We start from the raw sequence: 113,354 nt of genomic DNA, 5'->3' as shown, positions 1-113,354 counted from the left end.
CCGGGGCGGCCGACGGCTGCCTGAGCGGCGCCGCTCCTAGTTGTCCAGACCGATCGCGAACGCCGCCTCCAGGTCGTGCTGGGAGTACGTGCGGAACGCGACGTGTGTGTCGGTGCCCTCCACGCCGGGGATCTTGCTGATCCGGCCGGGGATGACCTCGGCGAGGTCCTCGTGCCGGCGGACCCGGACCATGGCGATCAGGTCGTAGGTGCCGGTGACCGAGAAGACCTCGCTGACGCTCTCCAGCGCGGCGATCCGCTCCGCGATCTCGGGGATCCGGTCCACGCTGGTCTTGATGAGGACGATCGCGGTGATCACGGCTGGTTCTCTCCCTCGGGTGCCGGAGCTGGGGCGGGCTTCACTCTAGTCGCCCGCCCGTCGCCCACCACCGCCGTCCCGGCGCCGGGCTTCGCACCCCTCTTCCTGTAGCGGACCCACGCGTAGCCGAAGCCGAGGCCGAAGCCGACGAGGTGGGCCAGGTACGCCACCCCCGGCCCGTCGGAGCTCTGCCCCGCCGCCGCCCACTGCAGTGCCGCCCAGAACGGCAGCACGACCCACGCGGGGAACCGCAGTGGCAGGAAGAACAGGAACGGCAGAAGACTGGTGACACGGGCGCGGGGGAACAGGTAGAGGAACGCTCCGAGGACCGCCGAGATCGCCCCGGAGGCGCCGACCAGCGACTGCTCGGAGGCGGCGTTGGCGGCCGCGTAGCCCAGCAGGGCCAGATATCCGCAGCCGACGTAGAAGAGGCTGAACTCGACCCGGCCCATCCGTTCCTCGGTCATCACGCCGAAGACGAAGAGGAAGAGCATGTTGCCGAGCAGATGCACCCAGCTGCCGTGCACGAACAAGGCCGTGGCGGGGGTCAGGGCGGCGCGCACCGGCCTGGCGAACAGCTCGGCCGGTACCACCCCCCAGCGCCGGAAATACGCCCGCTGCGCGGCGAGCAGGGCGTCCCCGGAGCCGTATCCCGGGGTGAGACCCGAGGCCGGGCCCAGGACGAAGAGCAGACAGCACAGGGCGATGAGGCCGTACGTCACGGGTGCTGGGGTGCTCCGGATCGCTCTGAGCGCCCTGCCGGCCGCCGTGCTCCACTCGCTGATCATGAACACAGAGCATGACGTAACGGGACGCAAGCCGACAGACCGCCTCGCCGCCGCGGACGGACCAGCGGCGACTTGCCCCCAGGCCGTAGGGTTACCGCCACACGCGTCGGCCGGCGGCGCGGCGAGCGACGACGAGAAGGAAGCGGACAGCCACGATGACGGTTCCCCTGCCGACCGCGACCACCCGATGGCGCTGCACCCTGTGCGGCAACCTCACCCGGTTCGACGTGACGCGTTCCTCGAAGGTCGTCGAGTACGTCCACCTCGATCTGGCCGGCGAGCCGACCGTGGAGGAGCGCGAGGTGGTCAGTGAGACCATCGAGTCGGTGCGCTGCCGCTGGTGCAACGCGGTGGACCAGGTGGAACTCGTGGACAGGCCGGGTGCCGGCTCCTGAGCGGAGCGGCCCCGTGGACGTGAAGTAGTGGGGTGTGACGGATGGTGGAGACCGCAGGCGGGGGGCCGGGCGACGGCACCGCTGAGGTGCTTGACCGTCCGCTGCCCGACGGCGTGCGCCGCCGGGTCGTGCAGATCGTCTCGGACGCCTTCGGCGGCCTGACCCTGACGGAACTGCCCGCCCAGCTCCGGCAGTACGCCCGGTTCACCCCCAGCCGCCGGGCGAAGTTCGCCGGGAACGCGATGGCCGCGGCCCTGGAGACCGATCCGCTGTTCCGCCAGCGGATCGGGGAGAAGCTCAGAGAGGCACAGCCGGAACTCGCCGGCGCCCTGGAATCCGGCTCCCCGCCCCCGGCCGCGGACCCGCTCGACGTGGCGGCCGCGGCCTACGTACTGCGCCAGGGGGGCTGGGTGAAGCTGGTGACCGCGGCCGGCGAGGAGGCCCAGCGGGCGGACGCCGAGCGTGCCGACGAGGAGAGCCGGGCCGAGCTGGAGCGGCTGCGCGCCGAGCTGGCCGAGGCCCGCGACCACACCCGCGCCGAGGCCGAACGGCTGCGTGCGGAGCTGGAGTCGGTGAAGAAGGAAGCGGAATCGCTTCACCGCAAACTCCGTTCCGCCGTCAGCGACGTCAGGCGCGGGGAGGCGGCGCTGCGCAAGGCTCAGGCCGAGATGGACGCCGTGCGCGCCGAGGCGCAGCTGCGGGCGTCGGCCGCCGAGAGCGAGTCCCGCCGGCTCAAGGCCCGCCTCGGTGAGGCCGAGGCCGCGCTGGAGGCCACCCGCCGGGCCGCCCGCGAGGGCCGCAGCGTGGAGGACATGCGGGTACGGCTGCTGCTCGACACCCTGCTGGACGCGACCCAGGGCCTCCGGCGCGAACTCGCCCTGCCACCGGTGTCGGTGCGGCCGGCCGAGACCGTGGATGCGGTCGAACCGGGACGGATGACACCGAAGGACATCGCGGCTCGTGCCCTGTCCGAGAACGATCCGGCCATCCTCGACCAGTTGCTCGCGCTGCCGCAGGCGCATCTGGTGGTCGACGGCTACAACGTCACCAAGACCGGCTATCCGCAGATGCCGCTGGAGAAGCAGCGGCTCAGGCTCCTCGGCCAGCTCTCCGCGCTCGCCGCGCAGACCGGCGCCGAGGTGACGTGCGTCTTCGACGGCGCCGAACTGGCCGCCCCGGTGTTGCTCGCGCCGCCGCGCGGGGTGCGGGTGCTGTTCTCCAAGCCGGGTGTCACGGCCGACGAGCTGATCCGCCAACTGGTGCGCGCGGAGCCGCCCGGCCGTCCGGTCATCGTCGCCTCCACCGACCGGGAGGTGGCCGACGGGATCGCCAGGGCGGGTGCCCGACCGGTCGCGTCTGCGGTGCTTCTCAAGCGACTGTCCTGAAGGTCCAACGGGCATACGCAATGCCCGAATTGGACTGATCCTCACGCAACGTAGTGTCAGTCGCGCGTCACTGCATGTGAGTCATGGGCAAAGAATGCATTGTGTGATGGGATTTTTTAGTGTGAGGATTTGAACTGATCACAAGTGGGTCACTAGGGTCTGGGCTCGAACCTCCGAACGGGTGATCATTCACTCACTCACAAGAAGGAGTTCGTCCTCCGTGGCGTCCCACCGTCGACCCAAGCAGCAGAGTCGCGCCCGCGTGACTGTGCTGACCACCGCAGCCGCCGCAGCCGTCGTCCTGAGCGCGAACGCCGCCAACGCCGCGCCGAGCCAGAAGCTCACCAAGGACCAGGTCAAGGCCAAGGTCGACGACCTCTACCAGCAGGCCGAGCAGGCTTCCGAGAAGTTCGACGGGGCGAAGGAGAAGCAGCAGAAGCTGCAGAAGGAAATCTCCACCATCCAGGACAACGTCGCCCGCGGCCAGCAGGACCTCAACAAGCTGCGGGACGGCCTGGGTTCGCTGGCCACCGCGCAGTACCGCTCCGGCGGCATCGACCCCTCGGTCCAGCTCTTCCTGTCCTCCAACCCGGACGACTTCCTCGACAAGGCCTCCACGCTCGACCAGTTGAGCGCCCAGCAGGTCGACGCCCTGAAGAAGATTCAGGACAAACAGCGCGAACTCGCCCAGGAGCGGGCGGAAGCCGCCGAGAAGCTCAAGGACCTCTCCTCCACGCGCACCCAGCTGGAGCAGAAGAAGCAGGAGGTCCAGGCCAAGCTCGCGGATGCGCAGAAGCTCCTCAACACCCTGACGGCCAAGGAGAAGCAGGAGCTGGCCGCCCAGCAGGCCCGCGCCGACCGCTCCTCCAGCCAGCGCGTGAACCTCGGCGACGCCCCGCCGGCCTCCGGCCGCGCCGCGGCCGCCTTCGCCGCCGCCCAGAGCGTGCTCGGCTCGCCGTACGTCTACGGCGCCTCCGGCCCGTCCTCCTTCGACTGCTCGGGCCTGACCTCCTGGGCCTACGCCCAGGCCGGCGTCTCCATCCCGCGCACCTCCGAGTCGCAGGCCACCATCGGCACCCGGATCAGCTCCATCAACGACCTGAAGGTCGGCGACCTGGTGTTCTTCTACGGCGACATCCACCACGTGGGCCTGTACGCCGGCAACGGCCAGGTCCTGCACGCCCCGCACACCGGCGCCGTGGTCCGCTACGAGGCGATCTCCGACATGCCGTTCCAGTTCGGCGTCCGGGTCTGACCCTTCCCGCGAGCAGCGGTCCGACACCCCGGCGAAACCCGGTCCGATACCCGCGAGGGCGGGGGGAGATGCTGACCCGGCGGCGCCCGAACGGGCGAATCCCGTGGACCGGAAGTGACTCGACGCCCCGCCCATGACCTGCGTCAGCGGCGGGGCGTCACCCTGTGTTGCCACCGCGGCCTTTGGCCGGGGGCCTTCGACGCGGCTACTGTCTGCCCCGTTTCCCCGGCGCCGGGGCCATCCCCGTCCCCAGGCGCCGGGGAAGCAGTCTCGTGTCCGCCAGCAGAAGGACTGCCGTGGGGTCTCATCGCCGCCTTGCCTCGTCCGGATTCGACCGGGGTGCCGTCACCCTCTGTGTGCTGTCGGCCGCCGCCGCCGCGCTCGGTGCCGTACCGGCGCACGCGGCGCCGCGCGGCGGCACCCGGGGTGAGGTGGACCGGCTCTACGAGGAGGCCGAGCAAGCGACCCAGGCCTTCGACAAGGCGCAGGAGCGGGAGGGCGTGCTGCGCCACGAGGTGCGCGAGGCCCAGGACCTCATCGCCCGGAAGCAGCAGCGCATCAACACCCTGCGCGAGCAGCTCGGCTCACTGGCCGGCGCCCAGTACCGCGCGGGCGGCATCGACCCGGCCGTCGCGCTGCTCTTCTCCGACGACCCCGACGACTACCTCGACAAGGCGTCCACCCTGGACCGCATCACCGCCCAGCAGGCCGGCCGGCTGAGGGAGCTGCAGTCGGCGCTGCGGGAGCTCGCCCAGGAGCGCACGGAGGCGGCCGGCAAGCTCGCCGAACTGGCGAGCAGCCGCAAGGCCGTGGTCACGAACAAGCGGATCGTGGAGAAGAAGCTCGTCAAGGCCCGGCAGCTGCTCAACACGCTCCCGGTCGCCGAACGCGCCGACTTCACCGAGCGGGTCTCGCGCTCCGACGGCGACGGCCGCGCCGATCTGCCCGCTCTGTCCGTCCTGCCCGACCTCACGGGTCTCGTCGCGCCCGAGGCCTCCGAGGCTGACGCCCCCGACCCCCGCGCCGCCGCCGCGGTGGCCGCCGCCCGCTCAGCCGTCGGCCGGCCGTACGTGTGGGGTGCCAGCGGCCCCTCCAGCTTCGACTGCTCGGGCCTGATGCAGTGGTCGTACGCGCACGCCGGGGTTCATCTGCCGCGCAGCTCGCAGGAGCAGCGGTTCGCCGGCCGGAGCGTCCCGCTCTCCCAGGCCCGCCCCGGCGACCTGGTGATCTACCGTTCCGACGCCAGTCATGTCGGGATGTACGTCGGCAACGGCCAGGTCGTCCACGCCCCCTACCCGGGAGCGACGGTGCGCTACGACCCGGTCGGGATGATGCCGATCTCCTCGGTCACCCGGCCCTGAACCCGCCGCTCGCCGTTACGATCGGGAAATGGCTGGTCGCAGACGGGTGTGGAGCATCGGGGCCGTGGGGCTCGGACTGCTGCTGCCCCTGGCCGGCTGCGGCGGCACCCCGGCCGACTCCGTCCGCACCGAGGTGCAGCACCTGCTGGACCGGCGCTCCGCCGCCCTCCTCGGCCACGACGAGACGGCGTACGGGGCGACGGGCACCCGCACCGAGTACACCCGGCTGCGCGCCCTGCCGCTGGCCTCCTGGACCTACCGGGTCACGGCCGTGCGCCGCACCTCCTCCGGCGCCACCGCCGAGGCCGACCTGAGCTACCGGGTCGCCGGGTACGACAAGGCCCCGGTCGACGCCCGCCGCACACTCACCCTCGGCCGCACCGCCGACGGGAAGTGGTACGTCACCGCCGACGGACCCGCCCGGGACACCGGCCAGCAGCTGTGGGACCAGGGCCCGGTGACCGCCTTCAGGGGTGCGCACAGCCTGGTGCTGGGCACCGGCCGGACCTCCGCCGACCTGCGGCGGTACGCGGCGCTGGCCGACCGCGCCGTGCCGGCCGTCTCCCGGGCCTGGGGCAGCGGCTGGACCCGCCATGTCGTCGTCCTCGTCCCGCGCTCCCTGCAGGGCATGGCGCGTCTGCTCGGCTCGCCCGCCGCGAACTACCGGGGCATCGCGGCCGTGACCACCGGCGAGGCGGGAGGCTCGGGCAATGCTCCGGCGGACCGGGTGGTCGTCAACCCGGATGCGTACGCCATCCTCGGCGACCTCGGCAAGCAGGTGGTGCTCACCCACGAGACCACCCATGTGGCCACCCGCGCGCACACCACCGCCGCGACCCCGCTGTGGCTCTCCGAGGGCTACGCGGACTGGATCGGCTACCTCGGCACCGGCCGCAGGCCGGCCGAGGTCGCGCCCGAGCTCACCCGTGCCGTCCAGGACGGCCACCCGCCGACCGCGCTCCCCGCCGACAAGGACTTCGGCTTCACCAGCGCCCCGTCCGAGCTCGCCCAGGCCTACGAAGGCGGCTGGCTGGCCTGCCGGATGATCGCCGACCACTGGGGCACGGCCCGGCTCGACGCCTTCTACCGCGCTGTCGGCGATCACCGGAAGCGGGCCGGCGCGGTCGAGAACGCCCTGGAGAAGGTGCTCGGCACCACACCGGGAGCGTTCACCGAGCAGTGGCAGCAGTATGTACGGGCACAGCTGACCCGGACCGAGTGAACCCCTCCCGGGCGTCGGCCGGCGGTCCGGAGGCCGGGGGCCGCCGGGACGCGTCAGGGGGAGACCGGGGTCTCGTGCGGGCGGGCCGGCTGGGGCGGCAGGGACGAGGTGGGGGCCGGCGGCACGGTCGAGCGCCACAGTCGGCGGCCCGCCGTCACCGAGGCCGCGACCAGCAGGCCGTTGCGCACCGCCAGCAGCAGGACGCCGTACCGGTCGCTCGTCACCACGTGCCCGAAGCCGAGGGGGAACTCCAGGACCGTCACGAAGGAGGCGGCCACCACCATCACCGCGGGCGCCGCCATCCGGCTCGCCCGGTACGACACGCACACCGCGGCCAGGCCGACCAGCCACACCAGGTACTGCGGACTGATCACCCGGCTGGTGACCGTGAACAGCAGGACGGCGGTGAAGGCCGCCTCGGCGAGCGTGTGCGGCGCCGTCCTGCGCACGCGCAGCCGCCACAGCAGCAGCCAGCCGAAGGCGGCCCCCGTCAGCGCCAGCGCCACCGCGCTGACCTGGTCCACGTGCGGGCCGAGGAACTCGATCGAGCCGTAGTTCAGCAGCACCTGGCCGTGCCAGCCGAAGTGCCGGGCCACATGGAAGACCAGCGCGCCCAGCGACTCCACCTCGGTACCCCGGTCCCGCTGGAAGGTGAGGAAGGCGAAGGCGCCCGGCATCGACACCGCGAACAGCGCGGCGAGGCCGGACGAGGTCACCGCCGCCGACCACCACGCCCGCCGCCGCATGACACCGACCAGCAGCAGCGCCGGCCACACCTTCAGCAGCGCCCCGAACGCGGCGAGCGCGCCCATCACCCTGGGATGCCGGACCCCGGCGAGCAGCGCCGCCACGGCCACCGCGGTCACCATCACGTCGTAGCGGGCGTACACCGTCGGGCCGAGCAGCGGCACCCCGGCGACCCACACCCAGGTGCCGCGCGCGGACCGGCCGGGGAGCCGGGCGGTGCGCAGCAGCAGCGCCAGGACGACCACGTCCGCGAGGAACGCCAGCACGAAGAAGGCGTGCGCGTACGACAGGAAGGGCAGCGCGGCGGGGGAGAGGACCGGCAGGGCGGCGGCCGGCGGGTACTGCCAGGTCACGTCGTCCAGCGGAAACGTGCCCTGGCGCAGCACCTCGTACCAGCCCCGGTAGATCACCGAGACGTCGGAGGTGACGTCCGGGCCCGGGAAGACGAACACCTGGAACACGAAGAGCAGCAGTGCCGCACGGGTCACGCCCCAGGTCGCGAGCAGCCATGCCAGGGACCGCCCGGCGCCCTTCGTCTCCACGAGATCCCCTGCCGTTCGATTTCAGGTCGGGCACCATGATGTCGTGTGCCGGTGTGCGCATGCCACAAACTCGGCCGCGCCCGGCTCCGGACAGCCGATTCGGTAGGGTCGGCGACGATGCACAAGACCCTGATCGTCACCAACGACTTCCCGCCCCGGCCGGGCGGCATCCAGGCCTTCCTGCACAACATGGCCCTGCGCCTGGAGCCCGGCCGGCTGGTCGTCTACGCCTCCACCTGGAAGCGTAGCCGGGAGGGCGTCGAGGCCACGGCCGCCTTCGACGCCGAGCAGCCCTTCACCGTCGTACGCGACCGTACGACCATGCTGCTGCCCACCCCGCGGGTGACCCGGCGGGCGGTGGGACTGCTGCGCGAGCACGGGTGCGCCTCGGTGTGGTTCGGTGCCGCGGCACCGCTCGGCCTCATGGCCCCGGCACTGCGCAGGGCCGGCGCCGGGCGACTGGTGGCCACCACCCACGGCCACGAGGCCGGCTGGGCCCAGCTGCCGGCGGCCCGGGACCTGCTGCGCCGCATCGGCGAGTCGACGGACACGATCACCTATCTGGGCGAGTACACCCGCTCCCGCATCGCCACCGCGCTCACGCCGGCGGCGGCGGGCCGTATGGTCCAGTTGCCGCCGGGGGTCGACGAGAAGACCTTCCACCCCGGCTCCGGCGGCGACGAGATCCGCGCCCGCCTCGGCCTGACCGACCGCCCGGTCGTGGTCTGCGTCTCCCGCCTGGTCCCGCGCAAGGGCCAGGACACCCTCATCCGGGCCATGCCCCGCATCCTCGCCGCGGAGCCGGACACCGTCCTGCTCATCGTCGGCGGCGGGCCCTACGAGCGGGACCTGCGGCGGATGGCGGCCGAGACCGGTGTCGGCGGCTCCGTCCGTTTCACCGGCTCCGTGCCCTGGTCCGAACTCCCCGCCCACTACGGCGCCGGCGATGTCTTCGCCATGCCCTGCCGCACCCGCCGCGGCGGCCTGGACGTGGAGGGCCTGGGCATCGTCTACCTGGAGGCCTCGGCGACGGGGCTGCCGGTGGTGGCGGGCGACTCGGGCGGCGCTCCGGACGCGGTCCTGGACGGGGAGACCGGCTGGGTGGTCAGGGGCGGCTCCGTGGAGGAGGCCGCGGACCGCATCATCCCCCTGCTGCAGGACCCCGGGCTGCGCCGCCGCATGGGCGAGCGCGGCCGCAAGTGGGTGGAGGAGAAGTGGCGCTGGGACCTGTTGGCGGAGCGCCTGAAGGACCTGCTGTAGTGCAGCAGGCCTGAGAACCTCCCTTCCCCCGGTGGCGTCTTCACACTTGGCGGAAGCCCATAATCCGCCCATGCTGCGCACATGACAGCAAACCTGATGAGACGTCAGCTGACGAGACGTCACATACTCGGCATGGCCGCACTGCAGACCGCAGCGGCCCTCGGCTTCACCCGCATCGGACTCCAGTCGGCCCGAGCGGCGCAGCCCGACGCCGCGGAAGCCGCGCCCGCGATCGTCATCGGCTCCGGTTACGGCGGCGCGGTCGCCGCCCTCCGCCTCGGCCAGGCCGGCATCCGCACCCTCGTCCTCGAAATGGGCCGGCTGTGGAACACCGCCGGCCCCGACGGCAGGATCTTCTGTTCCACCACCGCCCCCGACCAGCGCTCCATGTGGTTCCGCACCCGCACCGAGGCCCCGCTCGCCACCTTCCTCTGGCTGGACGTGGTCAACAAGGACATCGGCTCCTATCCCGGCGTCCTGGACCGCGTGCACTACGACAGCATGTCCGTCTACGTCGGCCGCGGCGTCGGCGGCGGCTCCCTCGTCAACGGCGGCATGGCGGTCACGCCCCTGAGGTCGTACTTCAGCGAGCAGTTCCCGACCGTGGACGCCGACGAGATGTACGGCACCTACTACCCGCGCGCCCGCTCCATGCTCGGCGTCAACACGATCGACCCGGCCTGGTTCGAGTCCACGGAGTGGTACCGGTTCACCCGCACCTCCCGGAAGGCCGCCGGCAACGCGGGCCTGAGGACCACCTTCGTGCCGAACGTCTACGACTTCGGCCACATGCAGCAGGAGGCCGCCGGCACGGCCCCGAAGTCCGCGCTCGCCGGCGAGGTCATCTACGGCAACAACCACGGCAAGCGCAGCCTCGACAAGACCTACCTGGCCGCCGCCCTCGGCACCGGCAACGTCACCCTCCACACCCTGGAGAAGGTGAGGTCCATCAGCCGGGCGGCCGACGGGTCGTACGTCCTGACCGCGGACCGGATCGACACCACCGGCGCGGTCGTCGAGACCAAGAGCTACGGCTGCACCTATCTCTTCCTCGGCGGCGGCAGCCTCGGCACCACCGAACTCCTCGTGCGCGCCCGGGACACCGGCACCCTGCCCGACCTGAACCCGGCCGTGGGCGCCGGCTGGGGCACCAACGGCAACACCATGCTCGGCCGCGCCAACCACGTCTGGGACACCGTCGGCGCCGACGAGGCCACCATGCCGGTGATGGGCATCGACGACTGGGCCAACACCGACAACCCCGTCTTCGCCGAGATCGCCCCGCTGCCCATGGGGTTCGAGCACTGGATCAGCCTCTATCTGGCGATCACCAAGAACCCCGAACGGGCCTCCTTCACCTACGACTCCGCCTCCGGCACGGTGAAGCTCGGCTGGAGTCCCGCCCAGAGCGCGGTGTCGGTGAGCATGGCCAGGAAACTGTTCGACCGGATCAACCTGGCCAACGCGACCATCTACCGCTACGACCTGTTCGGCTCGAACAGCAAGGTCTTCGCCGACGACTTCACCTACCATCCGCTGGGCGGCTGCGTCCTCGGCAAGGCCACCGACGACTACGGCCGGGTGAAGGGCTACGACCGGCTGTACGTCACCGACGGCTCGCTCGTGCCCGGCAACATCGGCGTGAACCCCTTCGTCACCATCACCGCGCTCGCCGAACGCACGATGGCGCGGGTCCTCGCCGAGGACACCGCGCCATGACGCTCCGTCAGGAGGCGTGCTACTTCGCGTAGATCGCCTCGATCTCGTCCGCGTAGTCCTTCGCCACCACGTTCCGCTTGAGCTTCAGCGACGGGGTGAGGTGGCCCGACTCCTCCGTGAACTGGGAGGACAGAATGCGGAACTTCCGCACCGATTCCGCCTTCGACACCGCGGCGTTGCCGTCGTCGACCGCCGACTGGATCTCAGCGTTCAGGTCCGGGTCGTCCTTCAGCGACGCCGCGGTGGAGCCCGCCGGCTTGCCGTGTTCGGCGGCCCAACGGGCGAGGAACTCCTCGTCGACGGTGACCAGCGCGCCCACGAACGGCCGCCCGTCGCCCACCACCATGCACTCCGCGACCAGCGCGTGCGCCCGGATCCGGTCCTCGATCACCGCGGGTGCCACGTTCTTGCCGCCGGCCGTGACGATGATCTCCTTCTTCCGGCCGGTGATCCTCAGGTAGCCGTCCTCGTCCAGCGTGCCGATGTCACCGGTGTGGAACCAGCCGTCGGCCAGCGCCTCCGCGGTCGCGCCCGGGTTGTTCCAGTACTCCTTGAACAGGTGCTCACCGTGCAGCAGCACCTCGCCGTCGTCCGCTATCCGGATCACCGAGCCGGGCAGCGGCTGGCCGACGGTGCCGATCTTCTGCCGGTCCCACGGGTTGAAGGCCGTCGCCGCGCAGGACTCGGTCAGGCCGTAGCCCTCCAGCACCGTGAAGCCGATGCCCCGGAAGAAGTGCCCGAGCCGCTCGCCCAGCGGGGCACCGCCGGAGATGGCGTACTCGCCCCGGCCGCCGAGGACCGCGCGCAGCTTGCTGTAGACCAGCTTGTCGAAGACCTTGTGCTTGACCTTCAGGCCGAACGCCGGGCCCGACGGGCTGTCCAGCGCCTTGCTGTAGGCGATCGCGGCGTCGGCCGCCTTGTCGAAGATCGCGCCCTTGCCGTCCGCCTGCGCCTTGGCCCGCGCCGAGTTGTAGACCTTCTCGAAGACCCGCGGGACACCGAGGACCAGCGTCGGCCGGAACGCGGCCAGCTCGTCGGTGAGGTGCTTGATGTCCGGGACGCAGCCCAGCTTGATCGGCGCCATCATGGGGGCGATCTGCACGAGCCGGCCGAAGACGTGCGCGAGCGGCAGGAAGAGCAGAACCGAGCACTCACCGGTGCGGAACAGGGGGCGCAGCCGCTCCACGATGTTGCCGCACTCGGCGAAGAAGCTGCGGTGGGTGAGCACACAGCCCTTGGGACGGCCGGTCGTACCGCTCGTGTACACGATGGTCGCCGGGTCGTCGGCCCTGGCGAGCGAGCTGCGCTCCTCGACCGTCTCGGCGGACACGTCCTGCCCGAGCCGCCCGAGCTCCTCGACGCCGCCGGCCTCGATCTGCCAGACGTGCTTCAGGGCGGGCAGCGACTCGCGCACGGACTCCACGGCCGCCGCGTGGCCCGCCAGTTCCACGACGCAGGCGGTGGCGCCCGAGTCGGACAGGATCCACTGCACCTGCTCCGGCGAGCTGGTCTCGTACACCGGCACGGTGACGGCGCCCGCGCTCCAGATGGCGAAGTCGAGGAGCGTCCACTCGTACCGGGTGCGGGACATCAGGCCCACCCGGTCGCCCGGCTGCACCCCGGCGGCGATGAGACCCTTGGCGGCGGTGTGCACCTCGGCCAGGAACTCCCGGGCCGAAACGTCCTGCCAGACACCGCCCACCTTGCGGGCGATCACGGCGACGTCAGGATGCTGCGCGGCGTTTCTGCGGACGATGTCGGTCAGGTTGCCGTCCGCAGGGACCTCGTACAAAGCCGGAAGGCTGAACTCGCGCAAGACTGCTGCTCCTCATAGGGCGCCGGCGCCACGACACTGTGTGATGCGACGGTGTGGTCCAAGGCTCGGGCAAGTGCTCGGGAATTCAGCTGTTGAAATCCAGAGCACGACTGGACTGCCCGGACGTTACCCGCCGGTATGGCGTTCCGGACAGGGGGTTCCGGCGAGATGTTCGCTGCGTCACACATGTTGGCGTTCCTTCGCGCACAGTAGTCCACGGCCGAACCGACCGGCGAGTAACCGCAGGCGGGACCGAGACTGTTCACGCAGACCCCACAGGCCTACCCTTGATCGCCATGGCCTCCACACCCTCCGGCAACCACGGCTCCGGCACACGCAGGACGCGCGTCCACGTGGTCAGCGACGTGCACGGCAACGCCCGGGACCTGGCCCGGGCCGGCGAGGGTGCCGACGCCCTGATCTGCCTGGGCGACCTCGTGCTGTTCCTGGACTACGCCGACCACTCGCGCGGCATCTTCCCCGACCTGTTCGGCAAGGAGAACGCCGACCGCATCGTCGAGCTGCGCACCGCCCGGCGCTTCGAGGAGGCCCGGGCGTTCGGGGCCCGGCTGTGGGCCGGCATCGGCGCCGACCGGGGCGCGGCCATCGAGCGGGCGGTGCGCAGGCAGTACGCCGAACTGTTCGCCGCGTTCCCCACTCCGACGTACGCCACCTACGGCAACGTCGACATGCCTGTGCTGTGGAAGGAGTACGCCCGCCCCGGCACCACCGTGCTCGACGGCCAGCGGGTGGAGATCGGCGGCCGGACCTTCGGGTTCGTCGGCGGCGGCCTGAAGACGCCGATGCGGACGCCGTACGAGATCGACGACGAGGAGTACGCGGCGAAGATCGAGGCGGTCGGCGAGGTCGACGTGCTGTGCACGCACATCCCGCCGGAGGTCCCCGAACTGGTCTACGACACCGTCGCCCGCCGCTTCGAACGCGGCAGCCGCGCGCTGCTCGACGCCATCCGCCGCACCAGACCCCGCTACGCGCTGTTCGGGCACGTCCACCAGCCGCTCACGCCCCGCATGCGGATCGGCGCCACCGAGTGCGTGAACGTGGGCCACTTCGCGGGAACGGGCCGGCCCTGGGCCCTGGAATGGTGAGGAGCGGCACATCGGGTGAAGGCGGCAGGTCGGCGGCGCGGTAGCCTTCACGCTGCACACACGTGCGCACGACGACCTCTGTACCGGCCCGTATCTGGAGGAGCCACGGCGATGGCGGAACACACCAGCTCGAGCATCACCATCGAGGCGGCACCGGCCGACGTCATGGGGGTGATCGCCGACTTCGCCCGCTACCCGGACTGGACCGGCGAGGTGAAGGAGGCGGAGGTCCTCGAGACCGACGACCGGGGCCGCGCCGAGCAGGTCCGCCTCGTCATGGACGCGGGGGCGATCAAGGACGACCAGACGCTGGCCTACACCTGGACCGGCGAGAACGAGGTCTCCTGGACCCTGGTCAAGTCCCAGATGCTGCGCTCCCTCGACGGCTCGTACATCCTCAAGCCCACCGGCTCCGGCACCACGGAGGTCACCTACCTCCTGACCGTCGACGTCAAGATCCCCATGCTCGGCATGATCAAGCGCAAGGCGGAGAAGGTCATCATCGACCGCGCGCTGGCCGGTCTGAAGAAGAGGGTCGAATCGGGGGAGAAGTAGTCACTCCGGAGTCATCCCGGTTTACCGTCCGCGCACGAAGGTACCGTTCACCCTCATGCGCACCATCCTGATCACGGGCCCGGGCGGCAGCGGTCGTACCACGGTCGCCGCCGCCACCGCGCTCGCCGCCGCCCGCGAGGGCACCCGCACCCTCCTGCTGAGCGCCGACCGCACCGACACCCCGGGCGCCGCGCTGGGCTCCGCGACAGGACCGGCTCCCGCCGAGGCCGCCCCGAACCTCACCACCTGGCGCCCCGACGCGGTCGCCCGCTTCCGCGAGGACCTCACCGCCTTCCAGGAGCGCGCGGCGAACGTCCTCGACCTGCTCGGCGCCGCCCGGCTGGACGCCGAGGAGGTCACCCCGCTGCCCGGCGCCGAGGAGCTGTCCTTCCTGCGCGCCCTCAGGGACGCCGCCCTGTCCGAGCGCTTCGACCTCCTCGTCGTCGACCTCCCGCCCCTCCCGCAGGCCCTCGCCCTGCTCGCCCTTCCCGAGGAACTGCGCCGCTATCTGCGCCGCCTGCTGCCGGCCGAGCGGCAGGCGGCCCGCGCCCTGCGCCCCGTCCTCGGTCGGCTGGCCGGGGTGCCCATGCCCGCCGACTGGCTGTACGAGACGGCGGCCCGCTGGGACGTCGAACTGGCCGCCGTGGAGGCCGTCCTCACCGACCGGAACACCGCCGTCCGCCTGGTCGCCGACCCCGGTCCGGCCGGCGCCGACGCCGTACGGACCGCGGGACTCGGCCTCGCCCTGCGCCGCCTGAGCACCGAGTCCCTGATCGCCAACCGCGTCCTGCCCGAGGCCACCGGGGACAGCTGGCTCTCCTCCCTCCTCGCCCAGCAGCGCAAGACGCTCGCCGACTGGCAGGAGCAGCCCTACGACGTCCACCCCGTCCCGCACCTCGGCCGCGACCCCCGCGGCGGCGACGACCTCACCGCCCTCGGCGTACCGACGGTCGACCCGGCGCCCGCCCCGGCCGAGTGGCCCGTCAGCGACCGGATCGCCGAGGACGGCGTGCTGGTCTGGCACATCCCCCTGCCCGGCGCCATACGGGACGAGCTGGACCTGATCCGGCGCGGCGACGAACTCGTGATCACCGCGGGTACCTTCCGGCGGCTCGTCCCGCTGCCCTCCGCCCTGCGCCGCTGCACCGTCTCCGGGGCCGCGCTGCGCGAAGGCGAACTGCGGATCCGCTTCACGCCCGACCCCGCCCTGTGGCCCGCCGGCGGACGGTGAACCGGGGACGCCCGTTCGGGTAACGTCGTAAGGGCGAACCGTAGTCAGGAGTCCGCCATGAGCGAAGAGCGTCCCGCAACCGACTCGTCCGAGGAGCAGGGCCGGGCGACCGACGCCGACGCCTGGGCCACGGCCTGCGCCGAGGACCTCGCCGCCGAGAAGTCCCGCCGCCGCGCCGAGTACGGCCCGCAGCCGGGTGCGGCCGCGGAGGAACTGAAGAAACTCGTGGACACGGTGGCCGACAAGCTGTCCGGCCTGAAGTCACCGCTCCTCGGCAGCCTTGCCGGACCCGCCGCCCAGCAGGTGGTGCGGCAGGTCGTCCAGCAGGCCAAGGCCGCCGTCGAGCCCGTCATAGACCGCAACCCGGACGTCTTCGACCACCTGGCCGCGGCCGGCGGCGAACTGCTCGCCGCCTACCGTTCCGCCGTCCAGGCCCAGGAGCGCCGCTGGACCGCCCGCACCGCCGACGACCTGACCCGCGAGGGCCCGGACGGCCGGCGCGACCGGGGCGAGGGCACCGGCCCAGGGGAACGCATCGACCTGGACTGAAGCCCTCCCACGGCAGGGCCTCGGGTACGGTTGGCCGTAGCGGGGCTCGACCGGAACTGAGGGATTCATGGGACTCACCATCGGCGTCGACATCGGCGGCACCAAGATCGCGGCCGGCGTGGTCGACGAGGAAGGCAACATCCTCTCGACCTTCAAGGTGCCGACCCCCACCACGCCCGAGGCCATCGTGGACGCCATCGCCTCGGCGGTGGAGGGTGCCAGCGCCGGACACGAGATCGTGGGCGTGGGTATCGGTGCGGCCGGTTACGTCAACCGGCAGCGCTCCACGGTGTACTTCGCGCCGAACATCGACTGGCGTCAGGAGCCGCTGAAGGAGAAGGTCGAGGCCCGCGTGGGCCTCCCGGTCGTGGTCGAGAACGACGCCAACGCCGCCGCCTGGGGCGAGTACAGGTTCGGCGCCGGCAAGGGCCACCGCAACGTCATCTGCATCACCCTCGGCACCGGCCTCGGCGGCGGCATCATCATCGGCAACAAGCTGCGCCGCGGCCACTTCGGCGTGGCCGCCGAGTTCGGCCACATCCGGATGGTCCCGGACGGCCTGCTGTGCGGCTGCGGCTCGCAGGGCTGCTGGGAGCAGTACGCCTCGGGCCGCGCCCTCGTCCGCTACGCCAAGCAGCGCGCCAACGCCACCCCCGAGCGCGCCGAGGTGCTGCTGGCGCTGGGCGACGGCACCCCCGACGGGATCGAGGGCAAGCACATCTCCGTGGCCGCCCGCCAGGGCTGCCGGGTGGCCGTGGACTCCTACCGCGAGCTGGCCCGCTGGGTCGGCGCGGGCCTGGCCGACCTGGCCTCGCTCTTCGACCCCTCCGCGTTCATCGTGGGCGGCGGCCTCTCCGACGAGGGCGAGCTGGTCCTCGACCCGATCCGCAAGTCCTACAAGCGCTGGCTGGTCGGCGGCAACTGGCGCCCGGTGGCCGACGTGATCGCGGCCCAGCTCGGCAACAAGGCGGGCCTGGTGGGCGCCGCCGACCTGGCCCGGGAGCCCGACCCGGTCATGTAGGGGAGGCGTCGACGGTGCCCGCCGCGTCCGGTCCCGGGACGGGCGGGCATCGTCGTATGTTGATCGGCATGGCGACCAGCACGCTCCTTCCCAACTCCCGTACCGAGCCCGACGGTTCCGCGGTCCTCCGTGTCCTCAGCTACAACATCCGCTCGATGCGGGACGACACCGAAGCCCTGGCGAGGATCGTCACCGCCTGCGCCCCCGACCTGGTCCTGATCCAGGAAGCCCCCCGTTTCTTCCGCTGGCGCAAGAAGCTGGCCCGGCTGGCCGCGGCCTCCGGCCAGGTGATCCTCACGGGCGGTGCCACCGCCGCCGGACCGGCGATCCTGTGCTCGCTGCGGGCCGTGGCCGAGCGCACGGAGGACGTCCTGCTCCCGCTCACCCCCGGCCTCCACCGACGCGGCTTCGCCACGGCCGTGGTCCGCTTCGGCAGGGCCCGGCTGGGCGTGATCAGCTGTCATCTGAGCCTGGACGGCAAGGAGCGGTACGAGCAGAGCGGTATGCTCCTCGACCGCCTCGCCGGACTCGGCGTCCAGCACGCCGTCGTCGGCGGCGACCTCAACGAGGGCCCCGAGGGCCCCGCCTTCCGCCGGCTCTCCGCCGGCCTCCAGGACTGCCGGGCCGCCTCCCCCTGGGGCGGCGAGAGCACCTGGCCGCACAGCGACCCCCCGCGGCGCATCGACGCGGTCTTCGCCACCAAGGGCATCGAAGTCCTGGGCTGTGGGGTGCCGCTGAACCAGCCGGGTGTCACCAGGGCCGACCTGACCGCGGCCACGGACCACCTCCCGGTGCTCGCCGCCCTGCGCGTACCGGTGGCGTGAGGTCCGGGACGGTCAGACCACCGCGCCGCGCCCCGGGTCGTCGTCCTCCTCGTCGTCCGTGCGCATGCGCATCACCAGCGTGGCGAAACCGCCGAGGAAGCCGCCGATGCCCAGGGTCGTCAGCCACCAGGTCATCTCCCAGCCGAGCACCACGGCCAGCAGGAGCAGGATCGGCCCGCCGACGACGCCCAGCCAGGCGAACTTCGCGGTGGTGTCGGCCGCCGGCAGCGGTGGCGGCTCCGGCGGCACGAAGTGACCCTCGTCGTCCTCGTCGAAGTCGTTCTCCGACGGCTCGGGCGGGCTGTAGTCGCGCGGGCCGATGACGGGCGCGAAGGACACGGAGCTGCCCAGGGGCTTGACCGGCGCCTTTCCGGTGTCGCCGTCCGTGTCCATCTCCGGCAGCGCCAGGTCCTCGACCGGTTTGTAGGGCGTGCTGCCGGGCGGGTCCTTCGGCTCCTCGCCGTACCCGGCGACGATGGCCCGCCAGGCGGCGTCCTCGTCGAAGGGCAGCCCCTTCTCGTCCGGCTCGCGGCCCTCGCGGCCCTCGCGGTCGGACTCGTGCTCAGCCACCAGTGGCCGTCCCTTCCTTGCCGAGACTGGGTGCGAGCCGGCCCATGAAGGCGAGGCTCTCCTCGAAGACCCGGTCCGCATCCTCGTCCAACGTCGCCACGTGGTAGCTGTGTTCCAGCACGATCTGAGTGACGTCCGTGGACGACACCCGGCTCAGCACCCGGGCCGAGTCCGCCGCCGGGACCACATGGTCCTGGGCGCTGCGCAGCAGCAGCAACGGCTGGGTGACCTGGGGCAGCTCGCCGTCCAGCCGGCGCAGGAAGACCCGCAGGGAGTGCGCCGCGTGCAGCGGCACCCGGTCGTAGCCCAGCTCGGCCGCGCCCCCCTTCGCGATGTCGCTGGCGATGCCCTTCGTCGTCCGCACGAGATGCCGGGCCACCGGAAGGGCGTACGCCGACAGGCCGTGCACCTTGTTCGCCGGGTTGACGACCACCACGCCGCTGATCCGCTCGCCGTGCCGCGCGGCGAGGCGCAGGGCCAGCGCGCCGCCCATCGACAGGCCCGCGACGAACACCTGGGAGCAGCGCCCGGAGAGGAGACGCAGTTCCCGGTCCACCTCCGCGTACCAGTCCTGCCAGCCGGTGACCTGCATGTCCTCCCAGCGGGTGCCATGGCCGGGCAGCAGGGGGAGCGACACGGTCAGGCCGTGCGCCGCGTGGTGCTCCGCCCAGGGGCGCAGCGACTGGGGCGAGCCGGTGAAGCCGTGGCAGAGGAGGACCCCCACCTCCCCGCCCTCGTGGCGGTACGGCTCGGCTCCGGGGAGGACCGGCACCTTCGACGCTCCTGTTCCTGAGCAGGCCCCCGCCGGCGGCCGGCAGAGGCGGGAGGAAAACGTGCGGATTGCTTCACCGTACGCGACCGCACCGACACCGACCAGGGTCGTCGGGACCTTTGACGGTCCCGACGGGTTAAGGTCTGTTCGACGGAAACGGGAGGCACGCGGGTGTTGTACGGCACGATGAAGGTCGCCATCGGGGGACCGCTGAAGGTCGCCTTCAGACCCTGGGTGGAAGGCCTGGAGAACATACCGGCCGAGGGGCCCGCCATTCTGGCGAGCAATCACCTGTCCTTCTCGGACTCTTTCTTCCTGCCCGCGGTCCTGGACCGCAAGGTCACCTTCATCGCCAAGGCCGAGTACTTCACCACCCCGGGGGTGAAGGGCCGGCTGACCGCTGCCTTCTTCAAGGGCGTGGGACAGCTCCCGGTGGACCGCTCCGGGGCGCGCGGGGCCGGCGAGGCCGCGATCAAGAGCGGCATAGAGGTGCTCGAACGCGGTGAGCTGTTCGGCATCTACCCCGAGGGCACCCGCTCGCCCGACGGCCGGCTCTACCGGGGCAAGCCCGGCGGCCTCGCGCGCGTGGCGCTCGCCACCGGCGCGCCGGTGATCCCGGTCGCCATGATCGACACCGAGAAGATCCAGCCGCCCGGCAAGGTGATGCCGAAGCTGATGCGGCCCGGCATCCGCATCGGCAAGCCGCTCGACTTCGGCCGGTACGTCGGCATGGAGCACGACCGCTTCGTCCTGCGGGCCCTGACCGACGAGGTCATGTACGAGATCATGAAGCTGTCCGGCCAGGAGTACGTCGACATGTACGCGACGGCGGCCAAGCGGCAGATCGCGGAGGCCGCGAAGGCCGCCAAGGAGGCGGAGAAGACAGCCAGGGAAGCGGAGAAGAAGGCCGAGGAGCAGCCCGAGGAGTAGGCGGCAAGCGGGGGAGCCGGGGGGCGGGGGAGATGCCCGAGCGCGTGATGAGGATGTCGGTCGAGCTGCCGCTGTGGCGTGCACTCGCCGGCTACCGCGTCCTGACCATGCTGTACGCCATCGGCCTGGGCGCCACCAGGTACCACCTCTTCGTGCGCCCCTGGGCCGCCGTCTGCTACTTCGCCGTCCTGTTCGTCTGGACCCTCGCCACCCTGCCCAGGGTGCGCAACGCCGCGAGCTGCACCAAGGGCTTCCTGGCCGCCGACCTGACCATCGCCCTCACCGGCGTCCTGATCACCCCGCTCGCCGACAGCCAGCAGCGGATCGGGGGCGGCCCCACGCTGCCGTCGATATGGACCGCCGGGGCGGTGCTGGCCTTCGCGATCAAGGGCGGCTGGCGCTGGGCCGCCGTCGCCGCCACGCCGGTCGCCCTGGCCAACCTGGCCGAACGCGGTCATCCCGCCCGGGACACCGTGCACAGCCTGATCCTCGTCTGGGTGGCCTCGATGGCCATCGGCTACGTCGTGGAGGTCGCCCGCGCCTCCGAGCGCACCCTCGCCCGCGCCCTGGAGATCGAGGCCGCGACCCGGGAACGGGAGCGGCTGGCCCGCGACATCCACGACGGGGTGCTCCAGGTGCTGGCGATGGTGCAGCGGCGCGGCGCGGTCGTCGGCGGCGAGGCGGCGGAGCTGGGGCGGCTCGCCGGGGAGCAGGAGGCGGCGCTGCGCGCGCTGGTCACCGGCGGCCCGGTGCCGGTTGCCCGGCTGCCGCAGGACGCCGCGGCCGGGGCCGTCGTACGCGCGGTGCAGGACCCGTACGCCGACGACCCGGACGGACCGGTCGACCTGCGCCCGCTGCTCGCCCCCTGCGCGGGTGCCCGGGTGAGCCTCGCCGAGCCCGGTGCGCCGGTGGAGCTGCCCCGGCCGGCGGCGCGGGAGCTGGCCGCCGCGGTCGGCGCCGCCCTGGACAACGTGCGCAAGCACGCCGGGGCCGGGGCCCGCGCCTGGATCCTGGTCGAGGACGAGCCGGACGAGATCGTCGTGACGGTCCGGGACGACGGCCCCGGCATCCCCGAGGGCCGGCTCGCCCAGGCCGAGGGGGAGGGCCGGCTCGGTGTGGCCCAGTCGATCCGGGGGCGGCTGCGCGACCTGGGGGGCAGCGCCGAGCTGATCTCCGTTCCCGGGCAGGGCACGGAAGTGGAACTGAAGGTACCGAAGGGCGTCCGACGGGCGCGGGGGAAGAAGGCGGAGCGGCGATGAGCGAGCAGCAGGACCCGATCAAGGTCATGGTGGTGGACGACCACCCCATGTGGCGCGACGCGGTCGCCCGGGACCTGACCGAGTCCGGCTTCGATGTGGTCGCCACGGCCGGCGACGGCGACCAGGCGGTCCGGCGCGCCAAGGCCGCGGCCCCCGACGTCCTCGTGCTCGACCTGAACCTGCCGGCGAAGCCCGGCGTCCAGGTGTGCAAGGAACTGGTCGCCCACAACCCGGCGTTGCGTGTCCTCGTGCTGTCCGCGAGCGGTGAGCACGCCGATGTGCTGGAGGCCGTGAAGTCCGGCGCGACCGGCTATCTGCTGAAGTCCGCCTCCACCGAGGAGCTGCTGGACGCCGTGCGCCGCACCGCCGTCGGCGACCCGGTCTTCACACCCGGCCTCGCCGGGCTGGTCCTCGGCGAGTACCGCCGCCTTGCCTCCGAGCCCGTCCCCGCGCCCGGCACCGACGAGCCCGGCGCGCCCCGCCTCACCGACCGGGAGACGGAGGTGCTGCGGCTGGTCGCCAAGGGGCTCAGCTACAAGCAGATCGCCGAACGCCTCGTGATCTCCCACCGCACGGTCCAGAACCATGTGCAGAACACCCTCGGCAAGCTCCAGTTGCACAACAGGGTCGAGCTGGTGCGGTACGCCATCGAGCGCGGGCTCGACGACGAGTAGGCCCGCGCGGAGCCGTACACGCCGGAATCACCCTTCCCGCCTCTCCCGATGTGACGTGAATCACCATTAACGTGACTCTGTGTCAGGGAACCGCGGTGAAGGGACATTTCCATGCGGGTCGGAGTACTGACCGGAGGCGGCGACTGCCCCGGGCTCAACGCCGTCATCCGGGGCATCGTCCGCAAGGGCGTGCAGGAGTACGGCTATGACTTCGTCGGCTTCCGGGACGGCTGGCGAGGCCCCCTCGAAGGCGACGGCGTCCGTCTCGACATCCCCGCGGTGCGTGGCATCCTGCCCCGCGGCGGCACCATCCTCGGCTCCTCGCGCACCAACCCACTCAAGGTGGAGAACGGCATCCGCCGGATCAAGGACAACCTGGCCAAGCTGGACGTCCAGGCCCTGATCGCGATCGGCGGCGAGGACACCCTCGGCGTCGCCGCGCGGCTGTCCGGCGAGTACGGGGTGCCCTGCGTCGGGGTGCCCAAGACGATCGACAACGACCTGTCCGCCACCGACTACACCTTCGGCTTCGACACCGCCGTCAACATCGCCACCGAGGCCATCGACCGGCTGCACACCACCGCCGAGTCCCATATGCGGGTGCTGGTCGTGGAGGTGATGGGCCGGCACGCCGGCTGGATCGCCCTGCACTCCGGCCTGGCCGGCGGCGCCAACGTCATCCTCATCCCCGAGCAGCGCTTCGACGTCGACCAGGTCTGCGCGTGGGTGACCTCCCGGTTCCGGGCGTCGTACGCGCCGATCGTGGTCGTCGCCGAGGGCGCCATGCCGAAGGACGGCGACATGGTGCTCAAGGACGGGTCGCTGGACTCCTTCGGGCACGTCCGGCTCTCCGGGGTCGGCGAGTGGCTCGCCAAGGAGATCGAGGGCCGCACCGGCAAGGAGGCCCGGACCACGGTCCTCGGACACGTCCAGCGCGGTGGCACGCCCAGCGCCTTCGACCGCTGGCTCGCCACCCGCTTCGGCCTGCACGCGATCGACTGCGTCCACGACGGCGACTTCGGCACCATGGTCGCCCTGCGCGCCACCGACATCGTCCGCGTCCCCCTCGCCGAGGCCACGGCCAGACTGAAGACGGTGGACCCGAAGCTGTACGAGGAGGTCGGGGTCTTCTTCGGCTGAGGGCCCGTCCACGGACCGAGGGGGAGGGCGACGGGCGGCCCGGCACCCTCCCCCTCGTCGTCGGGGACTACAGCGACTCGGAGATCGTGCTCGTCCCGCGCAGCCGGCCGACCAACTCCCGCACCACCGCGGCCCCGTTCAGCGAGAGGACCGACTCGGGGTGGAACTGCACCCCCGCGAAGCCCGGCCCCCGCAGGGCGTGCACCTCCCCGTTCGCCGCCCGGCTCACCTCGATGCCGTGCGCGGCCAGCTCCCGGGCCGTCTCGTCGTCGCAACGGGCGACGAAGCTGTTGTAGAAGCCGACCGTCTCGGCCCGCCCGAACAGGTCGATCGTGGTCTGCGCACCCTGGTACGGCACCTCCTTGCGGACGAGGTCCAGCCCCAGCGCGGCAGCGATCAGCTCATGGCCCAGGCAGACGCCCAGCACCCCGTGCCGGTGCTCCCTGATCACGGTGGCGGTCAGCTCGCGCAGCAACCGCATCTTCGGGTCGGCGAGATCCACCGGGTCCCCGGGACCGGGGCCGAGCACCACCGGGCCCTCGTGCGCGAGCACGGCCGCCCGCAGCCCCGGCTCGTCGTACCGCCGCACGGTCACCTCCAGACCGCCCGAGCGCAGCACATGGGCCAGCATCGCCGTGAAGGTGTCCTCCGCGTCGACCACGAGGGCATGGCCGGTCAGCTCCTGCGACGGCTCCTGCATCCGCAGCCAGAAGGGCGCGAGCGCCGCCCGCCGCCCGTCCAGGGCCGCCCGCACCCGCGGGTCGTCGGCCAGCCGCGGCCGCTCCCGCTCCTCGCGCGGCCGGGACGGCCCTACCCCGAGGGCCGCCAGCACACCCGCCGCCTTCGCGTGGGTCTCGGCGACCTCACCCGCCGGGTCCGAGCCGCGCACCAGCGTGGCACCGACCGGCACGCGCAGACGGCCCCCGCGGGAGATGTCGGCGGTGCGGATCAGGATGGGGGAGTCCAGGGTCTGCGCGCCGCCGGAGTCCCGCCCGAGCAGGGCCAGCGCACCCGCGTAGTAGCCACGGCCGACACCGTCCCGCCCGAGGGGCTCGTGGCGCTCGATGACCCGGCACGCGTTCTGCACCGGCGACCCGGTCACCGTCGCGGCGAACATGGTCTCCTTCAGCACCTCCCGCACATCCAGGGAGGACTTCCCGCGCAGCTCGTACTCGGTGTGGGCGAGGTGCGCCATCTCCTTCAGACGCGGTCCGACGACCACCCCGCCCATGTCACCGACGGTGCACATCATCTTCAGTTCCTCGTCGACCACCATCGACAGCTCCTCGGTCTCCTTGCCGTCGGCGAGGAAGGCCAGGAGATTCTCGGGCGTCGGCCCCGCGGCGGGGTAGCGGTACGTGCCGCTGATCGGGTTCATGACGACCGTGCCGCCGGACATCCGGACGTGCACCTCGGGGCTGGCCCCGACCAGCGTCCGCTCCCCGGTGTGCACGACGAACGTCCAGTACGCCCCTCGCTCGCCCTCCAGCAGCCGCCGGAACAGCGCGAGCGCGTCGGCGCGGCCGAACCCCGGGATCTCGCCCTCGTACGTGCGCCGGACGACGAAGTTCGCGCCCTCGCCCCGGCCGATCTCCTCGGTCAGCACCCGTCCGACGATCTCGCCGTACTCCTCGTCGCCGACGTCGAAGCCGCCGCCCTCGACGTGCACCTGGTGCGCCGGGAGCCGGGACAGCGCCACACCGAGCGGGATCTCGTACGACTCCTCGGGGGTCAGTACCAGCAGCGGGGTGCCGTCGTCGCGCACGTCGAAGCCGCGCTCGCGGATCTGCCGGAACGGGACCAGCGCGAGTCCCTGTTCGGGCAGGTCGGCGAGCCGGTCGCGGCCGGTCACCGGGCCGATCAGCACCTCCACCACGTGCTCGTCGCGGCCAGGGGTGCGGCGGCGGAGCAGGGCGAAGGGGCGGTCGTCGTGCAGCAGCTGTGCCAGGTCCATGGGTCCTCTTCCGTCGATGTCGGTGAGGAACGGCCCCGGAAAACGCCGAAGGCCGCCCCTCGGGACGGCCTTCGCGAAGTCTTCGTACGCGCGATCAGTGGGCCGCCGGAGAAGCGGTCCACCACCAGTTCTGGTTCGAAAGCGCGAACATGGCAGGCACCCTATCCCATGCCTCGTCGGTTCCGCGTCCACAGGACAGCCTTCGCGTCTCACCTTTCGAGCCAGAAGAGGGGTCACGCGGCGCGACCCCGTAATGTTTACGTGTGACCGTGAACGCTAAGACCAGCCCGAGCGCTGGCAACACCTGGCGAGACCTGCCCGCGGCGCAGCAGCCCGAGTACCCCGACGCCGAGGCTCTGCGCGCAGTGATCGCGGACCTCGAGTCGTATCCACCGCTCGTCTTCGCGGGCGAGTGCGACCAGCTGCGCGCCCGGATGGCGGCCGTCGCCAGGGGAGAGGCGTTCCTCCTCCAGGGCGGCGACTGCGCCGAGGCCTTCGATGCCGTGTCCGCCGACCACATCCGCAACAAGCTGAAGACGCTGCTCCAGATGGGTGCCGTCCTCACCTACGCGGCCGCCGTGCCCGTGGTGAAGGTCGGCCGTATCGCCGGGCAGTACTCCAAGCCCCGCTCCAAGCCGACCGAGACCCGCGACGGCGTGACGCTCCCGGTGTACCGGGGCGACTCCGTCAACGGCTTCGACTTCACCGAGGCGTCCCGCATCCCGGACCCCGAGCGCCTCAAGCGCATGTACCACGCGTCGGCGTCCACGCTGAACCTGGTGCGCGCCTTCACCACCGGCGGTTACGCGGACCTGCGCCAGGTGCACGCCTGGAACCAGGACTTCGTGCGGACCTCGCCATCGGGCCAGCGCTACGAGCAGCTCGCGCGCGAGATCGACAACGCGCTGAACTTCATGCGGGCCTGCGGCACGGACCCGGAGGAGTTCAAGACCGTCGAGCTGTACTCCTCGCACGAGGCGCTGCTGCTGGACTACGAGTCCGCCCTGACCCGGGTCGACTCGCGCACCGGCAAGCTGTACGACGTCTCCGCGCACATGGTGTGGATCGGCGAGCGCACCCGGCAGCTGGACCACGCGCACATCGAGTTCGCCTCGAAGATCCGCAACCCGATCGGCATCAAGCTCGGCCCCACGACGACGGCCGAGGAGGCGCTGCAGTACATCGACCGCCTCGACCCCGAGCGGGAGCCGGGCCGGCTGACCTTCGTCGTCCGGATGGGCGCCGGCAAGATCCGTGACAAGCTCCCCGAGCTGGTGGAGAAGGTGACGGCGTCCGGCGCGACGGTGGCCTGGGTGACCGACCCGATGCACGGCAACACCTTCGAGGCGGCCTCCGGCCACAAGACCCGCCGCTTCGACGACGTGCTCGACGAGGTCAAGGGCTTCTTCGAGGTGCACAAGGCGCTCGGCACCCACCCCGGCGGCATCCACGTGGAGCTGACCGGCGACGACGTCACCGAGTGCGTGGGCGGCGGCGACGAGATCTTCGTCGACGACCTGCACCAGCGCTACGAGACGGCCTGCGACCCGCGGCTGAACCGCAGCCAGTCGCTGGACCTGGCGTTCCTGGTCGCGGAGATGTACCGGGACCAGTAGGCGTTCGCTCCGCTCGGATGCACCCCTGGGGCGCGGATCACACGGGATCCGCGCCCCGGCCACTTTTCCGGCCACGGAAGGGTGGGTAAGGTTAGGTTTGCCTCACCGGAGAACGGGATGGCATACAGGAGCGATCCCGTCGGGAGGTGAATCCGCGTGTACGTCTGCAGCTGCTTCGGCATCACCGAGGCCCAGGTCGAGCAGCACGCGGCGGACGGTGCCTGCACCCCCCGCCAGATAGCCTCCGCGTGCAAGGCTGGCACGGACTGCGGCTCGTGCGTCCGCCGGATCCAGGCCCTCCTCGGCCGGGGCGCCCGTCCGCGGCCTGAGCCGGCGGGCCAGGGCAGACCGGTGCTGGCGCGGATCCGGGAAGCGGCGGAGATCCCCGAGGCGGCCTAGGGGCGGGCTCAGCTCTCCGGCTGCTCGATGAGCTGGGAGATGTACAGCGCCTCGCCGAGCTTCTCCACCAGCTCCAGCTGGGTGTCGAGGTAGTCGATGTGGTGCTCCTCGTCGGCGAGGATGTCCTCGAAGATGTTCGCGGACGTGATGTCGCCCTTCTCCCGCATCACCTTGACGCCCCGCTTGAGCCGGTCGATCGCCTCCACCTCGATCTGCCGGTCGGCCTCGAACATCTCCCGGACGGTCTGCCCGACGCGGACGTGGAAGAGCCGCTGGTAGTTGGGCAGCCCCTCCAGGAACAGGATCCGGTCGGTGAGCACCTCCGCGTGCTTCATCTCGTCGAACGACTCGTGCCGCGTGTACTTGGCGAGCTTGTACCAGCCGAAGTTCTCCTGCATCTTCGCGTGCAGGAAGTACTGGTTGATCGCGGTCAGCTCGCCGGTGAGCTGCTCGTTGAGGAACTCGATGACCTCGGGGTCTCCCTGCATCGCGGCGGTTCCTTCCACGGGGGAATCGGAGGAGCGTGCGGCCGCATGATTGCATCGGCGGGGAAGATCGTCCAGTAAGTCTGCACTTAGTGCGTTAGAGCCCGGATTGTGCGAGTTGCCCGGTTGGGGACCTCGTGGTCAAGGGCACTGCCCGAGGTCTGTCAGGATGGATACATGGGTCATCCGGTGGAGCGAGGGTCTGGAGCGACGGCAGGATCCGAGCTTCCGCCGGGTCAGCGACTCCAGCGCGGCTGGCCGGTCACGCACTACGGGCCCGTACCGAAGTTCCGGCCCGAGCGCTGGGAGTTCCGCGTCTTCGGCGCCACCGCCGACGGTGACAAGCACATGTGGAACCACGAGGAGTTCACGGCCCTGCCGTACACCACCGTGGTGGCCGATCTGCACTGCGTGACGAAGTTCAGCATGGTCGGCGCGGAATGGGGCGGCATCCCCGCCCGCACCGTCCTCGAGCTGGCCCCGCCGGCCCCGGACGTCACGCACGTGATGGTGTGGGCGGAGTACGGCTTCAGCTCGAACCTGCGCCTGTCCGACTTCGCCTCCGACCGCACCGTCTTCGCCACCCACAAGGACGGCGAACTCCTCACCGCCGAGCACGGCTTCCCGGTCCGGCTGATCGTGCCGCACCTGTACGCCTGGAAGGGCCCCAAGTGGGTCCGCGGCGTCGAGTACATGACTGCCGACCGCCGTGGCTTCTGGGAGGAACGCGGCTACCACAACGTCGGCGACCCCTGGAAGGAACAGCGGTACTCCTACCAGGAGGGACCCGGGGACGGCCCCGAGCTGTGACCCGCGCTGATCGCGGGATCAGCCGTCCCTGAGCTTCTTCAGCCGCTCCACGTCCGCCGCGTGCCCCGCCTTGCCGCCGGGCGTCTCGATGACCAGGGGCACGCCCTCGGTCGCGGGGTGGGTCATGAGTGCCCGGAACGGGTCCTCGCCGATGTGGCCGGCGCCGATGTTCTCGTGCCGGTCCTTGTGCGCACCGGCCACGTCCTTGGAGTCGTTGGCGTGGATCAGCTTCAGGCGCCCCGCGCCGACGGTGTCCACCAGCAGGTCCAGCGTTCGGTGCATCCCGTCCGGCCCGGCCAGGTCGTGTCCGGCGGCGAAGACGTGGCAGGTGTCCAGGCACACCCCCAGCTTCGGGTGCGCGTCCAGCGCCTCGAAGTACGGCCCGAAGTCCCAGGTGCGCGAGCACAGCGAGGCGCCCTGCCCGGCCGTCGACTCCAGCAGCAGGAACGGGTCGTCGTCGTGCGTCAGCTCGTCCAGCAGCGGCAGCATGTGCTCCCGCACCTGCTGCAGCGCCACCTCACGGGGCCGTCCGCCGGTCGCGCTGCCGGTGTGCACGACCACGCCGAGCGCCCCGATCTCCCGTCCGCGCCGCAGGGAGTGCCGCAGCGACTCCACCGAGCGCTCCACCGTCGCCTCGGTGTGCGAGCCGAAGTTGATCAGGTAGGGGGCGTGCACGTACGCCGGGACCGACTCCTCGGCGCAGGCCGCGCGGAACGCCTCGTCCTGCCGGGGGTTCCCGGGGGGCGTGGCCCACCCGCGCGGGTTGGCCACGAAGACCTGCACGGTCTCGGCCTTCAGCTCACGGGCGTACGACAGGCCCACGGAGTGCAGACCGCCGGCCACCGGGACATGACCGCCGACGGGGTTGCGTGGAAGGGGCGACCGCGGGGCGGACGACGACCGAGGGGACGAGGGCTGATCGGAACTCACCCGTTCAGGGTGTCATGCCCCCACCGGCCGCCGGACCGCGGCATCCGGTGAACCCGGTCACCGGATGGTGATCGTGACGGTCGACCCCTTGGGCGCCTTGTCACCGCCCTGCACCGACTGCTTCTTCACCGTGTCGCCGAACAGCCCGAGCAGGCCGCGGTCCTCGTCCACCTTGAACCCGGCGCCCTCCAGCGCCTTGTGGGCGTCGTCGACACTGTCGCCGACCACGTCCGGCACCTCGATCATCTCCGGGCCCTTGGACAGCGTCAGCGTCACCGTGTCGCCCTCGGCGGCCTGGCTGCCGGTGCCCGGGCTCTGCCGGGCCACCTTGCCCTTGTCGGCGTCCGAGTTGACCTGCTCGGGGGCGATCACGACCTTCAGTCCGGCGTCCGTCAGCGCCTTCCGGGCGTCCGCCGGATCGTCACCGGTGACGTCCGGGACGTCGATCGGGCTGCCCTTGCTGACGGTCAGCGCGATCGCCGAGCCGGCGTGCCGCCTCGTGCCCGCCCGCGGGGTCGTGGCGATCACCGATCCGTTGTCGACGTCCTCGCTGAACTCCCGGGTGACCATGCCCGGCTCCAGCCCGGCCGCCTTCAGCCGTGCCCGCGCGTCGGCCAGCGGGCGGCCCTGGACGTCCGGCACGCTCACCGTCTGCGGACCCAGCGAGATGGTCAGCGTCACCGAGTCGTGGTCGCGGATACGGGCACCGGAGATCGGGTCGGTGCCGATGACCGTGCCGCGCTGGACGGTGTCGTTGTACTCGCGCTTGATCTGCCCGACCTCGAGCCCGGCCGCCTTCAGCCGGTCCCGGGCCTGCGCCTCGGTCTTCGCCAGCAGCGGCGGGACCTTGGTGAACTGGCCGGAGTTGATGTACCAGACCCCGGCGCCCACGCCGAACACCACCAGCACGGCGGCGAGCACCGTCAGGTACAGGCGCCTGGACCGCCGGGGCGGCACCGGCGGCGCCTGCAGCCGGGTGGTGTGCCGGACGGCACCCCCGGCGGGCTCCGCCTCGCCGACCGGCAGCGGCCGGGGCACGGTCAGCGAGCGCGGGATCACGCTCGTACGGTCCCCGGCGTTGTCGTGTTCCGCGGTGAGCGCCTGCGGCGGCACCGCATCCAGCTGCTCGTCGCTCAGCCCCCGGCGTGCCTCGCGGACCTGCGCGAGCAGCGCCACCGCGTCGTGCGGCCGGACCTCCGGGGTGCGGGCGGTCGCCGAGGCGACCAGTTCGTCCAATGCGTAGGGCAGCGCCGGCACCAGCGCCGAGGGCGGCGGCACGTCCTCGTGGATGTGCTTGTAGAGGACCTGGGCGGGTGAGTCCCCGGCATGGGGCTTGCCGCCGGTCAGCATCTCGTAGAGCACCACACCGCACGCGTAGACGTCGACGCGCGGGTCGGCGGTGCCCTGCTCGATCTGCTCCGGCGCGAGATACGACACGGTCCCGAGCACGGCACCGGTCGTGCTGGTCTGGGTGTCCACGGACCGCACCAGCCCGAAGTCGGCCACCTTGACCCGGCCGTCGTCGCCTATCAGTACGTTCTCGGGCTTCATGTCCCGGTGCACGAACCCGGCCCGGTGCGCGGCGCCGAGCGCTGCCAGCACCGGCTCCAGGATGTCCAGCGCGGCCCGTGGCTGCAGCGCGCCCCGCTCGCGCAGCACGTCCCGCAGGGTGCACCCGGCGACGTACTCCATCGCCAGGTACACGTACGACCCGTCGGTCCCCTGGTCGAAGACCTGCACCACGTTCGGGTGCGCCAGCCGGGCGACGGACTTCGCCTCCCGAATGAACCGCTCGACGAAGGATCCGTCGGCCGCGAGCGTCGGGTGCATCACCTTCAGTGCGAGCACACGGTCCAGTCGGGTGTCCAGGGCCCGGTAGACCGTGGCCATCCCGCCGACCGCGATCCGCGCGTCGACGCGGTAGCGGCCGTCGAGCACCTGCCCGACGAGGGGGTCCTGAAGGGTCGTATCCACGCAGGGGAGTCTACGAGGCGTCACCGACACTGCCGCACGCTGCGCTGTTCCGGTGACGGAATGCAGCACAGCTGTGACTGTTGCGCGACTAGTGCTGCGACAGCGCTAGAAGGCGGGGCGCTCGGGGTCCAGACGGGCCCGCCCGTCGGTGGGTGAGGAGGCCTGCGCGAAGTGCCTGCGCGGAATCCGCCCCGCCAGCCGGGCCAGGCGCCCGGCCTGTGCTGCGTGCTTCATGGCGGCGGCCATCGTCTCGGGCTGCTGCGCACGCGTGACCGCGGAGGCGAGCATCACCCCCGCACACCCCAGTTCCATCGCGAGGGCGACGTCCGACGCCGTACCGGCCCCCGCGTCCAGGATCACCGGCACGCGCGCGTGCTCGACGATCAGCTGGAAGTTGTGGGGGTTGCGAATCCCGAGCCCGGACCCGATCGGCGACCCCAGCGGCATCACCGCCGCGCACCCCACGTCCTCCAGCTTCCGCGCGAGCACCGGATCGTCGTTGGTGTACGGCAGCACCGTGAACCCGTCGTCGACCAGCGTCTCCGCCGCCTCCAGCAGCTCCACCGGATCCGGCAGCAGCGTCCGCTCGTCGGCGATGACCTCCAGCTTGATCAGGTCCGTGCCCAGCGCCTCCCGCGCCAGCCGCGCGGTCAGCACGGCCTCGCCCGCGGTGAAACAGCCCGCCGTGTTCGGCAGCACCCGGATGCCGAGCTTCTCCAGCACCGACAGCACCGAACCGTGCACGGAGGGGTCGACCCGCCGCATCGCGACCGTCGTCAGCTCCGTACCGGAGGCGACCAGGGCCCGCTCCAGCACGTCCGGGCTGGGCGCGCCGCCCGTGCCCATGATCAGCCGCGACGAGAAGGCCGTACCGCCCAGAACCAGGGGATCGTCGGCCATGGTCAGCCTCCCTGGACCGCGGTGAGGATCTCGACCCGGTCGCCCTCGGCCAGCGCCGTGGTCGCCCACTGGGCGCGCGGGACGACGGTCTCGTTGACGGCGGCGGCCACCCCGGACGGCGCGGGGGCCAGCGACCGTACGACGGTGTCGAGAGCGGTGCCGGGGACGATCTCCCGGCGCTCTCCGTTGACGGAGACGGAAACGGTGACGGAGGTGCTCATGCGGGCTGCTCCATGAGGACGGCGGCGCCGAAGCGCCGCGGTGTGAACGGACGGGCCGCTTCGGGCAGTTCGCCGTCGGCCAGCAGCTGTGCCAGCACATCGCCGGTGACCGGCGTGAGCAGCACCCCGTTGCGATGGTGCCCGGTGGCCAGCACCAGCCCGTCGAGCCCCGACGGGCCGAGCAGCGGCGCGTTGTCGGGGGAGCCGGGGCGCAGCCCGGCCCGGGTCTCGGTGAGCGGGAGCTCGGTGATGCCCGGCACCAGCTCATGGGCGTCGCGCAGCAGCTCGTACACGCCGCCCGCGGTGACGGTCGTGTCCCAGCCCAGCTCCTCGCTCGTGGCGCCGACGACCAGTTCGCCGTTCTCCCGGGGCACCAGATAGACGTGGCTGCCCCGCACGACGGCGCGCACGGTCCGGCTGAGGAAGGGCGCGTACCGGGGCGGCACCGTCAGCCGCAGCACCTGTCCCTTCACCGGCCGCACGGGCGGCAGCAGTTCCTGAGGCACGCCCGCGAGGCGCCCGCTCATGCTGCCCGCCGCGAGCACGACCTGCCCCGCGCGCAGCTCGGAGCCGTCCGCGACCGTGACCCCGGCGGCCCGGTCCCCTACGACGTCCAGCCGTTCGGCCCACGCGCGGTGGACGGCCACCCCGGCGCGCTCGCACGCGGCCACCAGGGCCGCCGCCAGCCGCCGCGGGTCGATCTGGTGGTCGCCGTCGACCCGCAGCCCGCCGCGCACCCCGGGCGCGAGCATCGGCTCCAGGCGCCGGCAGTCCCGCCCGGACAGCCACTCCGACGCAAGGCCGCAGCGCCGCTGCAACGCGTGCAGTTCGCGCAGATGCGCGCGGTCGTCCGCGTCGAGCGCGACCTGCAGGGTGCCGCAGCGGCGGTAGCCCAGGTCGTGGCCGGTCAGTTCGGTCAGCTCGGCCGCGAAGCCGGGGTAGCGGCGGGCCGATTCCAGGTTCAGAGCGAGCAGCTTCTCCTCGCCGTAGTGCAGTTCGGTGACGGCGGCCAGCATCCCGGCCGCGACCCGCGCGGCCCCGCCGCCGGGATCGGGATCCACCACGGCCGTGGCGAGCCCGCGCTGCGCGGCGCGCCAGGCCGTGACCAGGCCGATGATTCCGCCCCCGATGACGAGGACGTCGGACGTACGTGACGACATGGGCGGTAAGCCCCTCCCTTCGCCGGCATGACCCGGATCAGGTTCGTACGGTCGGAGGCCGCCAGCCTCCCTCTCAGCCCGGTGCGTCCGGGCTCCCGCGAGTGCTTGTACGGTGGCCACCCTAGCCCGCCCCGCTCGTCACCCGTAAGGGAGCCCCTGCCCATGGCCCGGTCGCTCGACGGACTGATCCTCGCCCCCGTGGCGGACCAAGCCCCAGGTCAGGTGGGCACCCGCACCCGGTTCACGTACCACGAGAAGGACGGCGAGATCTGGGCGGAGTACGCCGGCGGCGACGTCGTACGCGGCCATCTGGTCGGCACCCGGCAGGGGGACCGGCTGGACTTCCGCTACGTCCAGCTGAAGAGCGACGGGACGACCGCCGCAGGGCACTGCGTGTCCACGGTCGTGGCGCTGCCGGACGGGCGGGTGCGGCTGGAGGAGACCTGGGAGTGGGAGTCCGGGTCCGGCGCCGGTACGAGCGTTGTGGAGCAGCTCACCGAGCACGCCCGCTGACTGACGCTCCGTCACATGCTTATGGTGATCGGGTGAGCGAGCAGACAGCACAAGAGGGCACGTCGCAGGGGCGGCGCGTGGTCGTCGTCGGCGCGGGCATGGCCGGGGTGCAGACCGCGGTCGCGCTGCGGGAACACGCCTTCAACGGCCCCGTCACCGTCATCGGCGCGGAACCGCACCAGCCGTACGACCGGCCGCCGTTGTCGAAGGCCGTACTGCTCGGCAAGGCCGAGGACTCCGCGTTCGACGTGGACTTCGAGTCGCTGGGCGTCGACCTGCGGCTCGGCTGCGAGGTGCTGGGCCTGCGCCCCGCCGAGCACGAGCTGGACACCGAGGCGGGCCCGGTGCCGTACGACGTCCTCGTGATCGCCACGGGCGCCGAGCCGGTCACCCTCCCCGGCACCGAGGGCGTGCCCGGCGTGCATCTGCTGCGCACCCTGGACGACGCCGAGCGGCTGCGGCCGGTGCTGAGCCGACAGCACGACATCGTGGTCGTCGGCGCCGGCTGGATCGGCGCCGAGTTCGCCACGGCCGCCCGTGCGGCCGGCTGCGCGGTGACCGTCGTGGAGGCCGCCGACCGGCCGCTCGCCGGCGCCCTGCCCGCCGAGGTCACGGCCCCCATGACCGCCTGGTACGCGGCCGGCGGCACCGAGCTGCGCACGCAGGCGCGCGTGGAGCGCGTCGAGCCCGGTGCGGTGATCCTCGCCGACGGCACCAGGCTGACCGCGGGTGCCGTCGTCGTCGGCATCGGCGCCCGCCCCGCCACGGCCTGGCTGGCCGGCTCGGGCGTCGAGCTGGGCCCGCACGGGGACGTCCTCGCCGACGCCCACCTGCGCACCTGTGTGCAGGACGTGTACGCCGTCGGCGACTGCGCCTCCTTCCCCTCCGCCCGCTACGGCGAGCGGCTGCTCGTCCACCACTGGGACAACGCCCTGCAGGGTCCGCGCACGGTCGCCGCGAACATCCTCGGCGAGACGCCGGCGGTGTACGACCCGGTGCCCTACTTCTGGTCCGAGCAGTTCGGCCGCTTCGTGCAGTACGCCGGCCACCACCCGGCCGCCGACCGCATGGTCTGGCGCGGCGACCCACAGGGCCCGGCCTGGACGGTCTGCTGGCTGCGCGAGGAGCGCCTGGTGGCCCTCCTGGCGGTCGGCCGCCCGCGTGATCTGGCCCAGGGCCGCCGGCTGATCGAGGCGGGCCGCAGGATGGACCCGCAGGCCCTGGCGGATCCGGCCAAGCCCCTGAAGGATGCCACCGCCGGCTGACCGGCGTCCTGGGCGGCAGCGGGCCCGAGGGGCGCGGGGAACTGCGCGACCGGGCGCGACGAACCCGCACCGAAGGACGACACAACCCGGCACCACCACATCGCGGCCGAACCGGCGGAGCGCCTACGCTTGGTGGCGTGACCGAGATTGACGCAAAGATCGATGCTCTCGTCCCCGCCTGGCTCACCCTGCCCGACATCGCCGAACAGCTCGGCGTCGAGGTGACGCGCGTGCGGCAGCTGGTCAAGGAGGGCCAGCTCATCGCCGTACGCCGAGGTGAGAACCGCGCGCTGCACGTCCCCGCCGCCTTCATCGACGGGGACAAGGTCGTCAAGGGCCTGTCCGGCACCTTGACGCTCCTGAGGGACGACGGCTTCACGGTCGAAGAGATGATCGAGTGGCTCTTCACCCCCGACCCGACCCTGCCCGGTACCCCCGCGCAGGCCCTGAGCGAGAATCGCGGCACGGAGGTGAAGCGCCGCGCCCAGGCGCTCGCCGTCTGAGCGAACCGCCCATGAGGGGGGTGGCGTGCGGGCCGTCGTGGCCGGTACGCCACCCGCCGAAGCCGTCCGGCACACCCACCAGGGGGACCCACGCATGTCCGACACCGCACGCGCCGCGCTCGCCGACGCCCGCCTGTACCTGTGCACGGACGCACGGTCGCGCCAGGGGGACCTTCCCGAGTTCCTGGACGCGGTCCTGGCCGGCGGTGTCGACATCGTGCAGCTGCGCGACAAGGGCATGGAGGCCGCCGAGGAGCTGGCGCACCTGGAGGTCTTCGCGGACGCCTGCGCCCGGCACGGCAAGCTCCTCGCGGTGAACGACCGCGCCGACGTCGCCCACGCCGCCCGCGCCGGCGTGCTGCACCTCGGCCAGGGCGATCTGCCGGTCCCCGCGGCCCGCGCGATCCTCGGCGACGACGTGCTGATCGGGCGGTCCACGCACGCCGAGCCGGAGGCCGCCGCGGCCGCCGTGCAGGACGGCGTGGACTACTTCTGCACCGGCCCCTGCTGGCCCACCCCGACCAAGCCCGGCCGATCCGCGCCCGGCCTCGGCCTGGTGCGGTACACGGCTGGTCTGGGCACCGACCGCCCCTGGTTCGCGATCGGCGGGATCGATCTGTCCCACCTCGACGAAGTGCTGGACGCGGGCGCCCGCCGGGTGGTCGTGGTCCGTGCGATCACCGAGGCCGACGACCCGGGAGCGGCCGCCGCCGAATTCGCGAAGCGGCTGCGGCAGGCCTAGCGGCGCTGTCGTCCGGATTTTTGTCCAAGGGGTGGACAGGAAACCGGTAAACAGGGCAAATCCCCGTCCTCCGGTTGGGGGACCGCCCGCCCCTGGCTAACCTGCCCGTATGGCCCTTGGAACCCCCTCCACCAGGACTGATCGCGCACGGACCGTGCGCGAGATGCTCGCCACCGGCAAGACGACGTACTCGTTCGAGTTCTCGGCACCGAAGACCCCCAAGGGTGAGCGGAACCTGTGGAGCGCGCTCCGGCGGGTCGAGGCGGTCGCGCCCGACTTCGTCTCGGTGACCTACGGCGCGGGTGGTTCCACCCGCGCCGGCACGGTCAAGGAGACCGAGCAGATCGTCGCCGACACCACGCTCACCCCGGTCGCCCACCTCACCGCGGTCGACCACTCCATCGCCGAACTGCGGAACATCATCGGCCAGTATGCGGACGCCGGGATCCGCAACATGCTCGCCGTGCGCGGCGACCCGCCCGGCGACCCGATGGGAGACTGGGTCCCGCACCCGCGGGGCCTGGCCTATGCGGCCGAGCTCGTCCGGCTCATCAAGGAGTCGGGCGACTTCTGCGTGGGTGTCGCAGCGTTCCCGGAGATGCACCCCCGGTCCAGGGACTGGGAGACGGACGTCTCCCACTTCGTGGACAAGTGCCGTGCGGGCGCCGACTACGCCATCACACAGATGTTCTTCCAGCCGGAGTCGTATCTCCGGCTGCGCGACCGCGTGGTGGCCGCGGGCTGTGACACCCCGGTCATCCCCGAGGTCCTGCCCGTCACCAGCGTGAAGATGCTGGAACGGTTGCCGAGACTCAGCAACGCGCACTTTCCGGACGCCCTGAAAGAGCGGATCCTCACAGCGAAGGACGATCCGGCGGCGGTACGCTCCATCGGTATCGACTTCGCCACGGAGTTCTGCGCTCGGCTGCTCGCCGAGGGAGTGCCGGGACTGCACTTCATCACGCTGAACAACTCGACGGCGACCCTGGAAATCTACGAGAACCTGGGCCTGCACCACCCCCCGCAGGCCTAGACCGGCCGCACCGCGATACGACACACTGCGTAGCGGTCACTGGGAGAGGGGCGTACATGGGCTGGACGGTCCTCTACATCGCGTTCGGCATCGTCGCACTGTGGTTGCTGGGCGAGGTGCTGCTGCAGTACAAGGCGAGGCTGCGCTGGCGGCTGCTCGCGTTCGCCGGGTTCCTCGGCGTCGTCGTCGGTGTGCTGATGCCCTCCGTGATCGTGATCGGCGTCGGCGCCATCGCCTTCGCGGTCGGCCAGACCTACGTCACGCTGTCGTTCCGCCGCGGCTTCGCCGCCGGCTGGGCGGTCAAGCGACCCGACGCCGCCGAGAGCGACGGCGGCAGCAAGCGCCGCCGCGGCAAGGCGGACCGGTACGACCCGGCGCCGGAGGAGGCCGACCCGGAATACACGGGCCCGGACGACGACCGGGACGCCGGGCGGACCGGTTACGGCCAGGAGCACGGCGACTACGAGGACTACGACCGCGACGACGTCTTCACCCCGGCCGCCCGCGCGTCCGCGCCCACCGACGCCGAGACCACCACCGTCTACGAGCCGCAGCCCCTGCCCGAGGACACCGGCTCCTACGGCGTCTACGGCGACCCCGTCCAGGCGGGCGCCGCCCAGGCCCAGGGCGCCGAGCAGCAGCAGTACGCCTACGACTACTCGGGCTACGGCCAGCAGGGCTACGGCTACGACGCCGGCCAGCAGGGCTACGCCAACTACTCCGACCCCTACATCGGCAGCCAGTCCTACGGCGGCGCCGCGTACGACACCGGCTACTCCGGGCAGTACGGCCAGCAGGGCTACGCCCAGGATCCCTACGCCGGCGGCTACGGCGGGACCCCGGCGAACGGAGTGTGGGTGCCGCAGCAGCGCACCGACGAGACCTACGGCGGGGAACTCCCGCAGGAGCAGCCGTACCCGTACCAGAACCAGGGACAGGCCCAGCAGCCGCAGCCCGGCGCCGGATTCGACGAGCAGTACCGGTTCTGAAGCCCCGGCCCCGGCTCACCGGGAGCCGCGGAACTCCGGGCCCTCCACGATCAGCCCGGCCACCAGGGCGCCCGACATGCCCGCGTGCGGCAGGCCGCCGCCCGGGTGGGACCAGCCGCCCACGGCGAACAGACCCGGTACCGCCGTGGTGTTGGCCGGGTGCAGCACCCCCTGCGGTGCGGCCAGTGCGGGCGGCGGAACGGCGCCGCCGGCGGCGCCCGTCTCCCGCTCGGTGTCCAGGGGCGTGCGGACCTCGCGCCACAGCACCCGCTCGCGCAGCCCCGGCACGGCACGCTCGGCGGCGGCGACCATCCGGTCCGCGAAGGCGTCCGCGGCCCCGGAGGCGGCCCAGTCGTACTCCGCCGCGGACGGCACCGTCGCCGTCAGCACCATCGACTCGTGCTCCCCGCCGGGGCGCAGCGCCGGGTCGTCGGGCCGGTCCACGACGACCGCCGGCAGGTCGGGCAGCACCCCGGACCGGAACGGGCGGGGATCGCCCCCGGCCGAGTGCACCACCGTCCGGTGCACGACACCGGTCTGCGGCGCGCCGCGCAGCGCCAGGCACACCACCGTCCGGCCCGGGCGGCGGTCCTCCGGCGCCGGCCGCACGTCCTGCGCCCCGTACAGCTCACGGCCGGCGACCAGGCCGCCCAGCTGCCGGGGTCCCGGGCCGACGACGAAGTCCGCCTCGGCCACCGTGCCGTCGGCCAGTTCCACTCCGGCCACCCGGCCGTCCTTCTCCAGCACCCGGGTGACGTCGGCACCGAGGACGAACTCGACCCGGCGCTTCACACACCGCTCGTACACCGCCCGCGCCAACTCCCGGATACCGCCGCGCACATACCAGGTGCCGAAGGCGTGCTCCATGTACGGCAGCACCGCCGCGCTCGCCGGGGCCGCCTCCGGTTCGATGCCGTACGCGAGCGCGTAGCCCTCCAGCAGCGCCGTGAGCCGCGGATCACGCAGCTCCCAGGCGCCGATCTCGCTGAGCTTCACCGCGCGCCGCGTGCGCAGCAACCGCTTGTGCGGGACGGCCGGGTACGGCTCCTTCTCCGTCAGCACCTGCCAGTCGGGCCACAGCGGCTCCTCCAGCAGCGGTCTGCGGGTGCGGTCCCACGCCTCGCGGGCCCGCACCAGGAACTCGCCCCAGCGCTCACCCGCGCCCCCGCCCAGCGCCTCGTCCAGGGCGGCCACGACCCCCGCGCGGGAGGCGTTCGGCAGTGACACCTCCGTGCCGTCCGCGAAGACATGTCGCGCGGACGGGTCGACCTGGACCAGTTCGACGCAGTCCTCCAGCGGCTCCTTGCCGGTCTTGACGAACAGGTCGCGGTACACGGCGGGCAGCGTCAGCAGGCCCGGGCCGGTGTCGAAGCCGAACCCGTCCCGCTCGAAGCGGCGCACCGCACCGCCGTACGTGTCCGTGCGCTCGTACACCACCACCCGGTGGCCCGCGACGGCCAGCCGGGCGGCGGCCGCCATCGCGCCCATCCCGGCGCCGATCACCGCAATCCGTGCCATGCCTGCGACTTTATCGACCGCCACCGACATCCGGTGCGCGGGAGGGCCGGGGCCCCGCTTCCCGCCGCGGCGGTCGGGCCGCGCGGCGGCCGTGGCCCCGGGCACGCGTGCGTACGGCTGAGTACCCGTACCTAGGTCCCGAGATGAGTACCCGAGCGGATGGGCCGCGGCGCGCGCGAACGGGAGAGTGGAGGCACGGCAAGGGGGCGCGGCCCGGCACCGCCGACACGGGGCGGCGGAACGGCGCCCGCCGCCCGGCCGCTCCTTCCGCCGATCCGTCGGCGGAAGCGAGACGGGGGGCCCGGGGGCCGACCACCCACGGGGGACCACAGGGGGAGAACCGTACGGGGGAGTACGGGGATGTGCGAAGGCGCCGGTCCGGTCGCGGACCGGCGCCTTCCGCTGCTCAGGCCTTTCCGCTCACGCGCCCCTGAAGCAGCCGGGACAGCGCCGCGTGCACGTCGTCCAGGGAGCGCTCCGGCTGGAAGGACTTCCAGTCCAGCGCGGCCACCAGGACCATGCCGACCAGCGCCGCCGCCGTCAGCTGGACGTCGATCTCGTCGCTGAACTCGCCGGCCGCCACACCCTCGCGCAGCACCCTCTCGACCACCGCGACGGCCTCCTGCCGGACCACCATCAGCGTGGACTGCCAGGCCCGGTTGGTGCGCCACAGCTCGGCGACGTACAGCTGGGTGAAGGCCGGGTAGCGGTCGATGAAGACCAGGCCCGCGCGGACCATCGCGTCCAGCGCGTCCACCCTGCTGCCGCCCGCCCGCGCGGTGTTCTCCGCCGCCTCCTTCAGCGAGGCGGTGAGCAGGCCCACGCCGTGCCGCAACAACTCCTCGAAGAGGACCGACTTGCTCGCGAAGTTGTAATAGACCGTGCCTTTCGCGACCCCGGCCCGCTCGGCGATCTCGTCCACCGTGGTCGCGGAGAAGCCCTGCTCGGCGATGAGCGTGACGGCCGCCTCGTAGAGCTTCTGCCGGGTGGCCTCGCGGCGCGTGCTGCCGCCGGCCCGGGCGCTGCTGCTTTCCATGACCCCGATTCTCACAGGTACGCGCGCGTGCCGAGTCGCCTTGGGGATCACAGGCTCAGCTCCGGGTGCAGCCGGTCCAGCGTCCACACCTGGTGGCGCCGGGCGGCGAGGGCGGTCAGCGCGAGCGCGCCCGCGGTGAACGCGGTGAGCACGGCGCAGGCCTGCCAGACCGGGCCGAGTCCGCCGCCGGTGATCAGCCGGCGCAGCGCCTGCACGATGTAGCTCATCGGCAGGAACGGGTGGATCGCGGTGAAGAACCCCGGGCTGGTCTGCACGGGGTAGGTACCGCCCGCCGAGGTCAGCTGGAGCATCAGCAGCGCGAGCACCAGGATCCGGCCCGCCGCGCCGAAGCGTGCGTTCAGCCACTGCACGATCGCGGCGAAGCAGGCCGTGACCAGGAACAGGAAGCCGATCGTGCCGGCCGCGCGCAGCATCTGCAGACCGATCGCCCAGTGCAGGACGGCCATCAGGGCGGCCACCTGGAGCACGCCCACGGCGACCACCGGCAGCCAGCCCGCGAGCGCGATCCGCCAGGCCGGTGAACCGGCCGCCAGGGCGCGCCGGTTGAGGGGCGGGATCAGCATGTATGCGACCATCGCGCCCACCCAGAGGGACAGCGGGATGAAGTACGGGGCGAAACCGGTGCCGTAGTTCGGCGCCCTGTGCAGGTCGTGGGAGGCCAGCTGGACCGGGTCGGCCATCACGCCGGTGCGCCGGTCGCGGTCCTTCTTGTCGTAGTCGGGGATCTTCTTCGCGCCGTCGTGCAGTCCGCCGGCGAGCCTGCCGGAGCCGTCGGACAGCTTGTACAGGCCGCCGTTCAGGGTCTGGGCGCCCGACGTGGCCGTGCCGATGCCCTGGTCGAGCGTGGTCGCGCCGGTCTGGGCGGTGCCGAGACCGGCGTGCAGCTTCTTGGCGCCGGCGGCGACCTTCTGCGTGCCCGTGTTCAGCTTGTCGATCTTCTTGACGGCGTCGTCGACGTCCTCGTACAGGTGCGGCGCGCGCTGCTGGAGGGCCGTGGCCTGCTTCTGGAGGGTGCCGAGGTTGTTCCTCATGGTCTTCAGGTCGCCGTCCTGGTCGGCGATGAGGGTGTTGAGGTCGTCGGCCACGGTGGCCACCTCGGCAGCGGCCTTCTCGGCCCGTTTCAGGTCGGGACAGATCGGGTCGGGGACGGTCGCGGTCTCGCAGCGTGCCTTGTATATCCCGGCCAGGACGTCGGCGTTCGCGTGGGCGGCCTTCGCGGTCCCCGGGGCGAGCTTCACCAGGACGTCGAGGTTGTCCTCGACGGTCCTGGCCGAGTCGGCGACCAGGCGGGCGGTGTCCCCGATGGTCTTCCCGTTGTCCTTCAGGTAGGGGCCGGCCTTGCCGTAGACGCCGTCGACCTTGTCGGCGAGCGCCTGCGTGCCGTCGGCGACCTGCCGGGACCCGTCCTGGAGGTCGCCCGCGCCCGTGTGCAGTTTCTCCAGGCCCGTGGCCAGCTTGCCGCTGCCGCTCTTGGCGTCCTTCAGCCCGTCGGCGAGGTCCTTCGAGCCCTTCTCCGCCTTGCCGATGCCGGTGTTCAGCCGGTCGGCGCCCTTGGCGGCCGTGACCGTCTTGTCGTGGATGTCGGAGAACGAGACGAAGATCTTGTCGAGGAAGGTGCGGGAGGTCTTGGCGGAGGCGGCCGAGCGGACCTCGTGGAAGACGGTCTTGGAGATCTGGCCGACGATGTAGTTGTTCGCGTCGTCGGTGCGCACCTGAAGGGCGCCGGTCTCCGGGGAGTCGCCGGAGCTGGAGGCGATCCGCCGGCTGAGGTCGGCGGGCATGGTCAGCGACAGGTAGTACGTGCCGTCCTCGACGCCCCGGCGGGCCTGGGCGTCGCTCACCTCGTGCCACTCGAAGGTCCGGCTGTCGCGCAGCCCGTCGACGATGTCGTCACCGACGGTGATCTTCTTGCCGCCCGCCGTGGCGCCCTTGTCGTCGTTGACCAGGGCCACCGGGATGCGGTCCAGACGGCCGTACGGGTCCCAGAACGACCACAGGTAGAGGGCGCCGTAGAGCAGTGGCAGCACGAGCAGCGCGACCAGCGCGGCGCGCGGCAGCTTCCCGCGCCCGAAGCGCCTCAGCTCCAGCGCGGCCAGCCTAGGCGAGCGCATCGACGTCCTCCCTCGGGTCGCTCTTCCTGCTGCTCTTCCCGTCGTTCGCGGTCCCGTCGTTCGCGGTCCCGCCGTCCTGCGCCGGGGCGCTCTGCGCGTCGCTCGCTCCGGCTTCCGCACCGGCTTCCGCTTCGGCGTCCGTCCCGCTGCGGCGGTCGGCCCGCGCCGGGGTGTCCTCCGGGCCGTCTGTGCCGGCTTCGGCGCCGACTTCCTCCGTGCTGCCCGTTCCCCCGGACTTCGCCCCGGTGTGCCGCGACCCGGTCGGTACGACGACGCAGTCGCCGGGTGCGGTGCGGCAGACGACCGCCACCGTCGTCCCCGCGCGGGTGAGCGAGCGCAGCACGCCCCACAGGTCGGCGCGCTCTTCGTCCGAGAGCTTGGTGTCGATGTCGTCGACGCCGAGCAGGCCGGGGCCACCGAGCAGGGCCAGGGCGAGGGACAGGCGCAGCGCCTGAGGCCGCTCCAGGTCGCGCACGGCCGTGCGGGAGCCCTTGGGCAGCGTCTCGAGGTCGAGGGCGGCGGCGGCCAGGGCCGCGTCGACGCGCAGCCGCGCCTCGTGCACGCGGTGCGCGCGGGGGCGCAGCAGTTCGCGCAGCGAGTCGCCGAAGCGGCTCTGCAGCAGGGCCCGTTCGCGGAGGTGCTCGCCGACGCTCAGGGCCGGCTCCAGGTCGGTCACCCCGGCCACGTTGGCCACCGCGCTGACGCGGCGCAGCCGGGCCATGTGCCGGGGGAGTTTGAACCCGCCGACGGTGGCCACTCCCTCGGTGGGCTTCATCCGTCCGGTGAGCGCGAGCAGCAGACAGGTGCGGCCGGAGCCGGACGGTCCCTCGATCGCGATGAGTGAGCCGGGTTCCGCGTCGAGGCTGACGCCTCGGAAGGCCCACCCCCGCGGCCCCTTCAGGCCGAGATCCTCGGCCCTGACGTGCAAGCCGTCCACAAGCCCCCCTGCAGGTTCGATATTTTTGAACTGACTGGTCAGTGCAAAAATACGCCCGAACCTACGATCGAGGCAAAGGCCCAGGTCAGAACGGATTGTCAGTGCCATACCTCACGATGGGCACATACGGCACCCGTGCCGTCACCCAGACGACAGGAGGTTCGTCATGGCCAATCCCTCCGCAGCCGCCGCCCGCCGGCGCCGCGCCACCGGCCCTGCCCCCTCACTGCCCGGCCCGGCGAGCGATGTGCACCCCGAGCTCCGCCGGGCCACGGCCCCACCCGCCGCCCTGGACCTGCTCGCCCAGGCCCGGGCGGGACTGGACGAGGCCGCCGTCCTGGAAACACCGAACGAGCGTTATGCGACGGCCCACCTCGCCGCCCTGCGCACCGCCGCGGCCGTGCTCGCCGCCCGCGGCCGCCCCGAGACCTCCCCGCGCCGGCGCGCCCGGATCCGCAGCGCCTGGGAAGTGCTGCCCGAGATCGCCCCCGAACTGTCGGAGTGGAGCGCGCTGTTCGCCTCCGGCGCCGCCCGCCGGGCCCGCGCCGAGGCCGGCATCCAGGGCGCGGCGAGCCGCCGGGACGCCGACGACCTGATACGGGACGTGGCGATGTTCCTGCGCCTCGTGGAACGGATGCTCGTCCTCCAGCCGGTCCTGCCCCAGCCCCGCCACGACACCGGCGAACCGGACGGCCCGAGAGCGCGCGGTGACCTCCCGGACGCGGGCTGACCACCCGAAAGTCCGCCGTGCGAGACGCGGATGCCCCCGCCCGCCCACGGTGACCGGTACGGCGCCGAAGGCAATAGGGTGGAGGTCGACTGAAGTCTTCCGCCCTGCGAGGAGTCAACTGCCGTGTCGGACCCGATGCGCCCGCCCGTCTCCCATCTCCACCCTCAATGGGCGTCGCTGCGCTCCGACCCCTCCCGCTCCCGCGCCTCCCTCCGCACGGCCGTGGTCTGGGAGGTCCTCCAGGACGCCCTCGACCGCCGGGTCAAGGCCACGGGACGGGAGTCGCTGGACGTCCTCGACACCGGAGGCGGCAGCGGCAACTTCGCCGTGCCCGTCGCCCGGCTCGGCCACCGCGTCACCGTGGTCGACCCCAGCCCGAACGCGCTGTTCGCACTGGAGCGCCGGGCCGCCGAGGCCGGCGTCGCCGAACGGATCCGGGGCGTACAGGGCGATGCGCACGGCCTGTTCGACGTGGTCGAGCGCGGTGGCTACGACGCCGTGCTGTGCCACGGCGTCCTGGAGTACGTCGACGACCCGGCCGAGGGCGTCCGCAACGCCGTCGCCGCCCTGCGCTCCGAGGGCGTCCTCAGCCTGCTCGCCGCCGGTCTCGGCGGCGCTGTGCTCGCGCGCGCCCTCGCCGGCCATTTCACGGAGGCCCGGCAGGCGCTCCACGACCCCGAAGGCCGGTGGGGCGCCGGCGACCCGATGCCGCGCCGGTTCACCGCCGATCAGCTCACCGCGCTGGTCGAGGGCGCGGGCCTGAAGGTCGGTGCCGTGCACGGGGTGCGGGTCTTCGCCGACCTGGTCCCCGGCGTGCTCGTGGACACCGAGCCCGGCGCCCTGGACGCGCTCCTCAAGCTGGAGGCCGCCGCGGCCGAGCTGCCCGCGTTCCACTCCGTCGCCACCCAGCTGCATGTGCTCGGTGAGACGCCGGGTGCCGTGGAGGGCTGAGCCGGCTGCCGAGACCCGCCGCTGATCAGGGCCTTGGCAGCGGATGGAGTACGCCACAAGCCCCCCGATCGAGGGGTTTGCGCCGTATGATCGAGGTACACCGCCCGGCATGACGGGTCGGCCGCCGGGGAATGGAAGCCTCAGCGAGCCGGGACGGCCATGGCGGAGTCCGGTTGGCCAATTGGCGCAGAGGGGCGGGTTTCACGGGGGCGATTCCCTGCCTATCCTGAAGGGACCCCCCGGGTCGCCCCGGCGACTGCACGATGAGGAGGACTCCGTGCCGCTCTCGGAGCACGAGCAGCGCATGCTCGAGCAGATGGAGCGAGCGCTGTACGCCGAAGATCCCAAGTTCGCGTCAGCGCTTGAGGGAAACGGGCTGCGGACGTACACCCGGCGGCGGGTCTACCAGGCGGTCGCAGGCTTCCTCGTAGGTATCGCGCTCCTCATGGCCGGAATGGTCGCGCAGCTGATCTGGGTCAGCGTGGTGGGTTTCCTCGTCATGCTGGGTTGTGCCGTACTCGCCGTCACCGGCTGGCGCAAGGCCCCCAAGCCGGGTGAACAGCCCGCGGGCGCCGTCCGCCGCCAGGTGCGGCCGAAGCGCTCCGTGATGGACCGGATCGAGCAGCGCTGGCAGCGCCGTCGCGGCGAACAGGGACAGTAGCCGTCCAGCGGTTTCCGCGGACGCCGAAAGACAATGCGTGAGGGGCGACCACCATCGGTGGTCGCCCCTCACGCATGCGCTCAGCCCTGCTGCTGCGACGGCCGGCGCAGCCTCGGCCGGGCCGCTGCAGCCCTGGCCACGAGCGCCGACCAGCGAGCCGACACCGCCCACAGCACCCGCACCGAGGAGCGGGGCAGGAACAGAGCCCGCAGCCGCGTGCCGGTGCTCACCGTGCCGCGCAGCCCCTCGATCACCCGGCGTACGTCCTCCACGGCACCCGCGGCCGGGCGCGGCCGCGGCGCGTACAGCACCTGCTCCACCGCGTCCGCGACGCGGTGCACGGCGGCACCGCCCGTCGCGTCCAGATGCCCGAGCTCGACGATCCGGGCGGCCGCCCGGCGCGGAGTCAGCGACTCGTCCGGGACGATGCCGTGGTCCCAGGCGCTGTCCGTCAGCTCCTGCCACGCCGCCAGCGTGTGCGCGGCCGCGCCCTGCTCGGTCCGGGCATGCCCGCCCAGCCGCACCGAGCGCACCCGGATCCGCCACAGCAGCGGCGCCAGCGGAACCGACAGTGCCACCAGCACGGCCAGGCCGATCAGCAGATACCTCCACGGCGCGCTGCCACCGCCGCCGCTGTGCGGGGCCGCGGCAGGGGACGTCGTCCGGCAGTCCTGCAGCCTGATCAGCTCGGGCGTGCAGCCCCGGCTCGGCGAGGCCGCCGCCGAGGGAGCCGTGGACGCCTCGTGCGACGGGACGGCCGGATCGGGCAACGAGGTGCCGGGCGTGTTCGACAGGGTGTACGACGGTGTGGTGCCCCGGGTCGGGGTCGGCTCGAAACGGGTCCAGCCCACACCCTCGAAGTACAGCTCCGGCCAGGCGTGCGCGTCCCTCTGGTTCACCGCTACGGTGCCGTCGGCCTGCGGCGTACCGGGCGCGAAGCCCACCGCGACCCGGGCCGGGATGCCGAGGGTGCGGGCCATCGCCGCCATGGCGAAGGAGAAGTGGACGCAGAAGCCCTGCTTCTTCTTCAGGAAGTTCGCGATGGCGTCGGGCCCGCGGCCGACCTCCACCTGGGTGTCGTACTGGAAGCCGCCCGTGACGGCGAAGTAGTCCTGGAGCTTGACGGCCTCCTCGTAGTGGCTCCGCGCGCCCGCCGTGATCTGCCCGGCGGTCCTGGCCACCACCTTCGGCAGCGAGGACGGCACCTTGGTGTACTCGCGCTTCAGAGCCGCCGGCGGCTCCGGTGCGGCGGACAGCTGCTGGGCGGTCGGCTGCACCTCCAGGCTCGTCACCTGGTAGGTCGCGCCGCGTGTCGTCTGGCCGTGGTCGCCGACCAGGGTCATCCCGACCGGCTCGTAGCGCCAGCGGCCGTCGATCTTCACACCGCTCGGCGGGTACGGCATCGGCAGCCAGTCCTGCGCGTACCAGTCCGCCGCCGTGACGGTGGTCGTCACCGTGCTGCGTTTGACGTCCGCGCCGAGGCCGATGGGCGTGGGGAACCCGGTGGGCACGCCGACGATGTGCCGCTGGGCCGGCTTCCAGGTCGTGCCGTCGAAGTCGTCCAGGGAGACGATGCGCAGATACAGGTCCGAGACGTCGTTCGCGCTGGTCTTCAGCGTCAGCACCTGGCGGTCGTCGTTCGTGTTCAGGCTGTCGCGCAGCGAGACCAGCGGATTGACGGCGGAGATCGTGCCTCCGTCGCCGTTGCCGGCTCCCACGCCCGAGCCGGCGGGGTCCAGCAGGCCTCCCTGCATTGCGGGCAGGGCGAGCGGCACGATCAGGGCCGCGCCGAGCGCGAGGGCGCCGATCCGGCGTCCGGTGCGCACCGGGGCGACCGCGCCCTCCTCCCAGGCGCCCGGAGTGCGGGGAGCGCCGCCGAAGACCCGTCCCCACTGCGCCAGCCGGTCCCGGCCCTCCGCGAGCAGCAGCATCAGATAGCCGGCCGCCGCCACCAGGAACCACAGCCAGCCGGCCCCGCCGTCGGACAGCCCGGCGGCCACCGAGTACAGCGCGAGCAGCGGCAGCCCGGCCGGTGCCGCGCTGCGGAAGGTCACCGCGAGCGTGTCCACCAGCAGCCCGATCAGCAGGACGCCGCCGACCAGCATCAGCTCGATCCCGTCCGTCAGCGGCGCCGGTATCGCGTACTCGCTGACGTCGTTCGAGCCCTGCTGGAGGAGGTCGGCGAGGTGCCGGAAGGCGTCCGGGCCGGGTACCAGCCCGACGATCGCGTGCTGCCGGGCGAAGACCAGGGTCAGCAGCACCAGGGTGACCAGTGCCTGCGCCAGCACGGTCAGCGGCCGGCCCAGCGGCACCCGGCGGGCCGCCGTGCCCACCCCGGTCTGCACGGCCACCAGCGGGATCAGCAGCAGCAGCCAGGTCGGCTCGGCGATCAGAGGCAGCAGCGAGCAGGCGGCCATCAGCGTGGCCGCGGCGGAGCACAGCGCCAGTCGTGCCCGCCCGCTCATCGTGCCGCCTCCCCGCTCACCGCGGCCAGGCCCGAGCGCTCCCGGTCCGCCTGCTGCCACAGCCCGTTCAGCGCGGCGCCACGCGGCACGCCGAGTGCCGTCCAGCCCGCCTCGCACAGCAGGCGCAGCCGATCGGGGTGCCGGTCGTCCGGCCGCGTCACATCGCTCGCCTCCCGCCCCCAGGTCACCGGATCCAGTACGAAGGCAACGGCACCGCCGCTGCGCCGGCTCATCCTGGCGACCGTCGCCGCCTGTTCCTCGTCCAGGTCGCCCAGGAAAGCGACCAGCAGCCCCTCGTTGCCGCCGCGCAGCATGTCGTACGCCCGGGACAGGCCCGCGCCGTCGGAGTGGTCGATCACCGCGAGGGTGTCCATCAACAGCCCGGCCGCCTCCGCGGTCTCCTGGCCGGCGCCCGCGAACCCGTCGGTGCCCTCGCCGGGCACCACGCTGCCACTGTCGGTCAGCAGCCGTACCGAGAAGCCGCGTTCGAGCATGTGCAGGAGCACCGAGGCGGCACCGGAGACGGCCCACTCGAAGGCGGAGTCGGGGCCCGCGCCCTCGTAGGCACCGCTCCGGGTGTCCAGCAGGACGGTGCATCGCGAGCGCCGGGGCTGCTCCTCGCGCCGCACCATCAGCTCGCCGTAGCGCGCGGTCGACCGCCAGTGCACCCGGCGCAGGTCGTCGCCGTAGCGGTAGCCGCGCGGGATCACGTCGTCCTCGCCGGCCAGGGCCAGCGAACGCTGTCGCCCGTCGCCGTACCCCTTGGCCTCGCCGCTGAAGCGGACCGGGGCCAGCGGCTCCACGCGGGGGACGACCGTGAGGGTGTCGAACGTCGAGAAGGAACGGGTGAGTTCGCACATTCCGAAGGGGTCCGTCAGCCGCAGCTGCAGCGGGCCCAGCGGATAGCGGCCGCGCAGATCGGAGCGGACCCGGTAGGACACCTCACGGTGGCCGCCCGGCTCCACCCGGTCCAGCACGAACCGGGGGCGCGGCCCGAGGACGTACGGCACCCGGTCCTGGAGCATCAGCAGGCCGGTGGGGAGCCGGGAGACGTTGTCCATCCGCAGATGCACCCGGGCCTCGCTGCCCGCCGGCACGCGTGCGGGGGCGAGCCGGCGGGTGGCCGCCACCCGGTAGCGCGTGCGGTAGACCACGGTCGCGCAGATCAGGGGCAGCGCGGCCAGCAGGAGGCCGACCCGCAGCAGATCGCTCTGGCCGAGCACGTACGCGCAGATCGCGGCGGCGATCCCGGCCGCCAGGAAGGAACGCCCACGGGTCGTCAGACCGGCCAGGGCCGTGCGGACGCCACCCGTCTCCCCGCGGTCGGCCTCCGCCTGGCCGGTCCCCCCGGCACTCATCACAGACTCCGCGGCGGCTGCTGGGGATACGCCGGGACGCCGCGGCCGAGCCCCCCGAAGCCGGGTGCCTGCTGCCCCGGTACCGCCGGCACGGGGGTGCGTTGCAGGATCTCCTGCACAACCTGCTCGGCCGTACGGCGGTTGAGCTGGGCCTGGGCCGTGGGCAGCAGCCGGTGTGCGAGGACGGCGACGGCGAGGGCCTGGACGTCGTCCGGCAGCGCGAACTCCCGGCCGGCCAGGGCCGCGGAGGCCTTCGCCGCGCGCAGCAGATGCAGGGTCGCGCGCGGTGAGGCGCCGAGTCTGAGGTCGGGGTGGGTACGGGTGGCCGCCACCAGCTCCACCGCGTAACGCCGGACCGGCTCCGAGACGTGCACGGTGCGCACCGCCTCGATCAGCTTCACGATCTCGTGCGCGTGCGCCACCGGTTGCAGGTCCTCCAGCGGGCTGACGCCGCCGTGGATGTCGAGCATCTGCAGCTCGGCCTCCACGCTCGGGTAACCGACGGAGACCCGGGCCATGAAGCGGTCGCGCTGGGCCTCGGGCAGCGGGTAGGTGCCCTCCATCTCGACCGGGTTCTGCGTGGCCACCACCATGAAGGGGCTGGGCAGTTCGTACGTCTTGCCGTCGATGGTGACCTGTCGCTCCTCCATGGACTCCAGCAGCGCCGACTGGGTCTTGGGCGAGGCGCGGTTGATCTCGTCGCCGATGACGATCTGCGCGAAGATGGCGCCCGGCTTGAACTCGAAGTCCCGGCGCTGCTGGTCCCAGATGGACACACCGGTGATGTCCGAGGGCAGCAGGTCGGGCGTGAACTGGATGCGCCGCACCGAGCAGTCGATGGACCGCGCCAGCGCCTTGGCCAGCATCGTCTTGCCCACGCCGGGCACGTCCTCGATCAGCAGGTGGCCCTCGGCGAGCAGCACGGTCAGCGCGAGCCGTACGACCTCGGGCTTGCCCTCGATCACGCCTTCCACCGAACCGCGCACCCGCTCGGCGGTGGCGGTCAGATCGCCCCCCACCCTCGAATACGCTCGGGCGGGGGCGCCCCCATGGCTCGCTGGATCGTCATAGGTCGACACCCGGCCCTCCTCGGCCCAATCTTTCCGGGCCGACGCTGCTTGCGAAACCGGCCCACCCCGAAACACGGACACCACGCGGGAAAAGTTCCGCGTGACGCCACACCCGCATTCTTGCCGCCGTTACCGATTCGTGTCACTCGCCTGTGGACAACTGCCCGCACGATGTCGGTCTTACGTCTTTTCCGACCGCATTTTCGATACGGCGACGGCGGGATGTTCTCGGGGCGGCCGGCCGGTGTGCCCGGTCAGACCGGGTCGACCTCGCGCAGCGCGCCGGTGCGCACGTCGAACACGAAACCGCGCACGTCGTCGGTGTGCAGCAGGAACGGCGAGGTGCGCACGCGCTGCATGGACTGGCGCACGTCCTGGTCGACGTCCCGGAAGGCCTCCACCGCCCAGGCCGGACGCTGGCCGACCTCCATCTCCAGGTCGTGCCGGAAGTCCTCGGTGATGGACTCCATGCCGCACCCGGTGTGGTGGATGAGCACGACGCTGCGGGTGCCGAGCGCCCGCTGGCTGATGGTCAGGGAGCGGATCACGTCGTCGGTGACGACACCACCGGCGTTGCGGATGGTGTGACAGTCGCCGAGCTGCAGGCCGAGCGCCTTGTGCAGGTCGAGGCGGGCGTCCATACAGGCCACGACCGCGACCTTGAGAACGGGACGGGCGTCCATGCCCGGGTCCGCGAACTCGGCCGCGTACCGCTTGTTGGCCTCGACCAGGCGCTCGGTCACGGTGTCGCCGTTCGTTATGGCGCCTTCGGATCCAGTGGGAACTGCTGCGGAAGTCGTCATACCCATGACGTTACTGGTCATGGGTGGCACTGGCCCGCTGTGAGAGGGGACAAAGAACGTCATCATGGCTTGTTGTGAGCTACCCCACAGGGAGGGCAAACGTCCTCCAGGCGGGTGAATCCCGCCGAATTGCGGTACCCGCCGCGCTGCCGTGGGCGACGCGCAGGCCGGTTGATTGACCGCGAGACAGGGTGGACTAAAGTGACGCGAAGCGGGAGACGTGGCTCTCCCTGCTGGTGAAACCCCCGGAGACCCCGGCTCACCCCCGGACCGTCTCCCCACGCGCGCGGCGCGTACGTACGGCTCGGCCTCCTTCCGCTCCCGGTCCGGCTGACGCTTCCGGCGCCGGCAGGCCCGACCCTTCACGAGCTGGCGGGGACCCGGCGGTGCGTGCGGCCCGCCGGAAGAGAGAGGCCGTCTTGAGCCAGAGTCGACACGTCCCGGTGATGCTCCAGCGGTGTCTGGACCTGCTGGCGCCCGCCCTGGAGCGCCCGGGAGCGGTGGTCGTCGACTGCACCCTGGGCCTCGGCGGACACAGCGAGGCGCTGCTGACCCGGTTCCCGGAGGCGCGGCTGATCGGCCTGGACCGCGACAAGGAGGCGCTGCGCCTGTCCGGTGAGCGCCTGGCGCCCTACGGCGAACGCGCCACCCTCGTGCACGCCGTCTACGACGAACTGCCCGACGTCCTGCAAAAGCTCCGCATCGCGCGCGTGCAGGGCGTTCTGTTCGACCTCGGGGTCTCCTCCATGCAACTGGACGAGGCCGACCGCGGCTTCGCCTACGCGCAGGACGCGCCCCTGGACATGCGGATGGATCAGACGACCGGCATCAGCGCCGCCGAGGTCCTCAACACCTATCCGGCGGGCGAACTCGTGCGGATCCTGCGGGCGTACGGCGAGGAGAAGCAGGCCAAGCGGATCGTGGCCGCGATCGTGCGGGAGCGCGAGAAGGAGCCGTTCACCAACAGCGCCCGGCTGGTCGAGCTGATCCGGGACGCTCTTCCGCAGGCCGCCAAGCGCACCGGAGGCAACCCCGCCAAGCGCACGTTCCAGGCCCTGCGCATCGAGGTCAACGGTGAGCTGTCCGTCCTGGAGCGGGCGATCCCGGCGGCGGTGAAGGCCCTCGACATCGGCGGCCGCATCGCCGTGCTGTCGTATCACTCGCTCGAGGACCGGCTGGTCAAGCAGGTGTTCGCGGCCGGCGCGGCGTCGACCGCGCCGCCCGGGCTGCCGGTCGTGCCCGAGCGCTACCAGCCGCGGCTCAAGCTGCTCACCCGGGGTGCCGAACTTCCCACCGAGGAAGAGGTCGCCGACAACCGCCGGGCCGCGCCGGCCAGGTTGCGCGGCGCCGAGCGCATCAGGGAGGACGCCGAGTGACCGAGACGGGTCGGTTGGATTCCCGAACTCACCGGGGGGTCTCCGAGGCCTCCCGCACCCCCGAGGAGAGCGTCGGGGAGGCCCGGGCGCATAGGGGGACCGGCGGGGAGGCCCGGGCGCAGCGGGGCACGGGCGGGGAGGCCCGAGTGCACCCGGGCACCAGCGGCGATTCCCGAACGCACCGGGCGTTCCAGGAGGACTCCCGAGACCATGGGGAGCGCGGTGAGGGCTGCCGAACTCGGCGGGCGAGCGACGAAGAGCGCCGTACCCGGCACGGCAGTCGCGAGGACGGCCGGTCACAGCCGGCGAGCGACGGGGACGGCCGAGGGGGCAGCCGAGGGGACCGCCGAGGCCGCCCGGCCAGCCGCGCGGAGTGCCGAGGCCGTCCGGGCAGCCGAGTGCGACCATGCGGTCACGTGGACTGCCGACGCCGGCAGGAGCACTGCCAGGATTTCCGATGCCATGGGGAGCGCCCTGAGGACTCCCGGACCCGCTGGGGGGAGCTGTGAGCAGGAGACCCGAGCTGAAAGGGCGGGCCGCTCGGCTCGCGCGGCTCATCCCGGCCGGTCGCGCGAAGGCGGCCCGCACGCCGTTCGTCCTCCTTGTCGTCCTGCTGCTCGGCGGCGGCCTCATCGGGCTGCTGGTCCTCAACTCCGCTCTCAGTGAAGGCTCGTTCAAACTCGCCGACCTGCAGAAGCAGACGAAGAACCTCACCGACGAGGAACAGGCCCTCCAGCGGGACATCGACGCCTACTCGTCCCCCGACGCCCTTCAGCGCCGGGCCCGCCAACTCGGCATGGTTCCCGGCGGCGACCCGGCCTTCCTCGGCCCCGACGGCAAGGTCAAGGGCGTCCCGAGCGCAGCCCCTCCGGCGCCCGCGGTCTTCAGTGAGCCCGCCACGCCCGAGGCCCTGACCCCGACCGCGGCCCCCTCCGCGGCCCCGGCCACCCCCGCCACGTCCTCCGCGGTCCCGGCCACGCCCGTCTCCCCGGTCCCCGGCGCGCCCTCCTCCGCTGCACCGGCACCGGGACAGCCCCAGGCCGCCTCCGGCGCCACGGGAGCGGCCGTCCCCGCGCTCCCCTCCACCCCGATCCCGACTCCCGGCAGGTGACGGAAGTGTCCGACAGGGAACCGCCGCGCCGCCGTGTGCCCGGGCCTGCGGGTGCGCTGCGCCCGGGTGAGGGGCGGGGCGGCCGCCGTACCCGGTGTGCCGTCCGCGCCGCCCTGCCGGCGCGGTGGCGGCGCCGGGTCCAGGGCCGACTCCCGGCAGGTGCCGTGGCGCCGCTCTCGAAGTCCCAGCCCATTGCTCCCCCGACTCCCGGCAGGTGACGGAAGTGTCCGACAGGGAACCGCCGCGCCGCCGTGTGCCCGGGCCTGCCAAGCCGCCGCGGCCCAGCAGTGCCGTGCGGCGGCAGCCCGGGCCCGGTGCGCGTCCGGCGCGGCGGCCGAGCGGCGCACGGCCGCCGGCCGGCCGCCCGCTCCGGCTCGGCAGCCCACGGCCCCGGCTGCGCCTGGTCAGCCTCACGCTGACCCTCGTCCTGATCGCCTTCGTCGTACGGCTGCTCCAGGTGCAGGCCGTCGACGCCAGCGCGTACGCGGCGCGCGCCGAACAGAACCGGTACGTCGTACACACGCTGGCCGCCGAGCGCGGCGGGATCACCGACCGCAACGGCGTGGCCCTCGCCGTCAGCGAGGACGCCTACGACATCACGGCCGATCCGACGATGTTCAGCAGGAAACAGCTGAAGATCGACGACGGGCCGGAGCAGGCCGCCGCGCTGCTGTCGCCGATCCTCCGGCAGAGCCAGGCCGAGATCGTGAAGAAGCTGCGGCCCCAGAACAAGAACTCCCGGTACGCCCGGCTCGCCACCCGGCAGACCCCGCAGGTCTGGAAGCAGATCAAGGACCTGAGGAGCGCGCTCGCCAAGAAGGCGGAGACCGACAAGAACACCGTCAACGTGCTCGCCGGCGTGTTCGCCGACCCGAGCAGCCAGCGGGTGTACCCGAACGGTGATCTCGCGGCCGGGATACTGGGCTGGGTCAACGCCGACGGCCGGGGCGGCGGCGGCATCGAGCAGGAGCTGAACAAGCAGCTGACCGGGAAGGACGGCAAGATCCGGTACGCCCAGTCCGGTGGGCGTGAGGTGCCCACCGCCGGGTCCGACGAGACGCCCGCCGTGCCCGGCTCCGACGTCGAGCTGACCATCGACCGCGACATCCAGTGGGCCGCGCAGAACGCCATCACCCAGCAGGTCAAGCAGTCCAGGGCCGACCGTGGCTACGTCGTCGTCCAGGACACCCGCACCGGGCAGATCCTGGCCATGGCCGACTCGCCGGGCTTCGACCCCAACGACCTGTCGAAGGCGGACGCGGAGGCGATGGGCAACGCGGCCCTCCAGGACGCCTACGAGCCCGGATCGACCGCCAAGGTGATGTCCATGGCCGCCGTGCTGGAGGAGAACGCGGCGACCCCGCTCACCCACGTCGTCGTACCCAACCGGCTGCACCGCGGCGACCGGCTCTTCGCGGACGACGTCGACCACGGCACCTGGTACCTCACGCTGAACGGCGTCCTCGCCAAGTCCAGCAACATCGGTACGATCCTGGCCACCGGCCAGCTCGGCAAGACCCAGGCCGAGGCGGACAAGGTCCTCTACTCGTATCTGCACAAGTTCGGCATCGGCAGCTACACCGGGCTCGGCTTCCCCGGTGAGACCCCGGGCATCCTCGCGCCGTACCAGAAGTGGTCCACCTCGCAGCAGTACACGATTCCTTTCGGCCAGGGCTTCTCCCTCAACGCGATGCAGGCCGCCTCCGTGTACTCGACCATCGCCAACGGCGGCGTCCGGATCGAGCCGACCCTGGTGCGCGGCACGAAGGGCGCCGACGGGCGCTTCACCCCCGCACCCAAACCCAGGCAGACACGGGTCGTCAGCGAGAAGACCGCCAGGTCCGTCGCCGAGATGCTGGAGTCCGTCGTGGACGACGAGCAGGGCACCGGCATCAAGGCACGCATCCCGGGGTACCGCGTTGCGGGTAAGACCGGCACGGCCAACCGTGTGGATCCGGCCACCGGCAGGTACCACGGATACACCTCCTCGTTCGCCGGCTTCGCACCGGCGGACAACCCCCGTATCACCGTGTACTGCGCCATCCAGAACGCCACCTCCGGCAGCTACTTCGGCGGCCAGATCTGCGGACCCGTGTACAAGCAGGTGATGGAGTTCGCCCTGAAGACCCTCCAGGTCCCGCCGACCGGCGCGCGGCCCGCCAACCTGCCCGTCGACTACAAGCCCTGATCAGCACCTCGGAAACACCAGGAACGAACTCGTGACAACGATCACCCCCGGCCCCGGGAACCACGGGACCGAGAACCCCTCACTTCGCTCCGGAGCGGGTACGCCCGGTACGCTCACCGCCGTGCCACACGCTGATCAGTCCCAAACCACCCAGAAGGGCGCTTCCGTGACATACCCGGGACCGCCGCGACCGGTTCAGGCTTCCGCCACACCCCTCGCGGAACTGGCCGATCAGCTGGGTGCCGCCGCTCCGGACGCCGCCGCCGAGGTCACGGGGATCACCCACGACTCGCGCGCCGTCCGCCCCGGCGACCTGTACGCCGCCCTCCCGGGCGCCCGCCTGCACGGCGCCGACTTCGTCACCCAGGCCGCCGGCCTCGGCGCGGTCGCCGTGCTCACCGACCCGACGGGCGCCGAACGCGCCACCGCGACCGGTCTGCCGGTCCTGGTCGTCGACGACCCGCGCGGACGGATGGGCGAACTGGCGGCGACGATCTACGGTCACCCGGGCCGCGACCTCCTCCAGATCGGCATCACCGGCACCTCCGGCAAGACCACCACCGCCTACCTGGTCGAGGGCGGGCTGCGCACCGCGAAGTCCACCGGCCTGGTCGGCACGGTCGAGATGCGCATCGGCGACGAGCGCATCAAGTCCGAGCGCACCACCCCGGAGGCCACCGACCTGCAGGCGCTGTTCGCCGTCATGCGCGAGCGGGGCGTCGAGGCGGTCGCCATGGAGGTCTCCAGCCACGCCCTGGTCCTCGGCCGGGTCGACGGCTGCGTCTTCGACATCGCCGTGTTCACCAACCTCAGCCCGGAACACATGGAGTTCCACTCCGACATGGAGGACTACTTCCGGGCCAAGGCGCAGCTTTTCACGCCGCAACGCAGCAAACTCGGCGTGGTCAACGTGGACGACGCGTACGGCCGCCGGCTCGCGAAGGAGGCCACGGTCCCCGTCGTCACCTTCTCCGCCGAGGGCCACCCCGACGCCGACTGGCGCGCCGAGCACGTCGAGGTCGGCCCCATGGACTCGACGTTCACCGTCGTGGGTCCGAACGGCGAGCGGATCCGGGCCAGGTCGCCCATCGCCGGCCCCTTCAACGTGGCGAACACCCTCGCCGCCGTCGTGGCCCTCGCCGCCGCCGGCCTCGATCCGCAGGCCGCCGCCGACGGCATCGCCGCCGTCCCCGGCGTCCCGGGCCGCCTGGAGCGCGTGGACGCCGGGCAGCCCTACCTCGCGGTGGTGGACTACGCCCACAAGACCGACGCGGTCGAGTCCGTGCTCAAGGCGCTGCGCAAGGTCACCAAGGGCCGTCTGCACGTGGTCCTCGGCTGCGGCGGCGACCGCGACCAGACCAAGCGCGCCCCGATGGGTGCCGCCGCGGCCCGCCTCTCCGACACGGCCGTGCTGACCTCCGACAACCCCCGCTCCGAGGACCCGCTCGCGATCCTCGCGACCATGCTCCAGGGCGCCGCCTCCGTGCCCGCGCACGAGCGCGGCGAGGTGCTCCTGTTCGAGGACCGGGCCGCGGCGATCGCCGCCGCCGTGGGCCGCGCCGAGGCCGGTGACACGGTGCTGGTCGCGGGCAAGGGCCATGAGCAGGGCCAGGACATCGCCGGCGTGATCCGTCCCTTCGACGACCGCCAGGTGCTCCGCGAAGCCATCCAGAAGACCCAGGGATGAAAATCCAGAAGACCCAGGGGATGAACTTGTGATCGCCCTCTCCCTCGCCGAGATCGCAGCAGTCGTCGGCGGGCAGACGCACGACATACCGGACCCGTCCGTCCAGGTCACGGGCCCGGTCGTCCGGGACTCCCGCGAGGTGGTGCCCGGCACCCTGTTCGCCGCCTTCGTCGGCGAACGCGTGGACGGCCACGACTTCGCGCCGCAGGTGGTCGAGGCGGGCGCGGTCGCCGTACTGGCGTCGCGGCCGGTCGGTGTGCCCGCGATCGTCGTCGACGACGTCCAGACCGCGCTCGGCGCCCTCGCCCGGCACGTCGTGCAGCGGCTCGGCGCCACCCTCGTCGCCCTGACCGGCTCGGCGGGCAAGACCAGCACCAAGGACCTGATCGCCCAGGTGCTCCGGCGCAAGGCGCCGACGGTGTTCACTCCCGGCTCGCTCAACAACGAGATCGGGCTGCCGCTGACCGCCCTGTCGGCCACCGAGGAGACCAGGTTCCTCGTGCTGGAGATGGGCGCCCGCGGCATCGGCCACATCCGGTACCTCACCGGTCTCACCCCGCCGAGGATCGGCCTGGTCCTCAACGTCGGCTCCGCCCACATCGGCGAGTTCGGCGGCCGCGAGCAGATCGCCCAGGCCAAGGGCGAACTCGTGGAGGCCCTGCCGTCGTCGGACGACGGCGGCGCCGCGATCCTCAACGCCGACGACCCGCTGGTGCGTGCCATGGCCTCCCGTACCAAGGCGAAGGTGGTCCTTTTCGGAGAGTCGGCCGAAGCGGACGTACGCGCCGAGAACGTGCGACTCACGGACAGTGGACAGCCGGCCTTCAGGCTTCACACACCCTCCGGTGCATGCGATGTGACCATGCGCCTGTACGGTGAGCACCACGTGTCGAACGCGCTCGCCGCGGCCGCCGTCGCCCATGAGCTGGGCATGTCCGCGGAAGAGATCGCCATCGCGCTCTCCGAGGCGGGCTCCCTCTCCCGCTGGCGCATGGAGGTCACCGAGCGCCCGGACGGCGTGACCATCGTCAACGACGCTTACAACGCCAACCCCGAGTCCATGCGGGCCGCCCTTCGGGCGCTCGCGGCCATGGGCAAGGGGCGCCGCACGTGGGCGGTGCTCGGCAAGATGGCCGAGCTGGGGGACGAGGCGCTCGCCGAGCACGACGCCGTCGGACGGCTCGCCGTCCGGCTCAACGTCAGCAAGCTCGTCGCCGTCGGGGGGATTGAGGCCTCCTGGCTGCAACTGGGCGCATATAACGAGGGTTCGTGGGGTGAGGAGTCGGTGCACGTGTCCGACGCACAGGCGGCGATCGACCTGTTGCGCAGCGAGTTGCGCCCGGGGGACGTCGTGCTCGTGAAGGCGTCCCGTTCGGTGGGTCTGGAGAGCGTTGCCCAGGCGCTCGTCGAGACCGGTGCCGAGGGCGAGGTTGCCGCCCGATGATGAAGCAGATCCTGTTCTCAGGAGTCATTGGCCTCTTCCTGACGCTGATCGGCACCCCGCTGCTGATCAAGCTCCTCGCCCGGAAGGGTTACGGCCAGTACATCCGTGACGACGGCCCGCGTGAGCACGCCAGCAAGCGCGGTACGCCGACCATGGGCGGTATCGCCTTCATCCTGGCGACGATCGCCGCGTACTTCCTGAGCAAGCTCATCACCGGTTACCCGCCCACCTACTCGGGCCTGCTGGTCCTCGGCCTGATGTTCGGCATGGGCCTGGTCGGCTTCCTCGACGACTACATCAAGATCGTCAAGCGCCGTTCACTGGGTCTGCGGGCCAAGGCGAAGATGGCCGGCCAGCTGATCGTCGGCATCTCCTTCGCGGTGCTGTCGCTGATGTTCGCCGACGCGCGCGGCAACACCCCGGCCTCCACCAAGCTGTCCTTCATCACCGACTTCGGCTGGACGATCGGCCCGGTGCTGTTCGTCGTCTGGGCGCTGTTCATGATCCTCGCGATGTCGAACGGCGTGAACCTCACCGACGGTCTGGACGGTCTGGCCACCGGCGCCTCCGTGCTCGTCTTCGGCGCCTACACGTTCATCGGCGTCTGGCAGTTCCAGGAGTCCTGCGCCAACGCGCAGACCCTGACCAACCCGGCCGCCTGCTACGAGGTGCGCGACCCGCTCGACCTCGCGGTGATCGCCTCCGCGCTGATGGGCGCCTGCCTGGGCTTCCTGTGGTGGAACACCTCGCCGGCGAAGATCTTCATGGGCGACACCGGCTCGCTCGCCCTCGGTGGTGTCCTCACCGGTCTGGCCATCCTCTCCCGCACCGAGCTGCTGCTGGCCATCATGGGCGGCCTCTTCGTCCTCATCACCATGTCGGTGGTCATCCAGGTCGGCTCCTTCCGGCTCACCGGAAAGCGCGTCTTCCGGATGGCGCCACTCCAGCACCACTTCGAACTCAAGGGCTGGTCCGAGGTCCTGGTGGTGGTCCGGTTCTGGATCATCCAGGGTATCTGTGTGATCGTCGGACTGGGCCTCTTCTACGCGGGATGGGCAGCAGAAAAGTGACCTCCACCTCGGAGCTCTTCGACTTCCAGGGCAAGCACGTCGTCGTCGCCGGACTCGGTGTCTCCGGTGTCCCGGCGGCCAAGGTGCTGCACGCGCGCGGGGCGATCGTCACGGTCGTCAACGACGGCGACGACGCACGCGCGCGTGAACAGGCAGCCGAACTCCGGGCGCTCGGCATCACCGTGCGTCTCGGCGACGGCGCCTGCCTGCCGGAGGGCACCGAGCTGATCGTCACCGCGCCCGGCTGGAAGCCCGACAAGCCGCTCTTCCTGGCGGCGGAGAAGGCGGGCGTGCCGGTCTGGGGCGACGTCGAGCTGGCCTGGCGGCTGCGCGGCCCCGACGCGGCTCCCTGGCTGGCCGTCACGGGCACCAACGGCAAGACCACGACCGTGCAGATGCTGGCGTCGATCCTCGCGGCCGCGGGCCTGCGCACGGCCGCCGTCGGCAACATCGGCGTCTCACTGCTCGACGTCGTCCTCGGCGAGGAGCGGTACGACGTCCTCGCCGTCGAGCTGTCCAGCTACCAGCTGCACTGGGCACCCTCGCTGCGCGCCCACTCGGCGGTCGTCCTCAACCTCGCCCCCGACCACCTCGACTGGCACGGCTCCATGGAGGCCTACGCCGCCGACAAGGGCCGTGTCTACGAGGGCAATCGGGTCGCCTGCGTCTACAACATGGCCGACAAGCTCACCGAGGATCTGGTCCGCGAGGCCGACGTCGAGGAGGGCTGCCGGGCCATCGGCTTCACCCTCGGCACCCCCGCGCCCTCCCAACTCGGTGTCGTGGACGGCATCCTGGTCGACCGTGCCTTCGTGGAGAACCGGCAGAAGAACGCGCAGGAGCTGGCCGAGGTCTCCGACATCAACCCGCCCGCCCCGCACAACGTCGCCAACGCCCTTGCCGCGGCGGCCCTCGCGCGTGCCTTCGGGGTGCCGGCCACGGCCGTACGCGACGGCCTCAGGGCCTTCCGCCCGGACGCCCACCGCATCGCGCACGTCGCCGACATCGACGGTGTCGCGTACGTGGACGACTCCAAGGCGACCAACACCCACGCGGCCGAAGCCTCGTTGGCGTCATATGAGTCGATCGTATGGATTGCGGGCGGTCTGGCGAAGGGCGCGGCCTTCGACGAACTGGTCGCCAAGTCGGCAAAGCGACTTCGCGGCGCCGTCCTGATCGGCGCCGACCGGGCACTGATCCGCGACGCCCTCGCGCGACACGCCCCGGAAGTACCCGTCGTCGACCTCGACCGGACCGACACTGGGGCGATGCTCCAGGCGGTGACGGAAGCGAAGCGGCTGGCTCAGCCCGGCGACACGGTGCTGCTGGCCCCGGCCTGCGCCTCCATGGACATGTTCACCAACTACAACCAGCGCGGTGACGTGTTCGCGGCGGCTGTCCGCGAACTCGGAGCCTGACCCCGGCCGCCCGCCGGGCGGATCTTGGGAGGGACGCGTGGGACGGTCGACGTTCAGTGGAGGCGCCGATGCCCAGTAGCCGTACCGGCAAGCCGCCCGTGCAGCGGGCGTCCCGGCGTCCCCGTCCCCCCGCCCCGCGCCCGCCGGGGGACCATCCGGTCCAGCGGCTGTTCGTCCGCGTGCGGAAGGCCTGGGACCGGCCGCTGACCGCCTACTACCTGATCCTCGGCGGCAGCATGCTGATCATCGTGCTGGGCCTGGTGATGGTCTACTCGGCCTCCCAGATCACCGCGCTGCAGATGTCCCTGCCGGGGTCGTACTTCTTCCGCAAGCAGCTGCTGGCCGCCGTGCTCGGCGGCGTACTGCTGTTCGCGGCCTCCCGCATGCCGGTGAAACTGCACCGGGCGCTGTCCTACCCGATCCTCGCCATCGCCGTCTTCTTCATGGCCCTGGTGCAGGTTCCCGGGATAGGGATGGCGGTCAACGGCAACCAGAACTGGATCTCCCTCGGCGGCTCCTTCCAGATCCAGCCCAGCGAGTTCGGCAAGCTCGCCCTGGTGCTCTGGGGCGCGGACCTGATCGCCCGCAAGCAGGAGAGGAAGCTGCTGAACCAGTGGAAGCACATGCTGGTGCCGCTGGTGCCGGTCGCCTTTCTGCTGCTCGGGCTGATCATGCTCGGCGGCGACATGGGCACCGCGATCATTCTCACAGCGATCCTGTTCGGTCTGCTGTGGCTCGCCGGTGCGCCGACGAGACTGTTCGCGATGGTGCTGCAGATCGCCGCGCTGATCGGTTTCGTCCTCATCAAGACCAGCCCCAACCGCATGGCCCGGCTCTCCTGCATCGGCGCCACCGAGCCCCGGGCGGGCGGCGCCGACTGCTGGCAGGCCGTGCACGGAATCTACGCGCTCGCCTCCGGCGGAATCTTCGGATCCGGTCTCGGTGCGAGTGTGGAAAAATGGGGACAACTCCCGGAAGCCCACACCGACTTCATCTTCGCCGTCACCGGTGAGGAACTGGGTCTGGCAGGGACGCTGTCGGTGCTCGCCCTGTTCGCGGCTCTAGGCTATGCGGGTATCCGCGTGGCCGGACGCACGGAGGACCCCTTCGTGAGGTATGCCGCGGGAGGCGTGACCACCTGGATCACCGCCCAGGCGGTGATCAACATCGGTGCGGTGCTCGGTCTGCTGCCGATCGCCGGCGTCCCCCTCCCGCTGTTCTCCTACGGAGGATCCGCCCTGCTGCCGACCATGTTCGCCATCGGGTTGCTGATCGCCTTCGCGCGCGACGAGCCCGCTGCGCGGGCAGCGCTTGCGATGCGGCAACCTCGCTTTGGTAGAAAGCGGGCGGGAGGCTCCGGTGCCGAGCGGGGGCCTCGGAGATGGAACACGATGCGACGGCGTGCCTCGGCGGCGCGTTCGTCCGGAGAGCGGTGAATTTCGGTGCATGTCGTACTCGCCGGTGGGGGGACCGCCGGCCACATCGAGCCCGCGCTCGCCCTCGCGGACGCCCTGCGCAGGCAGGACCCGACCGTGGGAATCACGGCCCTGGGCACGGAGCGCGGCCTGGAGACCCGGCTCGTCCCGGAGCGGGGCTACGAGCTGGCGCTGATCCCGGCGGTGCCGCTGCCCCGCAAGCCCACCCCCGAGCTGATCACCGTCCCGGGCCGGCTGCGCGGCACCATCAAGGCCGCCGAGCAGATCCTGGAGCGCACCAAGGCGGACGTGGTGGTCGGATTCGGCGGCTATGTCGCCCTGCCCGGCTATCTGGCCGCCAAGCGGCTCGGCGTGCCGATCGTGATCCACGAGGCCAACGCCCGGCCCGGACTTGCCAACAAGATCGGCTCGAGGTACGCGGCCCGGGTCGCCGTCTCCACGCCGGACAGCAAGCTGCGTGACGCCCGCTACATCGGCATCCCGCTGCGCCGTTCCATCGCCACGCTGGACCGCGCCGCCGCGCGCCCCGAGGGCCGCCACCGCTTCGGTCTCGACCCGAACCTGCCCACGCTGCTCGTCTCCGGCGGCTCCCAGGGCGCCCGGCGCCTCAACGAGGTGGTCCAGCAGGTCGCCCCGTGGCTGCAGCAGGCCGGCATCCAGATCCTGCACGCGGTCGGCCCGAAGAACGAACTGCCGCAAGTGCATCAGATGCCGGGTATGCCCCCCTATGTCCCGGTAAGTTACCTGGACCGGATGGACCTGGCGTACGCCGCGGCGGACATGATGCTCTGCCGTGCGGGCGCGATGACCGTCGCCGAACTCTCCGCCGTCGGACTCCCGGCCGCCTACGTCCCGCTGCCCATCGGCAACGGCGAACAGCGGCTCAACGCCCAGCCGGTGGTGAAGGCCGGCGGCGGGCTCCTCGTCGACGACGCGGAACTCACGCCCGAGTGGGTGCAGCAGAACGTCCTGCCCGTGCTCGCCGACCCGCACCGGCTGTACGAGATGTCCCGCGCGGCAAGCGAGTTCGGCCGACGGGACGCCGACGAACTGCTCGTCGGCATGGTGTACGAGGCGATCGCCTCACGCCGTTAGGACCGTATGACGAAAGGGCAGTGAGCGTGGCCGGACCGACCACCGCCGAACGCGGTGAACGCCAGCAGGACCCGTCCGGCCCGCCGCTCGTCCGTGGGCCAGGAAGCCCCCGCCTTCGTAGGATCATCATCCTGGCGGTTCTTCTGGTGCTGCTCGGAGCCGGTTCCGTCTGGGCGTTGTACGGCTCCACATGGCTGCGCGTCGAGCGCGTCTCCGTCTCCGGCGCGCGCGTACTGACCCCCGCCGAGGTGCGGGACGCGGCGGCCGTGCCGGTCGGGGCGCCGATGATTTCCGTGGACACCGATGGTATCGAAGCCCGACTTCGTCGTAAATTGCCCCGGATTGACACTATTGACGTGGTCCGGTCCTGGCCCCATGGAATCGGGCTGAAAGTGACCGAACGGACCCCGGTTCTCCTTGTCCGAAAGGGCGCGAACTTCGTCGAAGTCGATGACGAGGGCGTCCGATTCGCCACGGTTCCGCAGGCCCCGAATGCCGTTCCGACGCTGGAATTGTCCGTCTCTCGCACGGGATCGGGCGCCGCGAGCTACCGCCGCTTCGGCACCGACCGGCTGGTGCGCGAGGCGGTCGGGGTCGCCAGGGCCCTGCCGGCCGCCGTGGCGAAGGACACCCGGAACGTCCAAGTCCGTTCCTACGACGACATCTCGCTGCAGTTGGCCGACGGCCGCACGGTGGCGTGGGGGAGTGCCGAGAACGGCCGCCTCAAGGCGCGGACCCTCGCAGCTCTCATGAAAGCAGCTCCCGGCGCGCGGCACTTCGATGTCAGCGTTCCCACCGCCCCTGCGTCATCGGGGAGTTGACGCACATCAGCGCAGGCCAGCACCCTGGTTGGGCACTGCTATGGCTGATCACATAGGGTGAAAAGAAAAACGGGAGGTTCGGCGTGTTCGTTGAACGGGCGCCACTTGTCGACTTAGTGTCCTGTTCAGAAGACTTCAGGGAACAGACACACTGGTAACCCTAAACTTCAGGGTTAGGGTTCGGGTCGGCGCTACGGACCGTCCCATTCGGCATCCGTCGTCCCGGCGCGGGGCACCGCACCGCGGCGACAACGTAATTCGAGGCGAGAGGCCTTCGACGTGGCAGCACCGCAGAACTACCTCGCAGTCATCAAGGTCATCGGTGTCGGCGGCGGTGGTGTCAATGCCATCAACCGGATGATCGAGGTCGGTCTCAAGGGTGTCGAGTTCATCGCCATCAACACCGACGCGCAGGCGCTGTTGATGAGCGACGCCGACGTCAAGCTCGACGTCGGCCGCGAACTCACCCGCGGACTCGGCGCCGGAGCCAACCCGGCCGTCGGCCGCAAGGCCGCCGAGGACCACCGCGAGGAGATCGAGGAGGTCCTCAAGGGGGCCGACATGGTCTTCGTGACGGCCGGTGAAGGCGGCGGCACCGGCACCGGCGGCGCACCCGTCGTCGCCAACATCGCCCGCTCGCTGGGCGCCCTCACCATCGGCGTGGTCACGCGTCCGTTCACCTTCGAGGGACGGCGCCGCGCCAACCAGGCCGAGGACGGCATCGCCGAGCTGCGCGAAGAGGTCGACACCCTCATCGTCATCCCCAACGACCGGCTGCTGTCCATCTCGGACCGCCAGGTCTCGGTCCTGGACGCCTTCAAGTCCGCCGACCAGGTCCTGCTCTCCGGTGTCCAGGGCATCACCGACCTCATCACCACCCCCGGCCTCATCAACCTCGACTTCGCCGACGTGAAGTCGGTCATGTCCGAGGCCGGTTCGGCCCTCATGGGCATCGGCTCGGCCCGCGGCGACGACCGCGCGGTGGCCGCGGCCGAGATGGCGATCTCCTCGCCACTGCTGGAGGCGTCCATCGACGGCGCCCGCGGGGTGCTGCTCTCCATCTCCGGCGGCAGCGACCTGGGCCTGTTCGAGATCAACGAGGCCGCCCAGCTGGTCAGCGAGGCCGCGCACCCCGAGGCGAACATCATCTTCGGCGCGGTCATCGACGACGCCCTCGGCGACGAGGTCCGGGTCACCGTGATCGCGGCCGGCTTCGACGGCGGCCAGCCCCCGGCCCGCCGGGACAACGTCCTCGGCTCGGCCTCGGCTTCGACGGGCTCCCGCCGCGAGGAGCCCGCTGTGGCCCGCCCCAGCGAGCCCAGCCGCCCCAGCTTCGGGTCCCTCGGCAGCGTCAAGCCGAAGGAGGAGCCGGAGCCGGTGGCCGAGCCGGTGGCCGACATCCCGGTCGCCCCGCCGGTCACCCCGGCGCCGCGGCCCTCCTACGCGGACAGCGCCGCAGAGGAACTGGACGTACCGGACTTCCTCAAGTGATAGGACGGCGCGAGAGCGTGAGCGGCGCGCACTTCGCCTTCACCGACCGGTGGGGCGGGGTGAGCGCCGCTCCGTATGAGGAGCTCAACCTCGGCGGCGCGGTCGGCGACGACCCGCAAGCCGTACGGGCCAACCGGGACATCGCCGCCAAGTCGCTCGGCGTCGAACCGGGGCTGGTCGTCTGGATGAACCAGGTGCACGGCGCCGACGTGGCCGTGGTGGACGAGCCCTGGGGAGAGCGCCCGGTGCCGGAGGTGGACGCCATCGTCACCGCCCGCCGCGGACTCGCCCTCGCCGTCCTCACCGCCGACTGCGTGCCGGTGCTGCTGGCCGATCCCGTCGCCGGGGTCGTGGCGGCGGCGCACGCGGGCCGGCCCGGCATGGTCAAGGGGATCGTCCCCGCCGCCGTGCGGGCCATGGCCGCACTCGGCGCCGAGCCGGGCCGGATCGTGGCCCGCACCGGACCCGCCGTGTGCGGACGGTGCTACGAGGTGCCTGAGGAGATGCGCGCCGAGGTGGCGGCCGCCGAGCCGGCGGCGCACGCCGAAACGAGCTGGGGTACGCCGGCGGTCGACGTGGGCGCCGGGGTGCATGCGCAGCTCGACCGGCTCGGGGTGCGCGACCGGGCGCAGTCGCCGGAGTGCACGCTGGAGTCGGACAACCACTTCTCGTACCGCCGTGACCGCACCACCGGGCGGCTCGCGGGTTACGTCTGGCTGGACTGATGGGGCATGACGGACCGTAAGACCGAACTCGCCGCAAATCTGGCGAAAGTGGAGGAGCGCATCACCGCCGCCTGTGTGGCCGCCGGGCGCGAGCGGGAGGAGGTGACCCTGATCGTGGTCACCAAGACCTATCCGGCGAGCGATGTGCGGATCCTGTCGGAACTCGGTGTGCGCCATGTCGCCGAGAACCGTGACCAGGACGCGGCGCCGAAGGCCGCCGCGTGCGCGGATCTGCCGCTGAAATGGCACTTCGTCGGTCAGTTGCAGACGAACAAGGTGCGGTCCGTGGTCGGTTACGCGGATGTCGTGCAGTCCGTCGACCGTTCGCGGCTCGTCACGGCCCTGTCGAAGGAGGCCGTGCGGGCCGGGCGCGAGGTGGGCTGTCTCGTCCAGGTCGCGCTGGACGCGGGCGAACGCGCCCGCGGTGAGCGCGGGGGCGTGGCCCCCGGCGGAATCGAAGAGTTGGCCGATCTCGTCGCGGGCTCTGCGGGGCTGCGGCTCGACGGTCTGATGACCGTCGCTCCGCTCACCGGGGAGTACGCGGGACGCGAACAGGCGGCGTTTGAACGCCTCATGGATTTGTCGACTGACCTGCGCCGAGCCCATCCGGCTGCAACCATGGTGTCGGCAGGGATGAGTGCGGACCTCGAACAGGCCGTTGCCGCCGGGGCGACACATGTGCGCGTCGGCACCGCGGTACTCGGAGTCCGCCCCAGGCTCGGGTAACGTCGCCAGGAAGTCGGACCACAGCAGAAAATATGGTCAGTGCCTGCGAAGGCGGGCACAACGACCACGTGGATCGCGGGCACTTGGCAGTCGTCAGTCGATCCACCACAGAGCGGAGGACTCAGAGCATGGCCGGCGCGATGCGCAAGATGGCGGTCTACCTCGGCCTCGTGGAGGACGATGGGTACGACGGCCGCGGATTCGACCCCGACGACGACTTCGAGCCCGAGTTGGACCCGGAGCCGGAGCGGGACCATCGACGGCACGAATCTTCACACCAGCCGCACAGCGCACATCAGTCCCAAAGGGACGAAGAGGTGCGAATCGTGCAACCGCCCGCGCCCCGTGAGCCGGTGGCCCGTTCAACTTCGCTCGCCGCGGAATCCGGACGTCCGGCGCGCATCGCGCCCGTGGCATCCATCACACAAGAACGTCAGTCCCTCGAGAAGAACGCGCCGGTGATCATGCCCAAGGTTGTGTCCGAGCGAGAGCCTTACCGGATCACCACGCTTCACCCCCGGACCTACAACGAGGCCCGTACCATCGGGGAACACTTCCGTGAGGGCACCCCGGTGATCATGAATCTGACTGAGATGGATGACACAGACGCGAAGCGACTTGTCGACTTTGCGGCCGGTTTGGTGTTTGGTCTTCACGGCAGCATCGAGCGGGTGACGCAGAAGGTGTTCCTGTTGTCTCCTGCTAACGTCGATGTCACGGCGGAGGACAAGGCCCGCATCGCAGAGGGCGGGTTCTTCAACCAGAGCTGAGAAGCAGGTAACCGGATCGAGGCTCGGAAGAGCACGGAACAGGGGAGAGGGAAGCGCAGGCCATGAGCGTGTTCGTCACGGTGGTCCACACCGCGCTGCTGGTGTTCCTCGCCGTGCTCATCTTCCGGCTTGTCATGGATTACGTGTTCCAGTTCGCCCGCTCGTGGCAACCCGGCAAGGCGATGGTGGTCGTACTGGAGGCCACCTACACTGTCACCGATCCACCGCTGAAGCTTCTGCGGCGGTTCATCCCGCCGCTGCGTCTCGGGGGCGTGGCGCTCGACCTGTCCTTCTTCGTACTGATGATCATCGTCTACATCCTCCTCTCCATCACGGGGAGCTTCATGTGATGAGGGTGGACGATACGGTCTTGCCGACTGCCGATGACTACGTTGAGGTGAAGAGATGCCGTTGACCCCCGAGGACGTGCGGAACAAGCAGTTCACGACCGTCCGCCTCCGAGAAGGCTATGACGAGGACGAGGTCGATGCCTTCCTCGATGAGGTCGAAGCCGAACTGACCCGTCTGCTCCGCGAGAACGAGGACCTGCGCGCCAAGCTGGCCGCGGCGACCCGTGCGGCCGCGCAGAACCAGCAGAACATGCGCAAGGGCCCGCCGGACCAGGACCAGCAGCCCCACCCTCAGCAGCAGGGCATGCGAGGGCCCGGCGCGCCGGTGCCCGCCGGCATATCGGGCCCGCCGCAGCAGCAGATGGGCGGCCCCATGGGTGGCCCGCCCCAGCTGCCGAGCGGTGCCCCGCAGCTGCCCGCCGGTCCCGGCGGCCAGGGCGGCCCGCAGGGTCCCGGCCACATGGGCCAGGGTCCGATGGGTCAGGGCCCCATGGGTCAGGGCCCCATGGGTCAGGGCCCGATGGGTCAGGGCCCCATGGGTCAGGGTCCGATGGGTCAGGGTCCGATGGGTCAGGGCCCGATGGGCGGCCAGCAGCCGATGGGCATGGGCGGTCCCATGGGTGGACCCGGTATGCCCGGTCAGGGCCCCGGTGGCGACAGCGCCGCCCGAGTCCTCTCGCTGGCCCAGCAGACCGCCGACCAGGCGATCGCCGAGGCCCGCTCCGAGGCCAACAAGATCGTCGGCGAGGCCCGCAGCCGCGCCGAGGGTCTGGAGCGTGACGCCCGTGCCAAGGCCGACGCCCTGGAGCGGGACGCGCAGGAGAAGCACCGCGTCGCGATGGGCTCCCTGGAGTCCGCCCGGGCCACGCTGGAGCGCAAGGTCGAGGACCTGCGCGGCTTCGAGCGCGAGTACCGCACGCGCCTGAAGTCGTACCTCGAGTCCCAGCTGCGCCAGCTGGAGACCCAGGCCGACGACTCCCTGGCCCCGCCGCGCACCCCGGCGACCGCGTCCCTGCCGCCGTCCCCGGCGCCTTCCATGGCCCCGGCCGGCGCGAGCGCCCCGTCCTACGGCGGCAACCAGACGATGGGCGGCAACCCCGCTCCGTCCGCCCCGTCGTACGGCGGCCAGCAGCAGATGACCCCGGCCATGACCCAGCCCATGGCCCCGGTCCGTCCGCAGGGCCCGTCCCCGATGGGCCAGGCACCCTCGCCGATGCGCGGGTTCCTGATCGACGAGGACGACAACTGACAGGTCCCTGAGACCAGTACGACAACGGCGTCGGCAGCGTCCCTAGGGCGGGCCCCCAGGACTTCGGTCCCGGGGGCCCGCCCTTTTTACGCGGGTTGACGGGGGTGTTCGACGGGTCCCGTAGCCTGACCGCCATGAGCGGAAACGCCCTCCCTGGCGGGCGCCGGCCGATGAGGAAACGATCCGGCGGTGGGAAGCCCGGGCGGCCGAGGCGCGTACACAGCCCGCAGCGGCGGGACTTCCGGTGCGCGAGCCGGGACCGGACGGGTCCGCCGGAGCGGGGGCCGTGGTGGAGGCCGACCGGAGTGTGGGGACGGGCGGCGTCTCCATCGGCCGGGAACCCCCTCCCGCGCTGCGGGAGGCCGGGCGGTGGTGTCCGGCCGAACGGCGTTACCGGGACCCGGTACTTGCGCATACGACGATCCTCGAGGGCGCGATGATCGAGGCGATGCGAACGGTCCTCACCGCGGGTGGTTTCGTCCTTACCGGGCACCCGAACGATTCCGAGACCGGTGCGCTCTGCGTGAGCCGGGCACCGGACCGAGCGCTGCCGGCCGCACTGGGCCCGGACGCGGAACAGCGCCTGCCGGAAGACGGAAAGGACCCGGACTCCGCGACGGAGCCGGGCCCTTCCTCGGATGCGGCTAGGCCTTGTGCAGCCGGAAGGTGAGGGACAGGCCCTCTTCGGTGAAGGCGTCCCCGTAGCTGTCGTCGGCCTCGCCCTGGCCGAAGTCGGTCGCGAGGACCTCGTCGGCGATCAGTTCCGCGTGCTCGGACAGGGCCGCGACCACCGCCGGGTCCGTGGAGGTCCAGCGCAGCGCGATCCGGTCGGCCACATCCAGCCCGCTGTTCTTGCGGGCCTCCTGGATCAGCCGGATCGCGTCCCGGGCGAGGCCCGCCTGCCGCAGCTCCTCGGTGATCTCCAGGTCCAGGGCGACCGTGGCGCCGGAGTCGGAGGCCACCGACCAGCCCTCGCGCGGCGTCTCCGTGATGATCACCTCGTCGGGCGCGAGGGTGACCGTTTCGCCGTCGACCTCCACCGAGGCCGTCCCCTCGCGCAGCGCCAGCGACAGCGCCGCCGCGTCGGCGTTCGCGATCGCCTTCGCCACGTCCTGCACCCGCTTGCCGAACCGCTTGCCCAGCGCACGGAAGTTGGCCTTGGCCGTCGTGTCCACCAGGCTGCCGCCGACCTCGGACAGGGACGCCAGCGAGGAGACGTTCAGCTCCTCGGTGATCTGGGCGTGCAGCTCGGGGTCCAGGGACTCGAAGCCGCTCGCCGCGATCAGCGCGCGGGACAGCGGCTGGCGCGTCTTGACGCCCGACTCCGCGCGCGTGGCACGGCCCAGCTCCACCAGCCGGCGGACCAGGACCATCTGCTTCGACAGCTCCGGGTCGATCGAGAACGGGTCCTGCTGCGGCCACGCGGCCAGATGCACCGACTCCGGGACGCCCGGGGTCACCGGCACGACCAGGTCCTGCCACACCCGCTCGGCGATGAACGGGGTGATCGGCGCCATCAGCTTGGTGACCGTCTCCAGCACCTCGTGCAGCGTGCGCAGCGCGGCCTTGTCGCCCTGCCAGAAGCGGCGGCGCGAACGGCGGACGTACCAGTTGGACAGGTCGTCGACGAACGCGGACAGCAGCTTGCCGGCGCGCTGGGTGTCGTACGTCTCCAGCGCCTCGGTGACCTCGCCGGTGAGCGCGTGCAGCTCGGACAGCAGCCAGCGGTCGATCAGCGGGCGCTCGGCCGGGGCCGGGTCGGCCGCGCTGGGCGCCCAGTCGGACGTACGGGCGTACAGCGCCTGGAAGGCGACCGTGTTCCAGTACGTCAGCAGGGTCTTGCGCACGACCTCCTGGATCGTGCCGTGCCCGACCCGGCGGGCCGCCCACGGGGAGCCGCCGGCCGCCATGAACCAGCGCACCGCGTCCGCGCCGTGCTGGTCCATGAGCGGGATCGGCTGCAGGATGTTGCCCAGGTGCTTGGACATCTTGCGGCCGTCCTCGGCGAGGATGTGGCCCAGACAGACGACGTTCTCGTACGACGACTTGTCGAAGACCAGCGTGCCGACGGCCATCAGCGTGTAGAACCAGCCGCGGGTCTGGTCGATCGCCTCGGAGATGAACTGCGCCGGGTACCTGCTCTCGAACAGCTCCTTGTTCTTGTACGGGTAGCCCCACTGCGCGAACGGCATCGAACCCGAGTCGTACCAGGCGTCGATGACCTCCGGCACGCGCGTGGCCGTCCTGCCGCAGCCGTCCTGCGGGCAGGCGAAGGTGACCTCGTCGATGAACGGGCGGTGCGGGTCGAGGGCCGACTGGTCGGTGCCGGTCAGCTCGGTCAGCTCCGCGCGGGAGCCGACGCAGGTGAGGTGGTCGTCCTCACAGCGCCAGATCGGCAGGGGGGTGCCCCAGTAGCGGTTGCGGGACAGCGCCCAGTCGATGTTGTTGTTCAGCCAGTCGCCGAAGCGGCCGTGCTTGACCGTCTCAGGGAACCAGTTGGTCTTCTCGTTCTCCTGGATGAGGCGGTCCTTGATCGCCGTCGTGCGGATGTACCAGGAGGGCTGCGCGTAGTACAGCAGCGCGGTGTGACAGCGCCAGCAGTGCGGATAGCTGTGCTCGTACGGCAGGTGCTTGAAGAGGAGGCCGCGCTGCTGAAGATCCTCGGTGAGCTTCTCGTCGGCCTTCTTGAAGAAGACGCCGCCGACCAGCGGGACGTCCTCCTCGAAGGTGCCGTCGGGCCGGACGGGGTTCACGACCGGCAGGCCGTAGGAACGGCACACCTTGAGGTCGTCCTCACCGAAGGCGGGGGACTGGTGGACCAGACCCGTACCGTCCTCGGTCGTCACGTAGTCGGCGTTCACCACGTAGTGGGCCGGTTCCGGGAACTCCACCAGCTCGAACGGACGTTGGTACGTCCAGCGCTCCATCTCGGCGCCGGTGAAGGTCTGGCCGGTGCTCTCCCAGCCCTCGCCGAGCGCCTTGGCGAGCAGCGGCTCGGCGACGACGAGCTTCTGCGCGCCGTCGGTCGCGACGACGTAGGTGACCTCGGGGTGCGCGGCGACCGCCGTGTTGGACACCAGGGTCCAGGGGGTCGTCGTCCACACCAGGAGTGCGGCCTGGCCCGCGAGCGGACCGGAGGTGAGCGGGAAACGGACGTAGACGGAGGGGTCGACGACCGTCTCGTAGCCCTGCGCCAGCTCGTGATCGGACAGGCCGGTGCCGCAGCGCGGGCACCAGGGGGCGACACGGTGGTCCTGGACCAGCAGACCCTTGGTGAAGATCTCCTTCAGCGACCACCAGACCGACTCCACGTACTCGGGGTCCATGGTGCGGTAGGCGTCGTCCAGGTCGACCCAGTAGCCCATGCGGGTCGTCAGCTCGGCGAAGGCGTCGGTGTGCCGGGTCACCGACTCGCGGCACTTGGCGTTGAACTCGGCGATGCCGTACGCCTCGATGTCCTGCTTCCCGGAGAAGCCCAGCTCCTTCTCGACCGCCAGCTCGACCGGCAGGCCGTGGCAGTCCCAGCCGGCCTTGCGGGCCACGTGGTAGCCGCGCATGGTGCGGAAGCGGGGGAAGACGTCCTTGAAGACGCGCGCCTCGATGTGATGGGCGCCGGGCATGCCGTTCGCGGTGGGCGGGCCCTCGTAGAACACCCATTCCGGGCGGCCCTCGGACTGCTCCAGGCTCTTGGCGAAGATCTTCTGCTCGCGCCAGAAGTCGAGCACGGCGTGCTCAAGAGCGGGCAGGTCGACCTGTGCGGGCACCTGGCGGTACGTCGGCGCTGTCATCTGCGAGCATCCTCCAACGGACTTGCTTCCTTCCGTCGGAGGGACGAGAGCCTTCGATCCTGCCTACGCCGTGTGCGGCGCGCTCCCGCGGTACCACCCTCCTTGGCCCTCCGCCGCGCCCTACGCGCCGGTGGGCCCCCTCATTGGGGTCGCGAAGCCGGCTCTACTCGCCGCGGCGCTCGGACTGCGGCTTTCTTCCGGCGGCTCCGGGGTGATCTTCACGTCGCGCTCGCCCCCGGGCTCACACCGTCCCCGGGTCGCTCTGGGCTGCGTACGCCGCTACTCGTCCCCATCCACGCTTTTCGCTCCGCCCAGTGTACGGCGCCGCGCGGACAGCCGCGGACCGGTTTTCCCCCCGGGTCGCCGACCGGTTCCGCGCGCGCAGCGGTGGCGTGCCGCATGACGGTCCCGGATGACCCGAATGGCGAGGGGGACGGGTCCTCGGGTCCGCGGGGGGCGCGGCCCGGCGGATTACCCGGCGGGGAGCTGGGCACAACGGATGCAGGCCCGCTGCACGGGGGTGCGGGCGGGCGAATCGGGCGGTGTGCCCCGTTGCCGCGGGACTCAAGTCGATTTATCGTCCCAGCACGATTCGCGCGCAAAATCACAATATGTGAAGGGGTCCCGGCCATGGTGGCGAAAAAGACCGCCGTACAGCAGCCGGCGACCGGCCGTCGCAGGGGCGTTGTCGCCTCCGGCGCTGCGGCTGCCTCCGACGGTGAGGCCAAGGCAGTGGCCGGGAAGAAGAGGGCGACCGCGGGGAGGACGGCGGATCCGGCCGCGAGGAGGACGCCGACGACGGAGACGGCCGTGAAGGAGCCGGCCGCCGGGAAGGCGCCCGCGAGGACGGCCGCGAAGGAGACGGCTTCCCGGAAGTCGGCCGCCGAGGAGACGGCGGTCGCGCAGAAGGCTGCCGGGAGGTCCGCGGCGAAGGGGACGGCGACCAGGAGGAAGGCGGCGAAGGAGGCCACGGCCGAGGGGGCGGCTGCCGGGAAGACGTCGGCCGGGGCCGGCGCCCCCGGGAGGGCTGCGGCGGAGGAGACGGCCGCCGGCAGGGCTGCGGCGAAGGAGACGGCCGCCGGGAAGGCGGCCGGGCGGAAGACGGCCCCGCAGCGGAAGGCAGGCCCGAGGACCACCCCCAGCAGGGCGGCCGCGGAACACACGGCCCCCAGGAAGGCGGCGGCGCAGCACGCGGCGCCCGGGGAGGCGGCCGCGCAGCCCACGGCCGACGAGAAGGCGGGCGGCAAGAAGGCCGCCGTCAAGAAGGCACCGGCCGACAAGGCCGAAGTGAAGAAGGCCGCGGTCAAGAAGGCCGAGGTCAAGAAGGCTCCGGCGCAGAAGGCGGTCGTCGGTCACGCTGTGGTGGCCGGGACGGCATCGAAGAAGGCGGTGACCAGCAAGCAAGGCGGGAAGAAGGGGGTGGCGAAGGCGAAGGAGACGGTCGACGAGAAGCCGGTGGCGAAGAGGGCCGGCGGCGGGAGGGCGACCGCAGCGGGTGCCTCCACGAAGGCGGCCGGCACGAGCAGGGCCAACAAACCGGGCGCGGCGCGGGCCGCGAAGCAGACGGGAGCCACGACAGTGGTTGCGAAGAAGACTCCTGGCACGGCCACGGCGGAGACCGCCGTTCCCAAGGCGCGGGTCGCCGCGGCGGAGCCCGGCGAGCTGGCGGTGCGCCCCGGCGAGGACCCCTGGACCTCGGAAGAGGTCGCCGAGGCCCGCGCCGAGCTGCTGTCCGAGGCGCAGCGGCTGCAGGAGGAGATCAGCTCCTCCGAGGCCTCGCTCGCGGGCCTGATGCGGGACTCCGGGGACGGCGCGGGAGACGACCAGGCCGACATCGGCACCAAGAACATCACGCGCGAGCACGAGATGGCGCTGGCCGCGAGCGCGCGCGAGATGCTGATCCAGACCCAGCGCGCCCTGGATCGGCTGGAGACGGGTACGTACGGCCTGTGCGAGAACTGCGGCAACCCCATCGGCAAGGCCCGGATGCAGGCCTTCCCCCGCGCAACGCTGTGCGTCGAGTGCAAGCAGAAGCAGGAACGTCGCTCCTGAGTGGGCGCAGCGGTGCCGTAGTCTCGTCCTCAGTCAGGCACCTAGGTTGAGGGACTCACGTGGCAGAGGCGGAGCGCATCATCGGTACGCCGGACACCCCGGACGACAGCGGCGAGCAGACGGCGGCGGCCGGAGGGCCCGCCGGCTCCGGCGCGTCCGCCGCGGCCGGTGCGTCCGGCGCGGGCGAGCAGCAGGCCCCGGCGGACGTGCGGGGCCGCCGCGGCCGCCGGATCGCCGTGCTGTTCGCGGTGGCCGCGTTCGCCTACGTCCTCGATCTGATCAGCAAGACGCTGGTGGTCGCCAAGCTGGAGGGCCACGCGCCGATCAAGCTCCTCGGGGAGTGGCTGGAGCTGCACGCCATCCGCAACCCGGGCGCGGCCTTCGGCGTCGGCGCGGCCTTCACGATCATCTTCACACTGATCGCCGCGGCCGTGATCGTCGTGATCATGCGCCTGGCCCGCAAGCTGTACAGCTACCCGTGGGCGATCGCGCTCGGCCTGCTGCTCGGCGGTGCCCTCGGCAACCTCACCGACCGGATCTTCCGGTCGCCCGGGATCTTCGAGGGCGAGGTCGTGGACTTCATCGCGCCCAAGGGCTTCGCGGTCTTCAATCTGGCGGACTCGGCGATCGTGTGCGGCGGCATCCTCATCGTGCTGCTGTCCTTCCGGGGCCTGGACCCGGACGGCACGGTCCACAGGGACTGAGGCGCCCGCCCCAGCCGGTTTTCCACAGGCTCGTGCGGGCCTGTTCCACCCGTCCGGCATACTCGACGGGTGAGCACGATTCCCGAGATCCGTACCCTGCCCGTGCCCGACGGCCTGGAGGGCGAGCGCGTGGACGCCGCCATCTCCCGCATGTTCGGCTTCTCCCGCACCAAGGCGGCGGAGCTGGCCGCGGCCGGCAAGGTCCAGGTCGACGGCGCGGTGGTCGGCAAGTCCGAGCGGGTGAGCGGCGGTGCCTGGCTCGAGGTCGAGATGCCGCAGGCGCCCGCGCCGGTGCAGGTGGTCGCCGAGCCGGTCGAGGGCATGGAGATCGTGCACGACGACGATGACGTGGTCGTGATCGTCAAGCCGGTGGGCGTGGCCGCGCACCCCTCTCCGGGCTGGAGCGGCCCCACGGTCATCGGCGGTCTCGCCGCCGCCGGCTACCGGATCTCCACCTCCGGCGCCGCCGAGCGCCAGGGCATCGTGCACCGCCTGGACGTCGGAACCTCCGGCTTGATGGTGGTCGCCAAGTCGGAGCGGGCGTACACGTCGCTCAAGCGCCAGTTCAAGGAGCGCACGGTCGACAAGCGCTACCACACCCTGGTCCAGGGCCACCCCGACCCGACGAGCGGCACCATCGACGCCCCGATCGGCCGCCACCCGAACCACGACTACAAGTGGGCGGTCACGGCCGACGGCAAGCCCTCGGTGACGCACTACGACCTCGTCGAGGCGTTCCGGGCCGCCTCCCTGCTGGATGTGAAGCTGGAGACCGGCCGCACCCACCAGATCCGCGTCCACATGTCCGCCCACCGCCACCCCTGCGTAGGCGACCTCACCTACGGCGCCGACCCCACCCTCGCCAAGCGGCTGCGCCTGACCCGCCAGTGGCTGCACGCCGTGCGCCTCGGCTTCGAGCACCCCGAGGACGGACAGTGGGTGGAGTTCGAGAGCGACTACCCGGAGGACCTGCGGAAGGCCCTCGACCAGGTCCGTGAGGAGACGTACGCGTGAGCGTGCCCTACACCGTCCGGATCGCCGACGACCCCGCCGACCGCGAGGCCTGCTTCGCCGTCCGCAAGGAGGTCTTCGTCCGCGAGCAGGGCGTCGACGAGGACATCGAGTACGACGCCTACGACGCGGTCGCCGTGCATGTGCTGGCGATCCGTGAGGACGGCACGCCGCTCGGCACGGGGCGTCTGCTGCACGGCGAGGCCGCGGCGGCGAAGACGGGCGGTGACGTCTCGGTGGGCTCCCTGGGGCGGCTCGCCGTCTCCCGCGAGGCCCGCGGGCTCGGCGTCGGCGCGGCCCTGGTGCGGGCCGTCGAGGACGCGGCACGCGCGCGTGGCCTGACCGCGGTGGACCTGCACGCGCAGACCCAGGCCCTGGGCTTCTACGAGCGCCTCGGTTACGCGGCGTACGGCGCGGAGTTCCAGGACGCGGGCATCCCGCACCGGGCGATGCGCCGGGCCCTGTAGGCCTGCGCCGAGCCCCGCGGGGTCCTGCGCCGAGCCCCGCGGCGGGCGTTCGCGCGGGCCGGGTGGCAGGCTTGAGGTCTGCGTGTGATCGTCGACCCCCGGAGTGCCGGCCTTGGATCAGTTGGCTCTGCTGTTCGTCCTGTTGCTCGGAGCCCTGGTCAGCGTGCCGGTGGGGGACCGGCTGGGCGTGCCGGCACCGGTGCTGATGACGCTGTTCGGCGGCGTCCTGGCGGTGGCCGACTTCGTGCCCGACGTGGACATCCCGCCGGAGCTGATTCTGCCCGGGCTGCTTCCGCCGCTGCTCTACGCGGCCGTACGGCGCACCTCCTGGCGGCAGTTCGCCGCCAACGTCCGCCCGATCTTCCTGCTGGCCGTGGCGCTGGTGTTCGTGACGATGGTGTGCGTGGCGTTCGTGGCCGGCGCGATCGTGCCTGGGCTGCCGCTCGCCGCCGCCGTCGCGCTCGGCGCGCTGATCGCCCCGCCCGACCCGGTCGCCGTGACCAGTGTCGCGGGGCAGCTCGGGCTGCCGCGCCGCCTGGTGTCGATCCTGGAGGGCGAGGGGCTCTTCAACGACGTCACCGCGATCGTGCTGTACCACGTGGCGGTCGCCGCTGTGGTGAGCGGCTCGTTCTCGCCGTGGGGGGCCGGCCTGGACTTCGTGCTGTCCGCCGTGGTCGCGGTGGTCGTGGGTCTGGCGCTCGGCTGGGGCGCCAACAGGGTGATGGACCTGCTGGGTGATCCGACCCTGCAGATCGGCATGACTCTGCTGGTGCCGTACGCCTCCTACGTGCTGGCGGAGAAACTGCACGGCTCCGGGGTGCTCGCGGTGCTCACCACGGCGCTGTTCCTCGCCGAGTACGCCACCGGCGCCGACGACGTGATGACCCGGCTGGCCGGGCACACCTTCTGGGACATCATCGACACCCTCGTCACCGGAGTCGCCTTCGGGCTCATCGGTCTCGAACTGCACAACGCCATCCGTACCGCCCAGGGACGCTGGGGCGAGCTGCTCGGCTGGGCCGGAGCGGTCGTGGGCGTGGTGATCGTCGTACGGCTGGTGTGGCTGCTGCCGGCGACCTGGCTGACCAAGCGGCTGCACGCGCTGCGCGACTACGACGAGGAGATCCCGGTCAGCTGGCGGGAGACCGTCGTGATGTGGTGGTCCGGGATGCGCGGGGTGGCCTCGGTGGCGCTGGCGCTGGCCCTCCCGCTGAAGACCGAGGACGGCTCCCCGTTCCCCGACCGCGACGAGATCATCTTCATCGCCTTCGGAGTCATCGTCGTCACGCTGGTGCTGCAGGGGCTCACGCTGCCCTCCCTGGTGAGGTGGCTGCGCGTGCAGGCGGACTCCGAGCGGGAGAAGGAGTTCGAGAAGGAGCTGGCGGTGCGGGCCGCGCGGGCGGCCAAGCGCAGGCTGCGGGAGATCGAGCAGGTGGAGGAGCTGCCCGAGGACCTGTCCGAGCAGATGCTGCGGCGGGCCTTCGACATCGGGATCCGGATCAGTCCCGACATGGGCGAGGAGGAGCGGCGGGAGGCTCAGCACCAGCGGGCCAAGCGGCTGAGACGGGTCAGGAACATCCAGAACGAGATGCTGAGTGCGGCGCGGCACGCGGTGCTGGCGGCGCGGAGCGAGCCGGGGGCGGATCCGGAGATCGTCGACCGGGTGCTCAGGCATCTGGACGTGCGCAGCCTGCGATGATCCCGCCGTTCCGGCACCGCGGCGACCCCTGTGCACAGGCAGTCATACAAACGTGCCGGACCTGTGGACGAATACCGGCATCGCCGGCGATCGGCTCCTAGTCTCGGATCATGACGCGCAACATTGTGATCAGTGGTGGTGGTACGGGCATCGGGCTGGCGACGGCACAGGCGTTCGCGGCGGACGGCGACCAGGTGCTGTTGCTCGGGCGGCGTGCGGAGGTCCTCCAGAAGGCCGGCGTACCCGGGGCGCTGACCCATGCCGCGGATCTCTCCGAGCCGGAGCAGGTGCGCGGGGTGGCCCGGTTCGTCGGTGACCGGCTGGGCACCGTCGACGTGCTCGTGCACGCTGCCGGCGGTGCCGGGCATCTGGAGCCGCCGGCCGTCGGCGACGACCCCCTCGACCGCGTGGCCCATGCCTGGACCGTCACCTTCCGGCAGAACGTCCTGACCGCCGCGCTCCTCACCGAAGCGCTCAAGGACCGGCTCGCCGAGCCCGGCGGGCGGGTGCTGTTCATCAGTTCCATCGCCGCCTACCGGGGTTCCGGCAGCGGCGCCTACGCGGCGGCCAAGGCCGGACTGCACCCCTACGCGCACGACCTGGCCCGCGAGCTGGGGACGCGCGGCATCACCGTGAACGTGGTCGCGCCGGGGTACATCGAGGACACCGAGTTCTTCGGGGACACCATGGACGAGGACCGGCGGGCCCGGCTCATCGCCGACACGGTGACCGGCCGCGCCGGGATACCGGGGGACGTGGCCACGACCGTGCACTGGCTGGCCTCGCCCGGCGCCGGGCACGTCACCTCACAGGTCATCCAGGTGAACGGAGGCGCCGAGCGGGGCCGCTGAGACGCGCTCCGGTCAGCTCCGGCCGATGCGCGAGAAGTCGTGGTCCTTGCCGAGCGGGGCGCCGTCCGGGGACGGGAGGCGTTGCGGCGGGAGCACCGCCTCGGAGGTGTTGACCCGGGGGAGCGCGTAGGGGTGCTCCTGCGCCAGCCAGGTGATCATCTGCTCGCGGACGGCGACCCGCACCGTCCAGATGTCGTCGGCGTCCTTCGCCGTCATCAGAGCGCGCACCTGGACGGTGCTGGGCGTGCTGTCCGTGATCACGAGGCTGTAGGCCCGGCCGTCCCAGGCGGGGCTCTCGCGCAGGATGTCCCGCAGCTTCTCGCGCATCGCCTCGACGGGCGCGCTGTGGTCGAGGTGCCAGAAGACGGTGCCGGTCATCTGCGGGGTGCCCCGCGACCAGTTCTCGAAGGGCTTGGAGGTGAAGTACGACACCGGCATGGTGATCCGGCGTTCGTCCCAGGTCCGTACGGTCAGAAAGGTCAGGGTGATCTCCTCGACGGTGCCCCACTCGCCGTCCACGACGACCGTGTCGCCGATGCGCACCATGTCGCCGAAGGCGATCTGCAGCCCGGCGAACATGTTGGACAGGGTCGACTGGGCGGCCACACCGGCGATGGCGGCGATGATGCCCGCCGAAGCCAGCAGGGAGGCGCCGGCCGTGCGCATCGCCGGGAACGTCAGCAGCATGGAGGCGATCGCCACGACGATCACGATCGCCGACACCACCCGCATGATCAGTTCCACCTGGGTGCGCACCCTGCGCACCCGGGCGGCGTCCCGGTGCATCCGGGCGTAGCGGCTGTAGGTGGTCTCGACGACCGCCGCGGCGATCCGGATCACCAGCCAGGCGGCGGAACCGATCAGCACCAGCGTCAGTGTCCGGCCGATGCCGGTCTGGTGCCGCTCCAGCACCTTGGCCTGGTCGTACGACCCTCTCAGCAGGGCGGCGCACAGCACGAGCTGGTAGGGGACGCTGGCGCGGCGCAGCAGCTCCCACAGGGGCGAGTCGTGGTCGCGTCCGTCGGCCTTGCGTAGCAGCCGGTCGGTTGCCCAGCCGATGGCCAGGGTGAGCAGCACCGAGCCGCCGACGACGATCACAGGACGGAGTACGTTCTCCATGCCTCCGCTCCTAACCGGTGCCTGGCGCAGATGAACATGTGAGTTCGGCGCATTCCGGGGTACGGCGGCTCCGGCACCGGCGTACCGGCTGGCACCATGGCCTCATGAACATCATGCTTTTTCACTCGGCCTACGGCCTCAGGCCCGCGGTGCGCGACGCGGCGGACCGGCTGCGCACGGCGGGCCACGAAGTGTGGACGCCGGACCTCTTCGAGGGACGCACGTTCGACACCGTCGAGGACGGCATGGAGTTCAAGGAGCGCATCGGCAAGGAGGAGCTTCTGAAGCGGGCCGTGCTGGCGGCGGCCCCCTACTCCGACCGCGGGCTGGTGTACGCCGGGTTCTCGCTCGGCGCCTCCATCGCCCAGACCCTCGCCCTCGGCGACGACAAGGCGCGCGGGCTGCTGCTTGTGCACGGAACCTCGGACATCGCGCCGACCGCCCAGGTGGACGACCTGCCGGTGCAGCTGCACGTGGCCGAGCCGGACCCGTTCGAGACGGACGACTGGCTGAGCGCCTGGTATCTGCAGATGGGCCGCGCCGGAGCCGATGTGGAGGTCTACCGGTACCCGGGCGCCGGCCACCTCTACACCGACCCCGAGCTGCCGGACTACGACGCGGAGGCCGCCGAGGCCACCTGGCGGGTGGCGTTCGGCTTCCTCGACAGCCTGCGGACGGAGTGAGCGCCGGTCACACCGGGTCGTAGGTGCGCTCGACCTTCTGTGTGCCGCTGCGGGTGCGGTAGGAGCGCACCCACTTGGAGGTGGCGTTCGCGTCGGTGCGGTCGGACAGGACGTAGTAGTCCATCTGGGCGCGGTCGGCGGTGATGTCCAGCACGCCGTAGCCGTGCCGGTCGGTGTCCACCCAGTGGACGTGCCGGTTGGCGGCCTCGATGAGCGGCGCGGCGACCACGGAGACCGTGCCCTCGGGGACCTTGACGATGTCGTCGAGGTTGTCGGAGGTCACCGACGTGATCACGAACTCCGTGGCCGCCGACGGCGACAGAGGGTAGGTACCCGCGTCCACCGGCACGTCGTTGGCCCAGGACATGTGGATGTCACCGGTCAGGAAGACGGTGTTGCCGATGGCGTTCGAGCGCAGGTGGTCGAGGAGTTCGCGGCGGTCGTGCGTGTAGCCGTCCCACTGGTCGGTGTTGAGGCCGATGCCGTCCTGCGGCAGGTCGAGCAGCTTGGCGAGCGGCTTGAGCAGGTCGGCGGTGAGGGAGCCGATGACGAACGGCGCGATCATCACGGAGTTGCCGACCAGCCGCCACTTGGTGTCGGAGGCCTTCAACCCCGCCTTCAGCCAGTCCAGCTGGGCGCGGCCGGTGATCGTCCGGTTCGGGTCGTCCACCGAGCCGTTGCCCGCGGACGCCTGCTGGGAGCGGAAGGAGCGCAGGTCCAGCAGGGACAGATCGGCGAGCCTGCCGAAGCGCAGCCGCCGGTAGGTGGTGCCCTCGATCGCCGGACGCACCGGCATCCACTCGAAGTAGGCCTGCTTGGCGGCCGCCTTGCGGGCGGTCCAGGTGCCCTCGGCGCCCTCGGTGTGGTTGACGGCACCGCCCGACCAGGCGTTGTCGGCGAACTCGTGGTCGTCCCAGATCGCGATGACCGGAGCCTTCAGGTGCAGGGCCTGCAGGTCGGGGTCGGTCTTGTACTTGCCGTGCCGGACCCGGTAGTCGGTGAGCGTGATGATCTCGTTGGCGGGCGCGTGCGGGCGGACGACCGTGCCGCGGGCCGCGTATTCGCCCGACTTGTACTCGTAGATGTAGTCGCCGAGGTGCAGCCAGGCGTCCAGGTCGTTGCGGGTCGCGAGGTGGCGGTAGGAGGCGAAGTAGCCGGCCTCCCAGTTGGCGCAGGTGACCACGCCGAAGCGCAGTCCGGACACGTTCGCGTCCGCTGCCGGCGCGGTACGGGTGCGGGCCACCGGGGAGTCGGTGCCGCCGGACGAGAACCGGAACCAGTAGTCGGTCGCCGGTTCCAGGCCGCGGACGTCGGCCTTCACGGTGTGGTCGGCGGCGGCGGTCGCGGTGACGGAGCCCTTGGCGACGATGGCGGTGAACGCCTTGTCCCTGGCGACGACCCAGCTCACCTCGGTGTCCGGGCCGACCCCGGAGCCGGGTATGGCCTCGGGGGTGGGGGTCACCCGGGTCCACAGCAGGATGCCGTCGGGCAGCGGGTCGCCGGAGGCGACACCGTGCAGGAAGGCGGGGGCCTGGTCGGCGGCGCGCGCCGGAAGACCGGCGGCCAGTGGGCCGGCCAGCACAGCCGTCGCCGCCGCGGCCTTGACGACCGTACGGCGGCGAGGTGAGAACGAGTTGCGGCCTTCGGCGGCCGGAAGTGATCTGTTTCGACTGGTCACGGCCGATCAGGTTACTGACCGGTACGCACGCGGGAGCGGGCGAACTCGCAATGTTCGCCCGCTCTTCACGGGAAGGACGGATTCCGCCGGGCCGTCAGCCCTTGAGGGCCGCGCCGAGGGCCTTGCCGAAGTCGGCCTCGTTCATCGGCGGGTTCTTGCCGTCGGGGCCCGTCAGCGTCTTGCCGTCCATCTTCAGGGTCGGGGTGCCCTGGATGCGGTCCTTGTCGAAGATCTTCGACTCCTCCAGCGCCCACCGGTCGTAGGTGCCGTCCTTCACGGCCTTCTGGAACGCCACGTTGCCCTTCAGTGCCGGGACCGTGTCGGCGATCTTGAGCAGGTAGGCGTCGTCCTTGAACTTGTCGACGGTCTCGTCGGGGTGCCACTTCGTCGAGTACATCGCGGCCTTGTACTCGAGGAACGCCTCGGGGCTGACGTTCAGCGCGGCGCCCAGGGCGCTGAGCGCGTTCTTGGAACCCACGCCGGGCAGGTTCTTGTCGAGGAAGGTCGCACCGACGTAGTGGAGCTTGAACGTGCCGTCGTCGATGTCCTTCTTCACCGTCGAGCCGACGCTCTGCTCGAACTGTGCGCAGACCGGGCAGCGCGGGTCCTCGTAGATGGTCAGGGTCTTCTTGGCGGTGCTCTTGCCGAGGACGACGGTGGTGCCGTCCGCGCCCGTGGTGTTGGCCGGCTTCACGAGCGGCTTGTCCTTCGCGGCGTCCCAGCCGGTGGGCTGGTTCGCCTGGACGACGGCGTAGCCGATGCCGCCGGCCGCGGCCAGCACGGCCACGACCGAGGCGGCCACGATGCCCTGCCGCTTGGCCTTGTCGCGCTTGGCCTGCCGTTCGCGTTCCTCGCGCAGCCGCTCCCGGGCCGCCGTCTTCGCCGTCTGGCTGTTCCGCTTGCTCATGTTGGTGATCTCCGTGTGGGACGCGCACATGCCGTACGCGGGATACGTGTGGGGGGACTCGGTGTGCTCAGGCCTCGCCGCTCAGCCGGCGGCGAGAGCGGGCGAACACGGTGGTCCCCGTCGTCCCAGGGAGTGCACGAGAAGCCGGTCGCGGGCGGCGGCCCGGCGCGGGGCCGGACGCGGCAGCCGGCGGACCGGGGTCAGCCGGAGGGTGACCGCGGCCACCGCGAGCAGCAGCGGCCGGAAGGTGGTGGCGCCGACCGCGCGCAGCAGCTGCACCAGCGCCCGCTCGCCCCGGCGCAGCCAGGCGGCGGCGAGCAGGCCCACGCCGACGTGCGCGGCGAGCAGCAGCCAGGCGGCCGTCGGCGAGGCGTGGGCGAGCAGGGCCTCGGGACGGCCGTGGGCTCCGGTCACCTGGGCCAGCGGGGTGCCGACCGCACCGCCCTCGCACAGCACCTTGAAGCCGAACGCGTGCAGCGGGCCGGCGATGGGGCCGCCGGCGCGGCCGTAGCAGGTGTGCTGACCGGTGGTGAACACCGTGTCGGCGGCCAGTTCCAGCGGGATCAGCAGTGACGCGATCCGGCCGAAGCCGCGCTCGCGGCCCGCCAGCGCGAACGCGGTGGCGAACACGCCGGCGCAGACCGCCAGCACGGTCGCCACCGGCAGCGGGGCCCGGGACAGCAGGACGTGCGACGCGGTGCTGAGCGTCACGACGACAGCCGTGAACAGCGCCGCGCGCACGGCTCTGAGCTGGATCCCGGATATGTCCATGGTGAAAGAAGAGTGTGTCACGTACGCGGTTAAGGGACCCCTAAAGAGTGCCTGTGAGTGCCCGAAGGTTACAGGCCCGGAATCCGGCCGTTGCGGAACAGGTCGACGAAGATCTGGTGGTCGGCACGCGCGCGTGCGCCGTAGCCGTGCGCGAAGTCCACCAGGAGGGGCGCGAAGCCCTCCTCGTCGGCGGCGATGGCGGCGTCGATGGCGCGCTCGGTGGAGAACGGCACCAGGGACTCGCCCGAGGTGTCGTCCGCCGCCGCGTGCATCGCCGCGGTGGCCCGGCCCAGGTCGGCGACGACCTGCGCGATCTCCTCCGGGTCGTCGATGTCGTCCCAGTCCAGGTCGACTGCGTACGGCGAGACCTCGGCCACCAGCTGGCCCGCGCCGTCCAGCTCGGTCCAGCCCAGCCACGGGTCGGCGTGCGCCTGCAGGGCGCGCTGGGAGATCACCGTGCGGTGGCCCTCGTGCTGGAAGTAGCCGGCGATGGCTGGATCCGTGATGTGCCGGGAGACGGCCGGGGTCTGGGCCTGCTTGATGTAGATCACGACGTCGTTCTCCAGAGCGTCGCTGTGGCCCTCGAGAAGGATGTTGTACGACGGCAGGCCGGCCGAGCCGATGCCGATGCCGCGGCGGCCGACGACGTCCTTCACGCGGTAGGAGTCCGGGCGGGCCAGGGAGGAGTCCGGCAGCGTCTCCAGATAGCCGTCGAAGGCCGCGAGCACCTTGTAGCGGGTGGCCGCGTCCAGCTCGATGGAGCCGCCGCCCGGTGCGAAGCGGCGCTCGAAGTCGCGGATCTCGGTCATCGACTCCAGCAGCTCGAAACGGGTGAGCGAGCGGGCGGCACGCAGCGCGCCCAGCAGCGGGCCGTCCGCGGTGTCCAGGGTGAACGGCGGCACCTCGTCGCTCTTCGCGCCCGTGGCCAGGGCGTGGATGCGCTCGCGGTAGGCGTCGGCGTAGGTCCGCACGAGCTCGGTGATCTGCTCGTCGCTGAGCGCCTTCGCGTACCCGACGAGCGCGATCGACGCCGAGAAGCGCTTCAGGTCCCAGGTGAACGGGCCGACGTAGGCCTCGTCGAAGTCGTTGACGTTGAAGACCAGGCGGCCGTTGGAGTCCATGTACGTACCGAAGTTCTCCGCGTGCAGATCGCCGTGGATCCACACGCGCGAGGTGCGGTCGTCCAGAAACGGACCGCCCCGCTTCGACCCGAAATCCTTGTTCGCACTCAGGTCGTGGTAGAAGAGGCACGCCGTGCCCCGGTAGAACGCGAAGGCCGAGGCCGCCATCTTCCGGAACTTCACCCGGAACGCGGCCGGGTCGGCGGCCAGGAGCCGGCCGAAGGCGGTCTCGAAGACGGCGAGGATCTCCTCGCCGCGCTGCTCGTCGTGGAGCTGGGGGACCGACATCGCTGGGTGCCTCCTGGTGCGGAACGGGTGGTGCATGAAGGTGCATGAACAGGTACGACAGCGCTTCCGCCGTCTCCAACGGGCGACGCCACGCGGGAGTGCCCGGTTCCCGCACGAAGGTACGCACGGATCCGCGTCGAGTGTCAGTCCCGGGGCATAGACTTCGACGCTGACCCCAGAACCGTCCGCCCGCCCGCGACCGACTGTTTCCGTTGGAGGCCATACCGTGTCAAAGCCGCCCTTCACGCACCTGCACGTCCACACCCAGTACTCGCTGCTGGACGGTGCCGCGCGGCTCAAGGACATGTTCAACGCCTGCAACGAGATGGGCATGACGCACATCGCCATGTCCGACCACGGCAACCTGCACGGGGCGTACGACTTCTTCCACTCCGCGAAGAAGGCCGGAGTCACCCCGATCATCGGGATCGAGGCGTATGTCGCCCCCGAGTCCCGGCGCAACAAGCGCAAGATCCTCTGGGGTCAGCCGCACCAGAAGCGGGACGACATCTCCGGTTCCGGTGGTTACACCCACAAGACCATGTGGGCCGTGAACCGGACCGGCCTGCACAACCTCTTCCGCCTCTCCTCCGACGCCTACGCCGAGGGCTGGCTGCAGAAGTGGCCCCGGATGGACAAGGAGACCATCGCCCAGTGGTCCGAGGGCATCGTCGCCTCCACCGGCTGCCCCTCCGGCGAGGTGCAGACCCGGCTGCGCCTCGGCCACTTCGACGAGGCCCTGAAGGCCGCCGCCGACTACCAGGACATCTTCGGCAAGGACAAGTACTTCCTGGAGCTGATGGACCACGGCATCGAGATCGAGCGCCGGGTCCGTGACGGCCTTCTGGAGATCGGCAGGAAGCTCGGCATCCCCCCGCTGGTCACCAACGACTCCCACTACACGTACGCGCACGAGGCGGGGGCCCACGACGCCCTGCTGTGCATCCAGACCGGCAAGAACCTCTCCGACCCGGACCGCTTCAAGTTCGACGGCACCGGCTACTACCTGAAGTCCACGGACGAGATGTACGCCATCGACTCCTCGGACGCCTGGCAGGAGGGCTGCGCCAACACGCTCCTCGTCGCCGAGATGGTGGACACCGTCGGCATGTTCGAGAAGCGCGACCTCATGCCCAAGTTCGACATCCCCGAGGGCTACACCGAGGTCACCTGGTTCAAGGAGGAGGTGCGCCGGGGCATGGAGCGCCGCTTCCCCGGCGGCATCCCCGAGGACCGCCAGAAGCAGGCCGACTACGAGATGGACGTCATCATCTCGATGGGCTTCCCCGGCTACTTCCTCGTGGTCGCCGACTTCATCATGTGGGCCAAGAACAACGGCATCGCGGTCGGCCCCGGCCGAGGCTCCGCGGCAGGCTCGATCGTCGCCTACGCCATGGGCATCACCGACCTCGACCCGATCCCGCACGGCCTGATCTTCGAGCGGTTCCTCAACCCCGAGCGCATCTCGATGCCCGATGTCGACATCGACTTCGACGAGCGCAGGCGCGTCGAGGTGATCCGGTACGTCACCGAGAAGTACGGCGCCGACAAGGTCGCCATGATCGGCACCTACGGCACCATCAAGGCCAAGAACGCGATCAAGGACTCCGCGCGCGTGCTGGGCTACCCGTACGCGATGGGCGACCGCATCACCAAGGCCATGCCCGCCGACGTCCTCGGCAAGGGCATCCCGCTGTCCGGCATCACCGACCCGAGCCACCCGCGCTACAGCGAGGCCGGCGAGGTCCGCGGGATGTACGAGAACGAGCCGGACGTGAAGAAGGTCATCGACACCGCGCGCGGCGTCGAGGGCCTGGTGAGGCAGATGGGCGTGCACGCCGCCGGCGTGATCATGTCCAGCGAGACCATCACCGAGCACGTCCCGGTCTGGGTCAGGCACACCGACGGCGTGACCATCACACAGTGGGACTACCCGAGCTGTGAGTCGCTCGGCCTGCTGAAGATGGACTTCCTGGGCCTGCGCAACCTCACGATCATGGACGACGCGGTCAAGATGGTGAAGGCCAACAAGGGCCTCGACATCGACCTGCTGTCCCTGCCGCTCGACGACCCCACGACCTTCGAACTGCTCCAGCGCGGCGACACCCTCGGCGTCTTCCAGTTCGACGGCGGCCCCATGCGCTCGCTGCTGCGGCTGATGAAGCCCGACAACTTCGAAGACATCTCCGCCGTGTCGGCCCTGTACCGCCCGGGCCCGATGGGCATGAACTCCCACACCAACTACGCGCTGCGCAAGAACGGGCAGCAGGAGATCACGCCGATCCACCCCGAGCTGGAGGAGCCGCTCAAGGAGGTCCTGGACGTCACCTACGGCCTGATCGTCTACCAGGAGCAGGTGCAGAAGGCCGCCCAGATCATCGCGGGCTACTCGCTCGGCGAGGCCGACATCCTCCGCCGCGTGATGGGCAAGAAGAAGCCCGAGGAGCTGGCGAAGAACTTCACCATCTTCCAGGCGGGCGCCCGCAAGAACGGCTACAGCGACGAGGCCATCCAGGCGCTCTGGGACGTGCTGGTCCCGTTCGCCGGCTACGCGTTCAACAAGGCGCACTCCGCCGCGTACGGCCTGGTGTCGTACTGGACGGCGTACCTGAAGGCGAACCACCCCGCCGAGTACATGGCCGCCCTGCTCACCTCGGTCAAGGACGACAAGGACAAGTCTGCGGTCTACCTCAACGAGTGCCGCCGCATGGGCATCCGGGTGCTCCCGCCGAACGTCAACGAGTCCGAGGCCAACTTCGCCGCCCAGGGCGACGACGTGATCCTCTTCGGCCTCTCCGCCGTCCGCAACGTCGGTACCAACGTGGTCGAGTCGATCATCAAGTGCCGCAAGGCGAAGGGGAAGTACGCGTCCTTCCCCGACTACCTCGACAAGGTCGAGGCGGTGGTCTGCAACAAGCGCACCACCGAATCGCTCATCAAGGCAGGCGCCTTCGACGAGATGGGCCACACCCGCAAGGGCCTCACCGCCCAGTACGAGCCGATGATCGACAACGTGGTGGCGGTCAAGCGCAAGGAGGCCGAGGGGCAGTTCGACCTCTTCGGCGGCATGGGCGAGGAGACCAGCAGCGAGCCGGGCTTCGGACTCGACGTGGAGTTCTCCCCGGACGAGTGGGACAAGACCTATCTGCTCGCCCAGGAGCGGGAGATGCTCGGTCTGTACGTCTCCGACCACCCGCTCTTCGGCCTGGAGCACGTCCTCGCCGACAAGGCCGACGCGGGCATCGCCCAGCTCACCGGCGGCGAGCACGCCGACGGCGCGGTCGTGACCATCGGCGGCATCATCTCGGGCCTGCAGCGCAAGATGACCAAGCAGGGCAACGCCTGGGCGATCGCCACCGTGGAGGACCTCGCCGGCTCCATCGAGTGCATGTTCTTCCCGGCGACCTACCAGCTCATCTCGACCCAACTCGTCGAGGACGCCGTGGTGTTCGTCAAGGGCCGCCTCGACAAGCGCGAGGACGTGCCCCGGCTCGTCGCCATGGAACTGATGGTCCCCGACCTCTCCAACGCGGGCACCAACGCGCCCGTGATCCTCACCATCCCGGCCACCAGGGTCACTCCGCCCATGGTCAGCCGCCTCGGCGAGATCCTCAGCCACCACAAGGGCGACAGCGAGGTCCGGATCAAGCTCCAGGGCCCCCGCAAGACCACCGTGCTGCGCCTGGACCGCCACCGGGTCAAGCCCGACCCGGCGCTCTTCGGCGACTTGAAGGTGCTGCTCGGTCCGTCCTGCCTGGCGGGCTGAGCCACCGGAACGCTCCCCTGCGCGAAGGGGCGCACCCGTACCGGGTGCGCCCCTCCTGCGTGCCTGGGCTTCAACTGCCCTTTAGTTGTGGCCGAAGCTCTTCCGCTTCTTGCCGGCAACATCCGCGGGGCTGCCCTGGATGTGCGACACCGGCGACTCGTGTGCCTCCGTCTGCCGCTGTGCGTGCTCGTGGGCCTGTTCGCCCTGCGGCGCGCGGTTCTGCGGGCCAGCCTGCTTACGGTTCTTGTTCTTGGCCATGGTGATCTGCCTCCTGTGGGGGATCTAGGGGCCAGGGCCGGGACCAGATTCACATACGCTGACATCAAGCGCATGTCGGATAATTACCGTCTGTGACAGGGCGGGTGGAGCAGCCGGATCCGCAAACGCCACGCCGAAGATCGAGTTCGGGCCGTTAACCCCCGCGCCGTCGGGCAGACTCGAAGGAAGTCCGAAGCAAAGCCTCCCGGGAAGAGGGTGAGACGCGTGGACCGCTGCATCGTCCTGGTGGACGCCGGGTACCTGCTGGGAGCCGCCGCCAGCCTCCTCGCCGGTGAGCCCTCGCGGTCCCGGATCACCGTCGACCACACCGCGCTGATCCAGGCGCTGCGTGAACGCGCGGAGTCGGAGACCGAGCGTCCGCTGCTGCGCATCTACTGGTTCGACGGCGCCCCCGACCGGGTCCCCCAACCGGAGCATCGGCGACTGCGCGTGATGCCCCGCGTCACCGTCCGGCTCGGCGCCCTCACCCGCAGCGACGGACGCTGGGCGCAGAAGGGCGTGGACGCCGCCATGCACGCCGAGCTGACCGAGCTGGCCCGCAACCGCGCCTGCTCCGACGTCGTCCTCGTCACCGGCGACGGCGACCTGCTGCCCGGCATGATGGCGGCCAAGGAACACGGCGTCGCCGTCCACCTGTGGGCCGTACAGGCCGCCGACGGCGACTACAACCAGTCCGAGGACCTGGTCGCCGAGGCCGACGAGCGGCGGGTCCTGGACCGTGCCTGGATCATCCAGGCCGTCCGCGCCAAGGAACTGACCGGCGTCTGCGCACCGCCGCCCGCCCCCCGGCCCGAGATCGCCGCCATCCTGTCCGCGCCGCTCCCCGAGTCCGCGCTCGCCGGCACGGCCGAGCGGCCGGCCGAACAGGTCGCCTCCCAGCCCGCCGCCGCGGCGTCGGAGAACGGCGCCCAGGACAGGGCCGCCGCGCCCAGAGGCGTCCCCACGCCCAAGGACCTCGCCGCCCTGCGCGCCCCCGGCGCCCAGCCTGTGCAGAACCCCGCGACAGCGACCCTGCGCTGGTCCTCCGACAAGGGCTGGGTGGACCGGCCGGGCGGCGTCTCCGAGCCGCCGGACGTCGCCTCCATGCCGACGCTCGCCCAGCTCACCACGGCCGAACAGCGCTGGGCCGACCGCGAGGAGGACATCACCACGGTCGGCGGCGACCCCTACGAGGTGGGCCAGGTCTTCGCCCGCCGCTGGATGTCCCGGCTCGGCGACCAGGGCCAGCTGCAGAAGCTGTCGCAGCTGTACCCGCGCATCCCGCACCGCATCGACGGGGAGCTGCTGCGGTACGCCGCGCGGTTCGGGCTGCTCGCCCACAAGGACGACCAGATCGACGAGCACGATCGTTACGCCATTCGGGCGGGGTTCTGGCGGGAGATCGACGTGCCGGCCGCGGCGGAGAGCGTGACGGGGGAGTGAGCCGTTGGGGAAACGGCCCCAAAGGCGAGTAAAGGGCGCCGACCCCGTACTCTCGTCCCTTGTGAGTACGCGCGCGACACAGACCCCTCGACAGGACGAGGTCGTACGTGTGCGCGGGCTCGGCAAGACCTATCCGGCCGTGAAGGGGCGCAGGGGCGCGCCAGGCACTCCCGAGGTGCGGGCCACCGACGGGGTCGGGCTGGACGTGCGCCGCGGCGAGGTCTTCGGGCTGCTCGGGCCGAACGGCGCCGGCAAGTCGACGCTCGTACGGCAGCTCACCGGGCTGCTGCGGCCGGACACCGGCAGCATCGAGATCCTCGGGCACGACATCGTCCGGCACCCGGAGCGGGCCGCCCGCATACTCGCCTATCTCGGCCAGGAGTCCTCCGCGCTGGACGAGCTCACCGTCTCCCTCGCGGCCGAGACCACCGGACGCCTGCGCGGCCTGGACGTGCGGCGGGCCAGGGCCGAGCGGGACGCCGTCCTGGAGGAGCTGGGGCTCACGCCGATCGCCGGGCGGGCGCTGAAGAAGCTGTCCGGCGGGCAGCGGCGACTGGCCTGCTTCGCCGCAGCCCTCGTGGGGGAACGCCCGCTGCTCGTGCTGGACGAGCCGACCACCGGCATGGATCCGGTGGCCCGGCGCGCCGTCTGGGCGGCCGTGGACCGGCGGCGCGCCGAACGCGGTACGACCGTGCTGCTGGTCACCCACAACGTCATCGAGGCCGAGACCGTCCTCGACCGCGTCGCTGTCATCGACCAGGGCCGGCTCATCGCCTGCGACACCCCGGCCGGGCTGAAGGAACAGGTCGCCGGCGAGGTGCGGGTCGAGCTGGTGTGGCGCGAGCGGGCTCCGCTGGAGGTGCCCGAGGTCGCCGTCCTGCGCGAGCGCGCCGTGGAGTCCGGCCGGCGCTGGACGCTGCGGCTCGCGCCCGAGGAGGCCCGCGCCGCCGTGGCCACCGTGACCGGTGGGGCCGCCTTCGCCGCCCTGGACGACTTCACCCTCGCCACGCCCAGCCTGGAGGACGTCTACCTGGCGCTGGGCGGCGCCGCGCGGCAGGGACTGGTGAAGGCATGAGCACACGGGCCGCGGAACGCGTATGGAAGTGCGCGAGTGCCGCAGGGAAGAGGAGCAGCTCGTCGTGAGTGTCGTACCCGCCGAGGTCCTGCCGGGCGGTGCCCGGGCCGTGCCGGAGACGGCGCGGGGCGCGGCCGAGCTCGGGCCGCGCGCACGGCTGTGGCCGTCGCTGGTGGCCGTTTACCGGGCGCAGCTGTCCCGGGCCCGGGTGGCCCGCATCCCGCTGCTGTTCGTGGCCACCTTCCAGTCCGTCGGCATCGCCGTGATGATGCGCGGCGTCGTCGACAGCCGGAGCGAGGCCGAGTCCGTGGTGGCGGGGTCCTCCGTGCTGGTCGTCGCCTATGTGGCGCTGAATCTGCTGTCGCAGTACTTCGGGCAGCTGCGGGCCAGCGGCGGGCTCGATCACTACGCGACGCTGCCGGTGCCGCCCGCGGCCGTGGTGCTGGGCGCCGCGGGGGCCTACGCCTCCTTCACCGTGCCGGGGACCCTGGTGACCGCCGTCTTCGGCTGTGCGCTGTTCGGGCTGCCGCTGTCCAACCTGTGGATCCTGCTGGCGGTGATCCCGCTCGCCGGGGCCGCCCTGTCCGGGCTGGGGGCCGCCTGCGGGCTGCTCGCGCCGCGGCCGGAGCTGGCCACGCTGCTCGGGCAGCTCGGCATGTCGGCGGCGCTGCTGCTGGGCGTGCTGCCGGCCGACCGGATGCCGCAGATCGTACGGCTCGCGCGGGATCTGCTGCCCTCGACGTACGGTGTGGAGGCGTACGCCCGGACGTTCGGGGCACACCCGGACTGGGCCGTGGTCCTCGTCGACCTGGGGGTGTGCGCGGGTGTCGGAGTCGTCTCGCTGGCCGTGGCGACGTGGGCGTACCGCAGGGCCGCCGTCCGGTGACGCGGCGCGCGACGCGACCTGGCACGATGTCAGGGTGACCGCACCGCTGACTCCGCCACCGCCACCGCACGACCACTCCTCGCACCAGGCCCGGCAGGCGCCGCCGCCTGCCGGGGCACCGGACGCGGGGTACGAACAGGACGGCCCCGGGATGAGGACGGAAGTGCGGGACGCCGCCGTGATCACGGTGGCCGTGGCCCTGGGCGGGGTGCTTCTCGGGCTGCTGTGGTGGTGGCTGGCGCCGCATGTGCCGCTGGTCGGCGACGAGATAGACAAGAGCTGGGTCGTCTACCTCAAGGACAGCGAGGGCGAGCAGGCCGTCGGCGTGGACGGCACGTTCACCCTGTTGGGGCTGGGCCTCGGAGTCGTCAGCGCGGTCGTCGTCTTCCTGCTGCGCCGGCGCGGGGGCGTGCCGGTCGTCGTGGCGCTGGGACTCGGCGCGCTGCTCGGGTCGCTGCTGGCCTGGCGGTTGGGCGTGTGGCTCGGGCCGTCGTCCGACGTGCTGGCGCAGGCCAAGCACGTGGGGAAGGGCGTCACCTTCTCGGCGCCGCTGAAACTCGGCGCGAAGGGCGCGTTGCTGGCCTGGCCGTTGGGGGCGTTGGTGGTGCACCTCGGGCTCACGGCGTTGTTCGGGCCGCGGGATCCCGAGCTGCAGTGACCGGGGGCTGCGCCCCCTTGCCCCCGTTCGGGGCTTTTGCGTCAGCCGCGCCCGATCGGCGCCAGCACCGCGTTGGTGAGCTTCGCCAGGTCCGCCGGCGCCAGCTCCACCTCGAGGCCCCGCCGCCCCGCCGACACGCAGATCGTTCCGTGCGCCTTCGCCGAGTCGTCCAGCACCGTCGGCAGCTTCTTCCGCTGGCCGAGCGGCGAGATGCCGCCCCGCACGTATCCGGTCGTCCGCTCCGCCAGCGTCGGGTCGGCCATGGTCGCCCGCTTGCCGCCCACCGCCGCCGCGAGGGCCTTCAGGTCCAGGGAACCGGACACCGGTACCACCGCCACGGTCAGGGCGCCGTCGACGTCCGCGACCAGGGTCTTGAAGACGCGGTCGGGGGAGACGCCCATCGCCTCGGCCGCCTCCTCGCCGTAGGAGGGGTGGGCGGGGTCGTGGTCGTAGGAGTGGACCGTGAAGTCCACGCCCGACGACGACAGGGCGACCGTCGCGGGGGTGCCGCCGGACTGCTGCTGCTTCTTCGACTTCCTGGGCATCCTTCTCCGCGCGTCTTCCTCAGCCGTCTTCGGCCGTCTTCTCTCAGTTCAGGCTCGTCGGCGCCCGGGTCAGCTCGAACGCGGGCAGCGACGGAAGACTACGGATGACGGCCGTCTCGGAGCGAAGGAGTTTCAGCTCGTCGCGCAGGCGGGACGCGGTGTCGGGCGCCTGCAGCAGCCGCTGCTTGGTCGGGGTGTCGAGCACCATCGCGGCGGCCACCAGGTAGGACACCACGCCCGGGTCGTCCGGCAGCTCGGCACCGGTGGACAGCGAGCGCTCGCGGGCGCCCGCCAGGCGCTTCTGGTACTGGCGGAAGGAGCGCAGCACGCCCTCGGCCAGCGCGCCCGCCTCGTCGCCCGGCTCCTCCGGCAGCGGCTCCAGTTCCGCCGTCAGGAACGGGCCGGAGGTGTCGACGGAGAGCAGCCGCACCCGGGTGGTGCCGGTCGCCAGCACCTCGAACGTGCCGTCGGCCCGCTCCCGTATGGTCGCCGCGTCCGCCACGCAGGCCACCCCGTGGAAGGCCTTGAGGGGGTCCGGGCCGAAGCCCGCGGCCGGTCCCCGTTCGGGCTGTGCCGTGGGGTCCGGCATGCCGGGGGCGCTCGGCGCCACCTCGTGGCCGTCGCGGATGGCCACGACGGCGAACCGGCGCGGCTCGTCCTCCGGTGTCTTGAGCAACTCGCGCATCATGGCGCGGTAGCGCTCCTCGAAGACGTTGAGCGGCAGCACGAGACCCGGGAACAGCACTGTGTTCAGCGGGAAGAGCGGGAGACGGACGGTGGTCACGACGCCCCAGCCTAGTGGTCGGCGGCGTGTGTGTGTCCGCCGCTGTCGCCGAGGGGGATCAGGGACGCGGCCGACAGGCCGGCGAGGCCCGCGGGGACGGGCCCGCGCCCCGCGGCCAGCAGGTGCTCGCGCAGGCGCAGGAAGTGGCCGAGCGGATCGTCGGAGAACCGCTCCCACGGGAAGGACGTGGCGCACGGGCCGATCAGGTCCAGTTGGCCGCGGGCGTCCTGCCAGCGGCCCAGGCGGACGAGGACGTACAGGAGCTTGTTGCGGATCTGGGCGGGCCACGGGTCGGCAGCGGGGAAGCGGGCGGAGAGCTCGAGCGCCCGGTCGGCCGCGGCGTCCAGCCGCGCGCGCGGGATCTCGGAACCGCCGCCGGCGGTAAGGAAGCCGAAGGCGGCACGGGCCGGCAGGGCCTGGACGAGCGAGTCGGCCGGTGCGTCCTGTGCGGCCCGGTCGGCGAAGTCGAAGCACGCGAGGTGGGAACCGTGCCGGAAGGCGGCCAGGTAGCGCAGCGCGGCCACATGGCAGCCGTAGTGGTGCGGGGCGCGCCGGACCGCCGCCTCCCACAGCTCCTCGAAGTACCGGTGGCCGGCCCGCGAGCCGCGCGCGTGGTCCAGCGCGATCCGCCAGGGCACCGGGTCGCGGTCGTCGGCGCGGGCGGCGGCGGTGATCAGCGGGCTCACCTCGCGCAGCAGCTCGGCGCGGGCCGGTGAGGGCCAGGCCCGGTCCACCGCCAGCTGGGCCCCGACCAGCAGGGCTCCGGGGTCCTGGGGGGCCGTCGCGCGCCAGGACTCGAACCACTCGGAGCGCGAGCGGGCGAAGGCGGCGAGGCCGCGTACGTACCGGTCGTGGTTCTCCCAGGCCGCGGCGGAGCGGGTGGCGCTCAGCAGGCCCGCCGCGGCGTCGTGCTCGCCCCGGCCGGCCGAGACCAGCGCGGGCGAGAGGCGGTCGTCGGGCGCGTCGAGAACGACCTCGTCCCCGGCCGGCGGTCGGCCGGCCAGGCGCGCGGAGCGTTTGGTCATCCGGCTCGGGCGGATGAACGACGGGAGCAGAGCCATGGTGCCGACCATTGAAAGTCCGCAGGTCGGCGCTGCGCCAGAGGGTTGGGACAAGTCATGGAAAGTTGTACGGCGGACGGTCAAGGACGGGTAAAGGTGACCGTTCAACTTTTGAGGGCCGTGTGCTTCCTGAGGCGCCGCCCCCGTGCCTCAGCTGCGCCGCAGCAATCGTGTCGCCCCCGCCGCCACCGTCGTCGCCAGGATCCAGCCGAGCAGGATCATCACGGCCGCCAGCCACTGCCAGCCGCCGCACAGCTGCCACTGGCCGGCCTGGCCGAGGTCGATCACCGGCAGCAGCAGATCCAGCGTGAACAGGGCCGGGCTCCAGTACGGATGGCTGTCGCGGCTCACCGGCGGATGGCCGGCGTGCGCGAAGGCCAGCGTCCCCGCCGCCCACAGCACCGCCATCCACACCGCGGCCCGGCCGGGGCGGTAGCCGTAGGCCACGGTCCAGTCCTGCACGTAGCCCCAGACCTTCGCGGCCGGCGGCAGCGTCTCGCGGCGGTGACGCTGTTTGGCGAGGAGCACCTCCCGCGCGTCCTCGTCCTCCCCGGCCGCCCGGAGCACCGCCGCCAGCCGCTCGTACGGCTCCGGGGCGTACTCCGCCGTCGCCGCCGCCACCCAGTCCAGGCGGCCGGTCAGCGGGAAGGGGCCCCGCGGGACGAGGTTCTCGTACACGAAGCCGCTCATGTGCAGGTTGCCGGGGCCCGGCCAGCTCGCCGCCCGGTCCACCAGGCTGACGATCCGGGCGCCGGACAGCACCACCTTCCCGCGCTGCGGCCTGTCCCCGAGGAAGCGCAGCTCCGAGGCGTGCACCCGGCGCAGTGACAGCTCCTGGTCGTCGGTCAGGGTGAACCGGGCCCGCTCCAGGTCGACGGCGTCCCCGAAGCGCCCGTCGTCCAGACGTATGCCGCCCCGGCACTCGAAGCGCTGGATCCGCGTCCCGCGCGCGGGTGTCGTGCCGCTCAGCAGCGGGCTGCCCACGCCGGCCGGGGTGAGGTACAGGGTGCGTTCGACGGTCAGCTGCGGGGCGTTCAGGGCGTAGCGGGAGTAGGGGTTGTCCAGGGTCGCGCCGCGCAGGCTGAGCGACACGCCGACCTTCGCGCCGCGCAGCCGCAGCTCGCCGTGCGACTGGAGCATCTCCGCCTGGAGGTCCTGGGCCACGGCCATGCCGTCCGCCGAGATCGACCGGCCGCTGCGGTCGCGGTGGACCACCGCCTGGTTGAGCATCAGGTCGGTGCCGATGTGGGCGTCCGTCAGCCGGACGCCGTTCTGGAAGCGGCAGCGCGCCAGGTGCAGGTCGCCCTCGGTGTGCACGCGGGCCGCCTCCAGCCGGGGCACCGCGCAGTCCAGCATGCGCAACGTCGTGAACCGGGCCTCCGGCAGCAGGACCTCCTCGTCGAAGCGGCAGCCGCGCAGCTCGGCGTACGGCCGTACGGTGCCGCCCGAGAGGTCCAGCGTGCCGGTGATCCGCACACCGGCGAGCTTGAGCGCGGACACCCGGCCGGCGAGCGCGGGCGGGCCGTCGAGCAGCAGCCAGGCCACGATCCGCGCCCGCACCGTGCGCTCCGGGCCCCAGGGATGGCCTCCGTGCGGATCGTCCACGACGGCGTCACCGCAGCTCAGGTCGTACACGCTGCCGTTGCGGAAGGCCTGCCACATGCCTGCCTCGGCCGCGGTCAGCGCGTCCGGCAGTTCCCCGGTGCCGATGCCGGCCCCCTCGGTCACCTCGGTCCTCTCCTGGTCCCGTGCACTCCCGTGCTTTCGTACAGCCGTTCATGCCCGCTGAGTGACGGCTGGAACACCCGAAGTGAAGGCGATCTTCCGAGTTCGGCCACGTTCTGTATCAGCCATTGATACGCGCCGACGATCGGCGACGGCGGTCTGAGAGAATTGGGACTGTGATCTCCCGAATCGATCTGCGCGGTGACGCCCTTCCCGAGGGCCTCGCCCTGCGCGACCTGCTGCCCCGAGCCGACTTCGACGTTCGGGCCGCCCTGGAGAAGGTGCGCCCGATCTGCGAGGCCGTGCACCATCGTGGCGACGCGGCGCTGATCGACTTCGCCGAGAGGTTCGACGGAGTACGGCTGGAATCCGTCCGCGTCCCGGCCCGGGCGCTCACCGACGCGCTGGCGGACCTCGACCCGGCCGTGCGCGCCGCGCTGGAGGAGTCCATCCGCCGCGCCCGCCTGGTCCACCGCGCGCAGCGCCGCGGCACGCACACCACCCAGGTCGTGCCGGGCGGCTCGGTGACCGAGAAGTGGGTTCCGGTCGAGCGCGTCGGGCTGTACGCGCCGGGCGGCCGCTCGGTCTACCCCTCGTCCGTGATCATGAACGCCGTACCGGCCCAGGAGGCCGGCGTCCAGTCCATCGCGCTCGCCTCCCCGCCGCAGGCGGAGTTCGGCGGGCTCCCGCACCCGACGATCCTCGCCGCGTGCGCGCTGCTCGGCGTGGACGAGGTCTACGCGGCCGGCGGCGCCACCGCCGTCGCGATGTTCGCGTACGGCACCGAGTCCTGTCCGCCGGCCAACATGGTCACCGGCCCCGGCAACATCTGGGTCGCCGCCGCCAAGCGCTTCTTCACCGGCAGGATCGGCATCGACGCGGAGGCCGGTCCGACCGAGATCGCGATCCTCGCGGACGACACCGCCGACCCGGTGCACGTGGCCTCCGACCTGATCAGCCAGGCCGAGCACGACCCGCTCGCGGCGGCCGTGCTGGTCACCGACTCCGTCGAACTGGCGGAAGCGGTGGACAAGGAGCTTCAGCCGCAGGTCGCGGCCACCAAGCACGTCGAGGACCGGATCGTGCCCGCGCTCAAGGGCAGGCAGTCCGCGATCGTGCTGGTCGACGGCATCGAGGAGGGCCTGCGGGTGGTCGACGCGTACGGCGCCGAGCACCTGGAGATCCAGACCGCCGACGCGGCCGCGGTGGCCGACCGGGTGAAGAACGCCGGCGCGATCTTCATCGGCCCCTGGGCGCCCGTCTCGCTCGGCGACTACGCGGCCGGGTCCAACCACGTCCTGCCCACCGGCGGCTGCGCCTGCCACTCCTCGGGCCTGTCCGTCCAGTCCTTCCTGCGCGGCATCCACATCGTCGACTACACGAAGGACGCGCTCGCCGAGGTCGCGCATCACGTGGTGACGCTCGCGGAGGCGGAGGATCTGCCGGCGCACGGCGCGGCGATCAAGGCGAGGTTCGGCTGGAAGGTACCCGAGAGCAAGTGAGCGACGTGAGGATCGACGATCTTCCCGTACGGGACGAGCTGCGCGGCAAGTCCCCTTACGGCGCGCCCCAGTTGGACGTCCCCGTACGGCTGAACACCAACGAGAACCCCTACCCGCTGCCCGAGCCGCTGGTCGAGCGGATCGCCGAGCGGGTGCGCGAGGCCGCCCGCGACCTGAACCGCTACCCCGACCGGGACGCCGTCCAGCTGCGCACCGAGCTGGCCAAGTACCTGACGAAGACCGGCAGGCATCCCCTCGGGATCGAGAACGTGTGGGCCGCGAACGGCTCCAACGAGGTCATCCAGCAGCTGCTGCAGACCTTCGGCGGGCCCGGCCGGACGGCGATCGGCTTCGAGCCGTCGTACTCGATGCACGCGCTCATCGCGCGCGGCACCGGCACCGGCTGGATCTCCGGGCCGCGCAACGAGGACTTCACCATCGACCCGGCGGCGGCCGAGCGGGCCATCGCCGAGCACAGGCCGGACGTCGTCTTCATCACCACCCCCAACAACCCCACCGGCAACGCGGTCCCGCCCGAGACGGTCCTCGCGCTGTACCGGGCGGCGCAGGCGGCCAAGCCGTCGATGGTGATCGTGGACGAGGCGTACGTCGAGTTCAGCCACGGCGACTCGCTGCTGCCGCTGCTGGCGGGCCGCCCGCACCTGGTGATCTCCCGGACGATGTCCAAGGCGTTCGGCGCGGCGGGCCTGCGCCTCGGCTATCTCGCGGCCGACCCGGCGGTCGTGGACGCCGTCCAGCTCGTCCGGCTGCCGTACCACCTCTCGGCGGTCACCCAGGCGACCGCCCTGGCCGCCCTGGAGCACACCGACACGCTGCTGGGCTACGTCGAGCAGCTGAAGTCGGAGCGGGACCGGCTGGTCGCCGAGCTGCGCGCGATCGGCTACGAGGTCACCGCGTCGGACGCGAACTTCGTGCAGTTCGGGCGATTCGCCGACGCCCACGCCGCCTGGCAGAGGATCCTCGACCGGGGCGTCCTGGTCCGGGACAACGGCGTACCGGGGTGGCTGCGGGTGTCCGCCGGCACCCCGGAGGAGAACGACGCGTTCCTCGACGCGGTCCGTGAGTTGAAGAAGGAGCAGGGTTCATGAGCCGCGTGGGACGCGTGGAGCGCATCACCAAGGAGACCTCGGTGCTCGTCGAGATAGACCTCGACGGCACCGGCCGGACCGACATCGCCACCGGCGTCGGCTTCTACGACCACATGCTCGACCAGCTCGGCCGGCACGGACTGTTCGACCTGACCGTGAAGACCGACGGCGACCTGCACATCGACTCCCACCACACCATCGAGGACACCGCCCTCGCGCTCGGCGCCGCCTTCAGGCAGGCGCTCGGCGACAAGGTGGGGATCTACCGCTTCGGCAACTGCACCGTCCCGCTGGACGAGTCCCTCGCCCAGGTGACGGTGGACCTGTCCGGCCGCCCGTACCTCGTGCACACCGAGCCCGAGAACATGGCGCCGATGATCGGCGAGTACGACACCACGATGACCCGGCACATCCTGGAGTCCTTCGTCGCCCAGGCGCAGGTCGCGCTGCACGTGCACGTGCCGTACGGACGCAACGCGCACCACATCGTGGAGTGCCAGTTCAAGGCGCTGGCCCGGGCGCTGCGGTACGCGTCCGAGCGCGACCCGCGCGCGGCCGGCATCCTCCCCTCCACGAAGGGCGCGCTGTAGACCCATGAACAGCCTCTCCACCCTGCTGATCGTCGTCGGCCTCTTCCTGGTCGGCGGCATCGTCTCCTTCGTGAAGCAGAAGATGCCCACGAGCCTGATCGTGCTGCTCTCCATCGGCGCGGGCCTGTGCCTCGTGGCGGGCGTCATGCGGCTGGGGGTGTGGAATTGAGCAACGGCAGCAAGAAGGTCGTGGTCTTCGACTACGGCTTCGGCAACGTCCGGTCCGCCGAACGCGCCCTCGCGCGCGTGGGCGCCGACGTCGAGATCACGCGCGACTTCGACAAGGCGATGAACGCCGACGGCCTGCTGGTGCCGGGGGTCGGCGCGTTCGCCGCCTGTATGCAGGGCCTGCGCGCCGCCCGGGGCGACTGGGTCGTCGACCGGCGGTTGTCCGGCGGACGCCCGGTGATGGGCATCTGCGTCGGCATGCAGATCCTCTTCGCGCGCGGCATCGAGCACGGGGTGGAGGCCGAGGGGCTGGACGAGTGGCCCGGCACGGTCGCCCCGCTCCAGGCGGACGTCGTGCCCCACATGGGCTGGAACACCGTGGACGCCCCCGCCGACTCCGAGCTGTTCGCCGGGCTGGACGCCGACGCCCGCTTCTACTTCGTGCACTCCTACGCCGTCCACGACTGGGCGCTGGAGACGCACAACCCGCTGATCACGGCTCCCAAGGTGACCTGGTCGACGCACGGCAAGCCGTTCGTGGCCGCCGTGGAGAACGGCGCCCTGTGGGCCACCCAGTTCCACCCCGAGAAGTCCGGCGACGCCGGCGCCCAGCTCCTCACCAACTGGATCGGAACCCTGTAGACCATGGCCAAGCTCGAACTCCTTCCCGCCGTCGACGTCCGCGACGGCCAGGCCGTCCGCCTCGTGCACGGCGAGTCCGGGACCGAGACCTCCTACGGCTCCCCCCTCGAGGCCGCGCTCGCCTGGCAGCGTTCGGGCGCCGAGTGGCTGCACCTGGTCGACCTGGACGCGGCCTTCGGCACCGGCGACAACCGTGAGCTGATCGCCGGGGTCGCAAGGGCGATGGACATCAAGGTGGAGCTGTCCGGCGGCATCCGCGACGACGCCTCCCTGGCCGCCGCCCTGGCCACCGGCTGCACCCGCGTCAACCTCGGCACGGCCGCCCTGGAGACCCCCGAGTGGGTCGCCAAGGTCATCGCCGAGCACGGTGACAAGATCGCGGTCGGCCTGGACGTGCGCGGCACCACCCTGCGCGGCCGCGGCTGGACCCGCGACGGCGGCGACCTCTACGAGACGCTGGAGCGCCTCGACAAGGAGGGGTGCGCCCGCTACGTCGTCACCGACATCGCCAAGGACGGCACCCTCCAGGGCCCGAACCTCGGGCTGCTGAAGAACGTGTGCGCGGTCACGGACCGCCCGGTCGTGGCCTCCGGCGGCGTGTCGTCCCTGGACGACCTGCGTGCCATCGCCGAGCTGGTACCCCTCGGTGTCGAGGGCTCCATCATCGGGAAGGCCCTGTACGCGAAGGCGTTCACCCTGGAAGAGGCCTTGGAGGCTGTGTCGTCATGACGTCCGATGCCGTACGGCGCGTGCAGAGCGGAAGTCCCTGGGAAGAGAGTTTCGGGTTCGCGCGCGCCGTCGCGGCGGGGGACCGGGTGTCCGTCGGGGGCACCACGTCCTTCAAGGGCACGGTGCTGTACGGCGAGGGCGACCCCTACGAGCAGACCAAGGTCGCCTTCGGCAACGCCCTCGAAGCGCTGAAGGAGTTCGGGCTCGGCATCGAGTCCGTGATCCGCACCCGTATGTTCCTGAGCCATGTGCGCGACGTCGACGAGGTGGGACGGGCCCACAAGGAGCTGTTCGACTCCGTGCGCCCGTGCTCGACCCTGCTCGTGGTCGAGGGCTTCGTCGATCCGCGCATCCTGGTCGAAGTAGAGCTTGAAGCATTCAGAGGAGCCTGAGCAGTCATGACCCTGGCGGTCCGAGTCATCCCCTGCCTGGACGTGGACGACGGCCGGGTCGTCAAGGGCGTCAACTTCCAGAACCTGCGCGACGCGGGCGACCCGGTCGAGATGGCGAAGGTGTACGACGCCGAGGGCGCCGACGAGCTGACGTTCCTGGACATCACCGCGTCCTCGGGCAACCGGGAGACGACGTACGACGTGGTGCGCCGCACCGCCGAGCAGGTGTTCATCCCGCTGACGGTCGGCGGCGGCGTCCGTACGGCCGAGGACGTGGACAAGCTGCTGCGTGCGGGCGCCGACAAGGTGGGCGTGAACACCGCCGCGATCGCCCGGCCCGAGCTGATCCGCGAGATCGCCGAGCGCTTCGGCCGCCAGGTCCTGGTGCTGTCGGTCGACGCACGTCGCACCGAGTCGGGTTCCTTCGAGGTGACCACGCACGGCGGCCGGCGTGGTACCGGCATCGACGCCGTGGAGTGGGCGCACCAGGCCGCCGAGCTGGGCGCCGGTGAGATCCTGCTGAACTCGATGGACGCGGACGGCACCAAGGACGGCTACGACCTGGAGATGATCGCGGCCGTCCGCACGCACGTCACCGTCCCGGTGATCGCCTCGGGCGGCGCCGGCAAGCTGGCCGACTTCCCGCCGGCCGTCGCGGCGGGCGCCGACGCGGTGCTGGCGGCGTCCGTGTTCCACTTCGGCGACCTGCGCATCGGCGAGGTGAAGCAGACGCTGCGGGAGGCGGGGCACCCCGTCCGCTAGTACGGCTGCGCGCGTACCGGTGCCCCTTGGACGAGCTCTCCACCTGGACGAGCTCTCCACCTGGACGAGCTCTCCGCTTCCGCGGCCGCGCGGTGCCTCCTGCTTCCGAGGCCCCCGCTCGGCCGTGCTCTGCGGCCGTCTTCCGTGCCCGTCCGGGTGAACCGGGTGCTCCGTTCGGGTGGTCAGATGCCCAGCTGCTTGGAGTCGTGCAACTTGGTGATCGCGTCCGCCTCGCCGTCCACCTCCACATGGGCCGCGTCCTGCCGGCCGAACGCGAACATCAGCAGCTCAGAGGGTTCACCGGTCACCGTCACCACCGGGGCGCCCCGGTGCGCCACCGCCGTCTGCCCGTCCGGGCGGCGCAGCACCAGTCCCGTCGGCACACCCCGGGCCACCAGCCGCGCGCTGCGCTCCAGCCGGGACCACAGGGCGTCCTGGAAGACGGCGTCCAGCTCGCGCGGGGTCCAGTCCGGCTGGGCCCGGCGCACGTCCTCGGTGTGGATGTAGAACTCGACGATGTTGGCCGCCTCGTCGACCTGCTTGAGCTGGAACGGCGAGAAGCGCGGGGGGCCGGTCCGGATCAGCTGGATCAGCTCCTCGTACGGCTTCGCGCAGTACTCGGCCATCACCTTCTCCAGACGCGGTGCGAGCTGCTTGATCAGCTGGCCCCCGGCCGCGTCCGGGCGGCGTTCGCGCACGATCACATGCGCGGCAAGGTCCCGGGCCCGCCAGCCCTCGCAGAGGGTCTCGGCGTCCGGACCCACGGTTTCCAAGAGGTCGGCGAGAAGAAGCCGTTCACGCTTGGCGAAGGTCGACATGGAGTCAGCCTACGACCATGCGCCGAATCCGTGCAGTGGACACGGCACCGTCACTGTCGTGCCCGCGCGGCACAATGGCACCCATGACCAGTACGAACGGGACTCCCGCCCGTCGCCCGACCACCGCCCCCGATCGAGGCGCTGCGCGCCGCAGTGTTCCCCCCAGCAGCCTCGACCCGGAGATCGCCGCCCGCCTCAAGCGCAGCGCCGACGGTCTCCTGCCCGCCATCGCCCAGCAGTACGACACCGGTGAGGTGCTCATGCTCGGCTGGATGGACGACGAGGCCCTGCACCGCACGCTCACCACCGGCCGCTGCACCTACTGGTCGCGCAGCCGCCGGGAGTACTGGGTCAAGGGCGACACGTCGGGTCACTTCCAGTGGGTGAAGTCGGTCGCCCTCGACTGCGACGCCGACACCGTCCTGGTCAAGGTCGACCAGGTGGGTGCGGCCTGCCACACCGGAGCGCGCACCTGCTTCGACGAGGACGTGCTGCTCAAGGACGCCGGTTCCGCCGCCGCGGCGACGGATCAGTAAGGTCGGCCGCCATGGACCTCGAGACCTTCCGCAAGCTCGCCACCGACCGCCGCGTCATCCCGGTGACGCGCAAGCTCCTCGCCGACGGCGACACCCCGGTCGCGCTCTACCGCAAACTGGCCGCCGAGCGCCCCGGCACCTTCCTGCTGGAGTCCGCGGAGAACGGCCGCTCCTGGTCCCGGTACTCCTTCGTCGGCGTCCGCTCCGCGGGGACACTGACGGAGCGCGGCGGACAGGCCCACTGGCTGGGCACCCCGCCGGTCGGCGTACCGGTCGACGGCGACCCCCTCAAGGCCCTGCGCGCCACCCTGCAGGCCCTGCACACGCCGCACCAGGACGGCCTGCCGCCCTTCACCGGCGGCATGGTCGGCTACCTCGGCTACGACATCGTCCGCCGTCTGGAGAAGATCGGCCCCGGTGAGCGAGACGACCTGCGGCTGCCCGAGCTGACCATGCTCCTGACCAGCGACCTCGCCGTCATGGACCACTGGGAGGGCTCGGTCCTGCTGATCGCCAACGCGATCAACCACAACGACCTCGACACCGGCGTGGACGAGGCCTACGCCGACGCCGTGGCCCGCCTGGACGCCATGGAGGCCGACCTCACGCGCCCGGTCGCCCAGCCCCCGGCCGTCCTGCCGCCCTCGGAGCTGCCGGAGTACACCGCGCTGTGGGGCGGCCCGGACTTCAAGGTGGCCGTCGAGGACATCAAGGAGCGCATCCGCGCGGGCGAGGCCTTCCAGGTCGTGCCGTCCCAGCGCTTCGAGACCCCGTGCAGCGCCGGCGCCCTGGACGTCTACCGGGTGCTGCGGGCCACGAACCCGTCCCCGTACATGTACCTGTTCCGGTTCGACGGCTTCGACGTCGTCGGCTCGTCCCCCGAGGCGCTGGTGAAGGTCGAGGACGGGCGCGCGATGGTCCACCCCATCGCCGGCACCCGGCCCCGCGGGGCCACCCCGCAGGAGGACCAGACCCTCGCCGAGGAGCTGATGGCCGACCCCAAGGAGCGCGCCGAGCACCTGATGCTCGTCGACCTCGGCCGCAACGACCTCGGCCGGGTCTGCGAGCCCGGCTCGGTCGAGGTGGTCGACTTCATGTCGATCGAGCGCTACTCGCACGTGATGCACATCGTCTCGACCGTCACCGGCAAGGTGGCCGAGGGCCGCACGGCCTTCGACGTGCTCACCGCCTGCTTCCCGGCGGGCACGCTGTCCGGCGCACCCAAGCCGCGCGCGATGCAGATCATCGACGAGCTGGAGCCGTCCCGCCGCGGCCTGTACGGCGGCTGCGTCGGCTACCTGGACTTCGCCGGCGACTCCGACACCGCGATCGCCATCCGTACCGCCCTGCTGCGCGACGGCACGGCCTACGTCCAGGCCGGAGCCGGCATCGTCGCCGACTCCGACCCGGAGGCGGAGGACCAGGAGTGCCGCAACAAGGCGGCGGCGGTGCTCCGCGCGGTGAACACGGCAAACCGGCTCACCTCATAGGGAGGTTCAACCCGTGAACGCGGCGGTGCCGTTCGGGGTGCCGAGCCCCGACGGCCCGTCGTACCCGGTGGTGCCGGTGCACAGGTACGAGCCTCCGCAGCTGCCGTTGGAGCCGCTGGTGACGTCGTTCAGCGAGGACGTGTGCGCGTACGGGAAGGATGCCGGGTAGGAGCCGGCGGACGGGGTGCCGGCCAGCGCGTAGGTCGCCGCGATCAGCGGGGAGGAGGCGCTCGTGCCGCCGAAGACCATCCAGCCGGTGCCCTGGCCGTAGGTGTCGTACACGGCGACACCGGTGTTGGGGTCGGCGACCGCCGAGACGTCCGCGACCGTACGGTTCGCGCAGCCGGAGTCCTTCTGCCAGGTGGGCTTGGCGTCGTAGGTGGAGCAGCCGGAGCCCGCGCCGTTCCACACCGTGTCGGTCCAGCCGCGCGCGTCGGAGGCCGTCTTCAGGGACGTACCGCCCACCGCCGTCACGTACTTGGAGGCCGCCGGGTACTCGACGCCGTAGCCGTTGTCACCGGAGGAGACGGTGATGGCGACGCCCGGGTGGTTGAAGTAGCTGGAGTCGTACGTCGCGTCGCTGGAGGACTCGGAGCCGCCGTAGCTGTTGGAGACGAACTTCGCGCCCAGGCTGACGGCGGTGTTCACGGCCGTGCCCAGGTTGGTCATGCTGGGGGAACTCGCCTCCACCAGCAGGATCTTGCAGTTCGGGCAGGCCGCGCTGACCATGTCGAGGTCGAGGGAGATCTCCTCGGCCCAGCCGGAGTTGCCGCGCGGGTACTTGGTGCCGCCGTTCTGGGCCACCTTCTTGAAGCAGCCGTTGGCCGTGGTGCAGGCGGACAGGCCGTACTGGGAGCGGTAGACGGCGAGGTCGGACTCGGCGCTCGGGTCGTCGTAGGCGTCGACGATCGCCACCGTCTGGCCCGAACCGCCGCTCGCCGAGGGCAGGTTGTACGCCGCCTGGAGGGAGACGGGGCCGTAGCCGGAGGGAGTGGCGGCGGCCGTCAGATCGCTCTCGGCGTGCGCTGACATCGGGGTGCCCGACGTGACCTGCAGGGCGTTGCAGGCCATCTGGTCCTTCTTCGTCGGGGCGCCGCAGGCGTGAGCCACGGTGACGCCGTGGGACGAGGTGGCTGCGGCCTGGCCGGCCGGGGCGGCCAGGGCGAGTGCTGCCGTCGCGAGGGTGGCGACAGCGGTGAGGGAAACGGTTCTGCGCAACGTACGTCCTCCGCGTGGTGGGTGAACCGGGAAGGGCTGTGGGGGGTGCGCGGTACGACCGGGGCGCGGGGTGCGCGCCTGGGCCGAGCAGAAGGTACGGATGTCTTGAGCACGTCAACAAGAAGAAAGTTGAACACGGATCGTTTCTTTGCCGTTCCTTGGGAGTGCATGTGTGCTTCCTGAGACAGTCATGGCCGAAAGTCGATGAGCCCACGGCTTGACCCACCCCTGGGTGACGGTTCGCCCGGGGTTCAGGCGATAGTGGGGTACGTGACTGCCGTACCTCACCCCCGTACCGAAGCCGCCGGGTCCGCCCGGTCCGGCCGGCGGACCCTCGCCGTGGCCCTCCTGTGCGGCGCGCTCGGCGCGGCCGTCGCGCTGCTCGCGACCCGGCAGCGCTGGGCTGAGGGCACCGCGACGGTGGCCGGCGGAGCGTTCCCGCTCACCGTCAAGGGCAGCGACGTCACGGGCGTCCCCGCGGCCCTCGCCATAGTGGGCCTCGCCGCGCTCGTCGCCGTCTTCGCCGTCCGCCGGGCCGGCCGGCTGCTGGTCGCCGGGCTGCTCGCGCTGTCCGGCGCCGGCATCGTCGCCGCCGCCCTCGTCGCCGCCTCCGACAGCTCCGCGCTGGACGAGAAGGCCGCCCAGGCGAGCGGCGACACCTCCGCCACCGTGGCCGCGCTCAGCCACACCGGCTGGCCCTACGTCGCGGCCGCCGGCGGGGCGCTGATCCTCCTGGCGGGCCTGCTGGCGCTGCGCTACGGCAGCCGGTGGCCCGCCATGTCGGGCCGCTACGAACGCGGCACCGACCGCCCGCGCCGCAAGGCCCGGCCGGCCGACCCGGAGCGGCCCGAGGAGATCTGGAAGGCCCTGGACCGCGGCGAGGACCCGACCGGCGCCTGATCGTCGGCCCGGGTGTGGCGAAACAGACGCCACCCGAGCGTCCGGCACGCGCCGGGGTACGGGACAATGGAGGACGAGCGTCCGGCTCGGACAGTGACGGGCGAGCTCGGAGCCGTACGACACGTACGCCGCTCTCCTGGGACACGTACACAGCAACGAGGAGCACAGACATGGCGGGCAGCAGCCACGGCCACGGTCACACCCCGGCCGCCTGGACCGGTGTCATCATTTCCTTCATCGGTTTCTGCGTCGCCGGCGCCTTCCTGGTGATGGCCCAGCCGGTCGGCTTCTGGGCCGGCATCGCGCTGACCCTCCTCGGAGCCGTGGTCGGCGGCATCATGCGCGCCATGGGACTCGGCCACACCCCGAAGCCGCTCGTGGTGGCCGGGGCGCCCACCGCGACCCGCGAGCCGGCCGGCGTCGAGGGCTGAGCGCACACCGCTTCCGCGAGGGGCGGCCCGGCACCCGCAGAGGGCCCGGGCCGCCCCTCGCCGTGTGCGGGGGATTCCGCGCGACCGCACCCGTCCGGTGACCGGCGCGCGCGAGACCGGCCGGGAGGGGACAATGATCGTGTGAACGACGCGTCCCCGGCGCCCGCGCCGGTCCCGCAGACCGTCCCGTACGCCACCCCGGCCACCGCCCCCGCCGACCCCCTGTGGCGGCGCCTGGCGGTCCCGGCCGGGCTCCTCGCGGCCGTCGCCGGCGCCTTCGCGTACGTCGGCGCCGTCGACCCGGACCAACCGGGTCACTACCCCGTCTGCCCGCTGTACCGGCTCACCGGCCTGTACTGCCCCGGCTGCGGCGGGCTGCGCAGCGCCCACGCCTTCGTCCACGGCGACTTCCTCGCCGCCCTGCGCGACAACGCGCCGGGCGTGGCCGCCTACCTGGGCTTCGCGGTGCTGTGGTTCGTATGGGTGGTCCGGGTCGTGCGGGGCCGGCCGGTGAGGCTGGCCCCCAGGCCCGCGCAGCTGTGGGTGACCGGCGCACTGCTGCTGGTGTTCACGGTCCTGCGCAACCTGCCGTCGGGTGGTTGGCTGCACCCTTGACCGAAGGGGGAACGTCCAGGTAGTGGGACCGGCGTCCACCGGATGCGAGAGCTCCCCGTTCCTCCGGATACCATCGCTATGACCACAGGTTTTCACAACCTGAAGGAACCACCGTCTGAAAGGGGGCCGCTCGCGTGAGTGTGCTCGACGAGATCATCGACGGAGTCCGTGCCGACCTCGCGGAGCGGCAGGCACGCGTCAGCCTCGACGAGCTCAAGGAGCGCGCGGCCAAGGCCCCCGCCGCCAAGGACGGGGTGGCCGCGCTCAAGGGCGACGGCGTCAAGGTGATCTGCGAGGTCAAGCGCTCCAGCCCCTCCAAGGGCGCGTTGGCCGCGATCGCCGACCCGGCCGGGCTGGCAGCGGACTACGAGGCGGGCGGCGCGGCCGTCATCTCCGTCCTCACCGAACAGCGCCGCTTCGGCGGCTCGCTGGCCGATCTGGAGGCCGTGCGCGCGCGCGTGGACATCCCGGTGCTCCGCAAGGACTTCATCGTCACCTCCTACCAGCTGTGGGAGGCCCGGGCGTACGGCGCCGACCTCGCGCTGCTGATCGTGGCCG

At 71.7% G+C, this 113,354-nt stretch carries 106 protein-coding genes and 1 riboswitch (1 of these 107 only partly in view); of the genes, 71 read left to right on the top strand and 35 right to left on the bottom strand.

Features of this window, described 5'->3' with window-relative positions:
- Positions 1-36: 36 nt before the first annotated feature.
- Together ABZ919_RS25145 and ABZ919_RS25140 are read right to left on the bottom strand one after the other, a co-directional pair.
- Positions 37-318: an Lrp/AsnC ligand binding domain-containing protein gene (locus ABZ919_RS25145; protein ID WP_361251867.1), complete on the bottom strand. Its 282-nt coding sequence runs from the start codon at positions 316-318 to the stop codon at positions 37-39.
- Positions 315-1,106, bottom strand: coding sequence for a rhomboid family intramembrane serine protease (locus ABZ919_RS25140; protein ID WP_361251864.1), 792 nt, complete (start codon positions 1,104-1,106; stop codon positions 315-317). Before ABZ919_RS25140 ends, ABZ919_RS25145 begins: the two co-directional genes overlap by 4 nt.
- Before the next feature lie 155 nt (positions 1,107-1,261).
- On the opposite strand from ABZ919_RS25140, the gene ABZ919_RS25135 reads away from it, so the two are divergent.
- The 5 genes from ABZ919_RS25135 to ABZ919_RS25115 all read left to right on the top strand — a co-directional run bounded on the left by ABZ919_RS25135 (position 1,262) and on the right by ABZ919_RS25115 (position 6,724).
- On the top strand, positions 1,262-1,501 hold the full coding sequence (locus ABZ919_RS25135; protein ID WP_014672226.1) for a hypothetical protein: 240 nt from the start codon (positions 1,262-1,264) through the stop codon (positions 1,499-1,501).
- 41 nt (positions 1,502-1,542) lie between these two features.
- Positions 1,543-2,886: an NYN domain-containing protein gene (locus ABZ919_RS25130; protein ID WP_361251862.1), complete on the top strand. Its 1,344-nt coding sequence runs from the start codon at positions 1,543-1,545 to the stop codon at positions 2,884-2,886.
- Between the two features lie 220 nt (positions 2,887-3,106).
- Entirely contained in the window at positions 3,107-4,141 is a 1,035-nt protein-coding gene (locus ABZ919_RS25125; protein ID WP_361251859.1) for an NlpC/P60 family protein, read from the top strand.
- A 296-nt stretch (positions 4,142-4,437) separates the two neighbouring features.
- Positions 4,438-5,502: an NlpC/P60 family protein gene (locus tag ABZ919_RS25120; protein ID WP_361251856.1), complete on the top strand. Its 1,065-nt coding sequence runs from the start codon at positions 4,438-4,440 to the stop codon at positions 5,500-5,502.
- 28 nt (positions 5,503-5,530) lie between these two features.
- Positions 5,531-6,724 (top strand): hypothetical protein, encoded by a 1,194-nt coding sequence (locus ABZ919_RS25115; RefSeq protein ID WP_361251853.1) that lies wholly within the window; start codon positions 5,531-5,533, stop codon positions 6,722-6,724.
- Between the two features lie 53 nt (positions 6,725-6,777).
- Here the strand turns inward: ABZ919_RS25115 and ABZ919_RS25110 are convergent, their stop codons facing one another.
- The gene (locus ABZ919_RS25110) at positions 6,778-8,013 is read right to left on the bottom strand and encodes a glycosyltransferase family 87 protein (RefSeq protein WP_361251851.1); all 1,236 of its coding nucleotides are present in this window, start codon (positions 8,011-8,013) and stop codon (positions 6,778-6,780) included.
- Between the two features lie 117 nt (positions 8,014-8,130).
- Here ABZ919_RS25110 and ABZ919_RS25105 point away from each other — a divergent pair, with 117 nt between their 5' ends.
- Both ABZ919_RS25105 and ABZ919_RS25100 read left to right on the top strand, forming a co-directional pair.
- Positions 8,131-9,273: a glycosyltransferase family 4 protein gene (locus ABZ919_RS25105; RefSeq protein ID WP_361251848.1), complete on the top strand. Its 1,143-nt coding sequence runs from the start codon at positions 8,131-8,133 to the stop codon at positions 9,271-9,273.
- Between the two features lie 132 nt (positions 9,274-9,405).
- Positions 9,406-10,992 carry a GMC oxidoreductase gene (locus ABZ919_RS25100; protein ID WP_361251845.1) on the top strand — a complete coding sequence of 529 codons (1,587 nt, stop codon included), beginning with the start codon at positions 9,406-9,408 and terminating at the stop codon, positions 10,990-10,992.
- A gap of 19 nt (positions 10,993-11,011) precedes the next feature.
- Here the strand turns inward: ABZ919_RS25100 and ABZ919_RS25095 are convergent, their stop codons facing one another.
- Complete coding sequence (locus tag ABZ919_RS25095) at positions 11,012-12,808, bottom strand: AMP-dependent synthetase/ligase (protein ID WP_361251843.1); 1,797 nt, start codon at positions 12,806-12,808, stop codon at positions 11,012-11,014.
- 296 nt (positions 12,809-13,104) lie between these two features.
- Between ABZ919_RS25095 and ABZ919_RS25090 the strand changes: the two genes are divergently transcribed.
- From ABZ919_RS25090 to ABZ919_RS25065, 6 genes are all read left to right on the top strand, one after another.
- Positions 13,105-13,917 carry a metallophosphoesterase gene (locus ABZ919_RS25090; RefSeq protein WP_361251840.1) on the top strand — a complete coding sequence of 271 codons (813 nt, stop codon included), beginning with the start codon at positions 13,105-13,107 and terminating at the stop codon, positions 13,915-13,917.
- Between the two features lie 111 nt (positions 13,918-14,028).
- Positions 14,029-14,472 carry an SRPBCC family protein gene (locus tag ABZ919_RS25085; protein WP_361251837.1) on the top strand — a complete coding sequence of 148 codons (444 nt, stop codon included), beginning with the start codon at positions 14,029-14,031 and terminating at the stop codon, positions 14,470-14,472.
- 55 nt (positions 14,473-14,527) lie between these two features.
- Positions 14,528-15,703 carry an ArsA-related P-loop ATPase gene (locus tag ABZ919_RS25080; RefSeq protein WP_361251834.1) on the top strand — a complete coding sequence of 392 codons (1,176 nt, stop codon included), beginning with the start codon at positions 14,528-14,530 and terminating at the stop codon, positions 15,701-15,703.
- Positions 15,704-15,760: 57 nt separating this feature from the next.
- Positions 15,761-16,252 (top strand): DUF5304 domain-containing protein, encoded by a 492-nt coding sequence (locus tag ABZ919_RS25075; RefSeq protein ID WP_361251832.1) that lies wholly within the window; start codon positions 15,761-15,763, stop codon positions 16,250-16,252.
- A gap of 67 nt (positions 16,253-16,319) precedes the next feature.
- Positions 16,320-17,273: an ROK family glucokinase gene (locus tag ABZ919_RS25070; RefSeq protein ID WP_361251829.1), complete on the top strand. Its 954-nt coding sequence runs from the start codon at positions 16,320-16,322 to the stop codon at positions 17,271-17,273.
- 68 nt (positions 17,274-17,341) lie between these two features.
- Positions 17,342-18,097 (top strand): endonuclease/exonuclease/phosphatase family protein, encoded by a 756-nt coding sequence (locus ABZ919_RS25065; protein WP_361251826.1) that lies wholly within the window; start codon positions 17,342-17,344, stop codon positions 18,095-18,097.
- 12 nt (positions 18,098-18,109) lie between these two features.
- On the opposite strand, the gene ABZ919_RS25060 is transcribed toward ABZ919_RS25065, so the two are convergent.
- Both ABZ919_RS25060 and ABZ919_RS25055 read right to left on the bottom strand, forming a co-directional pair.
- Positions 18,110-18,667, bottom strand: a complete 558-nt coding sequence (locus ABZ919_RS25060; RefSeq protein ID WP_361251823.1) for a hypothetical protein — start codon at positions 18,665-18,667, stop codon at positions 18,110-18,112.
- The gene (locus ABZ919_RS25055; RefSeq protein ID WP_361251821.1) at positions 18,660-19,439 is read right to left on the bottom strand and encodes an alpha/beta fold hydrolase; all 780 of its coding nucleotides are present in this window, start codon (positions 19,437-19,439) and stop codon (positions 18,660-18,662) included. Before ABZ919_RS25055 ends, ABZ919_RS25060 begins: the two co-directional genes overlap by 8 nt.
- A 186-nt stretch (positions 19,440-19,625) precedes the next feature.
- Between ABZ919_RS25055 and ABZ919_RS25050 the strand changes: the two genes are divergently transcribed.
- From ABZ919_RS25050 to ABZ919_RS25035, 4 genes are all read left to right on the top strand, one after another.
- A complete protein-coding gene (locus ABZ919_RS25050; RefSeq protein WP_361251893.1) occupies positions 19,626-20,369 on the top strand; it encodes a lysophospholipid acyltransferase family protein in 744 nt (247 codons plus the stop codon).
- 32 nt (positions 20,370-20,401) lie between these two features.
- Entirely contained in the window at positions 20,402-21,628 is a 1,227-nt protein-coding gene (locus tag ABZ919_RS25045) for a DUF5931 domain-containing protein (RefSeq protein ID WP_361251819.1), read from the top strand.
- On the top strand, positions 21,625-22,302 hold the full coding sequence (locus tag ABZ919_RS25040) for a response regulator transcription factor (protein WP_361251816.1): 678 nt from the start codon (positions 21,625-21,627) through the stop codon (positions 22,300-22,302). The genes ABZ919_RS25045 and ABZ919_RS25040 overlap by 4 nt, the downstream gene beginning before the upstream one ends.
- A 111-nt stretch (positions 22,303-22,413) precedes the next feature.
- Complete coding sequence (locus ABZ919_RS25035; protein ID WP_361251813.1) at positions 22,414-23,442, top strand: 6-phosphofructokinase; 1,029 nt, start codon at positions 22,414-22,416, stop codon at positions 23,440-23,442.
- A 67-nt stretch (positions 23,443-23,509) separates the two neighbouring features.
- Here ABZ919_RS25035 and ABZ919_RS25030 read toward each other — a convergent pair whose 3' ends face one another.
- Together ABZ919_RS25030 and ABZ919_RS25025 are read right to left on the bottom strand one after the other, a co-directional pair.
- Positions 23,510-25,396: an anthranilate synthase family protein gene (locus ABZ919_RS25030; RefSeq protein WP_361251810.1), complete on the bottom strand. Its 1,887-nt coding sequence runs from the start codon at positions 25,394-25,396 to the stop codon at positions 23,510-23,512.
- Positions 25,397-25,490: 94 nt separating this feature from the next.
- The gene (locus tag ABZ919_RS25025; protein ID WP_111582571.1) at positions 25,491-25,547 is read right to left on the bottom strand and encodes a trp operon leader peptide; all 57 of its coding nucleotides are present in this window, start codon (positions 25,545-25,547) and stop codon (positions 25,491-25,493) included.
- 112 nt (positions 25,548-25,659) lie between these two features.
- Between ABZ919_RS25025 and ABZ919_RS25020 the strand changes: the two genes are divergently transcribed.
- Together ABZ919_RS25020 and ABZ919_RS25015 are read left to right on the top strand one after the other, a co-directional pair.
- Positions 25,660-27,012 carry a class II 3-deoxy-7-phosphoheptulonate synthase gene (locus tag ABZ919_RS25020; protein ID WP_361251807.1) on the top strand — a complete coding sequence of 451 codons (1,353 nt, stop codon included), beginning with the start codon at positions 25,660-25,662 and terminating at the stop codon, positions 27,010-27,012.
- A gap of 156 nt (positions 27,013-27,168) precedes the next feature.
- Positions 27,169-27,411: a (2Fe-2S)-binding protein gene (locus ABZ919_RS25015; protein WP_361251805.1), complete on the top strand. Its 243-nt coding sequence runs from the start codon at positions 27,169-27,171 to the stop codon at positions 27,409-27,411.
- An 8-nt stretch (positions 27,412-27,419) separates the two neighbouring features.
- Here ABZ919_RS25015 and bfr read toward each other — a convergent pair whose 3' ends face one another.
- A complete protein-coding gene (gene bfr, locus ABZ919_RS25010; RefSeq protein WP_361251804.1) occupies positions 27,420-27,899 on the bottom strand; it encodes a bacterioferritin in 480 nt (159 codons plus the stop codon).
- A gap of 174 nt (positions 27,900-28,073) precedes the next feature.
- On the opposite strand from bfr, the gene ABZ919_RS25005 reads away from it, so the two are divergent.
- A complete protein-coding gene (locus ABZ919_RS25005) occupies positions 28,074-28,706 on the top strand; it encodes a sulfite oxidase-like oxidoreductase (RefSeq protein WP_361251801.1) in 633 nt (210 codons plus the stop codon).
- Positions 28,707-28,724: 18 nt separating this feature from the next.
- Here ABZ919_RS25005 and ABZ919_RS25000 read toward each other — a convergent pair whose 3' ends face one another.
- The 5 genes from ABZ919_RS25000 to thiO form a co-directional block, all read right to left on the bottom strand.
- Positions 28,725-29,636 (bottom strand): deoxyribonuclease IV, encoded by a 912-nt coding sequence (locus ABZ919_RS25000; protein WP_361251798.1) that lies wholly within the window; start codon positions 29,634-29,636, stop codon positions 28,725-28,727.
- A gap of 57 nt (positions 29,637-29,693) precedes the next feature.
- Positions 29,694-31,610 carry a Stk1 family PASTA domain-containing Ser/Thr kinase gene (pknB, locus tag ABZ919_RS24995; RefSeq protein WP_361251795.1) on the bottom strand — a complete coding sequence of 639 codons (1,917 nt, stop codon included), beginning with the start codon at positions 31,608-31,610 and terminating at the stop codon, positions 29,694-29,696.
- Positions 31,611-31,715: 105 nt separating this feature from the next.
- Positions 31,716-32,510, bottom strand: a complete 795-nt coding sequence (locus tag ABZ919_RS24990) for a thiazole synthase (protein WP_361251792.1) — start codon at positions 32,508-32,510, stop codon at positions 31,716-31,718.
- A 2-nt stretch (positions 32,511-32,512) separates the two neighbouring features.
- A complete protein-coding gene (thiS, locus tag ABZ919_RS24985) occupies positions 32,513-32,731 on the bottom strand; it encodes a sulfur carrier protein ThiS (protein WP_361251790.1) in 219 nt (72 codons plus the stop codon).
- Entirely contained in the window at positions 32,728-33,891 is a 1,164-nt protein-coding gene (gene thiO / locus ABZ919_RS24980) for a glycine oxidase ThiO (protein ID WP_361251787.1), read from the bottom strand. Before thiO ends, thiS begins: the two co-directional genes overlap by 4 nt.
- Positions 33,889-34,000, bottom strand: a riboswitch (TPP riboswitch). (Overlaps the previous gene by 3 nt.)
- 53 nt (positions 34,001-34,053) lie before the next feature.
- On the opposite strand from thiO, the gene ABZ919_RS24975 reads away from it, so the two are divergent.
- The 6 genes from ABZ919_RS24975 to ABZ919_RS24950 all read left to right on the top strand — a co-directional run bounded on the left by ABZ919_RS24975 (position 34,054) and on the right by ABZ919_RS24950 (position 38,936).
- Entirely contained in the window at positions 34,054-34,404 is a 351-nt protein-coding gene (locus ABZ919_RS24975; protein WP_361251786.1) for a hypothetical protein, read from the top strand.
- Between the two features lie 32 nt (positions 34,405-34,436).
- Positions 34,437-35,669 carry an FAD-dependent oxidoreductase gene (locus ABZ919_RS24970; RefSeq protein WP_361251784.1) on the top strand — a complete coding sequence of 411 codons (1,233 nt, stop codon included), beginning with the start codon at positions 34,437-34,439 and terminating at the stop codon, positions 35,667-35,669.
- Positions 35,670-35,806: 137 nt separating this feature from the next.
- Positions 35,807-36,172: an Rv2175c family DNA-binding protein gene (locus ABZ919_RS24965; protein WP_055707421.1), complete on the top strand. Its 366-nt coding sequence runs from the start codon at positions 35,807-35,809 to the stop codon at positions 36,170-36,172.
- 94 nt (positions 36,173-36,266) lie between these two features.
- The gene (gene thiE, locus ABZ919_RS24960) at positions 36,267-36,914 is read left to right on the top strand and encodes a thiamine phosphate synthase (RefSeq protein WP_361251781.1); all 648 of its coding nucleotides are present in this window, start codon (positions 36,267-36,269) and stop codon (positions 36,912-36,914) included.
- Positions 36,915-37,023: 109 nt separating this feature from the next.
- The gene (metF, locus tag ABZ919_RS24955) at positions 37,024-37,947 is read left to right on the top strand and encodes a methylenetetrahydrofolate reductase [NAD(P)H] (RefSeq protein WP_361251778.1); all 924 of its coding nucleotides are present in this window, start codon (positions 37,024-37,026) and stop codon (positions 37,945-37,947) included.
- Between the two features lie 56 nt (positions 37,948-38,003).
- Entirely contained in the window at positions 38,004-38,936 is a 933-nt protein-coding gene (locus ABZ919_RS24950; RefSeq protein WP_361251775.1) for a hypothetical protein, read from the top strand.
- Between the two features lie 15 nt (positions 38,937-38,951).
- On the opposite strand, the gene ABZ919_RS24945 is transcribed toward ABZ919_RS24950, so the two are convergent.
- From ABZ919_RS24945 to ABZ919_RS24930, 4 genes are all read right to left on the bottom strand, one after another.
- Entirely contained in the window at positions 38,952-40,454 is a 1,503-nt protein-coding gene (locus ABZ919_RS24945) for an NAD(P)/FAD-dependent oxidoreductase (protein WP_361251772.1), read from the bottom strand.
- 406 nt (positions 40,455-40,860) lie between these two features.
- On the bottom strand, positions 40,861-41,490 hold the full coding sequence (locus ABZ919_RS24940) for a TetR/AcrR family transcriptional regulator (protein ID WP_361251770.1): 630 nt from the start codon (positions 41,488-41,490) through the stop codon (positions 40,861-40,863).
- A gap of 47 nt (positions 41,491-41,537) precedes the next feature.
- Complete coding sequence (locus ABZ919_RS24935) at positions 41,538-43,622, bottom strand: YhgE/Pip domain-containing protein (RefSeq protein WP_361251767.1); 2,085 nt, start codon at positions 43,620-43,622, stop codon at positions 41,538-41,540.
- Positions 43,609-44,559, bottom strand: a complete 951-nt coding sequence (locus ABZ919_RS24930) for an ATP-binding cassette domain-containing protein (protein WP_361251764.1) — start codon at positions 44,557-44,559, stop codon at positions 43,609-43,611. Before ABZ919_RS24930 ends, ABZ919_RS24935 begins: the two co-directional genes overlap by 14 nt.
- A gap of 166 nt (positions 44,560-44,725) precedes the next feature.
- On the opposite strand from ABZ919_RS24930, the gene ABZ919_RS24925 reads away from it, so the two are divergent.
- The 3 genes from ABZ919_RS24925 to ABZ919_RS24915 all read left to right on the top strand — a co-directional run bounded on the left by ABZ919_RS24925 (position 44,726) and on the right by ABZ919_RS24915 (position 46,901).
- The gene (locus ABZ919_RS24925) at positions 44,726-45,289 is read left to right on the top strand and encodes an SAV_6107 family HEPN domain-containing protein (protein ID WP_361251761.1); all 564 of its coding nucleotides are present in this window, start codon (positions 44,726-44,728) and stop codon (positions 45,287-45,289) included.
- A 123-nt stretch (positions 45,290-45,412) separates the two neighbouring features.
- Positions 45,413-46,240, top strand: a complete 828-nt coding sequence (locus ABZ919_RS24920; protein WP_361251758.1) for a methyltransferase — start codon at positions 45,413-45,415, stop codon at positions 46,238-46,240.
- Between the two features lie 277 nt (positions 46,241-46,517).
- On the top strand, positions 46,518-46,901 hold the full coding sequence (locus ABZ919_RS24915; protein WP_361251755.1) for a DUF3040 domain-containing protein: 384 nt from the start codon (positions 46,518-46,520) through the stop codon (positions 46,899-46,901).
- Positions 46,902-46,981: 80 nt separating this feature from the next.
- On the opposite strand, the gene ABZ919_RS24910 is transcribed toward ABZ919_RS24915, so the two are convergent.
- The 4 genes from ABZ919_RS24910 to ABZ919_RS24895 form a co-directional block, all read right to left on the bottom strand.
- Positions 46,982-49,366, bottom strand: a complete 2,385-nt coding sequence (locus ABZ919_RS24910) for a DUF3488 and transglutaminase-like domain-containing protein (protein WP_361251752.1) — start codon at positions 49,364-49,366, stop codon at positions 46,982-46,984.
- Positions 49,363-50,724, bottom strand: a complete 1,362-nt coding sequence (locus tag ABZ919_RS24905; protein ID WP_361251750.1) for a DUF58 domain-containing protein — start codon at positions 50,722-50,724, stop codon at positions 49,363-49,365. Before ABZ919_RS24905 ends, ABZ919_RS24910 begins: the two co-directional genes overlap by 4 nt.
- Positions 50,724-51,743 (bottom strand): MoxR family ATPase, encoded by a 1,020-nt coding sequence (locus ABZ919_RS24900; RefSeq protein WP_361251747.1) that lies wholly within the window; start codon positions 51,741-51,743, stop codon positions 50,724-50,726. The genes ABZ919_RS24905 and ABZ919_RS24900 overlap by 1 nt, the downstream gene beginning before the upstream one ends.
- A gap of 305 nt (positions 51,744-52,048) precedes the next feature.
- On the bottom strand, positions 52,049-52,597 hold the full coding sequence (locus ABZ919_RS24895; protein WP_361251745.1) for a carbonic anhydrase: 549 nt from the start codon (positions 52,595-52,597) through the stop codon (positions 52,049-52,051).
- Between the two features lie 419 nt (positions 52,598-53,016).
- Here ABZ919_RS24895 and rsmH point away from each other — a divergent pair, with 419 nt between their 5' ends.
- The 16 genes from rsmH (at position 53,017) to ABZ919_RS24815 (ending at position 71,554) form a co-directional block, all read left to right on the top strand.
- Positions 53,017-53,973: a 16S rRNA (cytosine(1402)-N(4))-methyltransferase RsmH gene (rsmH, locus tag ABZ919_RS24890; protein WP_361251743.1), complete on the top strand. Its 957-nt coding sequence runs from the start codon at positions 53,017-53,019 to the stop codon at positions 53,971-53,973.
- Positions 53,974-54,478: 505 nt separating this feature from the next.
- Positions 54,479-55,084, top strand: coding sequence for a septum formation initiator family protein (locus tag ABZ919_RS24885; protein ID WP_361251741.1), 606 nt, complete (start codon positions 54,479-54,481; stop codon positions 55,082-55,084).
- Between the two features lie 223 nt (positions 55,085-55,307).
- Entirely contained in the window at positions 55,308-57,272 is a 1,965-nt protein-coding gene (locus ABZ919_RS24880) for a penicillin-binding transpeptidase domain-containing protein (protein WP_361251738.1), read from the top strand.
- Positions 57,273-57,438: 166 nt separating this feature from the next.
- Positions 57,439-58,959 carry a UDP-N-acetylmuramoyl-L-alanyl-D-glutamate--2,6-diaminopimelate ligase gene (locus ABZ919_RS24875; RefSeq protein WP_361251735.1) on the top strand — a complete coding sequence of 507 codons (1,521 nt, stop codon included), beginning with the start codon at positions 57,439-57,441 and terminating at the stop codon, positions 58,957-58,959.
- A 28-nt stretch (positions 58,960-58,987) separates the two neighbouring features.
- Complete coding sequence (gene murF / locus ABZ919_RS24870) at positions 58,988-60,403, top strand: UDP-N-acetylmuramoyl-tripeptide--D-alanyl-D-alanine ligase (RefSeq protein ID WP_361251732.1); 1,416 nt, start codon at positions 58,988-58,990, stop codon at positions 60,401-60,403.
- A complete protein-coding gene (mraY, locus tag ABZ919_RS24865) occupies positions 60,400-61,473 on the top strand; it encodes a phospho-N-acetylmuramoyl-pentapeptide-transferase (protein WP_361251730.1) in 1,074 nt (357 codons plus the stop codon). Before murF ends, mraY begins: the two co-directional genes overlap by 4 nt.
- Positions 61,455-62,891 (top strand): UDP-N-acetylmuramoyl-L-alanine--D-glutamate ligase, encoded by a 1,437-nt coding sequence (murD, locus tag ABZ919_RS24860; protein ID WP_361251727.1) that lies wholly within the window; start codon positions 61,455-61,457, stop codon positions 62,889-62,891. The genes mraY and murD overlap by 19 nt, the downstream gene beginning before the upstream one ends.
- Positions 62,892-62,959: 68 nt before the next feature.
- Complete coding sequence (ftsW, locus tag ABZ919_RS24855; protein ID WP_361251724.1) at positions 62,960-64,327, top strand: putative lipid II flippase FtsW; 1,368 nt, start codon at positions 62,960-62,962, stop codon at positions 64,325-64,327.
- 6 nt (positions 64,328-64,333) lie between these two features.
- Positions 64,334-65,422, top strand: a complete 1,089-nt coding sequence (gene murG / locus ABZ919_RS24850; RefSeq protein ID WP_361251721.1) for an undecaprenyldiphospho-muramoylpentapeptide beta-N-acetylglucosaminyltransferase — start codon at positions 64,334-64,336, stop codon at positions 65,420-65,422.
- 26 nt (positions 65,423-65,448) lie between these two features.
- A complete protein-coding gene (locus tag ABZ919_RS24845; protein ID WP_361251719.1) occupies positions 65,449-66,243 on the top strand; it encodes an FtsQ-type POTRA domain-containing protein in 795 nt (264 codons plus the stop codon).
- A 279-nt stretch (positions 66,244-66,522) separates the two neighbouring features.
- Positions 66,523-67,734 carry a cell division protein FtsZ gene (ftsZ, locus tag ABZ919_RS24840; RefSeq protein WP_361251718.1) on the top strand — a complete coding sequence of 404 codons (1,212 nt, stop codon included), beginning with the start codon at positions 66,523-66,525 and terminating at the stop codon, positions 67,732-67,734.
- Entirely contained in the window at positions 67,731-68,459 is a 729-nt protein-coding gene (gene pgeF / locus ABZ919_RS24835) for a peptidoglycan editing factor PgeF (RefSeq protein ID WP_361251715.1), read from the top strand. Before ftsZ ends, pgeF begins: the two co-directional genes overlap by 4 nt.
- A 6-nt stretch (positions 68,460-68,465) precedes the next feature.
- On the top strand, positions 68,466-69,185 hold the full coding sequence (locus tag ABZ919_RS24830) for a YggS family pyridoxal phosphate-dependent enzyme (RefSeq protein WP_361251712.1): 720 nt from the start codon (positions 68,466-68,468) through the stop codon (positions 69,183-69,185).
- Positions 69,186-69,313: 128 nt separating this feature from the next.
- Complete coding sequence (sepF, locus tag ABZ919_RS24825; RefSeq protein WP_361251709.1) at positions 69,314-69,955, top strand: cell division protein SepF; 642 nt, start codon at positions 69,314-69,316, stop codon at positions 69,953-69,955.
- Positions 69,956-70,017: 62 nt separating this feature from the next.
- Positions 70,018-70,305 (top strand): YggT family protein, encoded by a 288-nt coding sequence (locus ABZ919_RS24820; RefSeq protein ID WP_055707297.1) that lies wholly within the window; start codon positions 70,018-70,020, stop codon positions 70,303-70,305.
- 55 nt (positions 70,306-70,360) lie between these two features.
- Positions 70,361-71,554, top strand: a complete 1,194-nt coding sequence (locus tag ABZ919_RS24815; protein WP_361251705.1) for a DivIVA domain-containing protein — start codon at positions 70,361-70,363, stop codon at positions 71,552-71,554.
- A 644-nt stretch (positions 71,555-72,198) separates the two neighbouring features.
- On the opposite strand, the gene ileS is transcribed toward ABZ919_RS24815, so the two are convergent.
- A complete protein-coding gene (gene ileS, locus ABZ919_RS24810) occupies positions 72,199-75,342 on the bottom strand; it encodes an isoleucine--tRNA ligase (protein ID WP_361251702.1) in 3,144 nt (1,047 codons plus the stop codon).
- 630 nt (positions 75,343-75,972) lie between these two features.
- On the opposite strand from ileS, the gene ABZ919_RS24805 reads away from it, so the two are divergent.
- The 6 genes from ABZ919_RS24805 (at position 75,973) to ABZ919_RS24780 (ending at position 82,126) form a co-directional block, all read left to right on the top strand.
- Positions 75,973-77,394, top strand: coding sequence for a TraR/DksA C4-type zinc finger protein (locus ABZ919_RS24805; RefSeq protein WP_361251699.1), 1,422 nt, complete (start codon positions 75,973-75,975; stop codon positions 77,392-77,394).
- 59 nt (positions 77,395-77,453) lie between these two features.
- Entirely contained in the window at positions 77,454-78,098 is a 645-nt protein-coding gene (gene lspA / locus ABZ919_RS24800) for a signal peptidase II (RefSeq protein WP_361251696.1), read from the top strand.
- A gap of 69 nt (positions 78,099-78,167) precedes the next feature.
- Positions 78,168-79,112, top strand: a complete 945-nt coding sequence (locus tag ABZ919_RS24795) for an RluA family pseudouridine synthase (protein ID WP_361251693.1) — start codon at positions 78,168-78,170, stop codon at positions 79,110-79,112.
- Positions 79,109-79,576 carry a GNAT family N-acetyltransferase gene (locus tag ABZ919_RS24790; RefSeq protein ID WP_361251691.1) on the top strand — a complete coding sequence of 156 codons (468 nt, stop codon included), beginning with the start codon at positions 79,109-79,111 and terminating at the stop codon, positions 79,574-79,576. The genes ABZ919_RS24795 and ABZ919_RS24790 overlap by 4 nt, the downstream gene beginning before the upstream one ends.
- Before the next feature lie 112 nt (positions 79,577-79,688).
- Positions 79,689-81,275, top strand: coding sequence for a Na+/H+ antiporter (locus tag ABZ919_RS24785; protein WP_361251688.1), 1,587 nt, complete (start codon positions 79,689-79,691; stop codon positions 81,273-81,275).
- Positions 81,276-81,385: 110 nt separating this feature from the next.
- Entirely contained in the window at positions 81,386-82,126 is a 741-nt protein-coding gene (locus tag ABZ919_RS24780; RefSeq protein WP_361251686.1) for an SDR family oxidoreductase, read from the top strand.
- Positions 82,127-82,138: 12 nt separating this feature from the next.
- Here ABZ919_RS24780 and ABZ919_RS24775 read toward each other — a convergent pair whose 3' ends face one another.
- Positions 82,139-83,245, bottom strand: coding sequence for a mechanosensitive ion channel domain-containing protein (locus ABZ919_RS24775; RefSeq protein ID WP_361251683.1), 1,107 nt, complete (start codon positions 83,243-83,245; stop codon positions 82,139-82,141).
- A 104-nt stretch (positions 83,246-83,349) separates the two neighbouring features.
- Between ABZ919_RS24775 and ABZ919_RS24770 the strand changes: the two genes are divergently transcribed.
- Positions 83,350-83,928 carry a dienelactone hydrolase family protein gene (locus ABZ919_RS24770; RefSeq protein WP_361251680.1) on the top strand — a complete coding sequence of 193 codons (579 nt, stop codon included), beginning with the start codon at positions 83,350-83,352 and terminating at the stop codon, positions 83,926-83,928.
- Positions 83,929-83,935: 7 nt separating this feature from the next.
- Here ABZ919_RS24770 and ABZ919_RS24765 read toward each other — a convergent pair whose 3' ends face one another.
- The 4 genes from ABZ919_RS24765 to ABZ919_RS24750 all read right to left on the bottom strand — a co-directional run bounded on the left by ABZ919_RS24765 (position 83,936) and on the right by ABZ919_RS24750 (position 88,693).
- Positions 83,936-85,606, bottom strand: a complete 1,671-nt coding sequence (locus tag ABZ919_RS24765; protein ID WP_361251677.1) for an alkaline phosphatase D family protein — start codon at positions 85,604-85,606, stop codon at positions 83,936-83,938.
- Between the two features lie 94 nt (positions 85,607-85,700).
- Positions 85,701-86,513, bottom strand: coding sequence for a thioredoxin domain-containing protein (locus ABZ919_RS24760; protein ID WP_361251674.1), 813 nt, complete (start codon positions 86,511-86,513; stop codon positions 85,701-85,703).
- Between the two features lie 81 nt (positions 86,514-86,594).
- A complete protein-coding gene (locus tag ABZ919_RS24755; protein ID WP_361251671.1) occupies positions 86,595-87,284 on the bottom strand; it encodes a hypothetical protein in 690 nt (229 codons plus the stop codon).
- Positions 87,285-87,352: 68 nt separating this feature from the next.
- Complete coding sequence (locus tag ABZ919_RS24750) at positions 87,353-88,693, bottom strand: DUF2252 domain-containing protein (protein WP_361251669.1); 1,341 nt, start codon at positions 88,691-88,693, stop codon at positions 87,353-87,355.
- 226 nt (positions 88,694-88,919) lie between these two features.
- On the opposite strand from ABZ919_RS24750, the gene dnaE reads away from it, so the two are divergent.
- Positions 88,920-92,459 (top strand): DNA polymerase III subunit alpha, encoded by a 3,540-nt coding sequence (dnaE, locus tag ABZ919_RS24745; RefSeq protein WP_361251666.1) that lies wholly within the window; start codon positions 88,920-88,922, stop codon positions 92,457-92,459.
- An 81-nt stretch (positions 92,460-92,540) separates the two neighbouring features.
- Here the strand turns inward: dnaE and ABZ919_RS24740 are convergent, their stop codons facing one another.
- Positions 92,541-92,717, bottom strand: a complete 177-nt coding sequence (locus ABZ919_RS24740; protein WP_361251663.1) for a hypothetical protein — start codon at positions 92,715-92,717, stop codon at positions 92,541-92,543.
- A 225-nt stretch (positions 92,718-92,942) separates the two neighbouring features.
- Here ABZ919_RS24740 and ABZ919_RS24735 point away from each other — a divergent pair, with 225 nt between their 5' ends.
- The 4 genes from ABZ919_RS24735 (at position 92,943) to ABZ919_RS24720 (ending at position 96,779) form a co-directional block, all read left to right on the top strand.
- Positions 92,943-94,160, top strand: a complete 1,218-nt coding sequence (locus tag ABZ919_RS24735; RefSeq protein WP_361251660.1) for an NYN domain-containing protein — start codon at positions 92,943-92,945, stop codon at positions 94,158-94,160.
- 61 nt (positions 94,161-94,221) lie between these two features.
- The gene (locus tag ABZ919_RS24730) at positions 94,222-95,235 is read left to right on the top strand and encodes an ABC transporter ATP-binding protein (RefSeq protein WP_361251658.1); all 1,014 of its coding nucleotides are present in this window, start codon (positions 94,222-94,224) and stop codon (positions 95,233-95,235) included.
- Positions 95,236-95,299: 64 nt separating this feature from the next.
- A complete protein-coding gene (locus tag ABZ919_RS24725) occupies positions 95,300-96,121 on the top strand; it encodes an ABC transporter permease (RefSeq protein ID WP_361251655.1) in 822 nt (273 codons plus the stop codon).
- A gap of 34 nt (positions 96,122-96,155) precedes the next feature.
- A complete protein-coding gene (locus tag ABZ919_RS24720) occupies positions 96,156-96,779 on the top strand; it encodes an AAA family ATPase (protein ID WP_361251652.1) in 624 nt (207 codons plus the stop codon).
- A 41-nt stretch (positions 96,780-96,820) separates the two neighbouring features.
- Here ABZ919_RS24720 and ybaK read toward each other — a convergent pair whose 3' ends face one another.
- The 4 genes from ybaK to ABZ919_RS24700 form a co-directional block, all read right to left on the bottom strand.
- A complete protein-coding gene (gene ybaK / locus ABZ919_RS24715) occupies positions 96,821-97,324 on the bottom strand; it encodes a Cys-tRNA(Pro) deacylase (RefSeq protein WP_361251650.1) in 504 nt (167 codons plus the stop codon).
- 43 nt (positions 97,325-97,367) lie between these two features.
- Positions 97,368-98,108: an LON peptidase substrate-binding domain-containing protein gene (locus ABZ919_RS24710; RefSeq protein WP_361251647.1), complete on the bottom strand. Its 741-nt coding sequence runs from the start codon at positions 98,106-98,108 to the stop codon at positions 97,368-97,370.
- An 11-nt stretch (positions 98,109-98,119) separates the two neighbouring features.
- On the bottom strand, positions 98,120-99,181 hold the full coding sequence (locus ABZ919_RS24705) for a hypothetical protein (RefSeq protein ID WP_361251644.1): 1,062 nt from the start codon (positions 99,179-99,181) through the stop codon (positions 98,120-98,122).
- Between the two features lie 138 nt (positions 99,182-99,319).
- On the bottom strand, positions 99,320-100,897 hold the full coding sequence (locus ABZ919_RS24700) for an oxidoreductase (protein WP_361251642.1): 1,578 nt from the start codon (positions 100,895-100,897) through the stop codon (positions 99,320-99,322).
- 173 nt (positions 100,898-101,070) lie between these two features.
- Here ABZ919_RS24700 and hisD point away from each other — a divergent pair, with 173 nt between their 5' ends.
- Genes hisD through hisF form a run of 8 tightly spaced genes read left to right on the top strand, consistent with a single transcriptional unit; the run spans position 101,071 to position 106,788 of the window.
- Positions 101,071-102,396, top strand: a complete 1,326-nt coding sequence (gene hisD / locus ABZ919_RS24695) for a histidinol dehydrogenase (RefSeq protein ID WP_361251638.1) — start codon at positions 101,071-101,073, stop codon at positions 102,394-102,396.
- Positions 102,393-103,505: a histidinol-phosphate transaminase gene (locus ABZ919_RS24690; protein WP_361251635.1), complete on the top strand. Its 1,113-nt coding sequence runs from the start codon at positions 102,393-102,395 to the stop codon at positions 103,503-103,505. The genes hisD and ABZ919_RS24690 overlap by 4 nt, the downstream gene beginning before the upstream one ends.
- Positions 103,502-104,095 carry an imidazoleglycerol-phosphate dehydratase HisB gene (gene hisB, locus ABZ919_RS24685; RefSeq protein ID WP_361251632.1) on the top strand — a complete coding sequence of 198 codons (594 nt, stop codon included), beginning with the start codon at positions 103,502-103,504 and terminating at the stop codon, positions 104,093-104,095. The genes ABZ919_RS24690 and hisB overlap by 4 nt, the downstream gene beginning before the upstream one ends.
- Positions 104,096-104,099: 4 nt before the next feature.
- Positions 104,100-104,264, top strand: a complete 165-nt coding sequence (locus tag ABZ919_RS24680) for a hypothetical protein (protein WP_361251629.1) — start codon at positions 104,100-104,102, stop codon at positions 104,262-104,264.
- Positions 104,255-104,905 (top strand): imidazole glycerol phosphate synthase subunit HisH, encoded by a 651-nt coding sequence (hisH, locus tag ABZ919_RS24675; protein WP_361251627.1) that lies wholly within the window; start codon positions 104,255-104,257, stop codon positions 104,903-104,905. Before ABZ919_RS24680 ends, hisH begins: the two co-directional genes overlap by 10 nt.
- 3 nt (positions 104,906-104,908) lie before the next feature.
- Positions 104,909-105,634, top strand: a complete 726-nt coding sequence (gene priA / locus ABZ919_RS24670; protein WP_361251625.1) for a bifunctional 1-(5-phosphoribosyl)-5-((5-phosphoribosylamino)methylideneamino)imidazole-4-carboxamide isomerase/phosphoribosylanthranilate isomerase PriA — start codon at positions 104,909-104,911, stop codon at positions 105,632-105,634.
- Entirely contained in the window at positions 105,631-106,026 is a 396-nt protein-coding gene (locus tag ABZ919_RS24665) for a RidA family protein (protein ID WP_361251622.1), read from the top strand. The genes priA and ABZ919_RS24665 overlap by 4 nt, the downstream gene beginning before the upstream one ends.
- A gap of 6 nt (positions 106,027-106,032) precedes the next feature.
- Complete coding sequence (hisF, locus tag ABZ919_RS24660) at positions 106,033-106,788, top strand: imidazole glycerol phosphate synthase subunit HisF (protein ID WP_361251620.1); 756 nt, start codon at positions 106,033-106,035, stop codon at positions 106,786-106,788.
- A 182-nt stretch (positions 106,789-106,970) separates the two neighbouring features.
- Here the strand turns inward: hisF and ABZ919_RS24655 are convergent, their stop codons facing one another.
- Positions 106,971-107,606 (bottom strand): TIGR03085 family metal-binding protein, encoded by a 636-nt coding sequence (locus ABZ919_RS24655; protein WP_361251618.1) that lies wholly within the window; start codon positions 107,604-107,606, stop codon positions 106,971-106,973.
- 83 nt (positions 107,607-107,689) lie between these two features.
- On the opposite strand from ABZ919_RS24655, the gene hisI reads away from it, so the two are divergent.
- Positions 107,690-108,142 (top strand): phosphoribosyl-AMP cyclohydrolase, encoded by a 453-nt coding sequence (gene hisI, locus ABZ919_RS24650; RefSeq protein WP_361251615.1) that lies wholly within the window; start codon positions 107,690-107,692, stop codon positions 108,140-108,142.
- Positions 108,143-108,153: 11 nt separating this feature from the next.
- Positions 108,154-109,632 carry an anthranilate synthase component I gene (locus ABZ919_RS24645; protein ID WP_361251612.1) on the top strand — a complete coding sequence of 493 codons (1,479 nt, stop codon included), beginning with the start codon at positions 108,154-108,156 and terminating at the stop codon, positions 109,630-109,632.
- A gap of 6 nt (positions 109,633-109,638) precedes the next feature.
- On the opposite strand, the gene ABZ919_RS24640 is transcribed toward ABZ919_RS24645, so the two are convergent.
- Complete coding sequence (locus ABZ919_RS24640; protein ID WP_361251609.1) at positions 109,639-110,850, bottom strand: S53 family peptidase; 1,212 nt, start codon at positions 110,848-110,850, stop codon at positions 109,639-109,641.
- Positions 110,851-111,111: 261 nt separating this feature from the next.
- Between ABZ919_RS24640 and ABZ919_RS24635 the strand changes: the two genes are divergently transcribed.
- The 4 genes from ABZ919_RS24635 to trpC form a co-directional block, all read left to right on the top strand.
- Entirely contained in the window at positions 111,112-111,750 is a 639-nt protein-coding gene (locus ABZ919_RS24635; RefSeq protein ID WP_361251606.1) for a TIGR02234 family membrane protein, read from the top strand.
- Positions 111,751-111,920: 170 nt separating this feature from the next.
- Positions 111,921-112,181: an HGxxPAAW family protein gene (locus tag ABZ919_RS24630; RefSeq protein ID WP_361251603.1), complete on the top strand. Its 261-nt coding sequence runs from the start codon at positions 111,921-111,923 to the stop codon at positions 112,179-112,181.
- Positions 112,182-112,403: 222 nt separating this feature from the next.
- Positions 112,404-112,796, top strand: coding sequence for a DUF2752 domain-containing protein (locus ABZ919_RS24625; RefSeq protein ID WP_361251891.1), 393 nt, complete (start codon positions 112,404-112,406; stop codon positions 112,794-112,796).
- 134 nt (positions 112,797-112,930) lie between these two features.
- On the top strand, positions 112,931-113,354 hold the 5' portion of the coding sequence (gene trpC / locus ABZ919_RS24620) for an indole-3-glycerol phosphate synthase TrpC (RefSeq protein WP_361251600.1). The gene runs 386 nt beyond the window's last position; the window shows 424 of its 810 coding nt (coding positions 1-424); it begins with the start codon at positions 112,931-112,933; its stop codon lies off the right edge, out of view.

This window comes from Streptomyces sp. NPDC046759, assembly GCF_040645475.1.
Classification (GTDB): Bacteria; Actinomycetota; Actinomycetes; order Streptomycetales; family Streptomycetaceae; genus Streptomyces.
Note: the sequence above shows the minus strand (reverse complement) of the source record. Positions and strands in the feature narration are given on the sequence as shown.

What these genes read in the sequence shown, in the direction of transcription:
- ABZ919_RS25140 (WP_361251864.1), bottom strand. Translation starts at nt 1,106, where the DNA reads ATGATCAGCGAGTGGAGCACGGCGGCCGGCAGGGCGCTCAGAGCGATC.
- ABZ919_RS25135 (WP_014672226.1), top strand. Translation starts at nt 1,262, where the DNA reads ATGACGGTTCCCCTGCCGACCGCGACCACCCGATGGCGCTGCACCCTG.
- ABZ919_RS25130 (WP_361251862.1), top strand. Translation starts at nt 1,543, where the DNA reads ATGGTGGAGACCGCAGGCGGGGGGCCGGGCGACGGCACCGCTGAGGTG.
- ABZ919_RS25115 (WP_361251853.1), top strand. Translation starts at nt 5,531, where the DNA reads ATGGCTGGTCGCAGACGGGTGTGGAGCATCGGGGCCGTGGGGCTCGGA.
- ABZ919_RS25105 (WP_361251848.1), top strand. Translation starts at nt 8,131, where the DNA reads ATGCACAAGACCCTGATCGTCACCAACGACTTCCCGCCCCGGCCGGGC.
- ABZ919_RS25100 (WP_361251845.1), top strand. Translation starts at nt 9,406, where the DNA reads ATGGCCGCACTGCAGACCGCAGCGGCCCTCGGCTTCACCCGCATCGGA.
- ABZ919_RS25090 (WP_361251840.1), top strand. Translation starts at nt 13,105, where the DNA reads ATGGCCTCCACACCCTCCGGCAACCACGGCTCCGGCACACGCAGGACG.
- ABZ919_RS25085 (WP_361251837.1), top strand. Translation starts at nt 14,029, where the DNA reads ATGGCGGAACACACCAGCTCGAGCATCACCATCGAGGCGGCACCGGCC.
- ABZ919_RS25080 (WP_361251834.1), top strand. Translation starts at nt 14,528, where the DNA reads ATGCGCACCATCCTGATCACGGGCCCGGGCGGCAGCGGTCGTACCACG.
- ABZ919_RS25075 (WP_361251832.1), top strand. Translation starts at nt 15,761, where the DNA reads ATGAGCGAAGAGCGTCCCGCAACCGACTCGTCCGAGGAGCAGGGCCGG.
- ABZ919_RS25070 (WP_361251829.1), top strand. Translation starts at nt 16,320, where the DNA reads ATGGGACTCACCATCGGCGTCGACATCGGCGGCACCAAGATCGCGGCC.
- ABZ919_RS25065 (WP_361251826.1), top strand. Translation starts at nt 17,342, where the DNA reads ATGGCGACCAGCACGCTCCTTCCCAACTCCCGTACCGAGCCCGACGGT.
- ABZ919_RS25050 (WP_361251893.1), top strand. Translation starts at nt 19,626, where the DNA reads ATGAAGGTCGCCATCGGGGGACCGCTGAAGGTCGCCTTCAGACCCTGG.
- ABZ919_RS25045 (WP_361251819.1), top strand. Translation starts at nt 20,402, where the DNA reads ATGCCCGAGCGCGTGATGAGGATGTCGGTCGAGCTGCCGCTGTGGCGT.
- ABZ919_RS25040 (WP_361251816.1), top strand. Translation starts at nt 21,625, where the DNA reads ATGAGCGAGCAGCAGGACCCGATCAAGGTCATGGTGGTGGACGACCAC.
- ABZ919_RS25035 (WP_361251813.1), top strand. Translation starts at nt 22,414, where the DNA reads ATGCGGGTCGGAGTACTGACCGGAGGCGGCGACTGCCCCGGGCTCAAC.
- ABZ919_RS25030 (WP_361251810.1), bottom strand. Translation starts at nt 25,396, where the DNA reads ATGGACCTGGCACAGCTGCTGCACGACGACCGCCCCTTCGCCCTGCTC.
- bfr (WP_361251804.1), bottom strand. Translation starts at nt 27,899, where the DNA reads ATGCAGGGAGACCCCGAGGTCATCGAGTTCCTCAACGAGCAGCTCACC.
- ABZ919_RS25005 (WP_361251801.1), top strand. Translation starts at nt 28,074, where the DNA reads ATGGGTCATCCGGTGGAGCGAGGGTCTGGAGCGACGGCAGGATCCGAG.
- ABZ919_RS24990 (WP_361251792.1), bottom strand. Translation starts at nt 32,510, where the DNA reads ATGGCCGACGATCCCCTGGTTCTGGGCGGTACGGCCTTCTCGTCGCGG.
- thiS (WP_361251790.1), bottom strand. Translation starts at nt 32,731, where the DNA reads ATGAGCACCTCCGTCACCGTTTCCGTCTCCGTCAACGGAGAGCGCCGG.
- thiO (WP_361251787.1), bottom strand. Translation starts at nt 33,891, where the DNA reads ATGTCGTCACGTACGTCCGACGTCCTCGTCATCGGGGGCGGAATCATC.
- ABZ919_RS24975 (WP_361251786.1), top strand. Translation starts at nt 34,054, where the DNA reads ATGGCCCGGTCGCTCGACGGACTGATCCTCGCCCCCGTGGCGGACCAA.
- thiE (WP_361251781.1), top strand. Translation starts at nt 36,267, where the DNA reads ATGTCCGACACCGCACGCGCCGCGCTCGCCGACGCCCGCCTGTACCTG.
- metF (WP_361251778.1), top strand. Translation starts at nt 37,024, where the DNA reads ATGGCCCTTGGAACCCCCTCCACCAGGACTGATCGCGCACGGACCGTG.
- ABZ919_RS24950 (WP_361251775.1), top strand. Translation starts at nt 38,004, where the DNA reads ATGGGCTGGACGGTCCTCTACATCGCGTTCGGCATCGTCGCACTGTGG.
- ABZ919_RS24945 (WP_361251772.1), bottom strand. Translation starts at nt 40,454, where the DNA reads ATGGCACGGATTGCGGTGATCGGCGCCGGGATGGGCGCGATGGCGGCC.
- ABZ919_RS24940 (WP_361251770.1), bottom strand. Translation starts at nt 41,490, where the DNA reads ATGGAAAGCAGCAGCGCCCGGGCCGGCGGCAGCACGCGCCGCGAGGCC.
- ABZ919_RS24935 (WP_361251767.1), bottom strand. Translation starts at nt 43,622, where the DNA reads ATGCGCTCGCCTAGGCTGGCCGCGCTGGAGCTGAGGCGCTTCGGGCGC.
- ABZ919_RS24925 (WP_361251761.1), top strand. Translation starts at nt 44,726, where the DNA reads ATGGCCAATCCCTCCGCAGCCGCCGCCCGCCGGCGCCGCGCCACCGGC.
- ABZ919_RS24910 (WP_361251752.1), bottom strand. Translation starts at nt 49,366, where the DNA reads ATGAGCGGGCGGGCACGACTGGCGCTGTGCTCCGCCGCGGCCACGCTG.
- ABZ919_RS24905 (WP_361251750.1), bottom strand. Translation starts at nt 50,724, where the DNA reads ATGAGTGCCGGGGGGACCGGCCAGGCGGAGGCCGACCGCGGGGAGACG.
- ABZ919_RS24895 (WP_361251745.1), bottom strand. Translation starts at nt 52,597, where the DNA reads ATGACGACTTCCGCAGCAGTTCCCACTGGATCCGAAGGCGCCATAACG.
- mraY (WP_361251730.1), top strand. Translation starts at nt 60,400, where the DNA reads ATGATGAAGCAGATCCTGTTCTCAGGAGTCATTGGCCTCTTCCTGACG.
- murD (WP_361251727.1), top strand. Translation starts at nt 61,455, where the DNA reads ATGGGCAGCAGAAAAGTGACCTCCACCTCGGAGCTCTTCGACTTCCAG.
- ftsW (WP_361251724.1), top strand. Translation starts at nt 62,960, where the DNA reads ATGCCCAGTAGCCGTACCGGCAAGCCGCCCGTGCAGCGGGCGTCCCGG.
- ABZ919_RS24830 (WP_361251712.1), top strand. Translation starts at nt 68,466, where the DNA reads ATGACGGACCGTAAGACCGAACTCGCCGCAAATCTGGCGAAAGTGGAG.
- sepF (WP_361251709.1), top strand. Translation starts at nt 69,314, where the DNA reads ATGGCCGGCGCGATGCGCAAGATGGCGGTCTACCTCGGCCTCGTGGAG.
- ABZ919_RS24820 (WP_055707297.1), top strand. Translation starts at nt 70,018, where the DNA reads ATGAGCGTGTTCGTCACGGTGGTCCACACCGCGCTGCTGGTGTTCCTC.
- ABZ919_RS24815 (WP_361251705.1), top strand. Translation starts at nt 70,361, where the DNA reads ATGCCGTTGACCCCCGAGGACGTGCGGAACAAGCAGTTCACGACCGTC.
- ileS (WP_361251702.1), bottom strand. Translation starts at nt 75,342, where the DNA reads ATGACAGCGCCGACGTACCGCCAGGTGCCCGCACAGGTCGACCTGCCC.
- ABZ919_RS24805 (WP_361251699.1), top strand. Translation starts at nt 75,973, where the DNA reads ATGGTGGCGAAAAAGACCGCCGTACAGCAGCCGGCGACCGGCCGTCGC.
- ABZ919_RS24780 (WP_361251686.1), top strand. Translation starts at nt 81,386, where the DNA reads ATGACGCGCAACATTGTGATCAGTGGTGGTGGTACGGGCATCGGGCTG.
- ABZ919_RS24775 (WP_361251683.1), bottom strand. Translation starts at nt 83,245, where the DNA reads ATGGAGAACGTACTCCGTCCTGTGATCGTCGTCGGCGGCTCGGTGCTG.
- ABZ919_RS24770 (WP_361251680.1), top strand. Translation starts at nt 83,350, where the DNA reads ATGAACATCATGCTTTTTCACTCGGCCTACGGCCTCAGGCCCGCGGTG.
- ABZ919_RS24760 (WP_361251674.1), bottom strand. Translation starts at nt 86,513, where the DNA reads ATGAGCAAGCGGAACAGCCAGACGGCGAAGACGGCGGCCCGGGAGCGG.
- ABZ919_RS24755 (WP_361251671.1), bottom strand. Translation starts at nt 87,284, where the DNA reads ATGGACATATCCGGGATCCAGCTCAGAGCCGTGCGCGCGGCGCTGTTC.
- ABZ919_RS24750 (WP_361251669.1), bottom strand. Translation starts at nt 88,693, where the DNA reads ATGTCGGTCCCCCAGCTCCACGACGAGCAGCGCGGCGAGGAGATCCTC.
- ABZ919_RS24740 (WP_361251663.1), bottom strand. Translation starts at nt 92,717, where the DNA reads ATGGCCAAGAACAAGAACCGTAAGCAGGCTGGCCCGCAGAACCGCGCG.
- ybaK (WP_361251650.1), bottom strand. Translation starts at nt 97,324, where the DNA reads ATGCCCAGGAAGTCGAAGAAGCAGCAGCAGTCCGGCGGCACCCCCGCG.
- ABZ919_RS24705 (WP_361251644.1), bottom strand. Translation starts at nt 99,181, where the DNA reads ATGGTCGGCACCATGGCTCTGCTCCCGTCGTTCATCCGCCCGAGCCGG.
- hisB (WP_361251632.1), top strand. Translation starts at nt 103,502, where the DNA reads ATGAGCCGCGTGGGACGCGTGGAGCGCATCACCAAGGAGACCTCGGTG.
- ABZ919_RS24680 (WP_361251629.1), top strand. Translation starts at nt 104,100, where the DNA reads ATGAACAGCCTCTCCACCCTGCTGATCGTCGTCGGCCTCTTCCTGGTC.
- priA (WP_361251625.1), top strand. Translation starts at nt 104,909, where the DNA reads ATGGCCAAGCTCGAACTCCTTCCCGCCGTCGACGTCCGCGACGGCCAG.
- ABZ919_RS24665 (WP_361251622.1), top strand. Translation starts at nt 105,631, where the DNA reads ATGACGTCCGATGCCGTACGGCGCGTGCAGAGCGGAAGTCCCTGGGAA.
- hisF (WP_361251620.1), top strand. Translation starts at nt 106,033, where the DNA reads ATGACCCTGGCGGTCCGAGTCATCCCCTGCCTGGACGTGGACGACGGC.
- ABZ919_RS24655 (WP_361251618.1), bottom strand. Translation starts at nt 107,606, where the DNA reads ATGTCGACCTTCGCCAAGCGTGAACGGCTTCTTCTCGCCGACCTCTTG.
- hisI (WP_361251615.1), top strand. Translation starts at nt 107,690, where the DNA reads ATGACCAGTACGAACGGGACTCCCGCCCGTCGCCCGACCACCGCCCCC.
- ABZ919_RS24645 (WP_361251612.1), top strand. Translation starts at nt 108,154, where the DNA reads ATGGACCTCGAGACCTTCCGCAAGCTCGCCACCGACCGCCGCGTCATC.
- ABZ919_RS24630 (WP_361251603.1), top strand. Translation starts at nt 111,921, where the DNA reads ATGGCGGGCAGCAGCCACGGCCACGGTCACACCCCGGCCGCCTGGACC.